The sequence below is a fragment of the Noviluteimonas lactosilytica genome, from assembly GCF_020866925.1.
Lineage (GTDB): Bacteria > Pseudomonadota > Gammaproteobacteria > Xanthomonadales > Xanthomonadaceae > Noviluteimonas > Noviluteimonas lactosilytica.
Genome location: NZ_JAJGAK010000001.1, coordinates 1,537,263 through 1,649,591 on the forward strand (window position 1 = coordinate 1,537,263; position 112,329 = coordinate 1,649,591).

A 112,329-nucleotide genomic window follows, 5' to 3' on the forward strand; every position below is an offset into this window, starting at 1 on the left:
GCCGGCATCCGCGACATCCTCGGCGGCCGCTCGGGCTCGTACGAAAAAGTGCTGCGCACGGCGAAGGAAGAAGCGATCGAGGACATGATCGAACAGGCGCGCGAACTCGGTTGCAACGCCGTCGTCGGCGTCGACCTGGATTACGAGACGATCCAGATCCAGGAAGGCGGTTCGATGCTGATGGTGACGGCGTCGGGCACCGCGGTCGTGCTGGAGTAACCACGACGATGCATCCCGCGCTGTCGGTCATTTTCTTCACCACCCTGTCGGGCGCCGGCTACGGGCTGCTGTTCTGGGCCGGGTGGCACGCGCTGACCGGGCAGAGCGCGGCGCGCACGCTGCTCGTTTCCATCGCGCTGGCGATCGTGCTGTCGACGATCGGGTTGCTGAGCTCGATGCTGCACCTCGGCAAGCCGGCACGCGCCTGGCGCGCGTTCTCGCAGTGGCGGACGTCGTGGCTGTCGCGCGAAGGCGTGGCGGCGATGGCGACATTCGGCGTCGCGTTGCTGCTGGCGCTGGCGTTGTTGCCGTCGCAGATTTCGTCCGACGCATCCGGTCGCGCGGCGTTGTCGCTCGCGGGCAAGGCCGTCGCATTGCTCGCGATGGTCGCGGCGCTGGTCACCGTGCACTGCACCGCGATGATCTACGCGTCGCTGAAGCCGATCCCCGCGTGGCGGCATCGCTTCGTGCCGTTCGTCTACGGCGTGTTCGCGCTGTTCACCGGCGGCCTGCTGTTCTGCGCGATCGCGACGTTGCTCGGTCGCCCGATCACCAACATGGCGGCGTTCGGCGGCATCGTCGCGGCGATCGTGCTGTGCGTGCTGAAGCTGAAGTACTGGCGCGACATCGATACGCCGCTCCCCGCAACGCGCGGGGACGCGGTCGGCCTGCCGCAGCGCACGGTCAGCGTGTTCGAGCGCCCGCACACCGAGGCGAACTATTTGACGAAGGAAATGGGCTTCGTCGTCGCGCGCCGCCATGCGAAGTGGCTGCGTCGCATTGCCGTGGTGTTGTTCGCGGTGCTGCCGGTATTGCTGTTGTTGCCGGCGTGGATCTTCGTCCACGCCGATCTTGCGCCGTGGTTCACGGCGGCCGCGTTGTGCGCGGTGGCGGGCGCGTTTGTCGAACGGTGGTTGTTCTTCGCCGAAGCGAAGCACATGGTCACGCTGTACTACTGACGTCGCGAGGCAAGGGGCAACGCCCCTTGCGATCCCCGGCTTACTGCGCGTCGATGAAATCGCGCGCGCCCTGCGCGAGCAGGCGCTGCGCGACTTCCGTGCCGAGCGCTTCGGGCGATGTGCCTCGACCTTCCGCGCGAACGAAGCGGCCATCCTGCGCAGAGCCGACGAGGCCTTCGAGATGAAGTTCCGCGCCCACGCGCCGCGCGAACCCCGCAACCGGCACGTGGCAACTCCCGTGCAGCGCACGGTTCATCGCGCGCTCCGCTTCGACGCACTCGCGCGTCGCCGCATCGTCGAGCGCGGCGAGTAGCGCGAACATCTCCGGCGTGTCGTCGCGACATTCGATCGCGATCGCGCCCTGCGCGGGCGCGGGCAACCAGTCCGGCGCGTCCATGCGCGCGCGGATGCGCGATTCGAAGCCGAGTCGCGCGAGCCCTGCGCACGCGAGCACGATCGCGTCGTACTCGCCCGCATCGAGCTTCGAAAGGCGCGTGTTGACGTTGCCGCGCAGGTCGCGCAATTCGAGGTCGGGCCTGCGCGCGCGCAACAGCGCCTGGCGACGCAACGACGAGGTGCCGACGATCGCGCCCTGCGGCAACGCATCGAGGTTGTCGTGCTTGTTGCTGACGAACGCATCCGCATGGTCGGCGCGCGCCAGGATCGCGGGCATCGCGAAGCCCGGTTCGAGCACCATCGGCACGTCCTTCAGCGAATGCACCGCGCAATCGGCTTCGCCGCGCTGCATCGCGATCTCGAGTTCCTTGAGGAACAGCCCCTTGCCGCCGATCGCCGCGAGCGAACGATCGAGCACTTCGTCGCCACGCGTGCTCATGGGTACGAGCACGACGTCGAGCCCCGGATGCGCGGTGCGCAGGCGGTCGGCGACGTGTTCCGTTTGCCAGAGGGCGAGCGGGCTTTTGCGGGTGGCGATGCGGAGTTGGGGCATGGCGGGATTATCGCGCATGCGTAGAGAGGGAAACGGGAAACCAGAAGCGGGAAACGGGAGGCAAGGTTCGATCCGGCTCGCGAGTCCGTCGGCCGAAGTGGAATCCTGCCTCCCGTTTCCCGCTTCTGGTTTCCCGTTTCCCCGTCCTTGCCTACAGATGCTTCACCGTCTCGCGCAAATGCGCCACGCAGCGGCGGCTGACTTCCAGCGGATGCTCGCCGTGCCGCAGGACCGCCTGCACGTGGCCGTCGGGGGCGCGCTTGAGTTCGACGATCTCGTGGCGCGCCACCAGGCAGTTGCGGTGGATGCGCACGAAGCGGTCGCCGAATTCTTCTTCCAGCGACTTCAGCGATTCCTCGATGAGGTCCTCGCCGCGCGCGTGGTGCACGACGACGTATTTCTCCTCCGCCTGGAGGTAGTGCACGTCTTCGATCGGGATCAGGCGCAGGCTGCCGCGCAGCCTCGCGCACAGGTGCGTGCGGCGCTGGTCGGGTTGCGTCATGCCGTCGGCGCCGCCGCTGCCATTGCCGGTGCGGCCCGCGGCGAAGGTGCGCGCGCGTTCGAGCGCGGCGGCCAGGCGTTCGGGACGCACGGGCTTGACGAGGTAGTCGATCGCGGCGGCTTCGAACGCGGAGAGCGCGTGCGCGTCGTACGCGGTGCAGAACACCACGGCCGGTCGTGGTTCGAAGGCGGCGAGATGGCGTGCGGTCTCGAGACCGTCGATGCCGGGCATCGCGATGTCGAGCAACACGAGATCGGGGTGATGCGTCGCGCAGGCATGCAATGCTTCGCGCCCGTCGCCGGCTTCTGCGACAAGTTCGATGCCTGGCTGTTCCGCCAGCAGATCCCGCAGGCGTTCGCGCGCGAGCGGTTCGTCGTCGGCGATCAGCACTCTCATCGAGAAGCCTCCTGCTTAGAGGGGGATTCGAAGCTCAGCCAGATAGTAGCCCTCATGCCAGCGTCCTTGCACGCGTGCGCGGGGTCCGAATGCATATGCGAGTCGATGGGCGATGCTCCGTTGTGCGTGGCCGGTTCCGCCCCTGCCTTCCGTGGCGCGGGCGTCCACCATCGTGTCGCGCTCCCGCGGCGGCGGGGCGGGATTGTGGACGCTCAGGTGCAGGCCGTCGGGGCGGACCGAGAGTTCGATGTCGATGGTGCCCCCCGCGGGCAGGCGCGAAACGCCGTGCAGGACCGCGTTTTCGACCAGGGGCTGGAGCACGAGCCGCGGCAGCTTGAGCTGCCAGGGCAGGGGTTCGTTGCGTCGCCAGCGCACCTGCAGGCGATCGCCCAGGCGCAGTTGTTCGATCGACAGGTAGCGCTCGGCCAGTTCGACTTCCTCGGCGAGGGTCGACTCGCCCTCCCCCGCGATCAGCGCCGCGCGGAACAGGTCCGACAGGTCGAGCACCGCGCGCTCGGCCACCACGGCGTCGCGGCGGACCAGCAGGGCGATGGTGTTCATGCTGTTGAAAAGGAAGTGCGGCTTGATGCGCGCCTGCAACGCGTCGGCCTCGGCGCGCGAGCTGGCGCGCACCTGCGCCTGCCAGCCATCGACCGCGTAGAGATAGCGCAGCACCACGGCAACGATCAGCGTCGCGATCGCCGCGCTGCCGCCGACGAAGCGCGACAGCTGCATCGAGTCCGGCACCAGCCCGTACGACAGGCCGCGATCGACCGCAAAGACGAGCGCCGCGCCGGTGGCGGAGATCAGGGCCGCGACCAGCACCGCCGCGGTGCCGCCCACCCACGGGCGCAATCGCGACAGGGGCCGGCGCGCCACGCACAGCACCACCGAGACGGTCAGCGCGAGCCAGAGCGCGAACGCGCTCGCGGATGCGAAACGCGCCGCCGTCCATTCCGCGTCGGCCGAGGGCGCGAGCGCGATGACGCACACGACCAGTTCGGCGACGCCGAGCATGGTGGCCAGCCGCCCGAGGCGGCACAGGTCCGGCAACCAGGGTTCGCCGGGAGCGGGCTCCATGGTCAGGCGTCGAACCTGCGAGCGAACCAGTCGCCGAGGTCGCGCACTTCTTCCGGGCACACCGCGTGCGGCATCGGATACGTGCGCCACGTGACGTCGAAGCCGAGGTCCTGCAGCGTCTTCGCGCTCGCATGCCCTGCCTGCACCGGGATCACCGGATCGGCCTCGCCATGCGCGAGGAACACCGGTTGCCTGCGCGCTTCGGGGGTCGCGAGGTCGCGCGCGGCGTCGTGCGACATCGGGATGTAGGTGGACAACGCGACGACGCCCGCCAAGGGTGTCGTGCGCTTCAACGCACTGGCCAGCGCGATCGCGCCGCCTTGCGAGAAGCCCGCGAGGAAGATGCGTTCCGGCGGAATGCCGCGCGCCTGTTCGCGATCGAGCAATGCGCCGACCTGCGCGGTCGACACCGCGACGCCTTCGGCATCGGCGCGATTGGCGAGGTCGAAGTCGCGGATGTCGTACCACGCGCGCATGCGCATGCCGGCGTTGATCGTCACCGCGCGCACCGGCGCATGCGGGAAGACGAAACGCACGGACGGCCAGCCGGGACGCGCAAGCTCAGGCACCAGCGGGACGAAGTCGTGGCCGTCGGCCCCGAGCCCATGCAGCCACAGCACCGACCAGCGCGGATCGGGGCCGGTCTCTTCCTCGATGGTTTCGAGCAGGTCGATGGCGTCCATGGCGGCCTCCGCGGTCCTGGCGGCAGTCTAGTCCAAGTGCCGGTCGGCTCCATGTCGCAGCGACTGTCCGAGATGCGCCGTGCGGCACGTTGGCTCGAAGATCGGGGGCGCATCTTGCGACCCCGGCGGAGGAGCAGATGGCGGGCGCGCTGGGGCGGCTGTTCGCGGAGTTGCGGCGTCGACGCGTCGTGCGCGTCCTCGTCGTTTATGCCGTGGCCGGCTGGCTGGTGATCCAGGTCGCCGCGACCGTCATGCCCGGACTGCACCTGCCCGAGTGGTCGGTCACGCTGGTCATTGCGCTGGTCGTGCTCGGCCTGCCGATCGCCCTGGCGATGGCGTGGATGTTCGACGCGGGGCCGAAGGGAATCGAGCGGACGCCGCCGATGCAGGCCGAACGCGACGATCCGCCGGGTTCGGTCGCGACGCCCGCGCGGACTGATCCGCCGCAAGCGGCGCCCGCACCGTCGAGCCCGTCGGCGCCCGCGCCATCGACCACCTTCGCAGCGACGCCCGCTGCCGCTCCGATCGCGACACCCGCCATCCCCGCCGAACCCACCGCCGAGCCGCCGGCCCGCAGGCTCCATGCTGCCGTCGACGACGGCCGCCGCACGATCGCCGTGCTGCCCTTCGTGAACATGAGCGGCGATACCGAAAACGAATACTTCAGCGACGGCATCGCCGAAGAGATCCTCAACCTGCTCACGCAACTGCCGCAGTTGAAGGTCGCTTCGCGCACGTCGTCGTTCGCGTACAAGGCCAAGGATTTCGGCATCGCCGATGTCGCGCGCGATCTCGGCGTCTCCACGGTGCTCGAAGGCAGCGTGCGCAAGGCCGGCGAGCGCGTGCGCATCACCGCGCAGTTGATCGACACCGGCAGCGACTCGCACCTGTGGTCGGAAACCTACGATCGCGAACTCAAGGATGTCTTCACCATCCAGGACGACATCGCGCACAGCATCGTCAAGGCGCTGCGCGTGACCCTGACGCCGCAGGAACGGCGTGCGATCCAGTCCGTCGCGACGAGCGACCCCGAGGCGTACGACTACTACCTGCGCGGCCGCAGCTACATGTACTCGATGGCGCGGCGCGATTACGAACACGCGATCCGGATGTTCGAGCAGGCGATCGGCGTCGATTCCAAGTACGCGCTCGCGTATGCAGGCATGGCCGATGCGTATTCGCATCTCTACCGTTACGCGGAAGCCACGCCGGAGAACGTCGAGAAGGCCAATCGCGCCAGCGACCAGGCCGTGGTGCTCGATCGCGAGTCCGCCGAGGCGCATGCCTCGCGCGGCCTGGCGCTGCTGATCAGCGAGCGCTACGACGACGCCGAGCGCGAATTCGACACCGCGATCACGTTGAACCCGAACCTGTTCGATGCCTGGCACTACTACGGCCTCGCCTGCTCCTCGCGCGGCGACTACGAGAAGGCCGCGAAGATGTACGCACGCGCGGCAGAGGTGAGCCCGACCGATTTCCAGGTGCCGCTGTTCCTCGCGCAGACGCTGGCATCGCTCGGCCGCAAGCAGGACGAGATGCGCGTGCGCCTCGGTGCGCTCGGCACGCTCGAGAGGCACATCAAGCTCAACCCGCACGACACGCGCGCGCTCTACTTCGCCGCGCAGAACCTGTATCGCGTCGGCGAACGCGACAAGGCCGTGCAGATGGCCGAGCAGGCATTGAAGCAGGCGCAGGACGAACCGGTCGTGCTCTACAACGTCGCCTGTTTCTACGCGGAACAGGGCGACCAGGAACGCGCGATCGACCTGCTCGAACGCGCGGTCAGCCTCGGCTGGGGCGACCGCGCGTGGATGGAGCACGACAGCGACCTGGACCCGCTGCACGGGCATCCGCGGTTCCAGGCGCTGATCGAACGCATCGTCTGACCCTTCGCGTCGCCCGCATCAGAACCCGCGCCCGAACGCGAACGACATCGCGTTGTCTTCCGCGTACGAGTCGAAGCGCAACGACCACGCCCAGCGCGCATCGCGCCCACCGACCAGGCCGAACGAATACATTTGCGCATCGCGGTCGACCGGCGCGCCGTGCAGGTCGAACATCCAGCCGGGCGCGCCGACATAGGCGACCTGCGCCACGTCGCTCGCCTGGAACAGGTGGCGATGGCGCATGCCTGCATCCAGTCGCAGCCAGTGGCCCGAGTTCCAGCCCCAGTCGCGCGTCCACCGCGCGCCGATGTCGCCGCCGAGCCGCTCGTGCAGCGACGCATCGCCGACGAGCTCGAAGCCGGTGACGCCCTGCTCCGCGAACGCGCCCGCGCGCGCCTGCGACCAGTGCGCGGCCGCGAACGGCGTGATGCGGCCACCGCCGAATGCCATCGCGCGGCCCGATTCGAAATAACCGAACGTCGTGTCGACGTCGCGCCGCGTGTGCGCGAGTTGCGAGATGCCGCCGAGGTCGATGGTGCGTTCCAGGTCCATCGCCTGGCGGCTGAACCCCATCATGCCGGTCGCGTATCCGCGCTGGCCTGCGTGGTGCACGTACACGTTGAACTGCGGCGCGCGGCTTTGCGCGACACCGCCACCGCGCGCGAGATCCAGCGTGCCTTCGCTCCACGCGACGCTGCTGCCCACGCGCGTGCCGTTCGCGAGTTGCAGGTCGTAGCCGAACGTCGGCTTCTGCTGGAACGTGCCGCCCGCGACCGCGAACGTCGCCGGTTGCGCGGCCCAGCTTCCGTTCGCGCCGCGCGGCGTCGCGTCGAGATGCGCGGCGATGGTCGGCGCGGCCTGCAATGCGTTCTGCATATAGGCATCGACGGCCGCGACGTGGCCGTGGCCCGACAGGCTGTCGAACGTGCGCACGGCCTGCGCGTAATCGTCGATGCGTTGCACGATCGCCGCCGAGCGCAGCAGGCGATCCTGCGCCTGCGACAATGCGCGCGGATCGAACGTGCCCTTCGCGGCGCCGGTGGCCGCGAGCATTCCGTCGAACCGTCGCGCCGCCTCCAGCGTGAGCGCATCGCCGACCGGGGCGGCCGCCATGACGCTTTCCGCGGAAACGGCGGTGACGTCGAAGAACACATCGTTGGGCTCGTAGCGCAATGCGCCTTCGACGAAGAGGCCGGGCGAACCCCAATCCGCGAATTCGCCCGATACGCCGCCATCGGCGTGCAGGATCGGCACCGCGCTCGGCGTTTCCGGCAACGGATACCCCATGTAGTCCCAGTCGATGCCCTGCATCATCTGGACCAGGCCGGCCAGTTGCGCCAGCCCGGTGACCTCCAGCATCACGGGACGGTCGGCGCTGATCAGCACGGTCAGCGTGCCGGTCTCGGTCTGCACGAAGTCGCCTTCGATGCGCTGCGGGTACGCGACGCCGTCGACCGTGTCGGCCGAGAGGAAGCCTGCGTTGGCGACGTTGCCCGTGATCGTTCCGTACAGGTAGAGGTTGCCGTTCTCCGCGACGTCGACGTGGCCTTCGATCGCGCCGATGACGGACACGCCCGAATCGGCGGCGATCGCTAGATTCGATGCCAGGACCGCGTCGTAGTTGATGACCAGGCCACCCGCCTGGACGTCGGTGCCGCCGGCGAACGCGAACGTGCCGGTCCCGAGCGACAGCGTGCCGTCGCCTTGCTTGATGAGCGCGTGGGCGCTCGTGCGCCCGTCGGTCATCTCCAACACCGGTTCCGCCTGCGTCGGCGCGACGGTGCAGTCGGTCGTCATCGTGCCGGAGCAGGGTTCCGTCGACACCGGGGGCGGCGGCGCCGGTGGCGGCGGGTTCGATCGCACCATGCCGTAATCGCTGCTCCCGCCTCCGCACGCGGCGAGCAACGCGGTGGCGAGCAAGGTCGGAACGCAGGACAGCTTCGTGCGATTCATGTCGGCTTTCCGGTGGGGTTCGAAACGAAGCAACGCTGGATGGCCGCGCCAGCGGCGCTTCCAGCGACTGTTTCACCCATCGGGGGGAGCGGTCTCCGCGTGACTCCGGGTATCGCTGCCCTCAGCGCGTGTTGCGCACCACCTGGCCCTGCTTCATGACGAACACCGGGCGCTCGGTGGCGCGGATGTCCTGCAGCACGTCGCCGGGCACGGCGACGATGTCGGCGAACTTGCCGGACTCGAGCGTGCCGGTCTCGCCCTCGATGCCGAGCAGGCGCGCCGAACCGAGGCTGCTGGTCATCAACGCCTGCGCCGGCGACATGCCGAGTTCGACGTAGTCGCCGAACTCCTGCCCGTTCTTGCCGTGCGGGTACACGACGGCGTCGGTGCCCATCGCGATCGGCACGCCGATGCGCAATGCGTTGCGCATCATGTCGCCGTGCGACGCCGCGGCCGCGCGTGCTTTTCCGGCAACTTTCGGCGGATACGTGCTCGCCTTCTCCTCGACGAACTTGACGGTCATGCGCGTGGGCACGAGGTAGACGCCCTTCTCCTTCATGCGCGTGAGCGTTTCGGTCGTGAGGAAGCTGCCATGTTCGATCGAATCCACGCCGGCATCGATCGCCATGCGCGCCGCAAGGTCGCCGTGCGCGTGCGCGGCGACCTTGCGGCGCCATGCGTGCGCCTCGTCGACGATCGCTTCGAGTTCTTCCTTCGTCAGCTGCGGCACGTCGACGGGGTCGCTTTCCGACAACACGCCGCCCGACGCGCAGACCTTGATGTTGTCCGCGCCGTACTTCAGTTGCTCGCGCACCGCGATTCGGCATGAATCGGCACCATTGCACACGCCGTCCTGCTCGCCGAACTCGCGCACCAGGCCCGGCGGGAACGCAGATGCATCGCAGTGGCCGCCGGTCGAACCGATCGCATGCACCGACACCAGCATGCGCGGCCCTTCGACCAGGCCTTCGGCGATCGCGTTGCGCAAGGCGACGTCGATGTAGTCGGCCGCGCCCACTTCGCGCACCGTGGTGACGCCGGCCTGCAGCGTCGCCTTCGCGTTCGCCTGCGCGTGGAAGGACTGCTCCACCGGCAAGCGCATCATCGAGTTGTAGAAACCGCGCGTCCAACTCTCGTCGTAGTCGCCGGCGATGTGCGTGTGCGCGTCGATGTAGCCGGGCACGAGCGTCGCATCGCCGAGGTCGATGACCTGCGCCCCGGCGGGCGCGGCGACATCGCGTCCGACCGCTTCGATCTTCGTGCCGCGCACGACGATGCGACCGGGCGACACGAGTTGGCCGCTCTTGCCGTCGAACAAGTGCGCGGCCTGCAGCACGATGGGGGCGTCGGCCTTGGGGGCTTCGGGTTCCTGCGCGTGGCCCGCGATGACGACGAGACCGCCGACGGCGGCGAAACAGGCGGCTCCAACGAAACGGCGCATGCGATTCCCCTTGCGGCTTCCCCTGAAGCGCCGATCTTAACGTCACGTGCGCCGCACAAAAAAAGCCCCGCTTACGCGGGGCTTTCGGGGTCCACCCAACGCGCGTCAGTTCGCCGCGGCGGGCGTGAAAAGCAGATCCTGGTAGTCGAAGCTGAAGTCCGCGATCGGCGATTCGGCCTTCATCGTGATGCGGTCGACCTTGCCTTCGGCGCCGAGGCCGAAGGTCACGAGCGCGGGTTCGATGTTCGCGTCGTCCCACACCGCGCGGAAGGTGTCGTACTGCACGTGTTCGAGGCGACCGACCATGCCCGGCGTCTTCGTGAAGTCGACGCGCAGGCCGCCCTTTTCGTTCTTGATGTCGATCGGGCCATACCAGGCATCCTTGTAACGTCCGGCGTAGCTGGCGACCGGCAGCGTCGGCTTGCCGCCCGTGGCCTTGCGCGTCTTCGCGGCTTCGTCGAGCGCCGCGACGCCACCCTGCTGGCGGGTTTCGGTGAACTCGTCGAAGGCGGCGACCCAATCCTTCTTCGGCGCGCCGAGGTAGTGGTCGAGCAATTCGACCGCGATGCCGCGCATCACCTGGAAGTCTTCGGCGTTCATCAACACCGCGATGCCGACGTTCTTCTCGGGGATCATCGCGACGTACGCCTGCACGCCGAACACGGCGCCGCCATGCTCGATGGTCTTCACGCCGCGATAGTCGCGCACGCTCCAACCCAGCGCGTACGAGGAGAACTGCGGCGAGTAGTCGGCGATCTTGCCCGGGTACTTCGCCGTCGGCGTCAGCACGGCGGGCGTCCACATCTGCTTCGACTGCTCTTCGCTGAACACCTTGACCTGCTTGCCGTCGGCGTTCGTCCACGTGCCGTGGCCGAGTTGCACCTGCAACCAGTGCGCCATGTCGTTCGCGCTGGAGGAGATGCCGCCGGCGGGCGCGGCGTTGTCGCCGAGCGTCTTGCGTTCGTCGAGCACGCCCTGCTCGCCCATGCCGCGCACGCGGCCACCGAGGCGCGCATGCGGCCACGCGCGGTTGGGATTCGCGAAACGCGCGGACTGCTCGGTGACGGAGCTCGTCATGCCCGCGGGCTTGAACACACGCTCCTTGACGAACTTCTCCCACGACTGCCAGCTCACTTCCTCGATCAGCTGGCCTGCGACGGCGTACAGCACGTTGTCGTACGCGTAGCCGCTGCGGAAACTCGTCGCCGGCTTGATGTAGCGCAGCGCCTGCACGGTGTCCTTGCGACTGCGCGACGACGACGGCACGAACATCAGGTCGCCCGCGCCGAGGCCGAGGCCGCTGCGATGCACGAGCAGGTCGCGCACCGTCATCTCGTTGGTGACCCACGGGTCGTACATGCGGAACCACGGCATGTGATCGATGACCTTGTCGTCCCACGCGAGCTTGCCGTCGTCGACGAGCACGGCGAGCGCGGCGGCGGTGACCGCCTTGCCGGTGGAACCGGTGGGGAAGATCGTGTCGGCGTCGACCGTTTCACTGGAGCCGAGGCGACGCACGCCGTAGCCCTTCGTGTAAACGGGCTTGCCGTCTTCGACGATCGCGATCGCAAGGCCGGGCACGCCGTATTCCTTCAATGATGCTTCGACGCGGGCATCCAGTGCGTGCTCATCAAGATCAGCGGGTTGCGCGGCCAGCGCGGTATTCGCGATCCACAGCGTCGCCAGGATGGCGATGGCAGAACGTGCATGACGTCGATTCATCGATCGAGCCTCCTCTTTCTCGAGAGTGATACGTGTCTGAAATCTAGGAATGCGACGCGGCCAGCGGCCGCGACGCGCGCCGCCACAGGCGCCACACGCCGATGGTCAGCAACGGAAGGACGTACACAACGAGGAACAGCCACGCCAATGCGCGGTAGCCGCGTGCGATCAGGTCGACGAGACCGAAGCGCGCGGCGATGAAGATCGAACCGACCAGCAACACGCTCGCGATCGCGAAGCGCGCCTTGATCGAGAGTTCCGCCGCGCGCCGCGTGCGCCAGTGCGTCGCGATGCGCTCGTTGGCCGCATGCACGCACGCCGCGCCGCTCTCGAGCAACGCGCTGAAGATCATCGCCTGGAACAGGAAGTGGAACACCGGCATGTCGAGCTGGCGCAGCATGTAGTCGGACGGCAACGCTTCCGCGCCGATCGACGGATACCACGCGATCATGCACACGAAGAACAGCAGGCCCGGCAGCATCGCGAGCGGCCCGGCGATCACGCCCGCCACCACCGCGTCGCGGCGCGTCAGGAAATGGCGCGCGAGCGGCAGGATCATCACTGCGCCGACGATGTTGTAACCGGCGTAGGTGAGCCCGCCCGAGAGCCAGCCATCGGTCGGCACCGGCGTTGCGAATTGCTGCGCCGCCTGCCCGCCGAATTTCGTGAGCACGAAGATCACCAGCAGCACGTACACGCCGTACAGCAGGAACGACACCCACTTGAACAGGCGCTCCACCGACTGGTTGCCGTAGGCGGTGAAGGCGCCGATGCCGAGCATCAGCAGCAACGTGCCGACCAGCGTGGGCCAGCCGAAGACGGCTTGCCCGATCGCACCCGCCGCCGCGCCGAACACGGCGAGGATCAACACCATGAACACCAGGTACGCGAGTTCGAACACGAACGCGAACGGCCCGAGCAGTTCCGCGAAGAAGCTGCGGTAATCGAAACTGCGCGTGGCGTGCGCGAACGCGAACGTCAGCGCGCACATGCCGCTCCACGCGAGCATCGCGACGAGGATCGCCGCGACGCCGCCCTGCGGCCCGCTCGGGATGAAGTACTCCGCGAGTTCGCGACCGGTGGCGTAACCGCCGCCGATCACCGCCGCCTTGAACGCCAGGCCCGGCAGGATCCAGCGCTGGAAGCGCGAGCTCATGCGTGCAACCTCATGCGAGGCACGATGCCACGAGGCGCGCGAAGCTGTCCCCGCCGCGCATCGGATCGGCGACCGGCAAGCCGAGCCGTTCGCTTTCCGCATCGATGACGCGCTGCGCTTCCTGCGGATCGAGCTTGCCGGTGTTGAGGCTCACGCCCGCGCAGCGAATCCGCGGCGACGTACGCGACCCGAGCCGCAACGCGAGTTCGATCGTGTCGCGCAGGCCGGGCACCGGATAGTCCGGATGACCGAGCACGCGCTCGCGTCCGGGTTCGTGGCACACGACGAGCACGTCGGGCTGGCTGCCGTGCAGCAGCCCGAGCGACACGCCCGCATACGCGGGATGGTGCAGCGAGCCCTGGCCTTCGATGACATCCCAGTGCGACGGCGCCGCATCGGGCGACAACATTTCCGCCGCGCCGGCCGCGAAGTCCGCGACCACCGCATCCATCGGGATGCCACCGCCCGCGATGAGGATGCCGGTCTGTCCCGTCGCGCGGAACGTCGCATCGACGCCGCGTGCATGGAAAGCGCGCGTCAGTGCGAGCGCGGTGTACTTCTTGCCGAGCGCGCAGTCGGTGCCGATGGTCAACAACCGCTTGCCGGTGCGCGGCTTGCCGGTGCCGACGGGAATCGGCGAAGGCGGCACGCGCACGTCGATCAGGCGACGCCCGTGTTCCGCGGCGACGTCGCGCAACACCGGGAAGTCGCGCAATCGCGCGTGCATCCCGCCGACCAGGTCGAGCCCTGCACGCAGGGCTTCGACCAGGGCCTCGACCCACGAGGGCGGAATGAATCCGCCCGCGTTGGCCACGCCGATCACCATCGCGCGCGCGCCGGCGGCATGCGCCTGCGCGGGCGTGAGGAACGGCAACCCGGTGGTCACCGTCGCCCCCGCGACGGAGAACTCGCCGAGGCAGCGTTCGGGCGCCCAATCGCGCAATCCGAACGCTGTCTTCGCGTAACCGGGCTCGGTCGTGTCGCCGAGGAACAACAGGTAAGGCTGGGGCAACGTGAGCTCAGACATCTGTGCGGTCTTCGAGGTCGGTCAGAAGCGGTAATCGACCTCGATGCCGAACATGCGCGGCTGGATCGGCGACGCGGCGGTGAAGTGCGTGATGCCGGTGACCTCGCCCGTGACGTTGTTCATCGTGGAATACGCCTGCTCGTCCGTCGCGTTCTTGACGTAGGTGCGCAGCGTCCACTTCTCGTTGGAGAACGACGCGTACAGATCGAGCACGTTGTAGCTGCCGATGACCAGCGGCTCGTTGATCGTCGTCATCAGCGGAACGACCGGATCGACGGTGCTGATGATTTCGCGGTAGGTCGTGCCGTTGGCGCGATCGTCGACCCAGCGCAGGCCGCCGCCGACGTTCAACGCCCAGCCGTTGCTCACCGGGTAGTAGTAGTCGGCGGTGAACGACCACGTCAGGTCGGGCACGTAGGGCATGCGATCGCCTTCCAGGCCGGTGTTGACGTCGAGGCGCACGAGGCCGATGCCCGGGATGTCGCCGGCCGGGTTGACCGTGATCGTCGGGAAGTCTTCGTCGATCCGGGCGTCGTTGTACGCGGCGTTGAGGCCGAGCGTCAGGCCGTCGGCAGGACGCACGAGCACCGAGGCCTCGAGGCCGCGGCTCGTCGCTTCGCCGCCGTTGACCAGGCCGCTGATGCCATTGACCAGCGAAGCGACCTGGATGTCGGTCCAGTCGATCTGGTACGCGGTGAGGTCGAACAGCACGCGGTTGTCGGCGAACGCGGACTTCAGGCCGAGCTCGTAGCTGGTGAGCATGGAGGAATCGACGGTCGGCGGCAGGCCCGGCGCGAGGATGTTGGGGCCGCCCGGCTGGTAGCCGGTCGACGCCTTCGCGTACACCATCGTGTCTTCGTTGATCTGGAACTGCGGCGTGATGCTCCACGTCACCACGTCTTCGCTCGACGTGTTCGTATTCGAGCCGATCGGCAGGATGACGCCCTGCGTGACGTTCTGCGTGAAGTCCTGGTCGTTGCGCGCCCAGCGCACGCCGGCGCCGAGCTTGAACGCGTCGGTGAACTTGTACGCGCCGTTCGCGAACACCGCGGTCTCTTCGTAGGTGCTCGGGATGAAGAGTTCACCGAGCACGCCGATCTCGTCGTCCCACGGCGCGGGCAGCGGCTGGCCATCCATCTGGACGAGCGGGATGAACTGGTGGTTGTCGCCGTCTTCCTTCGAGTAGAACGCACCGACCAGCCATTCGAACGCCGTGCCCGCCTTCGACTGCAGGCGGAACTCCTGCGTGAACTGCTGCAGGTCGAGCGAGTAGTCGAGGTTGGCCTTGCCCGCTTCCAGGGTCGGATCGAGCGGCACGAACGCGAGCGGATACTCGCCGAACGAGAACGTCAGGTCGCTGCGCGTGAACGTTTGGGAATCGGCGTAGCTGGTCGCCGAGACGAAGTCGGCGAAGCCGGCGTCCCAGTTCACGGTCAGCGCGTAGTTGTCGATGTCCTTCGTGAACTTCTCGTCGACACCGACGTAGTTGCTCAGGCCGGCGATGCGGCCGTGCGTCACCGGATCCAGCGCGATGACGGCGTTGTTGTCGCTGTCGATCTTCTGCTGCATGGCGGTGAACGTCACATCGACGCCGTCGCCCTGCCACAGCAGCGCGGCGCGCGCGCTGGTCTGGTCGCCTTCGTTGATGTCTTCGCGGCCGTCGAACAGGTTGTCGACGTAGCCGGCGATGTTGTTGCCCGCGTAGCTGGCGCGCAGTGCGAGCACGTCCTGCTTGAGCGGCACGTTCACGCCGACGCGGTAACTGGTGCCCCAGTCGTCCGCACTGTCGGTGCTCGACACGCCGAAGCCGACGCGATACTCGGCCTGCGTCACGTCGGGCTTCTTCATCGTGTACTTGATCAGGCCGCCCATCGCGCCCGCGCCGTACAGCGTGCCCTGCGGACCGCGCAGCACTTCGATGCTTTCCACGTCGTAGGGCAGCAGGTCGAGCGTGTACAGCGTGGCCTGCTGGTAGAGGCTGTTGGAACCGACCGGCGTTTCGTCGACGTAGGTGCCGACGGTCGAACCCGGCGACATCGCCGCGATGCCGCGCATCGAAACCTGCGTCTGGCCCGGCGTGCCGCCGGACTGGATCGCCAGGCCCGGCACGTAGTTGGCGTAGTCGGTCATCTGCGTCGCGTTGATGTTCTCCAGCTGCTGGTCGCTCAGCTTGGTGATCGCAACGGCGACTTCGCGGATGTTTTCTTCGCGCTTGTTCGCGGTGACCGTGACCTTGTCGAGTTCCTGCGGCGTCTGCTGGGCCGACGGGCCCGAGGCCTGCTGGTCGGCGGCGGCGGCCGGCGCTGCGTCCTGCGCCAGGGCCGAGCCGGCGAAGCCGACGCTCAGCGTGATTGCGATCGCGGTGGTCAGCGTGTGGCGGCGCATCGATGCGCGGCCGCGCGGGTGTTGCTTCTGCATTTGCCCTTCTCCCCAAAGGTGCTTAGCGAATAAGCGTTGTGTGGTAGGTCTTTCTTGTCCGTCTCGGGATAGAAGCATCCTGATCGGAAAACTGTCAACCGGTCTGGGCTTGTTCCTCAGACCGTTGGTCGGCGGGTCGTCCATTCCCGTTGGCGGCCTCGGCGCGGAGGACCGTCGAATCGAGCGAGCGCAGCAGCACGCCGGCCAGCGAAGCGACCGCAGCCATCACGCCGAAGAACGCCGCGTGCCCCATCGCGCTCCACAAGGTGCCGAGCACGCCGGCCAGCAGGTTTCCGCCGAACGAAGCGAAGTACCAGGCGGCGATGGTCGTTGCGGCGTAGCCGCCGGGCGCGAGGCGCGCGAACACGCCGAGCCCGATCGGCAGGATGAAGAGCTCGCCGACGGTGAACAGCACGAAGAACAACGCGAGCCACATCCAGTTCGCATGTCCGCCCGATTGCGCATCGACGAACGCGAGCATCGCGAAGGCGAGCGCGACACCGAATGCACCGAGCGACATCTTCTTCGCCGGCGAGGGCTCGCGTCCGTTGCGTGCCTGCTTCGTCCACATCATCACGAGCAGCGGCGTAAGGAAGATGACCAGCAGCGGATTGAGCGCCTGGAACCACGTCATCGGGATCAGGAACGACCCTGCGTTGCGATCGAGGCCGACGTCGGCCCACAACGCGATCGTGTTGCCCGATTGTTCGTACGCGCCGCGGAACACCATCACGCACAGGCCGATCGCCACCAGCGCGAGGATGCGTTGGCGCATCGCTTCGCGCGGCATGCGCGGTGCGTCGATCGCCTTCGCCGCGGCCTGCGTCCTCGGACGTTCCGGCGGCAGCCAGCGCGCACCGAGCGTGTAGATCGCAAGGCCGAGCAGCATGCCCACGCCCGCCGCGCCGAAGCCCCAGTGCCAGCCGTACAACTCGCCGAGCGTGCCGCACACGAGCGGTGCGAGAAGACCGCCAACATTGATGCCGACGTAATAGAAGTTGTAAGCCGAACCGCGACGCGGATCGTCCTTCGCATACAGATCGTCGATCTGGCTCGGCAGGCTCGGCAGGAACAGGCCGTTGCCGATCGCGATCGCCGCGAGCGCGAAATACAGCAGCGATTCCGACGCCATCAGGAAGTGGCCGAACGACATGATCGCCGCGCCGATCATCACCGCGCGCTTGCGACCGAGCCAGCGATCGCTGATGACGCCGCCGAGGATCGGCGTGAAGTAGAACGTCGCCACGTACACGCCATAGACCATCGAGGCGTGCTGCTGGCTGAAGAGCAACTGCTTCGTCATGTAGTAGACGAGCAGCGTGCGCATCCCGTAGTAGGAGAAGATCTCCCACATCTGGGTGAAGAACAGCACCGCCAGGCCCGGCGGCTGGTTGAAGAACCAGCCCCGGGTCGAAGTGGTGCGCGTCGCGGCCGCGCTGGTCACAGCACCGCGTCCGGTGCGCCCCACACGTGGTCGGGGCAATCGATGCGACCGTTGGCGTAGACGACGCCCGGCGTGCGATCGCGCACGAGGAACGTCGGGCCATCGAGATCGACGATGTCGCAGTGCTGGCCGAGCACGAACGCCGGCGCCATCGCCAGGCTCGTGCCCACCATGTTGCCGACCATCACGCGCTTGCCGAGTTCGCGCGCGCGCCTGGCCATCATCAGGCCTTCGGTCAGGCCGCCGCACTTGTCGAGCTTGATGTTGATGACGTCGAAGCGATGCGCGCGCTCGTTGAGTTCTTCGAGGTCGAGGATGCTTTCGTCCGCGGCGATCGGCACGACGTGGTCGATGCCGTCGAGGTCTTCTTCGTGGTTGCGGCGGCACGGCTGTTCGAGCAGCGAGACGTCCGCTTCGACGAGCACGGGCAGCAGGCGTTCCAGCGTGTTCGGCACGTAGCCCTGGTTGGCGTCGACGCCGAGCCACACGTCGGGTCGCGCCTTGCGCACTTCGCGCAGGCGCGCGATGTCGAGGTCGGCTTCGCCGGTGAGCTTGAGCTTGATTGCGCGGGCGTGGTCGTACGCGCGCGCCTTCTGCGCCATCACGTCCGGCGCATCGGCGCCGACGGTGAACGTGGTGATGAGCGGCTTGGGTTGTGCGAGTCCCGCCAGCTGCCACGCCGGCATGCCGAGCGTGCGCGCTTCGAGTTCCCACAACGCGCAGTCGACGGCGTTGCGTGCGCCGCCGGCGGGCAACACGCGGCGCAGTTCTTCGCGCGTGACGCCCTGCTCGAGCGTGTCGCGCAGGCCTTCGAGGGTTTCCAGCATGTCGGCGGGCGTGTCGTGCGTGTAGTACACGCCGGCCGCTTCGCCGCGACCGATGTGGTGGCCCTGGCGGAGGTTGACGATGGTCACCGGCGAGTTTTCGAACACGTGGCCGGAGATGCGGAAGGGAGCGGACAGGCGCAGCAGTTCATTCCGCAGCGCGAGTTCGACGCGGTCGGTCTTGATCACTTGATTGGTTCCGGAAGGCGCGCGGCGGCACGTGGCCGCCGCGCGCAGGGTCGGTCAGTAGTTCGCGCTGAAGCCCACGAGGTGCGTCGCGATGCCCACGAAGAGCAGCGCCAGGCACGAGGCGGCGATCACGACGCTCCACAGCTTCGCCCAGATGCGGCGATTGCTGCGCAGCACGGTCCACGCATTCCACAGCGAGATCGCCGCGCCGATCGGCAGGAGGATCGTCGTGATCGAACGCATCAGGATGACCATCGTGTCGGCGCTCGGGCCCATGGAACCGAGGTCGGACATCATGATGAAGATCATCGCGACCATGCCGCCGACGGAGGCGAGCACCGCGAGCGAGGCGATGCGCACCCAGCGATGCGCGCGCGCATCGGCGCCGGCGAGCGCGTACTTCGCGCCGTAGTGGCGACGCACCAGCGCCGACACCGGCCACGCAACGACGGTGAGCAGCAGCGCGATGAGCGAGCCGAACAGCATCGTCAGGAACACGGCCGGCGTCTGCCACCAGGCCGCGCGCTGGAACACCATGATCGAGGCGATCGGTTCGGCGCTGAAGCGCGTCACTTTGCCGTCGACGACGTCGGCCGCGAGGCGGTCGCCGCTGTTGGTGTCCTGCCACACGAACGGGCTGATTTCCTTCCACTTCTTCGGCGCGCCGCTGTAGCCGGCGAGCATCGGCACGCTGATGGTGCCGTCCTCGTTCACGCTGACCTTGGTCTGGCCGAGCATGTAGACGAGATTCATGAAGTTGGAATCGGCGCGGCGGCTGCTGTTGTAGCTGCCCGCGATCATCGCGGCGTGCTGCTTGGCGGTCGCTTCATCGACGCCGGCGCCCGCGCCGCCGGAGGTCGGACCGGACGAAGGCAGGTAGCGATTGACGAAACCGGTGACCAGGCCGTCGCGGATGAGGCGTGCGCTGCCGTCCTTGCCGGAACTGTTCGTCGACACGTAGATGCCGACGTTGTCGTCGAGGAACAGCTGCAGGTCGCTATGGAACCACTGCGTGTCGCCGCCGTGCGCGATGGCGCGATGGCCGTTGGCGGTGGTTTCGTAGAAGCCGAGCATCATCTTGTTGAGCGGACCGACCGACGTCTGGCCGGTGCCGTGCATCTCGCGCGCGGTGTCTTCGCGGAGGATGCGCTTGTCGCCGAACGCGCCTTGCTGCAAGTGCGCGATCATGAAGTTGCCCATGTCCGAACCGGTCGAAGCCAGGCTGCCGGCGGGCGCGAGGTTGATGTACTCGTACGGCTGTTCCTTCCCGTCCGACGCCGACTTGTAGCCCTTCGACGTCATCGCGAGGAAGTTCTTCTGCACCGGCTGGCGGAACGTCGAGTTCTTCATCTCCAGCGGCTGGAAGATGTTCTGCTCGATGTAATCGTCGAACGACTGGCCCGACACGCGCTGCACGATGTAGCCGGCGAGCGCGGTCGCGTAATTCGAGTACGCGGGCGTGCTGCCCGGCTCGTACACGCGTTCCGGGATCCAGTGCTTGAGCGTCGCGTCGAGCGGAAGGACATCCTTCTCGTCGTTCGCGATCAGGCCGCGGATCACCTCTTCCATGCCCGTGGTGTGGGTCATGATGTTGCGCAGCGTCACCGGCTTGCCGTTGTAGGCCGGGATCTGGAAGTCGAGGTACTTGTTGACGTCCTCGTCGAGGTTCAGCTTGCCCTCTTCGACGAGCTGCATCACCGCGGTCCAGGTGAACAGCTTCGAGATCGAGCCCGGGCGGAACAGTGTCTTCGCCGGATCGACCGGCGTGCGCTTGGCGAGATCGGAGAAGCCGTAGCCCTTCTCGAGCAGCACCTTGCCGTCCTTCACCACCACGACCACCGAACCGGCGACGTCGGTCTGCTCCAGCGCGTACGGCATGAAGCCGTCGAGCCAGGCTTCCAGGTCGGTTGCGGTCAGGCGCTGCGTCGGATCGGGCATCGCGTCGGCCGGCGGCGGCGCGGCGGATGTCGCGGGCGATGTTTCGGTGGTCGGCGGCACGTCCACCGGCGGCTGCTGCGCGGCCGCGGTGAACGCGACCCCGAGCGCCATCAGCGCGGTGAACAGTGGGCGTTTGATCAGTCGCATCTCGTTTTCCTCTCCCCAGTTGAATGGCAGCCCAGGCGCCTCCCGCGCCATTGGCCGTTTAGGAGAATAAATGTCCTGATCGGAAAATTGTCAACCCACTTTGGTCATTCCCCCCTAAAATTCGGGCAGGCTGTATCAAAGGCGACAACCCCAAGGTGAGGGTTTCGCCCATTCAGGAGTGAGATTGCGCATGACCCCGCAGCACCAGACGATCGGAAGCCTTCTCCGGGCCCTTCGAAACAGGAACAACTGGACGCTCAAGGAAATGAGCCAGCGATGCGGGATCCCGCTCTCGACCCTGTCGAAAGTCGAGCACGACCGCCTCAGCCTCACCTACGACAAGCTGCTGCTGATCAGCCAGCGCCTCAACATCCGCATGTCGGAACTGTTCGCCGAGGAAGGCCTGGTGCCGGAGCCGGCGGTCACCGCGCGCCGAAGCATCGGCCGCATCGACGACGCGGTGCGCGTCACCACGCCGAACTACGACTACTTCTACCTGTGCCCCGAGCTGCGCCGCAAACGCATGATCCCGGTGCTCACGCGCGTGCGCGCGAAGAGCATCGAGGAGTTCGGCGAACTCGTGCGCCACCCCGGCGAGGAATACATCCACGTCATCGAAGGCCGCGCCGAAGTGCACACCGAGTTCTACGATCCGATCGTGCTCGAAGCCGGCGAAGCGGTGTACATCGACTCCAACATGGGCCACGCGTACATCGCCGCGGAAGGCTGCGAGGAAGTGCTGCTGCTCGGCGTGTGCTCGAGCGCCGACGAGCACATGATGGAATCGATGATGCACATGCACGACGGGACGTCGGGGAAGCTTGTCGCGGTGAAGTGACGCGGACAGGGAAACTCGTCATGCACACCGACACGCGCGACCCGAGCCTCGAACCCGCGACGATCCTGCTGCACAAACCGGTCGGCCATGACGCCATCGAAGGACACAAGCCGGCGCGCGCACTGGTCACGCCGGAGTCGCGGTGGACGGAAGCCTCCAGCGGCATCGAAATGCGCGATGCGCACTTCATCCGCCTCACGCCCCTCGTCGACCTCGACAACGACGCCAGTGGCCTGATGGTGTTCACGCAGGACGGCCGTATCTGGCGCCGGCTCACCGAGGACGCGGCGAAGATCGAACACGAGTACATCGTGGAAGTCGACGGCGACATCGCGCCCTACGGTTTGGCCAGGCTCAACCACGGCCTGCGTTTCGAGGGGCGCGAAATCCCGCCGTGCAAAGTCAGCTGGCAGAACGAAATTCGCTTGCGCTTCGCCATCAAGGAACCGCGGCCCGGACAACTGCGCGACATGTGCAGGCAAGTCGGGCTCGACGTCGTCGCGATCCGCCGCATCCGCATCGGCAGGGTGCCGCTGGGCAAGATGCCGGTCGGGACGTGGCGCTACTTTCCCGTCGGCGAGAAGTTCTGAGCGACGTCCGCGTCAGCGCGAATCCAGGTACAGCTTCAACGCGGCGACTTCCGCGTCCGTCAGCACGTGGAAGCGTTGCCGCCCCATCTGCGACATCAGGCCGGTCTTCGATTCGGTACCGGCGGCGGTGACGCCGGTTTTCATCAGGCGCGCGAACGCCTCCGGTGTGTAGGCCTTCGCGACGATCAGCGACGGCGCGGAATCGCCGGGCCATCCGTTGAGATCCCACGCGTGGCATTCGCCGCATGAGGTCATCGCGAGGTGCTTGCCGAGTGCGAGCGGTTCCGCGGGCGGCGCGGCGGGTGGCATGTTGCCCGGATCCGGGCGCATGTCGTCGAGATAGATGTACGTGCCATCGCGCACCTGGCGGACGACGTCCTCCGACCATTTGCCTTGCGGCAATCCGGGATTGTCGATGTCGGGCAGCGCGCGCAACCACGCGGTGATGTCGCGCACTTCGCGATCGCTCAGGTGCTGGAACATCTTGATCGGCATCATGAGCGGCACGTGGCCGTCGTGCGTCTTGCCTTCGCGCAACAACGCAGCGAACGCAGCGTCGTCGTACAGCGCGCGGCGTTGCGTCAGGTTCGGCGCGACGATCAGGCCCTGTTTGGGGTCGTCCATGAAGATGCCGCCGCGTCCGCCGTCGCGGTGGCAGCCGTTGCAGCCGACGCGCGTGGCGACGCGGAGGCCTTCGATGGGATCGCCGGCGGGCGGCGGAATGGTCGCCGCTGCGCGCTTGGCGGCCGACGGTGCGACGGGGGCTTCACTGCGCGAACAAGCCGACAAGGCGACTGCGAACAACGCGACCCACGCAATGCGATGCATGCCGACTCCTCCCCGGGCGTCGCAGTGGACAACGCAGCGCGCGCCAAGAAGCGGACTACACTGCGCATCCTTTCACCTCACAAAGGGAATTGCGTGCGTAATCGAATGCCGAATTGGAAGTGGTCGTGGGCGTTGTCGCTGGCGCTGCTGTGCGCCGGGACCGTGCAGGCGGGCGAACTGCGCGTCGAACGCACGGGCTACGCATTGCAGGCGGAACAAGTTGGAGACGGACCCACGGTCGTCGTGTTCGAGTCGGGTTTCGGCCAGGGCGCCGATGCATGGAAGGGCGTGATCGCCGACCTGGGCGCCGAGTGCCGTTGTGTCGCGTACGCGCGCGCGGGCCTCGGCAAGTCAGGCACCGACGGCAAGCCGAAGACCATCGAAGCGCACCTCCAGGATCTCGAGGCCGTGATCGACACGGTCGCGCCGAAGGGCAAGGTCGTGCTCGTCGGACACTCGTACGGCGGCCTGCTCGCGACCGAATTCGCGCGCCTGCATGCCGATCGCGTGCAAGGACTCGTGCTCGTCGACCCGGCGACGATGGGTCAGCGCCACGCGTTTCGCCAAGACAACGAAGCACGCCTGCTCGCCGACGACAAGGCGCTGCTGTCGATGCTGCCGCCGAACCTCGCCGAGGACTACAAGCTGCTGATCGCGCAACTCGATACGCCCGCTGCGGAAGCGGCGCGCACGCAGCCCGACGCCCCCGTCGCGCTGCTGACCGACACGTCGGTGGCGGCCGAGCCGTTCGTGTTCGAGGAAACGGCTGCCGGCAAGGCGCTGTGGAAGCAACAACATGCTGCGCTGTTCGCGAGCTATGCGCGTGGCGTGCATCGGTACTTCGCGACCGGGCACAACATCCATCGCGAGGATCCGAAGGCGGTGGCGGAGGCGATTCGGTTCGTCTCGAAGTAACGGATGCGTGGTCCGCAACGCCTGTCGCAAGGCGTTGCGGGCGACGACGGGTCAGACTTTCGCGACGAACTTGATCTCGATCAGCTGCGTCGGCAATGCAAGCCGCGGCGTAACCAACACGGTGCTCGCGACATTCGGTTTCTCGACACCGTAAGCCGCCTTGCGCACCGTCCCCGCCACGGCGAACGCGGCATCCATGTCGGTCACGTACAGGACTTCCTCGACGACGTTGTCCAGCGTCGCGCCGAATTGGCCGAGCAGCGACTTCGCGTTCTCGTACGTCTGCCGCATCTGGATCTCCATGTTCGCGTGATCCAGGATCCGGCCCTTCTCGTCGAGCGGCGGCGCACCGACCATGTTGCCTTGCGCGTCATGGCTGAGCTGGCCCGAGAGGTAGATCGTGTCGCCGACCTTCACCGCCTGCGCGTAGCCGTACGAGTCTTCCCAAGGCATGCCCATGCCTTTCGATTCCTTGCTGAGCTTCACGACGTGCTCCCGTGTTGCGACGTGGTCTTATGCGCAACGCAGTTCGGGGCGCGTTGGCGGCAGTAGCGCACGATCGATGCGCACATCCTCATTCAACGCAGGTGCGGCGGTACTTTCCTGCGAAGCAACGCCACGAGCTCCTCCTGCATGAAGTCGTAGTCGTCGGGAATGTCGAGCGAGACGACGCGCTTTCCGTTGAGGTGTCGTGCGAAGCGCGACGTCAGCTTCGCGCGATGCGCGCGTTCCATGACGAAGACGAGATCCGCCCATTCGAGCAGGTCCGGCGTCAGCGGTGTCTCCGCATCGGGCGCCAGGCCGGCGGATGCCGTTTCGACTTCGGGCCAATCGGCGAACACCTGCTCCGCAGTCGGGCTGCGCAGGCGGTTGCGGCTGCAGAGGAACAAGACGTGCTTGATGGTGGGCCCACCAGGACTCGAACCTGGAACCAAAGGATTATGAGTCCTCTGCTCTAACCATTGAGCTATAGGCCCCCGCGCGCCGGCATCTTACCGGCTTGACCTGGATCAGGGCCGCCTCGCCGGGGTGGGCGCAGAGTGCGCTCGCTGGAAGACCCCTTTCCCTCCCGGAGCTTCGCCATGAAAGCCCGCCATCTCCTGATCGTCGCCGCCGTGTTCGCCGCCGTGTTCGCCATGTGGGCGATCGGCACGACGCCCGCATCCACGCAGCCCGATACGCGGGCGCAGACGATCCGGCCGTTCGGGGCGTAAAAAAAGCCCCGCACTTGGCGGGGCTTTTTTCTCGTTCGCTTGCGCGACGTCGATCAGTCGATGTCGAGGAAGCTGCGCAGTTGTTCGCTGCGGCTCGGATGGCGCAGCTTGCGCAGCGCCTTGGCTTCGATCTGGCGGATGCGCTCGCGGGTGACGTCGAACTGCTTGCCGACTTCCTCGAGGGTGTGGTCGGTGTTCATGTCGATGCCGAAGCGCATGCGCAGCACCTTCGCTTCCCTCGGGGTCAGGCCGGCGAGCACGTCGCGGACCGTTTCCGACAGGTTGATGTTGGTGGTGCTCTCGATCGGGGACTCCACGTTGGTGTCCTCGATGAAGTCGCCCAGGTGCGAGTCCTCGTCGTCGCCGATCGGGGTCTCCATGGAGATCGGTTCCTTCGCGATCTTCATGACCTTGCGGATCTTGTCCTCGGGCATGTCCATTTCCTTGGCCAGCTCCTCCGGCGTGGCCTCGCGGCCGAACTGCTGGAGCATCTGGCGGGAAATGCGGTTGAGCTTGTTGATCGTCTCGATCATGTGCACCGGGATGCGGATGGTGCGCGCCTGGTCGGCGATCGAACGGGTGATCGCCTGGCGGATCCACCACGTCGCGTACGTCGAGAACTTGTAGCCGCGGCGGTATTCGAACTTGTCGACCGCCTTCATCAGGCCGATGTTGCCTTCCTGGATGAGGTCGAGGAACTGCAGGCCGCGGTTGGTGTACTTCTTGGCGATCGAAATCACGAGGCGCAGGTTGGCCTCGACCATTTCCTTCTTCGCCTTGCGCGCCTTCGCCTCGCCGTACGCCATCGCGCGGCTGATTTCCTTGATGTCGGGCAGCGTGAGGTACAGCGCCTGCTCGACGGCGATGGTGGCTTCCTGCTCGGCGATGATCTGGTCCTTGACGTCGCGCAGGCCCGACGACCACTTCTGCTTGCGCTTCAGCACGTCGTCGACCCAACCGAGGTTGGTCTGGTTGCCTTCCCACGCGCGCAGGAAATCCTTGCGCGGCATGCGCGCAACGCGCGTCGCGAGGTCGAGGATGCGGCGCTCGTGGTCCTTGATCTCGCCCACGACGTCGCGGAGCTTGCGCACCAGCGTGTCGGTCAGCGGGAGCGGCAGCTTGAGCGTCATGAAGATCTCGGCCATCTCCTCGCGGAGCTTGGCGACCGGCTTGGCGGTCGGGCCGTTCTTCGCATACGACTTCTGGAACTTCTGGTAGAGCGCGCCCATCTCGTCCATGCGACGCAGGACTTCGGCCGGATCCGGGCCGGTCGGGCCGGCTTCTTCGGCCTCGCCTTCGCCTTCGGCTTCTTCTTCCTCGGCGTCTTCCGCGTTCTCGTCGACTTCGGCGACCGCCGGGATTTCCGGGGCCGGTTCTTCGACGTCGTTGAAGCCCGCGACGATTTCGGCCAGGCGCTTCTTGCCGGCCTTGTGCAGGTCGTATTCCTCCAGCAGCAACTGGATCGACCACGGGAAGCTCGCCAGTGCCGAGAGCATCTGGTTGAGGCCTTCCTCGATGCGCTTGGCGATCGCGATTTCGCCTTCGCGGGTCAGCAGTTCGACCGTGCCCATCTCGCGCATGTACATGCGCACCGGGTCGGTCGTGCGACCGCCTTCGGAGTCGAGCGCGGTCAGCGCGGCCGCGGCTTCTTCGGCCGCGGTGTCGTCGACTTCGCGGCCTGCGCCGCTGGAGCCGGCGAGCAGGAGGGTTTCGGCATCGGGTGCAACTTCATGCACTTCGATGCCCATGCCATTGATCATGCCGATGATGTCTTCGATCTGTTCGGGATCGACGACGTCGTCGGGCAGGTGATCGTTGACTTCGGCGTAGGTCAGGTAACCCTGTTCCAGGCCCTTGCTGATCAGCTGCTTGATATCGGACTGGGGGGCCTGGCGTTCGTTGGCCATGTGGTGCGCCACCGTAGATGAGGGTCTGAGAGAACCCGGCATTATACCCGCCGGGGCTTGGATTGCCCGTAGCGATGCAAACGTCGGGACGAGGCAATCAGGGTCGGAGAAGGAAGGTGACCGGCCCGTCATTGACCAGTCGAACGATCATATGGGCACCGAACCGGCCGGTTTCCACCCTTCCCGCATGAAGTTGCCGACAGGTTTCGACAACTTTGTTGAAGCCCGGTTCAGCGATTTCCGGCGCGGCCGCGGTGCTGAAGCTCGGTCGCATGCCGGACCGGGTATCCGCTGCGAGGGTGAACTGGCTGACCAGCAGCAGCCCGCCCCCGGTGTCCTTGAGCGCGAGGTTCATCTTGCCCTGCGGGTCTTCGAACACGCGGTAGCCCAGGAGGCGCTCGGCCATGCGCCTGATGTGGGCATCGGTGTCGCCCGGTTCCATGCCGACGAAGGCGAGCAGGCCGGCGTCGATCGCACCGACGGTGGCGCCGTCGACTTCGACGCTGGCGGAAGACACGCGCTGGATCAGGGCAAGCATGGGCGGTGCGTCGCGATGGGGGCGGGCCAAGCTAACAGACCGCGCCCGCTAGACTGCACCCCGTGACCGACTTCGCCGCAGGCCTGCTCCACTTCCTGGCGACCGCCTTCGCTCGCCTGCCGTGGCCGTGGCTGCGGGGGATGGCGGACGGCCTGGCGCGCCTGTGGGTCGCGCGCGACACGCGCAGCGCGAAGGTCGTGCGGCGCAACCTCGACCTCGCCTATCCCGGATTGTTGCCGGCGCAACGCGACGACCTCGAAGCCGCGGTACTGCGCACGACATCGCGCCAGGCGATCGAGACCCTCCGCTTCTGGACCCGGCCGCACGCGCGCAATCTCAAACTGATCCGCGAAACGCAGGGCGTCGACCTGTTCGATGCGGCCGTCGCCTCGGGCCGCGGCGTCATCGTCGCCGCGCCGCATTACGGGAACTGGGAGCTGCTCAACCAGTGGCTCGCGTCGCGCACGCCACTGGCCATCCTGTATGCACCGCCCGATTCGGACATCGGCGAAGCCTTCCTCCGCCGCGTGCGCGCCGCGCACGGCGACGAGGGCCGAGTGACCCAGGTGCGCGCCGAAGGCCCCGCGATCCGCCAGTTGTTCAAGTTGCTGCAGGCCGGAGGCGTGGCCGGGATCCTGCCCGATCAGCAACCGAAGGCGGGCGACGGCGAGTTCGCGCCGTTCTTCGGCATCCCCGCGCTGACGATGACGCTGCTCACGCGGCTGGCGCAGCGTACCGGCGCGACGGTGCTCCTCGGCTACTGCGAGCGGGTCGGCGACACCCCCGACGGTCCCGCGTTCGCGCTGCGCTTCGAAGCCGTGCCCGACGCGGCCGAAGGCGTGGCCGCGCTCAACGCGGCGGTCGAACGCGTCGCGCGCCGCGACCCCGCGCAATACCAGTGGACCTACAAGCGCTGGTCGATCCCCGCGCCGGGCAGCGCGCTCGGCAATCCGTACTGGCCGGACTGCTACCCTGCGAGCGCGCAACGCGCCGCGTTGCCGACGGACCAGGGGTGATCCGATGACCGACGAGGCCGCGCCCGTCGACGAAGCGACACCGGGGGAAGGCCACGCGGGCTGGCGTCCGCTGCCGCCGCGCGCGCGTTCGCTGTTCGCGTTGAGCCATGCGATGTTCGGCGCGCTCATCGCGGTGCCGTTGTCGTTCGTCGCGTTGATGTCGGGGCGCATGGGCTTCGGGATCGCGATGATCGCGCTCGTGGCGCTCGCGATCGCGATCGGCGTGCGCGTCGGCGTGCGTCGCTGGAAATCGACCGCGTGGCGACTCGACGACGACGGCTTCGCATACCGCCGCGGCCGCCTGTTCTTCCGCGAAACGCGCGTGCCCGCTTCGCGCGTGCAACACCTCGACCTCAAGCACGGCCCGCTCGAACGGCGCTGGAAACTGGCGACGCTGATCATCCACACCGCGGGCAGCCGGATGAGCGCGGTGTCGGTTTCCGGCCTCGACCAGGACGATGCCGAAGCCCTGCGCGATCGCCTCGCCCGCCAGCTCGACGACGATGACGCCCTCTGACCAGCGCCGGCTGCATCCGTGGTCGTGGCTGTTCGTGCTGCTGCAGCAGCTGAAGCAGTTCATCGCGCCGATCGTCCTTGCGTTCTTCTTCGGCGGCGACCGCAACGAACTCTGGCCGCTGATCGGCGTCGGCGTGCTGACGGTCACCGCGGCGTTGCAATACCTCACCTATCGCTGGTCGGTCGGGCCCGACGGGCTGACGATCCGCAGCGGATGGCTGCATCGGCAACGTCGCGAGATCCCGTACTCGCGCATCCACAACGTGTCGGTCGAGCAATCGGTGCTGCATCGCCTGTTCGGCGTCGCGGAACTGCGCCTGGATTCTGCCGGCGGGCAGAAGCCCGAAGCCACGATGCGCGTGCTGAAGATGGAGGATGCGCTCGCGCTGGAGCGGCTGATCCGGCATCGCGGCGTGGCGCAGTCCTCGACGGACGCATCGAGCGACGCCGCGCCGGAAACGCAGGAACTCCTCGCGTTGTCGCCGGCCGAAGTGCTGCGCCTCGGCCTGATTTCGAATCGCGGCCTGCTCGTCCTCGCAGGCGCGTGGGCGGCTTCGACGCAGTTCAGTCCCCGCCTGCCGCAAAGGCTGTTCGAATCCTGGGGCCGTGCCATGTTCGGCTGGGCCGAGGAGCACCACTTCGGCATCGCGCAGTACGCGATCGCGGCCGCGACGTTGATCGTCGCGCTGCTCGCGCTGATGCGCCTGCTGTCGATCGTGATCGCGCTGCTGCAGTACTACGGATTCCGCCTGACCGAAGAAGGCACCCGCCTCACCGTCGAACGCGGCCTGCTCGCGCGTTCGCGCAGTTCCGCCGGCCGCCGTCGCCTGCAGGCATGGACGTTGCGCGAAGGCGTGATGCATCGGCTGTTGAAGCGGCGCAGCCTGTTCGTCGACACGGCCGGCGCCGGCGACAGCGAGGGCCGCAAGTCGCGCGCGCTGCACGAGCCTGCGCCGATCGCGACGCCCGCGACGTGCGACGAATTGATCGAGCACCTGCTGCCCGACGCGGGTTGGGGCGCACTCGAATGGCACCGGCTGCATCCGCGTTCCGCGGTGCGTTACTTCCTGTCGTCGGTGCCGTTCTCGATCGCGTTGGTGGTCGCGTCGACCTGGTACTTCGGTCCCGTCGGATTGCTCACGCTCGCCTGGCTCGGTTGGTCGTGGTTCGTCGCCCGCAAGCACGCGCAGCACGCGGGCTACGCGATCAACGCGCGGCTCGTCGCGGTGCGCGGCGGTTGGTGGTCGCGCCACTGGCGCTTCGCGGAGATCGACAAGCTGCAGGCGCTGCGGCTGTCGCACGGGCCGCTGGATCGGCGCTGGGGGATGGCGACGTTGTGGCTCGATACGGCGAGTGCGTCCGCGATGGCGCCGCCGTTGCGGATCGCGCACCTGCGGGAAGCGGAAGCGCGTGCGTTGTGCGACGACCTCGCGCGTCGATTGGCGGCGCGGAAGTTGCGCTGGTGACGTTCGCGCTGGTGACGTCCGCTACGTGACTCAACCCCCGCGCGCGAGTTCGAGGAACAGCGCCTCGTAACGGGCATGCATCAACTCGCGGCCGTACTTCTCCTGCGCCGATGCGCGGGCCGCGGCGCCGAGGCGCGTGGCTTGCGCGTCGTCCGTGAGCAGCGTCGCGAGCACATCGGCCAACGCGGCATCGTCGTGCTCCGCGACCAGGCGACCATCGACGCCGTCGTCGATCACTTCGCGCACGCCCGGCACCGCGCTGCCCACCACCGCGCACCCCGCGGCCATGCCTTCGATCAGCGCGAGCGGCATGCCTTCCCAATGCGTGGCGAGCGCGGCGACGCGATGCGTCATCAGCAGCTCCGGCACGTTGCGCGCGACGCCGAGGAAGCGCACCTGGTCCTGCACGCCCAGCAACGCGACGAGTCGATCGAGCGGCGCGCGATGGCGTTTCTTTCCACCGCCTGCGAACAGCACCGGCACGACGATGCCGCGATCGCGCAGGCGCGCGACGGCGCGGATCAGCGTCGCGTGGTCTTTCTGCTTCGACAGGCGCGCGACCATCACGATGCCGCGGGTGCGCTGCGCGACCGGATGCTGGTCGGCCTCGGCGAACGGTGCGAGGCGGATGCCGTTCGGGATCGCGATGGTGCGTTCCGGCGGCATCCCCGTTTCCAGCAGGCGCAGGCGCACGCCTTCCGAACAACCGACGATGCGATCCGTGCGTCGCGCGAGCCAGCGCGCTTGCTTCAGGCGCCACGCGGTGTAGCGCTCGCGCGTGTTGTGCTCGACATGCACCAGGTGCGGCACGTTCGCGAGCAGGCCCGCGTAGCGCCCCCACAGGTGCTCGCTGAAGCCGTGCGCGACCAGCACGTCCGGCTTGAACTCGCGACATAGCTTCACCAGCGACCAGATCGTCGCGGCATGCGACCAACCGGGGACGACGCGCAGCGGCACGCCGGCCTGTTCGAGTTCGGCGATGCGGCGCGGATCGGTGCGGCGCTTGCGACGCAGCACGAGCAGCGGTTCGATGTCCGGGCTGTCGACGCCCGCCTGCACCAACGCGATCGCGACCTGCGTGGCGCCGCCGGAAAACCCGCCGGTGACGAAATGCAGGACGCGCACGGGCCGGTCGAGTGCGGGCCGGTCGTGTGCGTGAAGATCGGAGGCAGGACGGTCGGGCGCTGGCATCCGCGCAGTCTACCGGCGGCGGGCATAATCCCGTGCATGTCGCAGCAACCCCTGCCCCTGTCCGGTGTCGTGATCACGAAGAACGAGGCGGACCGCATCGCGCGGTGCGTCGGTTCGATGGCCGCGCTGTGTTCCGAGGTGATCGTGCTCGATTCGGGCTCGACCGACGACACCGTGCGCATCGCGGCCTCGCTCGGCGCGCGCGTCGAGCAACTCGAATGGCAGGGCTTCGCGCTGCAGAAGAACGCGGCGATCGCGATGGCGCGCGAGAAGTGGGTGTTGCTGCTCGACGCCGACGAATGGCTGGAGCCACGCGCGCAGGACGAAGTGCGGCGGTTGTTCGCCGGTGACGTCGAACAGGCGGACGTTTGGTTGCTCACGCGCCGCACGCATTTCCTCGGCCACGCGCTGCGCGGCGGCAGTTTCGCGCGCGAGCCGGTGCATCGCCTGTTCCGTTCGAACATCCGCCACGGCCTGCGCGCGGTGCACGAGTACCTCGATGTCGAAGGCCGCATCGTCAAACCCTCGCGCATCGTGCTCGAACACGACACCGCGCGCAGCGCCGACGAATACTGGACGAAGTTGCAGCGCTACGCCGCGTTGTGGGCGGACGAACAACGCGCGAAAGGCAAGACGGCCGGTGCGTTGCGCGGCTGGTTCGCGGCGACGGCATACCTGCTGAAGAACCTGCTGTTGCGCGGCGGGATCATCGACGGCGCGGCGGGCTGGCGCTTCCACTGGCTGCACGCGCGTTACGCCAAGCGCAAGTACGATCTGCTCGCCCGCGCTTCAGTCGCCTGACGCATCGCCTGGCGACGGCCGGCACGCGGGCGCGATCGCCGACGCATCCAGCAACCACCACGTGCGGCGATTCGCGGTGCCGACCGCGCGCCCGTGTTCGCGGATCACGCACGCATCGAGCGCGGCGTCGAGCACGAACAGGCGACGCGCGTCCGGCGCTTCCAGCATCCACGCGATGCCCGCCTGCAGTTGCTGTTCGACCGGCTTGCGGAAACCGAACTCCTCGACGGGGCCCACCGCCTGCAGCAGGTTTTGTTCCTTCCAGCCCACGAGGCCGAGCGTCGCATCGTCGCCCGCCATCGCGCGGCCGCGCTCCATCACCGCGCGCGCGGAGTTCTCCGCGTCGAGCAGCACCGCGGTGCCGGAGAACAGCACGACGACGAGCAGCGCGAACGCGACGCCCGCGGCCTTCATCGCATCGCGGCGCCACCACGCGCACGCGGCGAGCATGCCCGCGCCGGTCGCGGCGAGCAGCCACCACAACGCATCGCTCGCCGGCGCGAGCCCGCGTTCGGCTTCGATCTTCAATTCGAATCTCGGATCGCCTTGCAGCGCCGCGGCGCCCGCGACGAGGAACACCAGCCCCAGCACGACGAACAACGCGAGCAGCAATCGCCGGAACCAGCGCGACGACGCCACGCGATCCATGTACGGCGCAGCCGCGACCGCCATCATCGGCAGCATCGGCAGGATGTACATGTCGCGCTTGCCCGGGCTCGCGCTGAAGAACACGAGCACGAGCAGCGCCCAGCCGAGCGGCAGCCAAACCCTTGCCTCGCGCGCACGGAACGCATCGCGCCAGCGCGGGAACAACCACGGCAACGCCAGCGAGAACGGCAGCCAGTAGCCCGCGATCACTTCGAGGAAATACCAGGCCGGCTGCGTGTGGTGCCACGCGCTGGTGTAACGCGTCGCGGTCTGCTTGAAGAGCAGCTCGCGCACGTAAGCCTGGTGTTCCGGGTCGCCGCTGGTCGACGCGGTGACGATCATCGGCACGAACCACACCGCCATCGCCGTGAAGAACGCGAGCGCGCCAAGGCTCCAGCGCATCGCATTGCCGCGACCCAACTCCGCGAGCCCGTTCCATCCGCGCCATCGCATCAGCGCGTAGGGAATCAGCGCGAGCAACGCGAGGAACCCGACGCCCTTGCTGATGACGCCCAGCCCCGCGGCGAAACACCCGACCCAGAACCAGCGCCACGCCGGCCCGAGCAGCACATGCCGCGCGATGCCGTACACGCCGAGCGTGATGAAGAAGACGACCGTCGGATCGATCTGCGCGCGCTTGGCCTGGTAGACGAACGCCACGCACGCGAGCACGCAAGTCGCCGCCCACAGGCCTTCCCGATGCGACCAGAGCCGGCGCGCGAGGTCGTACGCCAGCCACAACGTGCCGAGCGCGGCGAACAACGAAGGCAGCAGGAAGGCCCACGTCCAGTCGCGCACGACCGCATACGCGAGGCCGAGCAACCAGAAATAGAGCGGCGGCTTGTCCGCGTACAACTCGTGGCCGCGGTGCGGGAACAGCCAGTCCCCGCTCTCCCACATCTGCTTGGCGACGAGGACGAAGCGCGGTTCGTCGGCGGGCCACGGATCGCGCAGGCCGATGCCCGCGCCGAGCACCAGCAGGGCGATCGCGAAGAACCAGAACAGGTCGCGGCGTTGGCGGGCGTCGATCATGCGGCGCACCTTAAACCACGGGAGGGGGCGCGAGTTACTTGCGCAGGCGCGCGTAGAAGAATCCGTCCATGCCGCCTTCGCCCGGCAGGCGCTGGCGACCGGCGCCGCTGACGCGGCCGTAACGTGCGTCCAACGCCTCGACCGTCGCGCCCGGCGTGCGTTGCAGGAACGCGTCGACTTGCTGCTCGTTTTCTTCGGCGAGGATCGAACACGTCGCGTACAGCAGCACGCCCTCCGGAGCGAGCATCGACCAGCCCGCGTCGAGCAGGCGCGCCTGCACGTCGCGCAATGCATCGAGATCGGTTTCGCGGCGATGGCGCAGCACGTCGGGCTGGCGCCGCACGATGCCCGTCGCCGAACACGGTGCGTCGACCAGGATCGCGTCGAACGGCGCGCCGTCCCACCACGACGTGGGCTCGGTCGCATCGGCGGCGCGCAGCTGCGCCTGCGCACCGACACCGACGCGCGCATGCGTCTCGCGCACGCGCTTCAGCCGATGCGGGTCGATGTCGAGCGCCACCAATTGCAGCGTCGGGTCGCGTTCGAGCAGGTGCGCGGACTTGCCACCCGGCGCCGCGCACGCGTCGAGCACGCGCGCACCTTGCGGCGGCGCCAGCGCATCGGCGACGCATTGCGCGCTGCCATCCTGCACCGACACCAGGCCATCCTCGAAACCGGGCAGGTCGTGCACGGCGACGGGCACGGCGAGCACGAGCGCATCGGAAGGGAACTCGGGCGTCGTCGCTTCGATGCCCGCTTCGCCCAACCGCGCGCGGTACGCATCGCGATCGATGCGCGTGCGATTCACGCGCAGCCACATCGGCGCGGGCGTCGCGCTCGCGGCGAACACCGCGTCCGCATCGTTCTGCCAATCGCGGCGGATGCGTTTGCGCAGCCATTCGGGCCACGCGGCATCGGCAGCGACTTGCGGCAAGCCTTCGCGCAGCGCGCGTCGCAGCAGCGCGTTGACCATGCCGGCCTGGTGCGTGCGGCCCATGTTGCGCGCGGCTTCGACCGTCGCGTCGACCGCGGCATGCGCGGGCAATCCGAGTTCGAGTTGCGCGAATCCGACTTGCAGCAGCGCGCGCAGGTCGTCGTCGCGCCGACCGAGCGGCTTCGGGATCCACGCCTTCAGCGCGGCGTCGTAACGCGGCTGGCTGCGCACGGCGGTGAACGCGATCGCTTCCAGCAACGCGCGGTCGCGCACGTCCGGCAGCGTGGGGAGGCGCTGTGCGAGTTCGGCCTTCAGCGAACGGCCGCGTTGCAGCACCGCGTCGAGCGTTTGCGCCGCCGCGACGCGAAGCGCCACGCCGGGCGCGGCGGCCTTCATTCGGTTCGCGCGGCGCCGACGCGCAGGTCGCGGCGCGCGTTGAGGTAATCGGCGGCGGTGATCGCCTTGCCGCCCGCGCGTTGCAGCACGCGCAGGCGCAACGCGCCGCGGCCGCAGGCGATGTCGATGCCGTCGCGTCCGGCGTCGAGCACGGTGCCGGGCGCGGCATTCGCCGGGTTGTCGATGGCGACCGCGCGATGGATGCGCACGAGGTCGCCGGCGATGTCGCCTTCGGCGATCGGCCAGGGATCGAACGCGCGGACCTTGCGTTCCAGTGCGTCGGCGGGCTGCGACCAATCCAGGCGCGCTTCGGATTTCTCGAGCTTGCGTGCGTACGTCGCGCCTTCGGCGGGCTGCGGCTGCGGCACCGGCTTCATGCCGGCGCGCAACAGGCCCAGGCCATCGGCGAGCACCTGCGCACCGAGCTTCGCGAGGCGATCGTGCAACTGGCCCGCGGTTTCATCGTGCGCGATGTCGATCGACTGCCTGAGCAGCACGGGGCCGGTGTCGAGGCCTTTTTCCATCTGCATCAGGCAGGCGCCGGTCTGTGCATCGCCGGCTTCGATCGCGCGCTGGATCGGCGCGGCGCCGCGCCAGCGCGGGAGCAGCGAGGCGTGCACGTTCCAGCAACCGTACTTCGGGATGTCGAGGATCGACTGCGGCAGCAGCAGGCCGTAGGCGACGACGACCATCAGGTCGGGCTTCAGCATGCGCAATGCGTCGTGCGACAACTCGGTCTTCAGCGATTCGGGCTGCAGCACGGGAATGCCGCGCTTGAGCGCTTCGAGCTTGACCGGCGAAGGCGTGAGCGCACGGCCGCGGCCGGCGGGACGATCGGGCTGGGTGTAGACCGCGACGACCTCGTTGCGCTGCGCGGCCGCGACGAGCGACGGCACGGCGAACTCCGGCGTGCCGGCGAAGACGATGCGCATGCGGTCGTCAGGCCGCTGCGGTGCGACGGGCTTTCGCGAGCTTCTTGCGCACCATCTCGCGCTTCAGCGGCGAGAGGTAGTCGACGAACAGCTTGCCTTCGAGGTGATCCATCTCGTGCTGGATGCACACCGCGAGCAAACCGTCGACGCGCATCTCGAACGACTGGCCGTGGCGATCGAGCGCACGGACCAGGATCTCGTTGGCGCGCGTGACGTCGGCGAAGATCGTCGGCACCGACAGGCAACCTTCCTGGTAGACCTGTTCGCCGGCGCGTTCGAGGATCTCGGGATTCACGAACACGAGCGGCCGGTTCTTCTCTTCCGACACGTCAATCACCATGAAGCGCTGGTGCACGTCGACCTGGCTCGCGGCGAGGCCGATGCCCGGCGCTTCGTACATGGTCTCGAACATGTCGTCGACCAGGCGCTGGAACGCGGGGTCCGCCAGTTGCGCGGGCTCGATGATCGCGGCCTTGGTGCGCAGTCGCGGATCGGGGAATTCAAGGATGGGGAGCAGGGCCATGGCTTTCAAATGGGGGCGCCGGTCACAGGCGCAAGCGACTGGGTGTCCTAGGGTCGCGATTGTAGCGCCGCGCGCTTGCAAAGGCCCGCGGCTTGTGGGCTATAGTGGCCCGGCTTCAAGGGGAAAAACTCAAGGGGAGCGGACACATGGCCGCCATGCTTAAACGGCTTCGTACGGTTTGCGCGGTCGCCTTGCTGACCGTCGGTACTTACGCGGCCGCAGTCGAAACGCGCGGGGATCACCCGGATACCTATGTCGTCAAGAAGGGCGACACGCTGTGGGACATCGCGGGCACGTTCCTGAAGCGCCCGTGGTTGTGGCCGGAGATCTGGCAGGCCAACCCGCAGATCCAGAATCCGCACCTCATCTACCCGGGCGACGTCATCTCGCTGGCTTACCTCGACCGCGTCGCGGTACAGGAAGGCCCGCGTGCCGAAACGCCGGTCACCGGCGTGCCGCTGTCCGAAGTGGAGCCGTTCCTCAAGAACCTCCGCGTGATGGATCAGTTCGAGCAGCTGCCCTACGTGGTCGCGCTCGAGGAAGACCGCCTGCGCGCCAACAGTGGCCACGCGATCTACGTCCGCGGCCTGGCCGGCGCACAGCCGGGCGCCCGCTTCGCGGTGATCCGCCCGACGGTGGAGTTCACGCGCCTCGATCGCGGGCAGGTGTGCTGCGACATCTTCTTCAAGCAGGACCTCGACTTCCGTGGCCGCCGCATCTTCGCGGACTACGAGAACATGTGGACCAGCGCGATCACGCCGGACCAGGGCCAGGAACACCTCGGCTTCGAGCTGGTGCAGGTCACGACCGGTTCGCTCTCGCAGGTCGAGGGCAACGGCCATGACGTCAGCACGCTGGTGGTCGATGCCGAAGGCCGCGAAGTGCGCGCGGGCGACCGCATCGTGCCGGTCGAGGCCCAGCCTTACGACCTGCAGTTCTTCCCGCATCCGCCGAAGCAGCAGTTCGAATACGGCCGCGCCCGCGTCATCGCGGTCGCCGACCTGCTCCAGAACGGCGGCCCGCGCGATGTGATCGCGCTGTCGGTCGGTGCGCGCGACGGCATCGACAACGGCACGGTGTTCTCGATCTGGCGCGTCGGCAGCAACGTGCCGGACCGCGTGGAATACGGCAACAACCGCAGCGAAGACCTGTTCGGCGACGCCTCGCGCGTGCGCCTGCCCGACGAGTTCGCCGGCCACGTCATGGTCTTCAAGACCTACGACAAGGTCAGCTACGGTCTGATCATGTCGGGCATCAAGCCCACCAAGATCGGTTACGAGCTGAAGCATCCGGACGCGCCGTACTGATCGATCCATCGATCGGGTTCGGGGTTTCCCGACAGCACAACGCGACGGCGCCCTAGGGCGCCGTCGTCGTTTGCGGGGCACGCTCGTGCGATGCACGTGACGCTGCCGCTCGACGATCCGGATTACCCATCGCTGTTGCGGCGCACGCCCGATGCGCCGCGCGCGTTGCATGTCGACGGCGCGATCGATGCGTTGTGGCACCCATCGATCGCGATCGTCGGCAGTCGCAACGCGACCCCGGGCGGCTTCGACAACGCCCGCCAGTTCGCCCGTGCCTTCGCACGCGCGGGCTGGTGCGTCGTCAGCGGCATGGCGCTGGGCATCGACACGGCCGCGCACCTGGGCGCACTGGACGAAGGCGGAGCGACGGTCGCGGTCCTCGGCACCGCCATCGACGTCGCGTATCCGCGCCGCAACGCGGGCCTGATGCGGCGCATCGCGGCCAGCGGCGCGGTCGTGAGCGAATACCCGCCGGGCACGAAGGCGCACCCCGGCCGATTCCCCGCGCGCAACCGCATCGTCGCCGCGCTGTCGCTCGGGACGCTCGTGGTGGAAGCGGCACACGAATCGGGCGCGTTGATCACGGCGCGCCTGGCCGGCGATGCGGGTCGCGAGGTCTTCGCACTGCCGGGTTCGATCCACAACCCGATGAGCCGCGGCTGCCATCGCCTCCTCCGCGATGGCGCGACGCTGGTCGAATCGCCGGGGGAAATCATCGCCGCGCTGGCGCCGATCGCACTCGCGTATGCCGACGACTTGCGCGGCCGCCTTCACGCCCCCAACTGTGCAGTCGCTGCGTTGCAACACGCGTCACCGAGCATGGATGCGAACACCCAGCGCTTGTGGGAAGCGCTCGGACACGACCCAACCCCTATGGAAGCGCTTGTCCTCCGAACCGGATTGACGGCCGCCGAACTTGTCTCCATGCTGCTGGTCATGGAGCTTGAAGGGCGTGTGGTTTCCGAACACGGCCGGTACACGCGACGCGATACCCACAAAGCATCCTGAACCTCCACAGCGCCTCGCGGCGCAGGCCGAGGGAGAATGAAAGAGAGCATCCTGGACGTCCTGCTGTACCTGTTCGAGCACTACTTCACCAACGACGCCGTTCCGCCGGTAGGCGACCGCGACACCCTCCAGAACAGCCCGCTGTTCTCCGAGCTCACCGAGGCGGGCTTCTCCGCCGCCGAAATCCACAAGGCCCTCGACTGGCTCGACATCCTTGCCGAGCAGCGCCCCCAGGCGGCGACGCCGCGCACGGGCGGGCCCACCCGCGTCTTCCATGGCCCGGAGCTCGAGAAGCTCGACGTCGAGTGCCGCGGATTCCTGTTGTTCCTCGAACAGCACGGCGTCCTCGACCCCGGCCAGCGCGAGCTCGTGCTCGACCGGGCCATCGCCCTGGACCAGGACGAACTCGACCTCGACGACCTCAAGTGGGTCGTGCTGATGGTCCTGTTCAACCAGCCCGGCTCCGAGGCCGCCTACGCGTGGATGGAGACCCAGATGTTCCTCGACGAGCCCGAGCCGGTGCACTGACGAGCTTCGACGGCCGTCCCCGTTCGGGCGATGGTGACGCTGCCCGGCTTGACAGCGACGCCGGCCGCGTGACACCTCTAAAAAAGGAAACTCACCGACGCCCGTGGCCCCGGCCCCGGGCGTCGCCTTCTTTGTCCACCCCCATCCCCCCATGGCCAAGAACCTCCTCATCGTCGAATCGCCCGCCAAGGCCAAGACGATCAACAAGTACCTCGGCAAGGACTTCACGGTCCTGGCCTCCTACGGCCACGTGCGGGACCTGGTGCCGAAGGAAGGTGCGGTCGACCCCGAGCATGGCTTCGCCATGCGATACGACCTGATCGACAAGAACGAAAAACACGTCGACGCGATCGCCAAGGCCGCCAAGGGCGCCGAAGCGCTGTACCTCGCGACCGACCCGGACCGCGAAGGCGAAGCGATCTCCTGGCACATCGCCGAGATCCTCAAGGAGCGCGGCCTGCTGAAGGACAAGACGCTGCACCGCGTCGTGTTCACCGAGATCACCCCGCGCGCGATCCGCGAAGCGATGACCCAACCGCGTTCGATCGCAGCGCCCCTCGTCGATGCGCAGCAGGCGCGCCGCGCGCTCGACTACCTCGTCGGCTTCAACCTCTCGCCGGTGTTGTGGCGCAAGGTGCAGCGCGGCCTGTCGGCCGGCCGCGTGCAGTCGCCGGCGCTGCGCATGATCGTCGAGCGCGAGGAAGAGATCGAAGCCTTCATCGCGCGCGAGTACTGGAGCATCGAAGCCGAGCTCGCGCATCCTTCCCAGAACTTCACCGCCAAGCTGACGAAGCTCGACGGCAAGAAGTTCGAGCAGTTCACCGTCACCGACGGCGAAACCGCCGAAGACGCGCGCCAGCGCATCCTCAAAGCCGCCGGCGGCGCGCTGCACGTGACCGACGTGGCGAGCAAGGAACGCAAGCGCCGCCCCGCGCCGCCGTTCACGACTTCGACGCTGCAGCAGGAAGCCGCGCGCAAGCTCGGCTTCACCACCAAGCGCACGATGCAGGTCGCGCAGAAGTTGTACGAAGGCGTGGCGATCGGCGACGAAGGCACCGTCGGCCTCATCAGCTACATGCGTACCGACTCGGTGAGCCTGTCGGCCGAAGCGCTGAGCGAAATGCGCGACGTCATCGCGCGCGACTTCGGCACGCGCGCGTTGCCGGACAAGCCCAACTTTTACCAGACCAAGTCGAAGAACGCGCAGGAAGCGCACGAAGCGGTGCGCCCGACGTCCGCGCTGCGCACGCCTTCGCAGGTCTCGCGTTACCTCAACGACGACGAGCGTCGCCTGTACGAACTGATCTGGAAGCGCGCGGTGGCCTCGCAGATGGTGCCGGCCACGCTCAACACGGTCAGCGTCGATCTCGCCGCCGGCAGCGAGCACAGCTTCCGCGCGAGCGGAACCACGGTCATCGATCCGGGCTTCCTCGCGGTCTACGAGGAAGGCAAGGACACGAAGGGCGCCGAAGACGAAGACGAAGGCCGCAAGCTCCCGGCGATGAAGCCCGGCGAACGCGTGCCGCTCGATCGCGTGCACGCCGACCAGCATTTCACCCAGCCGCCGCCGCGCTTCACCGAAGCGGCGCTGGTCAAGGCGCTCGAGGAGTACGGCATCGGCCGTCCTTCGACGTACGCCTCGATCATCCAGACGCTGCTGTTCCGCAAGTACGTGGAGATGGAAAGCCGTTCGTTCCGTCCCACCGACGTCGGCCGCGCGGTGTCCAAGTTCCTCAGCAGCCACTTCGCGCAGTACGTCGATTACGACTTCACCGCGAAGCTGGAGGACGAACTCGACGCGGTGTCGCGCGGCGAGGAAGACTGGATCCCGCTGATGGAGAAGTTCTGGGGCCCGTTCAAGGAACTGGTCGAGGACAAGACCGAAAGCGTCGATCGTTCCGAGGCCACCGGTGCGCGCGAACTCGGCGCCGATCCGAAGTCGGGCAAGCCGGTGAGCGTGCGTCTCGGCCGTTACGGGCCGTACGCGCAGATCGGCACTGCGGAAGACGAGGACAAGCCGACGTTCGCCTCGCTCCGTCCCGGCCAGTCGATGCACACCATTTCGCTCGAGGATGCGCTGGAGCTGTTCAAGCTGCCGCGCAAGCTCGGCCAGGACGGCGGCGATGAAGTCTCGGTCGGCATCGGGCGCTTCGGTCCGTTCGCCAAGCGCGGCAGCACGTACGCGTCGCTGAAGAAGGAAGACGATCCGTACACGATCGACCTCGCGCGCGCGGTGTTCCTGATCGAAGAGAAGGAAGAGATCGCGCGCAACCGCATCATCAAGTCCTTCGACGGCAGCGAGATCCAGGTCCTCAACGGGCGCTTCGGCCCGTACATCAGTGACGGCAAGTTGAACGGGCGCATCCCGAAGGATCGCGAGCCGGCGTCGCTGACGCTCGAGGAAGTGATCAAGCTGATGGAAGAGACGGGCAAGCCGATGCGCGGGCGGTTCGGCAAGAAGGTGGCGAAGAAGGCCGCGCCTGCGAAGAAGGCGCCCGCGGAGAAGGTCGCGAAGGCGCCGGCGAAGAAGGCCGCGAAGAAGACAGCCAAGAAAGCCGCGAAGAAGACGGCGAAGAAGGCTGCCAAGAAAGCCACGAAGAAAACCGCGGCGAAGAAGGCCGTCGCGAAGAAGGCCTGATGCAGCGCCTCGCCCCCGACGCCGCCGCGACGCTGCTGCGCGGCGGCGGCGTGGTCGCGTATCCGACCGAAGCGGTGTGGGGCCTGGGCTGCGATCCGTTTTCCGAAAGCGCGGTCCTGCGATTGCTCGCGATCAAGCAACGCGCCGTCGACAAGGGCGTGATCCTGGTGGCGGCGGATCTCGCGCAGTTCGACGGCCTGCTCGCATGGGATCGCCTGCCGCGCGAACGCGTCGATGACGTGCGATCGCAATGGCCCGGTCCGCGCACGTGGATCGTGCCGGCCACCGCGCGCGTGCCGCGCTGGATCACCGGTGCGCACGACGGCGTCGCGGTGCGCGTGAGCGATCACCCGGTCGTCGTCGCGTTGTGCCGCGCATTCGGCGCACCGCTCGTTTCGACGAGTGCCAACCTCGCCGGCGAACCGCCGGCCTTCGCGATCGGCGAGCTCGCGCCCGCCGTGCTCGCGCACGTCGACGGCGTCGTCGAAGGCGAAACCGGCGGCCTGCGCGCCCCCACCGCCATCCGCGACGCCGCGACCGGCGCCGAATTGCGCGCCGGCTGAAGCGGGCGCACGATGCGCGCATGGCCACCGCCTGCCGCCTTGTCGCCGTCGCCTGTACGGTCCTGCTGGGCCTGGCCGCATCGCGCGCGCACGCGCAGTCCGTGACGATCTATCGCTGCGTCGACGCGAAGGGCCACCTCACCCTGCGCGACACACCGTGCGCGAAGGACCAGAAGCAGGAAACGCGCACCATGCAGCGGCCCACCGATGCGCCGCGCAAGCCGGCGCCCGCGGCCAGGCCTGCGCCCGCGCAAGGCGAACCGGTCGTCGTGTATCCGCGCGAGCGCGACGTCTATGTCCCGGCGCGCCCGCTGTACGAATGCATCACGCCCGACGGCGTGTCGTACACGAGCGACACCGGCGAAGGCAATCCGCGCTACGTGCCGCTGTGGACGGTCGGCTATCCCTCGTATGCCTTCGGCGGCGGCGGGATGGTCGGGACGAACTACATCGGCCCGTACGCCAACGCGGCCACCTTCGTGCGCGACACCTGCTACATGCTGCCGCAGGACGAAGTCTGCGACCGCGTGCGCGACCGTCGCGACGCGCTGAGGACCCGCTTCTTCAACGCCATGCCCAGCGAGCGCGATGTGCTGCGCGTCGAGGAACGCAGCCTCAACGCGCGCCTGGCCAACGATTGCGGCGGCCAATGACGCACGGCTGGGCTACGCTCGGCGCATGAGCCACGCCGCAACGTCGACCCTCGCCACCGCGCCGCTTGTCGTCGCACTGTTCATCGCCGCCCTTTTCACGGGCCACGATGCACACGCCACGACGATCTACAAATGCACCGACGCCAAGGGCGCGGTGACGATGCAGAACGACACGCCCTGCCCGCCCGGCGCGAAGCAGGAAGTGCGCCACATCGGCGAGTTGCCGACCGCGCCCGCGCCCGTCGCGAAGCCCGCCGAGGTGCGCGCCCCGATGGGCCCGCCGCCGGGCGCGCAGTTCGAACTCGTGCGCGGTCCCGCCACCGACACCCTGCCGGCCTCCACCGTTGCAAAGGCGGACCGCAAACCGCCTCCGGCGTTGTTCGAATGCAAGACGTGGGACAACGACACCTGGCTCAGCGAAACCGATTCACCGGAAGAACGCTGCGCACCGCTCACGACCACGGGCCTGAATGGCGATCCGAACCTCGGCATGGGCGCCGCGTGCGAGATCAAGCGCGATGTTTGCACCGCGCTCACCGAGCAGGCGCTGTGCACCGCATGGCAACGCCGCGTCGACGAAGCGAAGTTCCGCATGACCTACGCGCCCGCAGGCGAAGAAGACGCGCGCAAGGCCGAGTACGAACGCCGGGTCGCCGCATTCGTCGACACGACATGCCGTTGATGCGCGCACTGCGCACGACGCTTTCATGACAAACGTTTTCATTGTGCGAATCGCGTGGATGCGCGGATGAATTGCGCCGACTTACTTTTTCTTGACTTGCACCACGCAACTTTCTAACCGGCGCTTCCCTATGGTCGCTGCTCCCCTTCCCCCACGCACGAGGTTGGAGCATGGCGAACCAGACCACCGGCAACACCCCACGCGGCACGAGCAATCGCGGATTCGCAAGCATGGACCCGGAAACCCAGCGCAAGATCGCGCAGAAAGGCGGTGAGGCAGTCAGCCGCGACCGCGAGCACATGTCGATGATCGGCCGGAAAGGCGGCGAAGCCTCCGGCGGCAATCGCAACCAGAACACCACGCAGAACACACAAACCACCCAATTCGGCGGCCAGGAAAGCGAAGGCAACCGCTGAGCTTGGCGGCATCACCCCCAACGAAAACGCCCGCATCCGCGGGCGTTTTCGTTGATGCGCGCGTTGCATCACTCGAGCAGGTCGGCGCGACGATCCTCCGCGGTCCGGTCGTAATGCTTGCGCACGCAGGCGAAGCCCTGGCCGGCGAGCACCATGTTGCCGTCGATCCAGCGCACGGTGTGACCGTCCCAGGCTTCGATGCACCAGTGCTGTTTCGGCGCCGGTCGCGTTGTGCTCGCATTCGCGCGCGATCGCGCAGCCTGCCGCGGTGCCGGCTGCGCCGACGCGGAGGCGCCTTCGATCGCGAACACCTCACCGTCGAGATCGACGATGTACACGTTGCCGCCCTGGTCCGTGCCGAACGCGACCGGATTGTTGATCGCGCCGGCATCGGGCGTGAAGTCGGCATTACGCAACGTGAAGTTGTCGCTGCTCACCGTCGGCGGCGCGGCGAACAGCGCGTCGATCGGAATCGACCACACGTTGCCTTCGATGAAGTCCGCGAAGATGTATTCGCCGCGCAAGCGTTCCACCGGGCCGCGGTACACCACGCCGCCGATCACCGTCGCGCCTTCGCGCGGACCGGACCCATGCAGGTATTCCGCCGCCGGCGCACGGAAGCGCGAACTCTCCGGGCCCTTGAACGTGCGCGTGCCCTCGCGTTGCGCCCAGCCAAAGTTCACGCCCTCGTTGTCCTCGGGGCCGAGCATCACGTCGACTTCTTCGACGGTATCCTGCCCCACGTCACCGATGATGAGCGCGCCTAGCCCGGTGCCGAACGGCCCGAAGTCGAAGCTCGCGCGGAACGGATTGCGCAGGCCGAGCGCCCACACTTCGGGTGCGCCACCGGCGCTCGCGAAAGGATTGTCGACGGGCACGGCGTAGTTGCGCGTCGGATCGTTGGGGAACGCGTCGCGCGTGATGTCGATGCGCAGGATCTTGCCGAGCCAGGTGTCCGGGTTCTGCGCGTTGTCGTCGGGATCGCCGCTGCCGCCGCCGTCGCCGATCGCGACATGCAGGTAACCCGTGCCGTCGAAGCCGATCCAACCGCCGTTGTGGTTCGCCAGCGGATGAGGTTGCCGCAGGATCACGCGCATCGTCGAGGTGTCCGCGATGTCGCGATTGGACGCCGACACCGTGTAGCGCCGCACTTCGATCGTGCCGACGAGATCGGTGAGGAAGACGTAGAACTGACCGGAGGTCGGGAAGTCGGGCGACGTCGCGAAGCCCAGCAATCCGCGTTCGCCGCTCGTCGACACCTGTCCGCGCAGGTCGAGGAAATCGGTCGCGGCGATCGTGCCGTCGCCGGGCGAGAGAATGCGGATGCGGCCCGCGAGCTCGACCACGTACATGCGCCCCGAACCGTCGGGCACCGGCGCGATGAACACCGGCGACGCAAGCGCCTGCACGACGCGGCGCACGCGGAACGCGAGGCTGTCGCGATCGGTGACGGTCACGGTGAGCGTCATCTGCGTCGTCGACGTGCTGTCCGACGCACCGAGCGCGACGCGATACGTGTTGTCGGCGCCGGTGTCCTGCGGATTCTCGAAGTCGGGCGGCGTGACGAACGACAACGCGCCCGCGCCCGTGAGGTTGAAGAACTCCTGGTCGTCGCCGCCGGTGATGCGGAACGTCACCGCATCGTTGTTCATGTCGGTGGCCGCCGCGGTGTAGAACGCGCCGGCCGTGTCTTCGGCCACGGATACCGACGAGGGCGAGGTGAACACCGGTGGCGTGTTGCCGAAGGTGAGCGATCCGCTCACCGAGTCGCTGCCGCACGCGGCGGCGATCGCGACGACGGACACCAGGCACGACATGCGAAGCAGGTGGGCAAGCATGACCGTCGACTCCCGAACGGGGCCGGTCGAGCATGACGCGCGTCGCTTAAGCGGCAGGTGAAGCGAACGACCGTCCGTCAGAAAATGGGCGTCGATCAGAATCCGTAACGCAGGAATCCGCCGTCGACCGCGATGCACTCACCGGTCACGTACGACGCCGCAGGCAGGCAGAGGAACGCCACCGCGGCCGCAACCTCTTCCGGTTCGCCGATACGGCCCAGCGGCGTGCGCAGCAGCACTTCGTCCAGGTAATCCGGATCCGACAACTTGCCCTGCGTGCGGCGCGTGCGGATGTACCACGGCGCGACCGCGTTGACCCGGATGCCGTCCTCGGCCCATTCGACCGCGAGGTTCTTCGTCATCTGGTGCATCGCGGCCTTGCTCATGCCGTACGGCGCGCCGCTGCGCACGTGCGTTTCGCCCGACACGCTGCCGACGTTCACGATGCTCGACGCCGCGTGCTTCGTCAGCAACGGATGCGCGTAGCGCGAGAGTTCGAACGCGGAGAACAGGTTGATCTCGAAGATCTGCCGCCACTCGTCTTCGCTGTATTCCACCGCCGACTTGGTGAGATTGCCGCCGGCGTTGTTGACCAGGATGTGCAAGCCTTCGCCGAAGTCCTCGACCCAATCGAGCAATTCGCGACGTTGTTCGTCTTCGGCGACGTCGGCGACGAAGACCTGCACGTCGCGATCGGGGAAGTCTTCGGCGAGTTCGTTGCGTGCCGACTCCAGGCCCGCGGCATCGCGCGCGGCCAGCAGCACGTCGGCGCCGAAGCCGAGCAACTCGCGCGCGATCGCGCGTCCGATGCCGGCGCTGCCGCCGGTGACGAGGGCGAGCTGTCCATCCAGTCGCCAGCGCTTCGGGTCCATGCGAACTCCTCGGGGTCGGGTCGTTGTGCGCGGCACGCGCCGGCGTAGGATAGCCGCTGCCTTCCACTGGACGATGCCGCGATGACGCGAACCCTGGCCCTGGCGCTGTGTGTCCTTGCTTTCGCCGCCTGCTCGAAGCCGGAGAAACCCGAGACCGAACGCCGGCCCGAGCCGCAGGCGTCGACGACGGCGCACCAGCCCGACCCCGCGACCTGGAACGACGCGAGCAAGCGCGAGCCGCCCGCGACGCAGTTGCTCGAACGCATCCAGGCGCCGATGGACAAGGCGAAGGCCGTCGAAGGCACCGTGCTCGAACAGGGGCAGCAACAGGCCGCCGACATCGATGCGCAGACGGCGGGCAATGCGAGCCCGCCGTCGGGTCAATGACGCGCTGACGAGCGCGTCGACGCCGACAAGCGCGTCAGGTCAGAACTCGCAGAAGCAATACGCGAGCGCCTTCACCGGCGAGCCCGGGCGCTTCTGGAGTGCGCTGTCGAGGAAGCGCAGGTCGGCGTCGACCTGCGGCAGGTTGCGCGCGAGCACCGCACGCGCGACGCCCTGCGCGAAACTCGAGTCGTGCATCCACGCGCTGCCCGCGCGGCTCGACACGAAGCCGGCGAAGAAACGTTCGAACGCCGTCGCTTCCTTCTCGATGTAGCGCACGCGATACGCATCGGCCTTGCCGAGCTTGGCGCGCGTCGCCGCATCGTCGATCGCCGCCTGCAGACCGCCGAACGCGTCGACCAGCCCGCGCTCGCGCGCCTGCGCGCCGGTCCACACGCGACCGCGCGCGACCGCATCGATGTCGTCGACCGGACGCTTGCGCGCTTTCGCCACGCGCGTGGTGAAGTCGCGGTACCCCTTCTCGATCACCGACTGGATGATGTCGCCGACCGCGGGATCGAGGTCGCGCGTGATGTCGAACGCGCCTGCGAATCGCGTCGTGCCCACGCCGTCGGTGCGCACGCCGATCTTCTCAAGCGCGCGCGGGATCGTCGGGATCACGCCGAAGATGCCGATCGAACCGGTGATCGTCGACGGATCGGCGTAGATGCGATCGGCGTCCATCGAGATCCAGTATCCGCCCGACGCGGCAAGGTCGCCCATCGACACGACGACAGGCTTGCCCGCAGCCTTCAGCGCGACGACTTCGCGGCGGATCTGCTCCGACGCGAACACCTCGCCACCGGGCGAGTCGACGCGCAGCACGACCGTCTTGACGTTGTCGTCGTCGCGCGCTTCGCGCAGCAAAGCCGCGGTGGATTCGCCACCGATCGTGCCCGGCGGTTGTTCGCCGCCGGTGATCTCGCCTTCGGCCACGACCACCGCGACCTGCGGACGCGGATCGACTTTCTGCAAGCCGTTGTCGATGTGCGTCAGGTACGTGTCGAACGACACCTGGCGAAAACCGCCTTCGGCATCCGGATCGGCGACGCCGCGTTCGATCAGCAGGTGGTCGACTTCCTCTTCCGTCTTCAGGCCATCGACGAGCTTCTGCTGCAACGCGTGGCGCGCGAGGTCGCCGCGCGCGGCGGCGATGGATTCGGGCAGCGTGTCGATGCCGGCGGCGAGCTTCTGCGCGGACAGGTCGCGCGCCTTCGCGATGTCGGCGAGGAAGCGCTGCCACACGTCGTTCATCCAGAACAGGTCGGCTTCCTTCGCCTGCGGCGACGCGGCGTCGAGCACGTAGGGTTCGGCCGCGCTCTTGAACTCGCCGACCTTGAACAGGTGCACGTCGACGCCGAGCTTGTCCTGCAGGCCTTCGCGATAGAACTGGCGATAACGGTCGAGGCCTTCGAGCACGAGGCCGCCCATCGGATCCAGGTACACCTCGTTGGCCTGCGAGGCGAGCAGGTATTGCTCCTGCTGGTAGTAATCGCCGAACGCGACGACCTGCTTGCCCGCGGCGCGCACGTTCGCGAGCGCGGCGGCGACTTCGCGCAGCGATGCGTAACCGGAGGGTTCGAGGCGATCGAAGCGCACGTACACGCGTTCGATGCGCTTGTCGGTGCGCGCGGCTTCCAGCGCGCGCAGCAAATCGCGCAGCTGCACTTCCTCGCCTTCGCGATCGCCCATCACGCGCGCGAGCGCGCGGCTGGCCAGGTCGCTGCTGTACTGCTCGACGAGCTTGCCTTCCGGTGCGATCACCAGCGTCGTGCGGTTGTCCAGCGGACGCAGCCCGCCGCCCGAGAACATCAGCATCAACAGGAAGATCAGCAGCCCGAAGAACAGCACGTTGAAAACCAGGCGCCGCGTGAAATTCATCGCGTCCCAGATCCCGACGATCGCGCGGGCGATGGGGCCACGACGGCGGACTTCGTTCATTGCGTTTCGACTCCAGGGTGGGGTGCGCGGCGGCGCATCCCGGGGATGCCCTAGCCTAGCGGCTGGCGTGTGTGGACTTCATGCGCCGTCGGTCATGGCCGGCGCCATGCCAACGTCCATGGGGGTGCGCTTGGACGAGCGCAAGAATCGTGTCGACAACAACACGGCCGCAGTCGTGAGGCCGACGATCAGGCCGATCCACATGCCCTGCGGTCCCCAGCCGAGCCCGAGGCCGAGCCCGGCGCCGAGCGGCATGCCGACGCCCCAGTAGGCCAGCGCGGCGAGCAGCATCGGGCGGCGCGTGTCGCGCAGGCCGCGCAGGGCGCCGGCGGACAGCACCTGCACGCCGTCGGGGAACTGGAACGCCGCCGCGTACAACAGCAGAGTCGCGGCGAGCGCGGCCACCGCCGTGTCGGCCGTGTAGAGGCTCGCGAGCTGGTGGTTGCCGAACAGCAGCAGCACGCCCGACACCGCCTGCGTCGCGAACATCAGCGTGAAGCCGGCGAACGCCGCGCGGCGCAGCCCGTCGCGATCGCCGCGGCCGAGCGCGTGGCCGACACGCACGGTCGTCGCTTCCGCGAGGCCGAACGGGATCATGAAGCACAGGCTCGAAACGTTGATGGCGATCTGGTGCGCGGCCACTTCGACGCCGCCGAGTCGTCCGATGAGCAACGCGGTCGCGATGAACAAGCCGCCTTCCATCATCACCGTCACGCCGATCGGCAGGCCGGTCGCGAGCAGCGACTTCAGCACGGGCCACTTCGGCGTTTCGAAATGCGCGAACAGGCCCAGCGATTCGAAACGCTTCGCGCGCCGCAGGTACACCGCGAACGCGATCGCCTGCGCCCACATCATCGCCGCCGACGCGAGGCCGAGGCCGCCCGCGCCGAGTTCCGGCAAGCCGCCGACGCCCCAGGTCAACGCATAACCCAGCGGCACGAGCACGACCAGGCCGCCGAAGCCGAGCACCATCGTCGGCAGCGTCCAATGCAATCCATCGCTGAGGTAGCGCATGCACAGGTAGAGCGTCAGCGCGGGCACGCCCCAGCGAATGCCGTGCAGGAAGGCGACGGCGCCGGGACGGATCTCCGGCGCGATGCCCATCGGCTCGAGCGCGACGGTCACCACGCTCAGGAACGTGAACAACACGACGCCCAGCATCGCCGCGAGCCACAACGCCTGGCGGAACAGCGGCGCGATCTCGTCGCGACGCCCCGCGCCGTCGAGCTGCGACACCGACGGCGGGAACGCCATCAGCGTCCCCATCGGTACCATCATCGGCAGCCAGAACAACGCCGTGCCCACCGCCACCGCGGCGAGCGTCTGCGTGCCATGGTGACCGGCGATCACGCTGTCGACGAAGCCGATCAGGCCCGTCGACAGGTGGCCGAGGACGAGGGGGGCTGCGAGCGTCGCGCTGGTGCGCAATTCGCGCGCGAACGGCGGCGCGGAGGGCTTGGGGGTCATCGGAAGGGGTTGATCGTGAAGGGAGCCGCGCATTCGCGCTGGCGCCCGGTTGCGGAGCATCGCTATCTTAGCCGCCAGTCAGGGGACCCCATGAGCAGCGATCCAACCACCACGAGCGCCGCCGCGCAGCCACGGCCGGCCTGCCAGAACTGCGGCTCGCCGCTGATGGGCGAGCATTGCTATGCGTGCGGCCAGCCGGTGAAAGGGCTGGTGCGGCACTTCACGAGCATCATCGGCGACTTCCTCGACAGCGTCCTCAACATCGACGCGCGCGTGTTCCGCACGCTATGGCCGCTGTTCGCGAAGCCCGGCTACCTGTCGCTCGAATATTTCGAAGGCCACCGCATCCGCTACGTCAGCCCGGTGCGGCTGTTCGTGTTCCTCAGCATCGTCACGTTCTTCGTCGCGCAACTGTCGGTGGACTTCAGCGGGATGAAGGTCGGCGCGAACGGCAACGACGACATCGACAGCGCGAAGACCGTGCAAGAGGTGAAGCAGCGCCGCGACGCCGCCCTCGAAGGCCTGGCGACGGCGAAGCGCGACACCGCGCAGACGCCGGGCGTTTCGGTCGGCCTGGACGCCGCCGCGGACGCGATCAAGTCGCGCGCCGATCGACGCATCGCCGCGCTGGAAGCCGCCACGAAGGCCGGCACGCCGCCCCCGCCCCCCGGCTCGGGGCTCATCGTCGACGACGACGACGGCTCGATTTCCTTCAACGGCAAGCCGTGGGATCCGCAGACCAACCCGCTGCGCGTTTCGTGGCTGCCGGAAGCGGCCAATCGCAAGATCAACCAACAGGTCGGCCATTTCCGCGACAATGTGCGCCGCGGCGAGCAGGATCCGAACCTCATCAAGGACGCGGTACTCAGCACCGTCCCGACGACGCTGTTCGTGATGCTGCCGCTGTTCGCGCTGATGCTGAAGTTCGCTTACGCGTTCAAGCGTCGGCTGTACATGGAACACCTGATCGTCGCCCTGCACAGCCATGCGTTCCTGTGCCTGGCGCTGCTGGGGATGTTCCTGCTGATGGCGCTGCAGGATGCCTTCGGCGCCGCGGCGGGTCCGGTTCGCTCGTTCATCCGCCTGCTCGAGGTGGCGCTGGCGATCTGGATGCCGCTGTACCTGCTCATCATGCAGAAGCGTGTCTACGGTCAAGGCTGGCCGATGACCGTGCTGAAATACTGCCTGTTGGGGCTCTGTTATTCCGTCCTGCTTAGCTTCGGTGCCGCGTTCACCATGCTGGCGGGCCTCGTCTGGATGTGAAGATGGTCGTTTACGAAGTCAACCTGGAATTCGACGTGGCCATCGCCGCGGCCTACCGCGAATGGCTCGCGGCGCATGTCGCCGAGATGCTGGCGCTGCCGGGCTTCAAGCAGGCGGTGGTCCACGAAGTCGTCGATCCGCTGCCGACCGCGGGTCGCCAGGGTTTGTGCGTGCGGTACCAGGTCGAGGACCTGGCGTCGCTCGAGAACTACCTGCGCGAACACGCCCCACGCATGCGCCTCGACGGCCTGCAACGCTTCGGCGAAGAAGGCGTGCGCATCCGCCGCCGCGTGCTGCGCCACACCCCACTCTGACGTCGCGGACTCGGCCCTGACGTCGCGGCCCCGCGCTTACTGCGCGAGGCGCATCTGCAACCACGCCCCGCGACGCTCGTCTGCCGTCGACAGCAGCGCGCGCACGAGATCCGCGCGTTCGTGCGGCGGCACGCGTTGCGCGAGCACGGACAGATCCGCGCGCTCGGCGCTGGTCATGCGGCGCAACGCACGCAGCATCGGCGCGTGCTGCGCTTCGGGCATCTGCGCCAGGAGCGGTTGCAGCTTCGGGTAATCCACGCCGATCGCGGGACCGAGCAGCCAGCCGCGTTGCGCGAGCGGTTCCAGTGCGTCGAATTGCGCGCGTAGCGCCGCCTGTTCTTCCGGCGTGCGCCGGGCGAAGGCCTGCACCGCGTTTTCGACGGCTTCGGCGGCCACGGGATCCAGGCGACGCCATGCGTTGTAGCGTTCGCGCAGGGTCGCCTGCGTGGCGCGCGGCTGCGCGTCCCATTCCTTCGCGCGCTGCGCGAAGCCCTGGCGTTGCGCGAATGTCCACGCGTGCCACAGCGTCGCCTGGTCGCGCATGCCGTCCTGCATCGGAGCTGGGATGCGCGCGATGACCGAGCTCGTCGATGCGGGAAGTGCGATGTCCCGCGGGATCGCGAGCGGTCGCGTGCGCGAGGGTGCGACGAATGCGGGCGCGGGGTCCGATGTCGCGGGCATCGCGGGCATCGCGAGCGTCGCGGGCGCGGCGAGCACCGCGGCGGGCACGGGCGCGGCCACGCTCGACGCAGGCGCCTGCGCGTCGGCGGCGGGTTGCACGGCGAGCAGCGCGGCGTACCACGCGAAGAACGGCAGGTCGCCGGCGCGCGCGACGCCCTGGGGATCGGCGATCGCCAGGAAGTCGCGATGCGTCCACGCGCCGAGGTCCGCGTCGTAACGCGCGACCGGCGGATCCGCCGGCGGCAACGGCGCGGTGCGCACGAGGTCGCCGCGGAACGGCAAGTCGCCGAACCAATGTCCACGCCACCCGACGTACGCGAAGGCACCGACGGCGATGGCGACGCCCGCGGCGACCGCGATCGGACGCCACCGGCGGCCCGCAGGCGCCGAGCGCGCGTCGACGGCCTCCGTCGTGCGTCCGGGCATCGCGCGCGTCGCCTGCGGCGGCGCATGCAGCCGCCCGAGGCGGTCGGGCTGCATGCCTTCGATCTCCACGCGCACCGCGGCGACCCACGCCAGCCAGGCGTCGCGATCGGGCGTTCCGTCCTCGCGATACGGAATGGCGCGCTGCAACGCGGTGCGATACGCATCGGAGGACACACCGAGCGCTGCGGCCGCGTCGTCCATCTCCAGGCCCGCGACCAGGCGCAACAACAACGCCGCGCGCGGTCCGTTGCCGAGCTGCGCGAGCGGCGCCCATGTCGACGGCCACGCGGCATCGTCGGCACTGCGGCGCAGGTCGGGTGCGGCGAGCAGCAGGGACCAGAAGCGCACCGGCCAGACCGCCATCGGTGCGTCGGGCGCGATGCGTGTGAAGGCGCGGAGCGCGGCGGCGACCGCCGCGTCGCCCTTCGCTTCCGATCCGCACTGGCATTGCGCGAGCAGCGCGGCGCGTCGTTCGACGCCGCGCAGGAAAGCGGCCGTTGCGCCCGTCGACGCGGTATTCGTGGGGGCGTCGGCGGTCATGCGTTCGGCGTGCTCATCGGGTTCCGATGATAGCCATGCGGCGATGCAAATCGAGACCGACGAACGGCTTGACGAAGGCCCCGAATCCCGCTCCTCCAAGCCCGGCGCGGCTTTCGCCGAAAACGGTTGTGCACAGCGATAACGCGACCGTCATATGGGCGAGGGGCGGGACGGGATCGGTCCGCGTTACAACTTGGTTTCACGCCCAAGCTGTTGATTTCCTTGGCGTCTGCGGGGATGGCACTTTTTTCACCAACGTAGAGCTAACACACGTTTTTTCCCTTCAGGACAGCTGCGGAAACGCGCCATGCACAGATTTATCCACAGATCGTGTGGATAAGGACGAAACCCTTTTGGGATCACCAGCTTGCATGACTTACGTCACAGTGAAGGCAGCAATGCGCGGCAAACCAATGCGGTCACTCGGGAGCATGGGGCGCCACGCATTCATGCGCGCAGCAATGTCGATGCATCGGCCGCTTAGACTGCACGCGATGTCCTCTTCCGACGCAATGTTGCGTGTCGCGTTGCCGGTGCCGCTGGCTCGGCTGTTCGACTATCGCGCGCCCGATGGATTCGCCACCGCCGATGTGCCGATCGGCGCGCGTGTGCGCGTGCCGTTCGGTGCGCGCGAACTCATCGGTGTCGTCGTCGGCAGCGGCCCTGGTGAAGACGGCGCGCGCGAAACGAAGCCGGCGCTGGCCGTGCTCGACGGTGCGCCGTTGCTGCACGGGGAGTTGCTCGAATCGCTGCGTTGGCTCGCGCGCTACGCGCACGCCCCGCTCGGCGAAGTGCTCGCGACCGCGTTGCCTGCTGCGTTGCGACAAGGCGCGCCGGTGCCGGAAACCGATGTCGCGATGTGGCGGGTCGTCGAAGGCGCCGCCACCGAGAAGCTCAGGCGCGACGCGCTGCCGCATCGCCTGGCGGATCTGCTGGCGTCGCGCGCGCGCAGCGAGGACGAGCTCGACGAGGCACTGCCCGGTTGGCGCACCGCGGCGCGCACGCTCGCCACGCGCGGAATGGCCGAGTCGTATCGCGCCGCGCCCGAGCGCATCGCATCGGCCGGCGTGCCGGGTCCCGCGCTCAACGACGAGCAGCGCGCCGCAGTCGACGCGATCGCCGCGCAGGACGGCTTCGGCGCGGTGCTGCTCGAAGGCGTCACCGGCAGCGGCAAGACCGAGGTGTACCTGCACGCGATCGCCGACTGCCTCGCGCGCGACCGCCAGGCGCTCGTGCTGGTGCCGGAGATCGGGCTCACGCCGCAGACCCTCGCACGCTTCCGCGCGCGGCTCGGGATCGAAGTGCACGCGCTGCATTCGGGCCTCACCGACGCGGCGCGTGCGCGCGTGTGGGCCGCCGCCGCGCGCGGCGAGGCGCGCGTCATCGTCGGCACGCGATCGGCGATCTTCACGCCCCTGCCCGACGCGGGCCTGATCGTGATCGACGAGGAACACGACGGCAGCTACAAGCAACAGGACGGCATCCGCTACCACGCCCGCGACTTCGCGCTGGTGCGCGGCAAGGCGCTCGCCGTGCCGGTCGTGCTCGGCAGCGCGACGCCTTCGCTGGAATCGCTGCACAACGCGCAGACCGGCCGCTACACGCACGTGCGCCTGTCGCAACGCGCGGGCGATGCGAAGCCGCCGACCGTCCGCGTGCTCGACGTGCGCAAGCGTCCGCTCGATGCGGGCCTGTCCGCCGATCTGCTCGCGAAGTTGCGCGCGACCGTCGATGCCGGCGGCCAGGCGCTCGTCTTCCGCAACCGCCGCGGTTACGCGCCGGTGCTGCTGTGCCACGACTGCGGCTGGAGCGCGGCGTGCAAGCGCTGCAGCACGCCCGATCATCCGCATCCGATGACGGTGCATGCGGGCGGGCGACGCCTGCAATGCCACCACTGCGGCGCGCGCCAGCCCGCGCCGATGGCGTGCCCCGATTGCGGCGGCCTCGCGCTGCAACCGCAGGGCGTGGGCACCGAGCGACTCGAAGAGCGCTTGATCGAGCTGTTCCCGGATGTGCCGGTGCTGCGCGTCGACCGCGGCAGCACGCGGCGCCGCGACGCGCTCGAATCGCTGCTCGGCGAACTCGGCGACCGCGCCGGCATCCTCGTCGGCACGCAGATGCTCGCGAAGGGCCACGACTTGCCGAACCTCACGCTGGTCGCGGTCGTCGGCATCGACGAGGGCCTGTTCTCCGCGGATTTCCGCGCGGGCGAGAAGCTCGCGCAATTGCTGATCCAGGTCGCGGGACGTGCCGGGCGCGCGCGACGCGCGGGCGAGGTGTGGTTGCAGACGCACCATCCCTCGCACCCGTTGTTGCAGGTGCTGATCTCGGGCGGCTATCGCGCGTTCGCCGAACAGGAACTCGTCGAACGCGAGGCCGCGGGCTTCCCGCCGTTCGCGCATCTCGCGTTGCTGCGTGCGGAAGCAAAGTCGGCGGAGCCGCCGGCCGCGTTCCTCTCGCTGGCGAAGCAGATTTTCGATGCGGCGAACATCCCCGGTGTCGAAGTGCATGGCCCGCTGCCCGCGCCGATGCCGCGTCGCGCGGGATTCCAGCGCGCGCAGTTGCTGGTGTCCGCGCCGCAGCGACGCGCGTTGCACGCGGCGCTCGATGCAGGCCTGCCCGCGTTGCGCGATGCGCCCGAAGGCAGGCGCCTGCGCTGGTCGGTCGACGTCGATCCCGTCGACCTCTATTGACGCCACGCCCACGCGCCGATCGCGTACACGATCAACGCGATCGCGAGCGTCGCCACCAGTCCGACGTGCAACGCGACCAGCAGGGCCGCGATCGCCGCAACGACAGAGGCACAACCGTTCAATCCCCATGCCCACGGTACGAACGCCGGCGCCTCGCGTGCAAGCCGCGACAACCCCAACGGAAACGGGAGTCCCATCGCGAATGCGACCGGCGCGATCGTGACCAACGCAAGTCCCGCACGCACCCAGGGTGGCCACGCGGCGCCGATCGACAAGGCGAGCGGATACGCGAACAAATGCCACGCCAACCCAAATGCGATCGCGAGCACCGCCATGCGCGCCATGCGCGGCATCGCGTCGCGACTGCGCGCGATCCATCCCTGCGCCCACGTGCTGCCCAGGCCCGCGAATGCGAGGAACCCCGCGAGCCCCGCGCCGAAGGCGAGCAACGGATGGCCGACGAGCAACGGCAGACGCGACAGGCACGCGATCTCGATGAAGAGGAAGCCGAGACCGAGCGCGACGAAGTAAACGCCCGCGCGCCAGCGGGACACGCCGCTCGCGCGCGGCAACACCAGCAGCGGCAGCAACACGAGCGCGGCGCCCAGCGGGATCGCCTGCACCAGCGCGGCGACGAGCAGCAGGTAGCCCGAGTCGAGCAGCACCGCCGCGCCCTGCGCGCGCAGGCGCCAGAGTTCGGGCAACGTCGACCAGCGGAAGAAATTGGCGAAGTACGGGCGATCGTCGCGCGCGGGGGCGATGTCGAACTTGTAGTCGCGGATGTACGCGTGCGCGCGCGGCGACAGGAGTTCTTGCGCGCCGAGGAACGCATCGTCGCGCGGCAGCACGTGGATGCGATTGGCGTCGTTCGCGCGGATGCCCGGCACGTGCACGAGGTCGAAGCCTTGCGCGTCGGCGAAGGCACGGATGCGGCCGACTTCCTCCGACGTGAAAGCACCGCGCTTCGCGATCAACGTCCATGCATCCCAGTTGCGCAGCATCGCGATCGATGCGGCGGGGTCGGCGTCGCGCCCTGCTTCGGCCGCGGTCGCGAAGACCTTCAGCGCATCGCGCGGAGGCTGCTTGTCCCAGGCGGTGATCGCGACGATGCCACCTTCCGCGAGACGCTCGCGCGCGTCGTGCAAGGCTTCGACCGTCGCGCCGTAATCCTCCGCGACCGCCTGCACACCCGCGCTCCCCGCGGCGAACGACGTACCCTGCGCGAAGACGATGAGGTCGTAACGAGCGCGATCGTGTCGCAGGAAGCCGCGCGCGTCGGCGATGCGCACGCGGACGCGCGGGTCGTCGTAGAGATGCGCGGCCAAGGAGGCGTACGGCCCGCGTACGAGAGCCACGATGCGTGCGTCGCGTTCGACGGCGTCGACGCGCCTCGCGCCTGCCGCGAGCGCTTGCGCGACGTCGATGCCCGCGCCCGCGCCGAGCACCAGCACGTTCGATCGCGCACGCACCGCGTACGGCAATGCCGACGTGCTGCGTCGCAAGTACGCGAGCGCCGCCGGGTCGCGCCGGTCGACGATCACGCCCGCGGCGTCGCCGTCGAGGAACACGCCGAGTTGGCGCGGGGGCTCCTGCAGGTTCGACAGGCTCAGCCCCGGCGCGTGGCGCAGCGGCACGCGCGGGCTTTCGAGGACGGTGACCCAGCCGTACGCGCCTTCGCGCGAGGCGATGACGCGCGCGTCGCGAACGAGCAGCGCTTTCGCGAGCGCCTTGAACTCGTTCACCGGCGGTGTCGGTGGGCGCGTGCTCGCGACGAACGCGAGCACGGCGAGCGGCACGCCGAGCCACAACGCGCGCCGCATCGGCAACATCACCAGCGCCGCCGCGAGACCGAACGTCGCGACGGTCACGACCGCGCGCTCCACCGGCAGCCATCGCAGCAACACGAGCGCGACGATCGCACCCGCGCCGGCGCCGAGCAGATCCGCGCCATACAGGCGCGGAATGTCGCTGCCGAAGCGCGCGAACGCGAGCCCGAAGCAGCACGCCGCGAAGAAGAACGGCACCGACAGCACCAGGTACAGCATCGCGAACCAACCGAGCTGGCGCGGATTCCACGCGAGTTCCAATCCGTTGAACGGGATCGCGGCGGCGAGCGGCAATACGAGGATCGCGCACGCGGCGAAGGCGATCGCCGCCGCCGGGAACAACACGTCGAAACGCGCAACCGCCCGCGCGCCCGCGACGCTCAGCGCGCTCCCGCTCGCGCCATGCCCGAGCAACGCAAGACTGATGATGACGACGGCGAGCGGATGCCAGTGCGCGATCGCCAGCCAACGCAAGAGGAGCAACTGGTAGCCGAGCGCCCCCGCCGACACCAGCGCGATCGCGCACGACAGGCGCAGGACGCGCATGCGCGTGCGCTCAGTGATCGCCCGTCAACGGCACGAAGCGCACCGGCAATACGCTGCGCGTGCGCACGCGCCCCCTGGCGTCCTTCGTCACCAGCAGCAGGCGTTGCGTGAAGAACGACGTGCCGACCGGAATCACCATGCGTCCGCCGGGTGCGAGCTGCGCGATCAACGGCGGCGGCACGCTCTCCGCGGCCGCGGTGACGACGATGGCGTCGAACGGCGCGGCCTCCTTCCAACCGTAGTAGCCATCGCCGACGCGCGTGCGCACGTTGTCGTACGTGCTTAACCGTTCCTTCGCGGTTGCGGCGAGCGGTTCGATGATCTCGATCGTGTACACGTCGCCGGCCAGCAACGCGAGCACCGCGGCCTGGTAACCGGAGCCGGTGCCGATTTCGAGCACGCGATGCGTGGTCTCCGGCGCGGCGAGCTGCGTCATCAACGCGACGATGTAGGGCTGCGAGATGGTCTGGCCGTAGCCGATCGGCAGCGGCCGATTGTCGTAGGCGTATGACACCTGCGAGGCCGGGACGAACGCGTGGCGCGGAACACGGCGGATCGCGTCGAGCACGCGCCGGTCGATGGGCGTCGCGGCGTGTTCGCCGCGGATTTCTTCGACCATCGCGCGACGGTCCGCGGCGCGCGCATCGTCGCGTTGCCGAGGGCTCGCACTCGCGCCGCACGTTGCGGCGATCGCGATTCCCAGGACCAAAAAGGCGGACAAGGCACCCATCGCCGGGCGATGATAGGCGCAGGCACGAAAGGTGGCGTCAATGAACGCAGTCCCGCATGTCGTGATCGTCGGGGGCGGTTTCGCGGGGCTGTGGGCCACGCGCGCGCTCGCATCGGCGAAGGTGCGCATCACGTTGCTCGATCGCGGCAACCACCACCTGTTCCAGCCCCTGCTCTACCAGGTCGCGACCGCGGGCCTCTCGGCGCCCGACATCGCGGCGCCCCTGCGCCACATCCTGCGCGGGCAGCGCAACGTCACCGTGCTCATGGGCGAAGCGACCGTGATCGACAAGACCGCGCGGCGCGTGCAGTTGGCCAGCGGCGATGCGCTCGAGTACGACGCCTTGATGGTGTGTACCGGCGCGACCCACGCGTATTTCGGCCACGACGAATGGGCGCCGCACGCGCCGGGCCTCAAGACGCTCGACGACGCACTCGCGATCCGCCGGCGCGTGCTCACCGCGTTCGAGCGCGCGGAGGCCGAACGCGATCCCGCGCGTCGCGCCGCGTTGCTGACGTTCGCCGTCGTCGGCGGTGGCCCGACGGGCGTCGAACTCGCGGGTACGCTCGCCGAGATCGCACGCCACACGTTGCGCAAGGAATTCCGCAACATCGATCCGGGCAGCGCGCGCGTGCTGTTGCTCGAAGCAGGGCCGCGCGTGCTCGCGACGTTCCCGGAAGCGTTGTCCGCGAAAGCGGCGAAGCAACTCGCTCGCCTCGGCGTCGAAGTGCGCACCGGCGTACCGGTGTCGTCGATCGATGCGCAAGGCTTCGTGCTCGGCGACCAGCGCGTCGAAGCCTGCACGGTGTTGTGGGCCGCGGGCGTGGCGGCATCGCCGCTCGCGCGTTCACTCGATGTGCCGCTGGATCGCGCTGGCCGTGTCGCGGTCGAACCGGATCTCACGTTGCCCGGGCATCCGGAGATCTTCATCGCCGGCGATCTCGCGACGGTGAAGTGGGGCGAGCGCCTCGTGCCCGGCGTCGCGCCCGCGGCGAAACAGATGGGCAGCTACGTCGCACGCGTGTTGCGCGCGCGCTTCGCGAATCAGCCGGCGCCGCCGCCGTTCGGCTACAAGGATTACGGCAACCTCGCGACGATCGGCCGCCGCGCCGCCGTCGTCGACCTGCACGGCTGGCATTTCTCCGGTTACTTCGCGTGGGTGTTCTGGCTCGTCGCGCACGTGTTCTTCCTGATCGGATTCCGCAACCGGGTCGTCGTGTTGCTCGACTGGGCGATGGCGTACTGGACGTATCAACGCAACGCACGCATCGTCCTCGGCAAGGACACGATGTCGCGCTGACGCCGTGCGTGTGCGACGCGCGCGAGTTCCGTGCGCGCGAATTGCGCGTGCAATCGGAGACGATGTCTCATTGAGCAAGTCTGCTCCAGGTGGTGACGTGGCGCGGCCGATTCCGGCCTCGTTTTCTCCCACCAAGGAGCATTCCCTTGAAACTCCGCAATTCCTTCCATTGCGTTCCCCTGCTCGCGTGCTTCGCGTTGCCCGCGTTCGCGCAAAGCTCCGGCGATTTGTCCGTCACCGGTACGCTCGTGCCTGGTCCTTGCAGCATCGTGCTCGGCAGCGGCGGTGTCGGCGACTTCGGCACGGTCGACACGAGCACGCTGCTCGACGTCGGCATGAAGACACTTCCGACCGAACCCACCATCAGCCTCAACGTGACGTGCACGTCGCCGCGCCTGATTTCGATGACCGTGCACGACAACCAGATGGGCACGGTCGCAACCAACCTGCAAAGCATCGCCGAATGGTTCGGCTTCGGCCTGACCTCGACCGGTCAGCCTATCGGCGGCTGGCGAATCATGACCGAGGACGCGATGATCAACGGAGCACCGGTCGACACGCTCGAAAGCACCGACGGCGTGACCTGGACCGCGGCGGATTTCGGTTGGCACATGGAGAACCACGCCGGCGCACCGCAAAAGTTTCGCGCATGGGGCGCCGCGGCGCCGCAGGCCGTAAGCACGGCCAGCTGGAACCTCGACTTGCTGGCCCAGATCAATGGACGCAGCGAACTGATGCTTACGCAGGACACGCCGCTGGATGGCAGCGCCGTGATCCAGATCAACTACCTGTGAGCCGGCGTCGGCCCTCGCCCCAATTCGCAAAGGAGATTTTTTCCATGAAGCTGCGCCACAAACTGCTCACTTCCGCGCTGATCGCGCTCGCCGCGCCGGCCGCGTTCGCCCAGAGCTTCGCCGAGCTCAAGGCCACCGGCCTGCTGGTGCCGGGCTCGTGCACGCTCGCGTTGACCAACGGCGGCATCGTCGCGCTCGGCGCGATCAATGAAATCGACCTCGATCCGCAGGCCGAGACTGCGTTGCCCGCGGGTTCGGTCAGCGTCGACATCAACTGCACCGCGCCGACGAAGGTCGCCGCGATGATCACGGAGAATCGCGGGGGCTCTTCGACGCGCACGGGCGACGCGTCGTTCGGACTGGGCAAGACGTCGACAGGCGTTTCGATCGGCTTCTACGAAGCCGTCGCGAAGACGCCGATGGCCGACGGCGCGCCGTCGACGTTCATCACGGCGCCCAACACCGTCGGCAACCTGTGGGCGTCGCCGACGGGCGATGCGTTCCTCGAACACGGCACCGGCCGCAAGTTCGTGGCGTTCGGCACCGCTGCGGCGGGTCCGTCGTCGGTGACGACGGCTAGCCTCGACATCGAAGTGCGTCCGACCATCGCGCCGACGACGGTGCTGATGCTGCCGGCGCCGGAAACGATCGACGGCAGCCTGACGATGGACCTCGTGTACCTGTAACCGCGCGTCGCGTGCCGTGATCGCGTGCACGCGGAAACGAAAACGGCGCCTCGCGGCGCCGTTTTCTTCGTGCTTCGATTGATCGACGCGTTACGCGGTGAACAACGCGCGCATCTTCTTCAGCGCATTCGCTTCGACCTGGCGGATGCGCTCGGCCGACACGCCGTACTCGTCCGCGAGTTCCTGCAGCGTCACCTTGCTGTCGGGGTCGAGCCAGCGGCGCTTGACGATGTCGCGCGAACGCGCATCCAGGCGCGCGAGGCCTTCGCGCAGCAGTTCGAGCTGATTGTCCTGGCTGTCGGCGCGTTCGTAGGCCTGCGACGGGTCTTCGTCGTTGGCGACGAGGTACGCGACCGGCGCCGGCGGCGCGTGGTCGTCGTCCGAATCGGTGGGCGCATCGAAACCGATGTCGCGACCGGACAGGCGCGATTCCATCTCGAGCACTTCGCGTTCGGACACGTTGAGGTCGGCGGCGACGGCGCGCACTTCCTCGGCGTTCATCCAGCCCAGGCGCGTCTTGCTCTTGCGCAGGTTGAAGAACAGCTTGCGCTGCGCCTTGGTCGTGGCGACTTTCACGATGCGCCAGTTCTTCAGGATGAACTCGTGCATTTCGGCGCGGATCCAGTGCACCGCGAAGCTGACGAGGCGCACGCCGACCGTCGGGTCGAAGCGCTTCACCGCCTTCATCAGGCCGATGTTGCCTTCCTGGATCAGGTCGCCCATCTGCAGGCCGTAGCCATTGTAGCCACGCGCGACATGGACGACGAAGCGCAGGTGCGACAGCACGAGCTGCTTGGCGGCGTCGAGGTCTTCGCCATCGCGGAACGCACGCGCGAGCGCCTGCTCTTCGTCGACGGAGAGAACGGGGATCTGATGCACCGCACCGATGTACGCATCCAGCGATCCGAGCGCGCTCGGGATCGGCAGGTTGTTGGCGACGAGGGCGGTGGCGAGCGGTGTTTGGGTCATGGCGCGAATTCTAGCAATGGCCTTCTTGGATCGAGAGGGGGTGGAAAAGTTCGCAGTGTTGCAGTCATGCAACAACGACCGGCCGCTCCGGTTCAGGCAGCGGGCGATTGATGCCACATCGGGTGTCGCCGATCCGTCAGGGCCGACGACCGCAGACTTCCCCTCCAACGCTGTTGGGGACGGCACGGCCGGTGCACAAGGGTAGGGCACACGTCGAGGTCACATAGGGAGATACGGGGAAGGCGTGACGATGGCTTCACGCAACCCCGACGGGGCCTGAACGAGATTCCGCCATTCGCGGCTCGGAAGGACGACACCGTCTTGGGGTCCCCGATCTCCCGGCAGTCCCAACTGCATGGACGCACCCGTTCGCGGTGGCGCCACTGGGCGATTGCGGCCGCGCTCGGCCCGGGGCTGTGTTCGCTTGCCGTCGAGGCGGATGCGCAGGAGGCGCTGCTCGGCACCGTCCTTGAGGAACCGGGCAGCGCCGCACTGGGCTTCGTCTTCCGCAGCGAGTCCTCGGCCTACCGCGACGGCGGCAGGCGCGACGACTTCCTGCCGCTCTACCTCTACGAGGGCGAACGCTTCTTCCTGCGCGCGAACGAGGCCGGGGTGCGCGTGTGGCACGACGACACGATGGGCGTCGAGGCGTTCGTCGAGCGCCGGCTCGAAGGGTATCCGGAGGACACGGCGCCGCCGTCGCTCGAGGGCATGGAGGTGCGCAACACCGGGGCGGACCTCGGTGCGCGCTTCTACCTGCAGCAGGGCGCGTCGCGCTGGGACCTGAGCGTGCGCCACGACGTCGCCGACATCTCGCACGGCACGGAGGTGCGCCTCGGCTACGGCTACACGATCCAGGGCGACCGTTGGCGCCTGGAGCCGGTCGCAATCGTGTCGTGGCGCAGCGCCGACCTCAACGACTACTACTACGGCGTGGAGACATTCGAGGAACGGCCCGACCGCGCGGCCTACGACGCCGGCGCCGGATGGAACACCACGCTCGCGCTGTACGGCAGGTACCGCATCCTGCAGAACTGGAGCCTGATCGGAGGCGTGTACGCAACGCATCTCTCGTCCGAAATTCGCGACAGCCCGATCGCGAACGACGACGTGCGCTGGGGCGTGATGGCCGGTGCGACCTACGACTTCGGCAACGGCCAGGTGCGCTGGGACGACGACGACGCGCCGACGTGGGTCAAGGTCTTCTACGGGCGCGACAGCGGCGAGGGCTGTCACCTCGTGCGCATCATGACGCTCCAGTGCGTGAGCCTGAACGACGTGGATCCGACCGACGTCGCGGGCGTGCATGTCGGTCGCCCGTTCGTGTCGCGGCTCAACGGATGGCCGCTCGACCTCGTCGGCTATGCCGGTGTGCTGCGTCACCTCGAGAAGGGCCGCCAGCCGAACGGGTGGCAACTCGATGCGTACATGAAGGCGTTCTACTACGGCTTCCCGTGGAGCCATCGCGTCAACACGCGCCTCGGCTTCGGTATCGGCGTTTCGTACGCCGAGCGCGTGCCTTACACCGAAGTCACCGCGCAGGCACGGCGCGGGGAGAACACGTCGAAGTTGCTCAACTACCTCGAGCCGAGCGTCGACGTCAGCATCGGCGACCTGTTCGGCAACAAGCGCTGGCACGACGTGTACTTCGGATTCGCGGTCTCGCACCGCTCCGGCATCTTCGCCAGCTCGCAGTTGCTCGGCACCGTCGACGGCGGATCCAACTACATCTACGCCTACATCGAAGCCGCCTTCTGATCACGGCCGTGGGCCGATCACCGACTTCCTCCGCGCGCCATGACTGACCGGGTGCTGAAAAGTTCCTGTACCCGCCAGTTCTGAATTCAGCGCGCGTTTGTAAGGAAATTGGAAAGATCGCCGCCGCTGAGCTTCCCGACTCAACAAGGGACGCCAGCCTCCCCCATGACCAAGAAGGTTTTCCGCATGAAGCGTTCCCTCTTCCTCCTGGCCGTCCTTGCGGCCACGCCGTTCGCCGCCTCGGCCGCCGACGGAATCTCCTACAACTACGTGCAGGGCGGTTACGTCGCCACCAACCCGAACAACGGCGGCCTCGACGCCGACGGCTTCGGCGTCGACGGCTCGGTCGCCTTCCACGAGAACTTCCACTTCTTCGGCGGCTGGCAGAACCAGGAATTCGACGACACGAACTTCGACTTCGACCAGTACCGCTTCGGCGTCGGCTACAACCGCCAGATCGCGCCGAAGATCGACCTCGTCACGCGCGTGGCCTACGAGAAGTTCGACGCGGGCCAGGCCTTCGACGTCGACGGCTACAGCACCGAAGTCGGCATCCGCGGCGCCGCGAACGACATGTTCGAAGGCTATGCGATGGCCGGCTGGGAAGACTACGAGCAGGTCGACGGCGACTTCTACGGCAAGCTCGGCGCGCAGGCCAAGTTCAACGCCAACTGGGGCGTGGCCGGCGAAGTGAAGTTCATCGAAGGCGGCGACATGCAGTACTTCGTGGGCCCGCGCTTTACCTGGTAAGCGCATCCCGGAAGGGACGGACTTCGCGCTGCATTCCCTCGTGCAGTGCGATGCGAAGCCCGGCGAAAGCCGGGCTTCTTTTTTGCGTCAGCGAACGCGCTTCAGCGGAACAGCGCTTCGGGGTATTCGGGCTTCTGGTCGCGCGCGAGCAGGCGCTGCAGCCCTTCGGCCGGCGTGATGTCGCCATGCAGGACGGCCTGCACCGCGGCGGAGATCGGCAGTTCGACGCCGTGGCGGCCGGCCTGGCGCATCACTTCGTCGGCGGTCTGGATCGATTCGACGACCTGGCCGATTTCGCGCACCGCGTCTTCGAGTTGCTGTCCGCGACCGAGCGCGAGGCCGAGGCGACGATTGCGCGACAGATCGCCCGTGCACGTGAGCACGAGATCGCCGAGGCCCGCCAGGCCCATCAGCGTTTCCGCCTTGCCGCCGATCGCGGCGTTGAGCCGCAGCATTTCGTTGAGGCCGCGCGTGATCATGCCGGCGCGCGCGTTGAGGCCGAGCTGCATGCCGTCGGCCACGCCGGTCGCCACCGCGAGCACGTTCTTCATCGCGCCGCCGAGTTCGGCCCCGAGCATGTCGTCGCCGGTGTACGCGCGGAACGCGGGACCGTGCAGCACGTCGGCGACCTGCTGCGTGAACGCCGGCGAATCGCCGTGCACGGTCAGCGCGGTCGGCAAGCCTTGCGCGACTTCCTTCGCGAACGATGGGCCGGTGACGACCGACAGCGGCACGTCGTCGACCAGGCCGCTGTTACCGAGCACGTCGCCCGCGACTTCATGCAGGAAGCGACCGCTGCCGGGTTCGAATCCCTTCGTCGCCCACGCCACGCCCGCACGCGAAGGACGATGCGGTGCGAGCGCGCGCAGCGTTTCGGCAAAGGCGTGCGAAGGCACGACGACGAGCACCAGATCGGCGCCGCGCATCGCGTCGGCGAGATCGTGCGTCGCGCGCAGCGACGACGGCAGCGCGATGCCCGGCAGGTAGCGGGCATTCGCGTGCGTCGTGTTGAGTGTTTCGATCGCCGCCGCGTCGCGGCCCCACAGCACCGTGCGGTGTCCGTGGCGCGCGATCAGCGTGGCGAGCGCGGTGCCCCACGACCCCGCGCCGAGAACGGCGACCGACAACGGATTGTCCGAAGCGTCAGTCGCCATGGGCGGTCAGGCGTTGCCGACCGTCTCCGTACCGCCGAGGTCGGTGTTGCCCGACGTCATCTGCTGCGCGCGCTGGCGCAGGTTTTCCGCGTACAGGCCTTCGAAGTTGATCGGCTGCATGAAGAACGGCGGGAAGCCGCCGACCTGGATCAGCTGCGCGACGGTCGCCGCGGCGTACGGGTACAGGAGGTTCGGGCACTGCGTGCCGAGCATCGCGTCGACGCCCGCATCTTCGAAGCCCGCCAGCGTGAACACGCCGGCCTGCTGCACTTCGCACAGGTACGCGGTCTTGCCGGCCATGTTGCAGGTCAGCGTGACGCCGAGGACGACTTCGAACGCGGTGTCGCTCAGGCGCTGCACCTTCTGGTTGAGGTTCATCTGCAGCTCCGGCGCGCCGGATTCGTTGAACACCTGCGGAGCGCCGGGGGCCTCGAACGAGACGTCCTTGACGTAGATCTTCTCGACCGTGAAGGTCGCGCCGGGCTGGGCCTGGACCGCGCCGGTGGGGGTCGTCTCTTCGGACATCGTTGCTGCTCCGCGAATGCTTGGAAAAAGAAAAGGGGGGCGATTATGGCACGCGCCCCGGGATCGGCCCGTGCGCGTGTCGGCAGATGCGATGCGGGCTCAGCGACCCTTGACCAGGGGCAGGTCGGCTTGCTGCCAGGCGAGGATCCCGCCGTCGAGCCAGTAGACCTGTTCGAAGCCGGCGGCCTTCAGGCGCTTGGCGGCGCCCTCGGAAGCCTGGCCGGTGCGGCACACCGCGACCACCGGCATCGCCTTCGCGTTCGCCAGCACTTTGTTCTCCGGGTCGAACTGGCTCATCACCACGTTCTTGCTGCCGGGGATGTGGCCCTTCTCGAACTCCGCCGTCGCCGAGAAATCGACGACCAGCGCATTCTCGCGATTGATCAGCGCGGTCAGCGAGGCCGGGCGCAGCGCCTTGAACGGACGGAACAGGCGCGCGATCTCGGTGTAGAGCAGGAACACCGTGATGCCCACGAGGGCGATCACGTAGAAAACGTGGCGGCCGGCGAACGCCAGCAGTTCTTCGAAGTTCACGGGGGTCGGGCCTTGGAGCGGGCCGCGATTGTAACTGGCCCCGCCGAAGCCCGGCTTATTCGCTGAAGAAGTCGGGCAGGCCGCCCGCCAGCCACCAGGTCTTCGAGACCGGGTCGAAGTGCCAGCGTTCGGTGTAGCGCGTGGAGCGCTGCGTCAGGGTGTGGCGGTTGACGACCTCGATCTGGATCTCGCGGACCACGTCGCCATCCGGCAGGGTCTGCGACGCCATGTCGCGGTAGCCGGCGACCTGGATCTGCTTGTAGCGCTCGAGTTCGAGCTCGCTCAGCGGGTGCGCGTCGCGGTACTTCGGATCGACCAGCATCCACGCGCCTTCGAAGTCGCCCCAGCGGATCGCCGCGGAGTACGCGTACTGGTTGCGCTCCAGCTGGTTGCTGTCGTGCCCGGATGAAGCGCAGCCCGCGAGCGCGAGCAGGCACAGGCACAGCGCCATCCAGGCAGCACGGATTCGAATGGTCATCGGTGTCCCCTTCCCCAAGCTCGACGCTCGCATCCTAGCCTTTTCGGAAGGCGACGAAACGGGCCCGGAAGGTCGCGGCGTCGCCGCCTTCCGGAAGCCCGACGCGCGCCACGAGTTCGGTGCGCGCGCGGCCACGTTCGGCGAGCGTCGCGAGGAACGCGTGCCAGTCGGCTTCGGGCGCGGCCTCGGCTTCGGCCGCCAGGTCCGCGTACAGGGGCGCGACGTAGCGCACCTGGCTGTCGGCGACGAAGACATCGGCGCGCATTCCCGCGCCCTGGATGCGCAGCGTCACCACGCCCCACGCGGCCAGCGTCATCAGCGACGAGAGGCTGCCGCCGAACGCGCAGCCCTTGTCGTTGACGTTGTGCGAGAGCGGCGCGGTCAGGCGCAGCTTCTCTCCGTCGTACCCGGCGATCGCGACCTCCATCGCGGCGACCGGCGGCATGCCGCGGTAGTGCGCGTCGAGCCAGGACAGGAGGTGTTCGTTGGAAGCCAGCGTCATCGAATCGGGGACCTGCGGTTGCGGGGCGGCGCGGCAAGCAACAAGCTGCGCGACATGCGCGCGACCGCGAAACCACGACCGCCGGCATGGTACGTGATCTCCCTGCGGCCGGTGGGGCAGCACGATGCCGTGCGCCGCGCCGCTGCGCGGATGGGCATGGGCTGCATCGCGATATCGACGATGCGCATCGCGATCCGCGACGACGCCGACACGCGCGCGCGCCTTCGCGACGCGCTCGCCGCGCCGGTCGCGATCTTCACCAGCCCCAACGCCGTGCGCGCGGCCGCCGCAACCGTGTCGCTGCGCCGCAGGCGCGGACAACGCACGCTCGCGATCGGCGCGGGAACGGCCGCTGCGCTGCGCCGCCACGGCGTCGACGATGTCCTCGTGCCCGATCGCGCCGACAGCGACGCGTTGCTCGCGATGGACGCCTTGCGCGACGTCGACGGCACGCGCATCGGCCTGGTCACCGCGCCCGGCGGCCGCGACCGCATCGCACCGGGCCTGCGCGCGCGCGGCGCGGAGGTCGTGCGCGCCGATGTCTATGCGCGCGAACCCCGCGCGCCGACCGCGCGCGACTTCGACGCCCTGCGTCGCACGCGCGGACGCTGGGCGATCGCGCTGAGCAGCGGCGAAGCCCTGGCCACGCTGATGGCGCATTTGCCGGCCGACCTCGCCCCGGCGATCCACCGCGCGCGCGTCCTCGCCGGTAGCGAGCGCCTGGCCGACGAAGCGCGCGCCCTCGGTTTCGGCGAGGTGCGTGTCGCCGCAGGCGCCCGCCCGGGGGAGCTTGTGGCCGCGCGTGACGACCGGCCGCGACGCCACATCCGGTAGCATCCTCACGCCGTTCGCGACTCCCCCCGCCGTGATCGAACCTATCGCCGTGATCGAACCCGACGCAGATCCCGTCGTACCTCCCCGCCGCCGCAGCCGCGCGCCCGTCGCATGGCTGATCCTGCTGCTGCTCGCGCTCGCCGGCGCATGGGGCTGGCACCAATGGCGACTGCGCACCGACACCGCGCGCGCCGCGGCCTTCGATTCGGAGCAACGCGTCGTCGCGCTCGAAGCGCGCATCAACACGCTGCGCAACGAACAGCGCGCGAATGCGCAGCGCCTGCAGCAGGCCGAAGCGACCAACCGCCTGCTGCGCGACGAATTGCTCGGCATCAGCCAGCGCGCCGCGTTGCTCGAAGACAGCGTGTCGAAGCTCGCCGATCCCGATCGCCACGGCGCGCAGGCGTTGCGCCTGGACGAAGTGGAAATGCTGCTCGGCATGGGGCAGCAGCGTTTGCGGCTCGCCTCCGATCTCGACGGCGCGCGCCGCGCGTATGCGCTCGCCGCGGGTTTGCTCGACGGCATCGACGATCCCGCGTATCTCACGTTGCGGCAGACGCTCGCGCAGGAACGCAGCGCGCTCGACGCGAAGGGCGTGGATCCGGCGCGCGCCGCATCGGCGCAGCTTGCGACGTTCGAAGCGCAGCTCGCGCGCATCCCCGTCGCGCCGACCACGCGCGCCGCGGGCGACCAGCCGTGGTGGTCGCGCGTCGCTTCGCGCCTGGTCGACGTGCAGCCGAGCGATCGCGTGCAGTTGCGTGCGGCGAGCGATCGCGCCGCGGGCATGGAAGCGCTCGGCATCGAACTCACCCTCGCGCGCGCCGCGCTCGAACGTCGCGACACCGCCGCGTTCCGCGCGGCGCTCGCGCGCGCCGACGGCTGGCTGCCCCGCCTGTGGCCGGATTCGCCGGCGCTGCGCGACCGACGCAAACAACTGCAGGCGCTGCAGGCGCAATCGCTCGCCTTCGTTTCGCCGGTCGTGGGCACGACGCTCGCGCAATTGCGCTCGATGCGGGCGCGCTGACAAGGAGGCGCCATGAACCTGTTCCGCAACCTGCTGTTCTGGATCGTGCTCGCGCTGGTCGGTGCATTGGTGGCGCAGTTGCTGGTGCAGGATCCGGGCGAAGTGCTCGTCCGCTATCGCGGCCACGATTACCGCAGCACGCTGGTCGGCGCGACGCTGGTGCTCGCGCTCGCGTTGCTCGGCCTGTGGCTGGGGTGGATGGTGATCACGCTGCCGTTCCGCGGCTGGCGGGGATTTCGCCAGCGCCAATCGCGCCTGCGCCTGACCGACGGCCTCAACGCGTTGCAGCAGGGCCACTGGGCGCGCGCGGAAAAGCTGCTCGAACTCGCCTCCGAGCGTGACGAAGCCGCCGCCGTGGCGCGCGTCGCCGCCGCGCAGGCCGCCGATGCGCGCGGCGATGCGAACGCCGCGCAGCGTCATCTCGATGCACTCGCCGAACGCGCACCGATCGCCAGCGCCATCGCGCGTGCACAACGTGCGTTCGCGACGGGCGCGCCGGCCGAAGCGCTCGCGATCCTCGATGCGCCCGCCGCGCAACCGTTGCCGCCGCGCGGCCTGGTCTTGCGCGCCGACGCGCTGGTCGCGCTCGGCCGCGCGAACGAGGCGTACGGGATGCTCGGCGCGATGCGCCAGCAGCAAGCCTTGCCGAACGAACGCCTCGACGCCTTGCAGGCGCGCTGGGCCGCAGCCGCATTGATCGAATCGCCCGACGCCAACGCCCTAGCCGATCGCTGGGACGCGTTGCCGAAGCCGCTGCAGTCCGACCCGGCCGTCGTGGGCGCCTACGCATCGCGCGCTGCCGGCATGCGTTGGGAAGACGCGGCCGCGCGCAACATCGAGCAAGCGCTGGCGACGCAGTGGGACGAATCGCTGGTCGAGCGCTACGGCGCGCTTCCCACCACCGCGATCGACGCACGCCGCGCGCAACTCGAGCGTTGGCTCGCCGCGCACCCGGAAAGCCCCGCGACGCTGCGCGCGCTCGCGCGCCTGCAACCCTGGCCGACCGCCGAAGGCACGCTGCATCGCGCGGTCGCGCAAGGCGGCGGCGCGCCCGCATGGGAAGCGCTTGCCGAAGGCTATGCGACCGCGGGCGACGCGGAAGCCGCGCGCCTGTCGTACGCGAACGCGCTGCGCGCCACGCGCGGCGAACCGACCGTCGAACTGCCGAACCGCGACCTGCGCGACCGCATCCTCGACGAGGCCGCGATCGAAATCCGCGACGAACACGGCGTCCCGCGCCTGCGCGAGTGAGGAACAGGTGGGCAAGGGACCAAGCCCGCCGGATCGCCGAGTCCGCGTCGCCTTAGAATGCCGCGCATGCACACCCCCGCCGATGTGGAAGACGACGCCGGTTTTGATCGCGTCCGCGATTACCTGACCGGATTGCAGGACCGCATCTGCGCGGCCATCGAAGGCGCGGACGGTGTCGCGCGCTTCCGCGAAGACCCGTGGACGCGCGCGGAAGGCGGCGGTGGCCGCACGCGCATCCTGCGCGACGGCGCGGTGTTCGAGCAGGCGGGCATCGGCTTCTCGGATGTCTCCGGCACGAAGCTGCCGCCGTCGGCGACCGCGGCGCGCCCCGAACTCGTCGGTGCGACGTGGCGCGCGGTCGGCGTCTCGCTCGTCTTCCATCCGCGCAATCCGTACATCCCGACGACGCATGCGAACGTCCGCCACTTCCGCGCGATGCGCGACGGGAAGACGGTCGCATCGTGGTTCGGCGGCGGCTTCGATCTCACGCCGTTCTATCCCTTCGACGACGACGTGCTGCATTGGCACCGCACGGCACGCGCGCTGTGCGATCCGTTCGGCGCGCAGGCGCGCTACGACGCGCACAAGAAATGGTGCGACGAATATTTCTTCCTGAAGCACCGCAATGAAACGCGCGGCGTCGGCGGCCTGTTCTTCGACGACCTGCACGAAGACTTCGAACGCGACTTCGCCTACCAGCGCGCGGTGGGCGACGGCTTCCTCGATGCGTACCTGCCGATCGTCGAGCGTCGCCGCGACGTCGCGCATGGCGAACGCGAACGCCAGTTCCAGCTGTATCGCCGCGGGCGCTACGTCGAGTTCAACCTGGTCTACGACCGCGGCACGCTGTTCGGATTGCAGAGCGGCGGGCGCACCGAGTCGATCCTGATGAGCCTGCCGCCGCTGGTGCGCTGGGAATACGGCTTCGCGCCGGAAGCGGGCAGCGACGAAGCGCGATTGATGGACTATCTGCGCCCGCGCGATTGGTTGAACGAACTCGCTTGATCGCGGCGCGTCGTCGCGACGCGCTCAGCCGCGATCCTTCGGCACCACGCTGATCCGCCCGTCGGTTTCGAGGATCGCGATCTCGACATCTTCGAGCCGCAGCTCGCCGTTCTGGCGCAGCGCTTCCTCGAAATCGTTGCGACTGACGAGTTGGTGCCGCAGCACCTGCTCGAACAATCGCCCGTCGCGCGCGAGCACCACCGGGACGCCTTCGATCAACTTCTCCGCCACGCGACTGCGCGAACTCAGGAAGCCGGTCGTCCAGTTGAGCGTGATCAGCACCGCGGCGAGTAGCAGTCCGCCGACCAGCGATTGATCCGAACCGAGCAGCGCGTTCTGCACCGCGTTGCCGAGCAGCACGATCAGCAGCACGTCGAACGGCGTGAACTGCCCCATCGTCCGTTTGCCGGAGAGCCGGATCATGCCGAGCAGCACGACGTACACGACCACCGCGCGCAGCACGTACTCCCAGACGGGCATCGACAGCTCGAACATCGGAGGTCCCCCAGTCGATCGGCTCGCCGCGACTCTATCGCAGGCTACAAATGCACCGCCTACAAAATCTGCAGGCAATAAAAAGCCCCGCTGGCCAGGGGGAGACCGGCGGGGCTGGGGAGCGGGACTTGGGGAGGAGTCGCGCTCCGGGGATCACTCCAGGGGAGGGAGAGATCTGCGTCAGACCTTGCATCTGACGCGAGCTATATGACCATCCGGTACATGGACAGTTCGTGAAGATTTCAGTTAAGAAACCGTTGGATTCAGGAAGAATTCATTGCCTCGGGAGAGGCCTCACAAACCACATTTGTGCGACAAGCTCGTCAGTGGGCTTCGTCCCAGTTCAGACCCTGCCCGGCGTCGACGACCAGCGGCACCCGGAGCTCCGCCGCCGCGGCCATCCGGTCCTTCGCACCGGCCACCAGTTCCTCCACGAACGCCTCCTCGACCTCGAACACGAGTTCGTCGTGGACCTGCAGGATCATCAGCGCACGGCCGCCCAGCCCGGCGAGCCAGCGGTCGATCTCGATCATCGCCCGCTTCACGATGTCGGCGGCCGTGCCCTGCATCGGCGCGTTGATCGCCGCGCGCTCGGCGCCTGCGCGCAGGCCCTGGTTGCGGGCCTGGATGTTCTCCAGGTGCAGGCGGCGGCCAAAGACTGTCTCGACGAAGCCGCGCTCGCGCGCTTCCTGGCGCGTGCGTTCCATGAAATCGCGCACGCCCGGGTAGCGCGAGAAGTACAGCGCGATGTAGTCCTGCGCTTCGCCGCGGCCGATGCCCAGCTGCTTCGCCAGGCCGAACGCGCTCATGCCGTACATCAGGCCGAAGTTAATCGCCTTCGCCGCGCGACGCTCGTTGTTGGTGACTTCCTCGATCGTGCGACCGAACACTTCGGCGGCGGTCGCGCGATGGATGTCGTCGCCGCTGGTGAATGCGCGCAGCAGGTTCGGATCTTCCGACAGATGCGCCATGATCCGCAGCTCGATCTGCGAGTAGTCGCACGCGACGATGCGGCGGCCTTCCGGCGCGACGAACGCGCGACGGATGCGGCGCCCGTCGTCGGTGCGGATCGGGATGTTCTGCAGGTTCGGGTCCGACGAGGCCAGGCGCCCCGTCGCCGCACCGGCCTGGTGGTAGCTGGTGTGCACGCGGCCGGTGGACGGATTCACCATCTCCGGCAGCTTGTCGGTGTAGGTGCTGCGCAGTTTCGCGAGGCCGCGGTATTCGAGGATGACCTTCGGCAACTCGTGGAGGTCGGCGAGCGCTTCGAGCGCTTCTTCGTTGACGCTCGGCTGCCCGGTCGAGGTCTTCACCTGCACCGGCAGCTTGAGTTCCTCGAACAGCAACTGGCCGACCTGTTTCGGCGAATCGAGGCTGAAGGTGCGGCCCGCGAGATTGGTGGCGAGCTGCTGCGCGTCGAGCATGCGCTTGCCGAGGTCGGCGGACTGGCGCCGCAGTTCGGCGACATCGACGAGCACGCCGTTGGATTCGATGCGCTCCAGCACCGGCACGAGCGGCATCTCGATGTCGCGGTACACGGCGTCGAGCGACGGTTCGGCCGCGATCTTCGGGCGCAGCACCGCGTGCAGGCGCAACGTCACGTCCGCGTCTTCGGCGGCGTAGCGCGTCGCGTCTTCCAGCGACACGTGCGAGAACGGGATCTGCTTCGCGCCCTTGCCCGCGACATCCTCGTAGCGCACGGTGTCGTAGCCGAGGTAACGCTTGGCGAGCGAATCCATGTCGTGGCGACTCGCACCGGCGTTGAACACGAAGCTCTCCAGCATCGTGTCCTCCGCGTAACCGCGCACCGCGACGCCATGCGTGCGCAGCACGTGCAGGTCGTACTTGCCGTGCTGGCCGATCTTCTTCTTCGACGCATCGGTGAACAGCGGGCGCAGCGCGTCGAGCACGTCCTCGCGCTTCAACTGCGCGGGTGCGCCCGGGTAATCGTGGCCGAACGGGATGTAGCAGCCCGCATGCGCCTGCGTGGCGAGACTCACGCCGACGAGGTTCGCGGTGTGGGCGTCCAGCGAATCGGTTTCGACGTCGAAGGCGAAGGCATCGGCGGCCTGGAGTTTCGCGATCCACGCATCGAGCTGTTCGCGCGTGGTGACGGTCTCGTACTCGCCCTTCTCGCCGAGCCTGGGATCCGGCGCTTCCGCCGACGCAGCCCCCGTGCGCGCCCAGCCCGCTTCGGTGCCGCGCATCGACACCTTGCGTTCGGTCGCGCCCGGTGCGGGGGTGCCGTCGAGATCGCGCAGCGCCGCGTTGAAGCCGTAGCGCGCGTACAGCGTGCGCAGCGTGTCGACGTCGCGATCGCGCAGGGTCATCGACTTCGCAGGCTGATCGAGCGGCACGTCGGTCTTGATCGTCACCAGCTCGCGGTTGAGCGGCAGGCGCGGCAAGGCGGTGCGCAGGTTCTCGCCGATCTTGCCGCCGATCTTTTCGGCGTTCTCGATCACGCCGTCGAGCGTGCCGTATTCGGCGAGCCACTTCGCGGCGGTCTTGGGCCCGCACTTGTCCACGCCCTTCACGTTGTCGATCGCATCGCCCATCAGGGCGAGCATGTCGACGATCTGGTTCGCACGGACGCCGAACTTCGCGATCACGGCTTCGTCGGTGTCGAGCACGCTGCCGCTCATCGTGTTGACCAGGCGGATCGAACCGCCGTCGTCGAACGGCTGCAGCAGCTGCGCGAAGTCCTTGTCGCCGGTGGAGATGGTGACCTCCGTGCCTTCACGCGCGGCTTCGAGCGCGAGCGTACCGATCACGTCGTCGGCTTCCACGCCGGCGATGCGCAGCAACGGGAAGCCCAGCGCCTGCACGATGTCGCACATCGGCTGCACCTGCGCGCGCAGGTCGTCGGGCAGCGCCGAACGATTGGCCTTGTACTCGGGATACAGGTCGTCGCGGAAAGTTTTTCCCGGTGCGTCGACCACGAAGACCGCGCAGTCGGGACGCTCGGCGAGCGTCGCCCGGAGCATGTTCACGACGCCGAACAGCGCACCGGTCGGTTCGCCGGCGCTGTTGGTGAGCGGAGGAAGCGCGTGGAACGCGCGATACAGGTACGAGGACCCGTCGATCAGGACCAATTTTGGCATCCGGGGATTCTACGGCCCGTCCGACGAACCGACACGGCGCCGACACCGGCCGGGCGTAAGCTCGAGTTCCGTTCGGCGGAGAAGGAGGACTGCCATGACCCAGGTTTCCCTCGTACGCGCGCTGGCCGCGGCCGCCTTCACGGCGTTGCTGGCGGCGGGCTGCGCCACCACCGCCGACGACCCGTCGCAGCCGCCGCCGATCCCCGAAGGGGCCCAGCAGGCCACGCGCACCCACGCCAACGGCGATGTCATCACCGAGTACCGCGTCGGCGGTTCGCTCGCGATGGTGCGCGTGGTGCCGAAGAACGGGCCGACGTACTACGTGACCGACACCGACGGCGATGGCCACGTGGATCGCAACAGCGACGGCACGCGCAACGTGCCCGTCTATTTCAAGCTCTATGGCTGGTAAGCGGAGGACGCGATGACCAAGCTCGACAAGCCCATGCGACGCGAACTGCAGATCGGCGATCAGCTCTACACACTGACGATCGCGCCGGAAGGACTGAAGCTGGTCGAGAAGGGCAGGCGCAAGGGCATCGAACTCGCGTGGTCGGCGCTGGTGAACGGCGACGCGGCCCTGGCGAGCGCGTTGCAGGCCGCGGTCGCCGACGCGCAGTAAGCGGCGTCGCGTCACGCCGGCTCAGGCCGGCGTGAGGTTCGCGAATCCCAGCACGAGGATCTTCATCCCCACGTCCTCGAAGTTGACGTGCACCTGCGTGTGCGCGCCGCTGCCTTCGTAGCCGATCACGACGCCCGTGCCGAACGTGCCGTGGCGCACGACCGAGCCGAGCTTGAACGGTGGCGGGCTGGCCACCGCCGCCACGGCCGTTTCGCGACGTCCCTGCGCCATGTACGGGCGCGAGACCTGCACTTTCGGCCGCACTTCGTTGATCAGCGCCGCGGGAATCTCGCGCAGGAAGCGCGAAGGAATGCCGTACATGTCGGAGCCGTGGATGCGGCGCGCTTCGGCATACGACAGCACGAGTTTCTCGCGCGCACGCGTGATGCCGACATACGCCAGGCGACGCTCTTCTTCCATGCGCCCCGGTTCTTCCGACGACCTGGTGTTCGGGAACAGGCCCTCTTCCAGGCCCGCGAGGAACACCAGAGGGAACTCAAGGCCCTTCGCGCTGTGCAGCGTCATCAGCTGCACGCCATCCTCGCCCGACTGCGCCTGGCCCTCGCCCGCTTCGAGCGCGGCGTAACTCAGGAACGCGACGAGTTCGCTCAACGCCGCCGACTCCTCGTCGTCGCCGTGCTCGAAGCGCGAGGCGACCGACACGAGTTCGTCGAGGTTGTCGGTGCGCGAATCGAGCTGGCCCTTCGATTCGTTCGCGTAGTGTTCGCGCAGGCCGCTGCGCTGGAGCACGTGGTCGATCTTTTCCTGCAGCGGCAGCGCGTCGGTCTCGACCTGCAGGCCTTCGACCAGCAACACGAAGCCGGCGAGTGCGTTGCGCGAACGCGCGGCGAGCACGTTGCCTTCGCTCGTGCGCTTCGCCGCGTCCCACAGCGGAATGCCGTCGGCGCGCGCGACGCGGCGCACTTCGTCCAGCGTGCGCTCGCCGATGCCGCGCGCCGGCGTGTTGACCGCGCGCTCGAACGCCGCGTCGTCGGCGCGATTGGCCACCAGCCGCAGGTACGCGAGCGTGTCCTTGATTTCCGCGCGTTCGAAGAAGCGCATGCCGCCGTACACGCGATACGGGATCTGTTCGGCGAGCAGCGATTCTTCGAAGGCGCGCGACTGCGCGTTGCTGCGATACAGGATCGCGCATTCCCCGTGGCTGCCGCCGTCGCGCACCCACTGGCGGATGCGTTCGATCACGAAGCGCGATTCGTCGATCTCGTTGAACGCCGAATACAGGTCGATCGGATCGCCCGCGCCCGCATCGGTCCACAACTGCTTGCCGAGGCGATCGGGGTTGTGCGTGATCACCGCGTTGGCGGCATCCAGGATCGTCGAGGTCGAGCGGTAGTTCTGTTCCAGGCGCAACGTGGTCGCGCCCGGGTAGTCGCGCAGGAAGCGCTGCACGTTCTCGACCTTCGCGCCGCGCCAGCCGTAGATCGCCTGGTCGTCGTCGCCGACCACGAACACGCGCCCGGTGTCGCCCGCGAGCAGGCGCACGAAGCCGTACTGGATCGCGTTGGTGTCCTGGAATTCGTCGACCAGCAGGTCGCGGAAGCGATGGCGGTAGTGCGCGAGCAGGCCCGCGTTGTCGCGCAGCAGTTCGTGCGCGCGCAGCAGCAGCTCGGCGAAATCGACCAGGCCCGCGCGATCGCAGCGCTCCTGGTAGGCCTCGTACGCGCGCCGCATCGTGTCCATGAACCAGTCGCTGCCCGGCTGGATGTGCTGCGGGCGGCGGCCTTCGTCCTTCTGCGCGTTGATCCACCACATGATCTGGCGCGGCGGGAAACGCGTGTCGTCGAGTTCGAGTTGCTGCACGACGCGCTTGACCAGGCGCAGCTGGTCGTCGGAATCGAGGACCTGGAACCCTTCCGGCAGCCTGGCGTCCTGGTAGTGCAGGCGCAGCAGGCGATGCGCGAGGCCGTGGAAGGTGCCGATCCACATGCCGCGCGAACCGTGGCGCAGCAGGTGTTCGGCGCGATGCCGCAATTCGCCCGCGGCCTTGTTGGTGAAGGTGACCGCGAGGATGCCGTGCGCCGGCACCCCCATCACTTCGTTGAGCCACGCGATGCGGTGCATCAGCACGCGGGTCTTGCCGCTGCCGGCGCCCGCGAGCACGAGGTAGTGCCCGGCGGGCGCAGCGACGGCTTCGCGCTGCGCCGGATTCAGCGCATCAAGCAAATGAGAGACATCCATCCCGGCATTTTACGTGCCGGGCGTCGTGGACGCTTCAGTGCGCGTGTGCGTGTTCGCGCTCGCGCTTCGCGGCGCCGCCGGTCATGAGCTTGTCGGTCCACGCGATGCCCAGCGCCGACAGGATGAACACGCTGTGGATCACCGTCTGCCAGAGCACGCCATGCATCGTGACGTTGGTGCAGGCCTTGAGGCCGAGGTTCTGGGCGATGTAGGGCTTCATCGCCTCCATCGCGGCCAGGCCTTCGGGCGTGCTGCACAGGGGCAGGCCGTTGACCATACCGACCTCGATGAACGTCTTGAGCAGGTGGATCGAGGAGATGCCGATGATCGCCATCGCCAGCTTCACCTTCAGCACGCTGGCGTTGACGTGGCTCAACCACTCCGGCTGGTCCGGGTGGCCTTCCAGGCGCAGGCGCGAGACGAAGGTTTCGTAACCGCCGACGATCACCATCACCAGCAGGTTGCTGATCATCACCACGTCGATCAGGCCGAGCACGATCAGCATGATCTGCTGTTCGCCCAGGTGCGGCGTCTCGGTGATGAGGTGGACCAGCTCCTTGACGAACAGGTAGACGTACACGCCCTGCGCGACGATCAACCCGAGGTAGAGCGGGAGCTGCAGCCAGCGCGAGGAAAAGATCAGCGCGGGAAGGGGATTGAGGCGGCCGTTCTTCGGGGCGACGTCGGACATTCGGAGGTCTTGTGCAGGCAACGAGGCCGTCGAGTCTACTCGACGGCGGCGCCCGTTCGGCGCGGCGCCTACTCGATTGCGCTTCCGTGCATCAGCTGGCGCAGTTCGGCCTCGAGTTCGGCGATGCGTGCGCCGATGCGCGCGGTCTCTTCGTCCTCGAGGTGGCCGAGGCCGTCGAGCAGCGCGCCGAGCTGGTCCAGCCGCGACTTCTGCTCGGCGATCACGTGGCGGCGGCGGAACATGCGCATGTCGCGCACGTTGACGGCGTCGTCGGGCAGCGGTTGCCACGGGCGTTCCTGCAACAGCCAGCGCAGGCGTTCGGCGGCGCTGCGATCGGCGTCGCTCCACGGCATCGCGTGGCCGCGCACCGTTTCGCGCCAGCTCGCAAAGCTCTTGCGCGGCGCGATGCGCACGCCGTCGTCGGTCGACACCATGGGCTTGCGCGGATCGCCCGCCCACACCACGTCCTCGACCTGCTCGGCGCGGAAGAACAGCAGCCAGTCGTCGCGGCGACCGAACGGGATCGCGAGCACGCCGGCGAGGCCGTCGTTGGCGTTCGGAATGGCCCAGGTCGCGGCGATGTTGGTCGCGGGCAAGCGTTCGACGCCATGCCTGCGCGCCCATTGCAGCGCGTTCGACAAGCCTTCGAGCGTCGGCGTGCGGCCGTGCGTGGTCCATTGGCCATCGCTGCGCAGGGCGATGCCGTCGCAGGGCAGCATCGCGTCGAGGATGTCCATCGTCTCGCCGAGCGCGGTCGCGATGTGTTCCTGGCCCGTCAGGCGCAGCGCGAGGCGCTCGCGGGCGTCGCGGGCGCGGTCGTCCTGCAGTGCGGAGATCGTCTGCTCGGCCGCGGCGACGCGCATCGACACGAACAGGCTGAACATGTCCGCGGCCGCGCGCACCGACGGCGGCACCAGGCGCGGTTCGCGGTGGTGGCACGCGATCAGGCCCCATAGCCGCCCGTTGCCGACGATCGAGATCGACATCGATGCCCCGACGCCCATGTTCTTCAGGTATTCGATGTGCACCGGCGACACGCTGCGCAGCATGTGCTGGCTGAGATCGAGCGGCGCCCCGCCGGCGTCGACGCCCGGCAGGATCGGCACCGGCGTGTACATGACATCGGGGATCACGCGGATGCGATTGCGCACGTACAGGGCGCGCGCCTGCGCGGGAATGTCGGACGCGGGATAGCGCAGGCCGAGGAACGGTTCCATGTCGTCGGCGCGCGCTTCGGCGATCACTTCGCCCGCGTCGTCGTGGCGGAAGCGATAGATCATCACGCGGTCGTAGCCGGTGAGCGCGCGGATTTCCTCCGCGGTGCGCTGGTGGAAGCCGCGCATGTCGATCGCCCCGCTGACGCGCGCGATCATGCGCTGCGCGACGACGGTCGGCGTCTGCCGCGCGGGCAGGCCATCGCGCGGTTCCAGTTCGATGTGGACCAGCCCGTCGGCGACGTGCACGACGAAATCGCACAGGTGCGCCATCGCCCCGATGTTGCCGATCGCCGCGCGCTGCGGCGGCGCGCCCGGTTCGAGCATGTCGATCACTTCGAGCAACGGCGTCAGGACTTCGTCGGCGACGTGCTCGCGCAGGCTGTGGCCGATGACCGCTTCGGGCGCCATGTCGAGCAGCGCGGCGACGTTGGCCGACGCGTGCTGCACCGTCCAGTCGGGCAGCGAACAACTCAGGAGGTAGCCGTGCGGCTGGATCGCGCCGCTGAGATGGATCGGTTCGCGCGCGCAATCGGCGTCGGCGACGGACGCAGGCGTTGGCGTCGTGGGGTCCATGCGTTGGCGTTCCTCAGGTAAGCGGCGTGCAGGCGAGCTCGGCGCGGTGGAATTCGTGTTCGGCCGACGCGAAGGCGCGCGCGGCGGATTCGAGCATGCTGCGTTCGCCGGCGCCGTCGAAATCGGCGCGCTCGAGCGCGGCGACGAAGGCGCGCCAGCGCTTGCCTGCGCCAAGTCCGCCGTGGCGGAACAGGAAGGTCGCGCCGGTGCCCGGTCCGTGGCCGAGCGCTTGCGCATCGCCCACGAGCTGGGTGGCGCCGAGCGCGGAGCCTTCGATCACGTACAGCAGCCCCGCGGCGTCGGCGTCGCTGTCGATCGCGATGCGCGGGCTTTCCGGCAACGCATCGAGCGAAAGGACGGCGAGGTCTTCCACCAGCCAGGACGCACGCGCCGGGTCGCGCCATGCGCCCCACGTTGGGCCGAGCTTCGCATCGGCGAGCGCGCGTTCGGCATTGGCCACGAACGCATGCATCCCGAGCAGGTAGGTGCGGTAATGCACGGTGTTGCGAATCCCGAGCGCGAAGCGCGCGTCGAGCCGCACGTGCGCGGAGCCGGTGGCTCCGCGCAGGCGATCGCGATATCCGTTGTCGGCTGCGGCGGTCATCGAAGGCACCTTACACGATGCCTTCGACGCCACCTTCACCGCGCTGCACGGCTACTGACTGATGAATTTCAGCGCGGCCAGCTTCACTTCGGCAACTTCACTTCGTATTCGGCCGGATGTTCAGCGCCGAGGAGGTTTTCGACGAAGTAGTCCCAACGCTTGCGCATGACGTACGGCGAGTACTCGCCGTAACCGTGGCGCGCGTTCGGCAGGAGCAACAGGTCGAAATCCTTGTTCGCCTTGATCAGCGCATCGACGACGAGCAGCGTGTTCTGCGGCGGCACGTTGTCGTCCATCAGGCCGTGCATCAGGAGCAGCTTGCCCTTCAGCTTGTTGGCGTGCGACTGGTTGGCCTGGTCGTCGTAGTTGGTCTTGCCGTCCTTCGACGTGGTCAGCAGGCCCTGCCACTTTTCCGCCCAGTCGTCTTCGTAGTTGCGGTTTTCGTGGTTGCCGCTCTCGGCGATGCCGACCTTGAAAAACTCGGGGTAGCGGAACATCGCCGTGCCCGTCGCGTTGCCGCCGCCGGAGTGACCCCAGATGCCGACGCGCGTCAGGTCGATCCACGGATAGCGCTTGGCGAGTTGCTGCATGCCGGTGACCTGGTCGGGCAGCGTGTTGTCGCCGATGTTCTTCGCGTACGCGTCGTGGAAGGCCTTCGAACGATACGGCGTGCCCATGCCGTCGATGGCGACGACGACGAAGCCGAGTTCGGCGAGCGCCTGGTTGTCGCCGTGCGACGGCGCGAAGCCGTAGGTGCGCACCGAGCCGACCTGCGGACCCGGGTAGATGTAGTTGACGATCGGGTACTTCTTCGACGGATCGAAGTTCGACGGCTTGAACATCGTGCCGTAGAGGTCGGTCTTGCCGTCGCGCGCCTTGACCACGATCGGTTCCGGCGCGACCCAGCCCGCGGCCGTGAGGCGCGTGATGTCGGCCTTCGCGACTTCGGCGAGCACCTTGCCATCCTGCGCGTCGCGCAACACGGTCACCGGCGGCACGGCCGTCGTCGAATACGTGTCGACGACGTACTTGCCGTCCTTCGACAGCTTGAACGCGTGCTGCGCGTCTTCCGGCGACAGCAGCACCGGGTCGCCGCCATCGAGGTTCACGCGGTACAGGTGCTGGTGGTACGGGTGGTGGCCTTCTTCGCGATTCACGCCGGTGAACCACACCGTGCGCGATTCGGGGTCGAGGCGCACGACTTCGGCGACGTTCCACTCGCCTTCCGTGACCTGGCGCTTCAGCTTGCCGGTCGACAGGTCATACAGATAGAGATGGCCCCAGTTGCTGCGCTGGCTCCACCACAGGATCTCGTTGCTTTCCGGCAGGTAGCGCCAGTTGATCGCGTTGATGCCGGATTCGAACCAGTTCTTCGCGTCTTCCTGGAAGACATCGCGCACTTCGCCCGTCGCGGCATCGGCCGTGCGCAGCCACGTCTTCTGGTGATCGCGCGAGGTCGAAGCGAAACCGATCGACTTGCCGTCCTTCGACCACTGCACGTCTTCCCAGCCGCCGAAGCAGCTGACGTCGTCGCACTGGGTCGAACGATGCTGGTCGGGCGGCATCTTCAGGCGCACGACGTTTTTCGAGGGCACGTCGATCACGACGCGCTCGATCATCGTGATGTCCTTGTCGCCGACGAACGGGTACTTCCACGTTTCGATCTTCGGCGCACCGACATTCGTGCCGACGAGCGCCATCGTGCTCGTCTTGCGCTGGTCCTGCTGGAAGGTCGCGATCTTCGACGAATCCGGCGACCACACCAGGATCGCGCTGTCGTCGTGCACCCAGCCGGCGTTGTTGGTGGCGTAGCCGAAATCCTTCACGCCGTCGGTGGTGAGCTGCGTTTCCGCGCCGGTGGCGACGTCGCGCACCCACAGGTTCCAGTCGCGGATGAAGGCTTCGCGCTTGCCGTCGGGCGAGACGTTGGCGGGGCCGTCGCCGTCCTTCGCCTTCGTCGTGGGCTTGGCGACGCAGCGCGGCTTGCTCACGTCGCACAGGTAACGCACGCCCTTCACCGAGAAGTCGTAACGGCCATCGGCATTGAGGCCGACGCCCTGGATCGACTTGTCGAGGCGCTTGGCATCGACCGGCTTGCCGGTCGCGGCCTGCAGGGCCTTGGCCATCTTTGCGTTGTCGAACGCGGTGGTCGACTGGCCGGTGGTCGCATCGGTGCGCACCATGCGGACGCCGTTGGCGTCGTTGTCGAACCACACGAACGTCTTGTCGTCGAGCCACGTCACGCCCGTCGCGGCGTGGTCGACCAACGGATTCGTGTTCTGGGACAGCATCTTCACGGCGCGGTCGTAGTCCGCCGCCGTGACCTGCGCGGGCGACTGCGCCCACGCATTCGAAGTCAGCGCAAGCGTCGCGCCCACGGTCAGCGCACGCAGCGCCCCGCGTTGAACCTTCACACCCATGATCCCCTGCCTGTTGCAGCTACCGGAAGCGCCCGATGCTATCGCAACCGCACGGGGGTTCGGCCCGTGCCTGAGGTCCCGGCCATGAGGACCTGCGTCTCAGGTCACCCGCTTCAGCATGCGTTCGTCGCCGATGAAGCGCGCCCAGCGCGTGCCGATGTCGCTCCAGCACACGAAGTACGCCTCGGCGGCGATGTGCAGGAAGGTGGCCGGCCGCATCGCGAGGCGTTGTTCGGCCGCGCACAGCTCCCAGTCGTAGCCAAGCTGGCCGGCGAACAGGGCGCAGCGTGCGAGGTGGTAGCGGTTGCTGAGCAGGGTCACGCGGCGCGGTTTGCCGTCGGTCGGGATTTCGGCGATCAGCAGGTCGCGGGCGTTGCGCAGGTTCTGCAGGGTGTCGCGCGATGCGCCTTCCAGGCGCAGCGTCGGGCCCTGCGCGAGGTTGCGCGCGAGGAGTTCGCGTCGCGCGACTTCCGCTTCGCTCGGTTCGTGCGGTGCGCCGCCGCCGAGCAGGATCACGTCGCGGGGCGGGCGCTCGCGCCACACCGTGGCCGCGCGTTCCAGGCGCGCGGCGAAGTCCGCATCGATGCGGCCCTGCGGCGCGTGCTTGCCGAACACCAGCACGCAGTCGCCTTGTTCGGGCACGCACGGCGCCTTGCGCGCAACGCGCAGCACGTGGACGAAGTAGACGACATACACCAGGCCCGCACTCAGCAGGCACGCCAGCAGCGCGACCACGCCGGTGTGCAGCACATCCGGGTCGGCGGCGAGGCGGAGGCGATGGGCGACGCGGGTCGGCATGACCGCAGAGATGGGGATTTCGGGGGAGATGTAAAGCACGTGAATGATAGTCCCCGCGCGGCGCGCCATCACGCCGGTTGTCCACGGGGGCATGGCTATACTCACCCCGACTTTCGACGACCGCCCATCGCTGGAGCCGCGCTTGCCCTTCGATTCGATGCCGCAAGGCTCGCCCGCTTCGCCCATGCCGCCGCTCGCGATCCGTCGCTACACCGCGACCACCGCCCTCGGCCACGGGCGCGACGCGCAGCTGAATGGGCTGCGCGAGGGCCGCGGCGGACTCCGCCGCAACGATTTCGGGGGCGACGAACGTTTGGATTGCTGGATCGGCCGCGTCGACGGCCTCGAATCCGAAGCCCTGCCCGACGCGCTCGCGCAATGGGAATGCCGCAACAACCGGCTCGCGTGGCTCGCGCTGCGCCAGGACGGGATGCTCGATGCGGTCCGTGAGGCGCGCGCACGTTTCGGCGCCGACCGCGTCGCGTTGGTGATCGGCACGTCGACCTCGAGCATCGGCGCGAGCGAGGAAGCCTACGCGCGCCTCGTCGATGCGCCCGATGGCCAGCGTGCCTTTCCGAAAGACCTGCAGCGCCCGATCGTCCACACGCCGCATTCGCTCGGCGATTTCGTGCGGCATGCGACGGGGTTGAACGGGCCATGCGTGACGGTCGCGACCGCGTGTTCATCGAGCGCGAAGGTGTTCGCACAGGCGGCGCGCCTAATCCACGCCGGCCTCGCGGACGCCGCGCTGGTCGGCGGCGTCGATACGTTGTGCGGCAGCGTGCTGTTCGGCTTCAACTCGCTGGGCCTGGTGTCGCAGGACAAGTGCAAGCCGTTCGACGCGACGCGCGATGGGTTGTCGCTCGGTGAAGCCGGCGGCTTCGCGCTGCTCGAACGCGCCGATGCGTCGCACGCGGGCCTCACGTTGCGCGGCTACGGCGAATCCAGCGACGCGCACCACATGTCGCATCCGCATCCCGAAGGCCTCGGCGCGCGCCTGGCGATGGGCGATGCATTGCGTCGCGCGGGCCTGCAACCCGCCGACATCGGCTATCTCAACCTGCACGGCACCGCGACGCCCGCCAACGACACGATCGAAGCACAGGCCGTCGCCGCGATGTTCCCGGAAACGCTGCACGCCAGTTCGACGAAGGGCTGGACCGGCCACACGCTCGGCGCCGCAGGCATCGTCGAATCGGTGATCGCGATGCTCGCGCTCGAACACGGCGTGCTGCCCGGCATCCTCAACAGCAGCGAACACGATCCCGCGTGCGGTCCGCAGATCCGCTTCGATAACCAAGACCGCGCTGTGCGTTACGCGATGAACAATTCCTTCGGCTTCGGCGGAAACAACTGCTCGCTGGTGTTCGCCGCATGAGCACGCTCGCCGCGACCGTCGAAGGCATCGGCTTCTGGAGCAACGGCCTGCCGGACTGGAACGCCGCGCGCGCCTTCGTGCGCGACGGCACGCAACCGGAAGCCGCGCCCGCGCGTCCGTCGCCGCAACTGCTCGCGCCGAACGAACGCCGCCGCGCGCCCGACACCGTCGCGGTCGCGCTCGAAGTCGCGCTCGCCGCGTGCAACGACGCCGGTCGCGATCCGCGCGCGCTTCCGTCGGTGTTCGCCTCCACGCACGGCGACCTCGGCATCACCGATTACATGTGCGCGACGCTCGCGGCCGATCCGCGCTCGATCTCGCCCACGCGCTTCCACAACTCCGTGCACAACGCTGCCGCCGGTTACTGGACGATCGGCGCGGGCTGCACGCAGGCCACCACCGCGATCAGCGCGCACGCGGCGAGCTTCGCCGAAGGGCTGGTCGAAGCGTTGGTGCAGCTGGCGGCGGGCGAAGAGGCGGTGTTGCTCGTCGGCTACGACGGCAGTTCCTCGGGTCCGTTGTCGCCGATTTCGCCGAGCGCCGGGCTGCTCGGTGGTGCGCTGGTGCTTTCGCGCGCCGCGAAGCCCGATGCGCCGCGTATCGAAGTGCGCGTGCAGCAGGGCGACACACCCGCGGCTACGACCCGCCTGTCGGGCCTCGCCGGGACGAACGCGATGGCGCCGATGCTGCCGTTGTTCGAGGCGCTCGCAGGCACGGCGTCCGATGTGCGATTGTTTGCCGGCAACGGCCGCACCCTGCAGGTGGATATCGCGCATGGTTGACGTCAACGCCCTCGCCCGCCGGACCTGCGTCGTCATCCCGGCGCTCAACGAGTCGCTGCGGATCCGCGAGGTCGTCGAAGGCGCGCTGTCGCATTGCCCGAACGTCATCGTGATCGACGACGGGTCGGATGACGGCACGTCGGAGTGCATCGCGGATCTTCCGATCCTGCTGCTGCGCCACGAACAACGCCGCGGCAAGGGCGCGTCGCTGCGCGAAGGATTCGCCGAAGCGCTGGCCCGCGGCTTCAGTGGCGTGCTGACGATGGATGGCGATGGCCAGCATCTCGCCGACGACATTCCGCGCCTGCTCGATGCGGCGCTGCGTTATCCGGGATCGATGATCGTCGGCTCGCGATTGCGCAAGCGCGCGCAGCAGCCGTTCCATCGCCGCTGCGCGAACGAGTTCGGCGACTGGGGCATCTCGTGGGGCTGCGGTTATCGCATCGCCGACACGCAGAGCGGCCAGCGCTATTACCCCGGCAACGTGTGCGCACTTGGCGACGTGCCGGGCGAAGATTTCGTGTTCGAAGCGCAGATCCTGATTTCCGCGGCGCGCGAACTCGGCGTGCGCGTGGTCTCGGTGCCGATCGAATCGCGTTACCAGGGGCCGGGCGTCGCGGGGCAGTTCCGCAAGAGCCACTTCCGCCCGCTGCGCGACCTGTATCGCATCACGTCGCATGTCGTCGGCCAGGTCTTGTCGCTCGACGACGTCCTCGCCGAATACCGTCGAACGCGCAACACGCCGCCGGTGATCCACGATCCGAGCGGCGAGTTCGCCGCGCCCCCGCCACTGCGCTCGGTGCAGGAGCGCACATGAGCGCGCAGGCCGACGTCGTCATCCTCGGGGGTGGCCTCGCCGGCCTGGCACTTGCGATCCAGCTGCGGCAGCGCGATCCGTCGATCGCGGTCACCGTGCTCGAACGGCGCACGCATCCGGTGCGCGAGGCCGCGTTCAAGGTCGGCGAGTCGACCGTGGAGATCGGCGCGCATTACTTCGCCGATGTGCTTGGATTTCGCGAGCATCTCGAGACGCGGCAACTGCGCAAGTTCGGGTTTCGTTTCTTCTTCAGCGAAGGACGCGAAGACCTCGACCGCTGCACCGAACTCGGCGTCAGCGAATTGTTGCCGACGCCGTCGTGGCAACTCGATCGCGGGCGATTCGAAAATTTTCTCGGCGAACAGGCGCGCGCACTCGGCGTGTCGTTCCTCGACGGCGCGACGGTGCGCGCGGTGGACCTCGCGCAGGGCGATGCGCCGCACGTCGTGCAATACGATCATGCGAACGCGACCTGCGCGATCGCAGCACGCTGGATCGTCGACGCCGCGGGCCGCGCGAGCCTGCTCAAGCGCAAGCTCGGTTTGCTCGAAGCCAACGACCACGATGCGAACGCGGCATGGTGGCGCGTCGATGGTTACATCGAACCGCAGGACTGGTCGCACGATCCGGAATGGCTCGATCGCTGCCATCCGCCCGCGCGCTGGCGTTCGACCAACCACATGTGCGGGCCGGGCTACTGGTTCTGGCTGATCCCGCTGGCGTCGAACGCGCATTCGCTCGGCATCGTGTGCGACGCGAAGCTGCATCCACTCGACACGATGAACACGCACGCGAAGGCGATGGACTGGTTGCGCACGCACCAGCCCGGCGTCGCGCGCGCCGTCGACAAGCCGGAACACGCGCTGCAGGACTTCCTGTTCTTCCGCCACTTCTCCTTCGGCTGCAAGCAGGTGTTCTCCGGCGATCGCTGGGCGCTGACCGGGGAAGCGGGGTTGTTCCTCGATCCGTTCTATTCGCCGGGCAGCGACTTCATCGCGATCAGCAACACGTACGTGTGCGACCTGATCGCGAAGGACCGCGCGGGCGAACCGTTCGCGCCATACGCGGCGATCTACGAACAACTCTACAAGTCGTTCTACGAAAACACGCTGACGCTCTACCAGGACCAGTACCCGCTGTTCGGCGATGCGCAGGTGATGCCGCTGAAGGTGATCTGGGACTACACGTATTACTGGGCGCTGCTCGCGCCGATCTTCTTCGGCAAGCGGCTCACGGCGATCGCGTTGCTCGGGCGGTTGCGCGATGCGTTCGGGCTCGCGCGCGATCTCAACGTCGCGATGCAGGCGTTGCTGCGCGCGTGGTTCGAGCACAACGCGGGGGCGCCGGCGCCCGATGGCCGCTTCCTCAACCAGTGGTCGATCGACTGGTTCCATGAAATGAATCGCGCGCTCAACGACGCGCTCGACGACGCGGCGTTCGAAGCGCGCCTGCGCGCCAATGTCGCGCGCATGCGCTGGCTCGCGGCGGAAATGCTCGGCGAGGCCCGGCGCGACCATCCCGCGATCGACGACCATGGCCTCGATGCGCTGCTCGCGCCGTATCGCGAGGAAGACCGCGACGCGCCGGCGTGCCTCGACGACGCCTGGTATGCGCGCGTGCGCCAAGCGGTTTCCGATCCGTCCACCATCGAGGCCTGAATCCCGTGATGCACTCGCCGCTGTTGTTGCAGCTGGTCGTCATCCTTGTCGTCGCGCGCGGGTGCGGATTATTGCTGAAGGTTTTCGGCCAGCCGGCGGTGATCGGCGAGATGGCGGCGGGGTTGGTGCTCGGACCGATCGTGTTCGGTGCGCTCGCGCCGGAGGTGCATGCGGAATTGTTCGCGAAGGAATCGCTCGGCGGCCTGACCTCGTTGTCGACGCTGGGCCTGGTGCTCTTCATGTTCATCGTCGGCGTGGAATTGCGTGCACCGGATGGCGTGCGCGCGCAGGTCCGCGCGGCCGGCTGGGTCGGCGTGCTCGGCGTGTTGCTGCCGCTGGCCGCGGGCTTCGCGATCTCGCCGTGGTTGCACCCGCTGGCGCCCGCGGGCGTGGGGTTCTTGCCGTTCGCGCTGTTCATGGCGGCGGCGATGTCGATCACCGCGTTCCCGGTGATGGCGCGCATCCTCAAGGAACGCGGGATGACGCAGACGCGACTGGGTCGGCTCGCGTTGAGTTCGGCGGCGATCGCCGACGTGTTCGCCTGGATCATGCTCGCGTGCGTGGTCGCGCTGATCGGTTCCGGCGACGGCACGGCGGGCTTGCTGCGCACGTCGCTCGGGACCGTCGCGCTGCTCGTGTTCGTGTTCGCCGTGTTGCGTCCGTTGTATGCGTGGTTGCTGCGGCGCTTCGCGCCGACCGGCGCGCCGTCGCAGATGTTGCTCGCGGCGCTGCTCGTCGGTGCGATCGGTTGCGCGGCGATCACCGAATGGCTCGGCCTGCACGCGGTGTTCGGCGCGTTCCTGTTCGGCGCGTGCCTGCCGCGCGACGATCGCCTGCTCGGTTGCCTCGTCGAACGCCTCGAGTACCTGGCGATCGTGTTGCTGATGCCGATCTTCTTCGCGCTCGCGGGGTTGAACACGACTGCCGATGCCTTCGTCGGCGCGGGCATCGGCGCGATGTTGCTGGTGTTGCTCGCCGCGATCGTCGGCAAGGTGCTGGGCGGCGCGGCGGGTGCACGCATCGCCGGTTACGGCTGGCGCGAGAGTTTCGCGACGGGCGCTCTGATGAACGCGCGCGGCCTGATGGAACTGATCGTGATGAAGGTCGGCCTGGACGCCGGGCTGATCGGGCCGTCGCTGTTCACGATGTTGCTGGTGATGGCGTTGGTGACGACGGTGATGACGGGGCCGATGCTGACGTTGTTCGGCGGACGTTCGCCGGCGCTCGTCGATCCGTCGTCCGAGCGGGCGTGACGCTTACGTCATTCCCGATTACGTCGCCCCTGGTGACAGCATTCCCGCTTACGTCATGCCGCCGTCGACGCCGATCACCTGCCCGTTGACGTAGCTCGCGTCCTCCGAGCAGAGGAACGCCACGACCGCGGCGATCTCGTCCGGTTTCGCCGCGCGGCCCGCGGGCACCATCTGCTTGATCGCTTCCGGCGGAAACGCCTCCGCGGCCATCGCACCTTCGACCACGCCGGGCGCGACGACGTTGACCGTGACGTTGCGCGAGGCCATCTCGCGCGCGAGCGATTTGCTCGCGCCGTGCAACGCGGCCTTCGCCGCGGCGTAATTGGCCTGTCCGCGATTGCCGAGCACCGCGGCGACCGACGACACGCTCACGATGCGGCCCCAGCGCGTGCGTGCCATCGGCAGCAGCAGCGGTTGTGTCACGTGGAAGAAACCGTGCAGCGAGACATCGATGACGCGACGCCATTGTTCGGTCGACATGCCGGCGAGCGGTGCGTCGTCGTGGATGCCCGCGTTGTTCACGACGACCTGGATCGGGCCATCGGCAAGCAGCGTGTCGATCGCCTGGCGCGATGCGGCTTCGTCGGCGACGTCGAACGCGATCGCCTGCGCGCTGCCGCCGTTGGCACGGATGTCCGCGACGACGGCTTCGGCGCGCGCGAGGTTCGCGTTCGCATGCACGATGACGTGCGCCCCGTCGGCCGCGAGCCACCGGCAGATCGCACCGCCGATGTCGCCGCTGCCGCCGGTCACGAGGGCGCGTCGCTGGGTCATGGCACTGGCTCCTGTCGAAGCATGACGGCGGCGCGGCCTTCGGCCAGCAGCGTGCCGCGGTGGCGGATGGCGAAGCGATATTGCTGCGCGTCGTCGCTCGCGATCAACGCTTCGGCGTCGCATTCGAGCGGACCGGGCAGGTCGTCGATGCGCGCGCAGTGCAATTCGACGCCGCGCAGCGCGACGAGCATGCCGGGCGGCGCGACGCCGCCGCGTTCTCGCGCGAGCAGGCCGCCGTGCACGGCCATCGCCTGTGCGCCGTATTCGCACAGGTGCACGGCGCGCAGCAGGTCGCCGCTGCGCAGCGGATGCGCGGCGTCGCGGTGACCATTGCTGCGCAGTTCGACGCGCGTTGCATCCCAGGCGATCACTTCATCCCACAGGCACATCGCGCCGGCGTGCGGCACGAGCGATTCGATGACCTCGCGGCCGATCATGCGACTTCCTTGTGCGGATGCCTTGCGATCAACAGGCCGAGCACGAAGTTGCCGACGACGCCGAGCGTCACGGTCGCGCCGATCGCGCGCAGCACGGGGATCGACGACAACCCCAGCAGTGCGAATACGAGCAACGTCATCGCGCTGCACACCAGCACGGCGTGCAACGTGCGCACTTGCTCGTGGCGATCGTCGCCCGCGTGTTCGAAGAACAACGCGTAGTCCAGGCCCAGCCCCGCGGCGAGGATCAACGCGACCAGATGGAACAGCGTGAGCTCGACGCCCAGCGCGCGCAGCACGGCGAGGATCACCAGCGTCGTCACCGCCATCGGCGCGAGCACGCGCCACGTGCGCGGCCACGAACGCAGCGCGATGCGGACCGCCGCGATGAGCAGCAGCGCGGCGAGGCCCAGCGCCCACAACACGCGCTGGCGATAGGCGGCGACGAGCGATTCGGAGGCGGCCTTGAGGTCGACGAGTTGGCCGCCCGCGCGTTCGGCGATCGCGGCCACCTGGTCCGGCGCGGCGAGGCCGATCAGCGACACGAGCGCGGTCGCGTGGCCGTCGCGTCGCAGCAGCAACGCGTCGAGGCGCACCTGCAACGGCGTGCCCTCGAGGTCCTTCGGTTGCAGCACGCGTGCGTGGCGCGCGGCTTCGACATCGGCGAGGAACGGCGCGAACACCGCGCTGTCGCGGAACGGCGAGGCCTTCACCGCGACGTCCAGCGATTTGCGCAGCGCCTCGGGTTCCGGCAAACGCGCCTGGCGTTCGCGTTGCGTGCGCTGGCTCGGGAGGAATTGCGCGGGATGTTCGAAGCCCGCGAGCCAACCCTTCGCGCGCGCGCCTTCCAGGCCCGCGGCGAGGCGTTCGCTGCGTTGCAACGCATCTTCGACATCGCGTCCCGTCAGCGCGATCACGTAACGCACGTCGGGTGCGCCGAGTTCCTGGCGCAACTGCGCATCCTGCGCGAGCGCATCGGGCGGCACGGGCGTGAGGCGCGAGAGATCGTTCTGCCAGAACGGACCGGGTGCGAGCGCAGCAACCGCGGCGGCTGCGAGCGCGAGTCCGAACACCGCCGCACGCGGTTGCGGCAGGCGCGCGACCCACGCGCGCAGGCGTTCGAGCCATTGCGACGTCGCGGGATCGCGCAGGTCCGGATCGACGAGCGCGGGCAACAGGAAGCGCGTCGACAACGCAGCCGTCGCCAGGCCCACGATCGTGAACACCGCGAGTTGTTCGAGCCCGTCGACGCCCGACACGAAGAACGTCGCGTACGCGATGCACGTCGACGCCACGCCCGTCGCGAGTGCCGGCCACAGCGCGCGCACGCTCGCATACGGCTGCACGCCGGTGCGCTGGTGGCTGAAGAAGTGGATCGGATAGTCCTGCACCACGCCGATCAGCGTGAAGCCGAACGCGATGGTGATGCCGTGCACGTCGCGGAACAGCAACGCGACCGCGCCCAGCCCGGCGAGTCCCGCGCTCGCGAGCGGCAATGCGCCGAGCACGGGGATCTTCCAGTTGCGATAGGCGACGAACAACAGGAGCAGCAGGCCGATCGTGTCGATGAACCCGATCCAGCGCGCTTCGCGTTCGGTGCGTCCGCTGATTTCGACGGAGAACGCGCCGGGCCCCGTCATCGACAGGCGGCCGGGCGCATCGCCCCGCGCTTCCGCATACGCCGCGTTGATCGCGCCCACCGCATCCGCCTGGCCAGCGGGATCGAACCCCGGCGCGCGCGTCTGGATCGCGAGCAACGCCTGCCCGCCGCCGCGATCGAACCACACGCCATGCACGCGATGCGGTGCGGTGCCCGGCGCCCAGCTTTCCGCGAGCGCGAGCGTTTCGAGCGTCGGATCGCTCGGCACCAGCGGTTCGATCATCGCGGCCGCGGGCGAACCGAGGTCGGCGACGCGCGACTGGACCTGGTCGGCGAGGTAATCGGTGTCGAGGCGTTCGGTGTCGAGCGTTCGTGACAACAGATAGCGATACGGACGCAAGCGATCGGGGAAGGATTCCAGGCCGCCTTCGCCATTGGCGACGAAGGTGAAGCGCTTGTCGTCCGCGAGCGCCGCGCGCAGCGCGCGCGATTGCGACGCGAGCGTTTCCTCGTCCGCGCCCGACAACGCGGCGAGCAGCAGCCGCGAGCCCGGCCCTTCGCCGAGTTCGTCGATCAGCAACTTCTGTTCGGCGGTGCGCGGCGCCGGCATGAAGCGACGCAGGTCGCCGCTCAGGTGCAGGTGTTGCGCGATGAACCAGCCCGCGATCGCGAGGATCGCGAGCCACGACGCGGCGAGCGCGATCCGCGCGGCGGGTCGCAACGGCGCGTCGGTCATCGCGCCGTGCACAGCGCGGCGAGCTTGTCGGCGCTGGTGGTGCCGCGTGCGCTGCGCGCGGCGCCCGCGAGCAGCGTGCGTTGCATGTCGCCCTGCACCGGGCGCGTTTCGATGCAGCGCAGTTCCGCGCCGCGGCCGTGCAGGACGATGTCGCGCACCTTCGCGGCGAGTGCCTTGTCGCGCGGCACCAGCTGCAGCGACCAGGCCTGGCGCGTGCCGCTCGCATCGATTTCGTAGAAACGTTCGAGCAGGTCGCGATCACCGGCCAGCATCGCGCCGAAGCTCGCCTGCAGGCCCTGCAACTCGGGTGCGCGATCGAGCGAGAACGTGCGTACCTTGCCGTTGCGTTCGATGCGCGCTTCGCCGTTGCGGATCGTCGTCGTCTCCGCGTACGGCGCATGCACCGCGCGCACGAGCGTGTCGTCGGTGGGCCGGCTGTACTGGCCTTCGATGCGCAGCGGCGCCTTCAGCAGCTTCGAGCCGCGCACCTCGACGAAGTCGGTGTGGGTCGGCGCGGGGCGCGTGAGTTTCGACAGGATCCAACCCGCATCGATCGCCGACGCGGGCACCGAGGCTTCAGGCGGCGCGGCCGACGCCGCCATCCACGGCATCGCCAGCAGGGCGAGCAGGCAGGCCGTCGCGCGTCGTTGCTTGCGGCTGGTCATCCGAGGGCGCTCCGGTGGCTTGCCAGTAATCGTAGAAGTTGAACCAGTTGTACGGCGCGTTGCGTGCGTGGTGTTCCAGGCGCGCGGCGTAACGGCGGGCCATGTCGCCCAGCACCTGTGCGCGATCCTGCCGCTTGATCCTGATCGGCCCGCTGAACGGCTCGAAGACCAGTTCATACCGGTTGCCGCCGCGATACAGGCCGAAGGCGAGCACGATCGGCGCGTGCAGCACGGCAGCGATCAGCCATGGCGAGCTCGGCAACGGCGCGGGCGCGCCGAGGAATTCCACCGGATACGCGCCTTCGCCCGGATGCATGCGGTCGACCAGCAGCGCGACGATCGCGCCTTCGGCGATGGCCTGCTGGATCGCGAGCACGACCGACGGGCCGTCCTGGCTCGCATCGATCACGGTCGCGGCGATCTCCGGGTTCAGCGCATCGAGCAACTGCGTCATCGCCGGGTTGTGCGCTTTCTCCAGCACCACGCGCAGCGGCACGTCGGGACGCGCGCGCGCCAGCACGCGCAGGACTTCGAATGAGCCCAGGTGCGAGCCGAACAGCAGCACGCCGCCGTGGGTATCGAGCGCTTCGTGCAACTGGTCGACGCCCTGCACGCGCACGTCGAAGCGGCGCATGTCTTCGCCGAGCAGGAACACGCGGTCGAGGATGGTCGAGGCGAATGTGTGGATGTGGCGCGCGACGTCGAGCAGGCGCGCCGGCTTGCCCATCGCGCGTGTGAGGTAGGCGCGCGACGCGCGGCGTTCCGGTCCGCGCATCACCAGGAAATACGCGACGATCGGATACAGGAACGCGCGCGCGACGACGCGGCCGCCGCGCCGCGCGATGGTGCGGATCAACCAGATCGCGAACCAGCCGCCGCCTTCGGGGCGTTCCTTCCAGTGCGTGCTCATGCGCGCACCACTTCGCCCGCGGCGATCGGCGCGCCGTCGCGCGTGACGCAGAAGCGCCAGCGATCGGCGCCGCCTTCGGGTGCGCCGGGCTCGATGGCGATGTCCGCGACTTCGCCCGGCAACAACGGCTGCACGAACTTCACCTGTGGCAGGCGCATCGCACCCAGCGGCCCGTGCCGCGCCTCGATCGCCTCGATCACGCGATCCAGCACCACCACGCCGGGCACGACCGGGCGCCCGGGAAAATGGCCGGGCAGGCTCGGGTGATCGTGCGGAATGGCGAACTGCATGGGACGGGCGGGCCTGAGTCGTGCGGCGCGGATCATCTCACGCGGCCCACGGCGGCGGCGTGCAGCTAATCGCGCAGCAGCCCGCGCCACACGGCGGGACCGACCCGCGCCATGCGGCGGAGGAAGTCGAAGAAACTCGTGTAGCGCCCCGGGAACCGGCGCACCCGGTGGAAATATTCGCCGACGAACAGGCCGCCGACGACGCCGTAGTTCAGCATGTTGGCGAACCACGACCAGGCCTGGTGCGACACCGCGACCGGTGGCGCGATCCCGAGGCTGTCGAGCAGGCCGCCGGGCACCGCGCACATCGCGAGTAGCAGGTTGGCGACGGCCAGGCCCGAGAGCACCGCGGCCCAGGTCGCGGTGAGCTTGCGCGTGTAGTCGCGCAGCTCGGGGGCGAGCCGATCGGCGGTCTCGCCTTCGATCGCGCACACGATGCGCGTGATCAGCGGCGTGCGGCCTTCGCGCAACGTGCGGCCGAACGTCCACGCGATCAGCGCGACGAACGCCGGCGGCACCAGCAACAGCGGCAACTGGATCAGCGGCGAACGCGCGAAGAACGCGAGCCCCGCGCATGTCGCGATCGTCGCGATCCACGCCCACGGGCGCAGCCGCACGAGCGGTTCGAGCAGACAGAGGACGACGAGGTCGGCGAGCGCGAGCGCCGCGAACGTCCCGTCTTCGCGCAGGCTCGCCAGGTGCGCGAACACCGGATACGCGAGCAGCAACAGCAGCCGCGCGAGCGGCACGGCGTTCAAGCCGCGCGGTGTTGTTCGACGTGCGCCGACAGCGCGCGCAAGGACGCGAAGATGCGGCGGTTGGCGTCGTTGTCGGAACGCAGCTGGAAGCCGTACTTCTTGGAGATCGCGAGCGCGAGTTCGAGTGCGTCGATCGAATCCAGGCCGAGGCCTTCGTTGAACAGCGGCGCGTCCGGATCGATGTTCGCCGCCTCGACCCCTTCCAGGTTCAGGCTTTCGACGAGCAGCTCGGCAAGGTCGCGTTCGGCGGGGCTCAGCAGGGACATCGGCGTTTCTCGTGACCAGGGGCTGCGGGTGTTGCAGGCATTCTAGCCGCGCGGGCCTGTCCACGGTCCTGCACGGTCGCGCGGTATCATGCCGCCCGTCATGGATTCCCCAGCCTCCTCGCCCGGCCCCGCCGCGACCCTCGACGTCGACGTGCTGGTGGTGGGCGGCGGCCCGGCGGGCAGCACCGCGGCCACGTTGCTGGCGCGTCGCGGCCATCGCGTGCTGCTGCTGGAAAAGGCGCGCCATCCGCGTTTCCACATCGGCGAATCGCTGCTGCCGATGAACCTGCCGATCCTCGAGCGCCTGGGCGTGCTCGAACAGGTCCGCGCCATCGGCACGCACAAGCCGGGTGCCGAGTTTCCGGTCGACGACGTCAACTACAACACCTTCCGCTTCGACCGCGCGATCGACGCGCGATTCGGCTACGCGTTCCAGGTCAAGCGCGAAGAGTTCGACCAGTTGCTGTTCGAACACGCGAAGGCCAGCGGCGTCGACGCGCGCGAGCAGGTGAAGGTCGAGCGCATCGAATTCGGCGCCGACGGGCGTCCTCATGCCGCGATCGCGACCGACGCCGATGGCCGCGAACTGCGCGTGCGCATGCGTTACCTCGTCGATGCGAGCGGGCGCGACACGCTCATCGGCGCGCAGCTCAAGCTCAAGAAGAAGAACGCGCTGCACCAGTCGGCCGCGATCTTCAGCCATTTCACCGGCGTGACGCGCCGCGACGGCGAGGACGCCGGCAACATCACCGTGCAGCGGTTCGCGCACGGCTGGATGTGGCTGATCCCGTTGCGCAACGACGTGATGAGCATCGGCGCGGTGTGTTTCCCCGAATACCTGAAGACCCGCCGCGGCGACAACGAGGGCTTCCTCCTGCGCACGCTCGAGTCCGAGCCGGCCGCATGGGACCGCATGGCCGGCGCCGAACGCGTGGCGCCCGTGCACGTCACCGGCAACTACTCGTATACGTGCTCGCGCATGACCGGACCCGGGTGGGTGATGGTCGGCGATGCGTATGCGTTCGTGGATCCGGTGTTCTCCTCGGGCGTGTACCTTGGCATGAACAGCGCCGAACAGGCCGCCGACGTCGTGGACGGCGCGCTGCGCGAACCCGCGCGCGAGGCCGCCCTGCAACGCGCGATGGAAAAGCGCCTCAAGCGCGGCCTGAAACACTTCCAGTGGTTCATCTACCGCTTCACCACGCCGGTCATGCGCCACCTGTTCAACAATCCGCGCAACGTGTGGCAGGTGGAACAGGCCGTGATCTCCATGCTCGCCGGCGACGTCTTCGACAACAGGAAGGTGCTCCGGCGCCTGCGATTGTTCCGCATGATCTACACACTCACCGCATTGCAACTCGCGCCCCAGGCGTTCAACGGTTGGTTGCGCCGCAAGCGCCAGGTCGGCGTGTCCGTCGACGGCGACACCCTGCAGCCGGGGAATCCGTGAGCGCAGTCCGACCCCTCGCGCACGCGCCGCAATTGCGCGTCGATTACGTGAACGATGCGAGCGATGCATCGCTCGCGTTGCTGCTCGCGCAACCCGACACGCTCGCGGTGTTCGGTTTCGGCGACGCCGCCCCTGCACACCACGACCCGCGCTACCTGCGCGTGCCGCTGCATCCGCACGGCGCGGCACCGTTCGAAGTCTGGCGTTCGCACGGACCGGTGCATGTCGGCGTGCACGGCGCGGTGCATTACGCGGAAGACGACACGCTCCAGTTCGGCTGGATCGAGGTGGACGAGAACGGCGTCGGCCTCGAAGCCGCGAGCGCGGAAGCGTACGCAGCGATGTCGGCGTTCGTACGTTCGCGCGGCTTCCCGCACCTGCTGCGCAGCTGGAACTACCTCGACGCGATCACCGACGGTGCAGGCGACGACGAACGCTATCGCCGCTTCTGCGTCGGCCGCGCCGCGGGCCTCGGTGAAGTCACGATCGGCACGTTGCCCGCCGCGACCGCGATCGGCCGCCGCGACGGCAACCGCACGCTGCAGGTGTACTGGCTCGCCGGGCGCACGCCGGGCACGCCGGTCGAGAATCCGCGCCAGGTGAGCGCGTATCGCTATCCGCGCCAGTACGGCCCGCAGTCGCCGAGCTTCGCGCGGGCGATGGTGCCGCCCTCGCACGACATGCCCCTGTTGCTGTCCGGCACGGCGGCGGTGGTCGGACACGAGTCGCGCCACCACGATTGCGTCGAATCGCAGCTGGCCGAGACGTTCGCCAACTTCGAGAGCCTCATCGCCGCGGCCCGCGCGGTGCGCCCGGAATTGCCGCAACGCTTCGGCCCGCAGTCGCGCCTGAAGGTCTACGTGCGCGACGCCGACGCGTTGCCGCTGATCGAACAGGCGCTCGCCGAGCACCTGGACGTGTCCGTGCCGCGCGTGTTGTTGCATGCTGCGATCTGCCGGCGCGAGCTGCGCGTCGAAATCGACGGCGTCCTCTGACGCCAACCACTGGAGCGAAGAACGATGGGTCTGATCAGTCTGTTGTGGGGCATCGTCGCGATGTTCCTGATGCTCATCGCGTTCATCCCCCTGGTGGGCTGGGCGAACTGGCTCGTGATTCCGTTCGCCGCGGTCGGTGCGGTGATCGCCGCGATCGGCGTGATGCTCAGTGACAAGGGCAGCAACGGTCGCGCGAAGGCGGGCCTGATGCTCAACCTGATCGTCGTCGTCGTTGCTGCGGTGCGGCTGAACCTGGGGTTCGGCGTCATCTGACGCAGTCACGTTCGCGCCATACGCATCCGTTGATCCATCGACACGGACCGCTCGTCGGCGTGCATTCGTTACGCCCACGTGATGGCACGCGCGAGAACCGCGCAGTACCTCACAGACCTCACGTGAATCGTTCAGTACGCACGCGCGAGAACGTTTGAGCTCAGCGGGGAACTCTGCGCATCCTCGGACCAGGCCGCCGTTCCCTCGACAGCACCGGTGGCTCTCCGATCGACTCCATGAAGTTCGGATTTGCGTGCCGGTCTCCCCAATTCCACCGGCCGCGCGACTGTCGTCTTTTTTCAGGACGAAGGGGTTCCTCAATGAAGTTGAAGTCGACTCTGGCGTTGGCCGGCGTGACGCTGGTCTGCGCAACCACGATGGCGTGGGCGGCAAAGCCCGCACTCACGGGCCAGCAGAAGAAAGAAATGGCCGCGAAGGTCAAGGAGAACCACAAGAAGGCGCTTCCGCAGCCGCGCACGATGGCGGATGCGAACTCCATGCGCCTGAAGTCGACGACGGGCGCCGAAGGCGTTCGCGTTGCAACCGAATTGTGGCCGACGCTCTACGTGCAGACCGATGCGAACGGCAACAAGCGCATCGTCGATGGCGAGGGCGATTCGGTGCCGGCAGCGACCACGGAGGGCCTGCCCAATGAATAAGTCGATCCTCGCACTCAGCGTCGCCCTGGGCGTCGCGATCGCCGGCATGTCGCACGCCGCCGAAGTCGTCCCCGTCAACTTCGACGGTCCGAACGAAGGCTACAACGACCCCACGCCAGCGGCCCCCGTCGCCGGCAACCCGGGCGCCACCGTCGGCATCCAGCGCCAGATCGTCGCGCAGTTCGCCGCCGATCTCTGGGGCGCGATCCTGCAGAGCGACGTGCCGATCTTCGTCGGCGCGCAGTTCAATCCGCTCGGCGCCAACGTGCTCGGTTCCGCGGGTTCGACCCAGGCCTGGTACGACCACCCCAACTTCCCGATGCAGGGCACGCTGTACAACGCGGCGCTCGGCGACGCGCTGGCCGGCGAAGACCTGGATCCGGGCTTCACCGACATCACCTCGCAGTTCTCGTCGGACTTCACGTTCTATCTCGGCCTCGACGGCGCGACGCCGGCCGGGCAGATCAGCTTCCTCGACGTGGTGATGCACGAGTTCGGCCATGGCCTCGGCTTCGCGAACTTCGAGAACGAAGCGCAGGGCACGTTCCTCGCCGGCATCAAGGACATCTATTCGGTCTACACGTACGACAACACCCAAGGCCTGTTCTGGCCGGACATGTCGATCGCGCAGCGCCAGGCGTCGGGCGTCAACTACGGCAACGTGGTGTTCACGGGTGCGTCGACCGTCGCGGCCGCGCCGCTCGTGCTCGATCCGCGCACGCACCTGAACATCTCGGCCCCGCCGGCGATCGCGGGCAACTACCAGTACGGCACCGCGGGCTTCGGCCCGACCGCGCGCGTGCAGAACTTCCACGGCAACGTGGTCGTCTCGCAGGACGCGTCGGATGCAGCGGGTCCGAGCACGACCGACGGCTGCTCGCCGTTCACGAATGCCGCGGCCGTCGCCGGCAACATCGCGGTCGTCGATCGCGGCACATGCGGTTTCGTCGTCAAGGTGCTCAACGCGCAGGCCGCGGGTGCGACCGGCGTGATCGTCGCGAACAACGCGGCGGGCCCGGCCCCGGGCCTGGGCGGCAACGATCCGGCGATCACCATCCCGACCATCAGCCTCTCGCAGGCCGACGGCGCGTTGGTGAAGGGCAACAGCGGCGTGGTCGCGGCGATCCAGGCCACGGGCACGGGCCTGCAGGGCGCCGACGACGCGGGTCGCCCGCGCCTGTTCATGCCGAACCCGGTGCAGCCCGGCTCGTCCGGTTCGCACTTCGACACGAACCTGCTGCCGAACGCGCTGATGGAACCGTCGATCAACGACTCGCTCAATGCGGCGATGTTCATCGACAGCTCGGCCAACCTGCTGCAGGACACGGGCTGGACGTTGAACAAGGGTCCGGCGTACATCAACGGGTGCAACACCGAGGTCACGATCATCGACGATGCGGGCCTGATCGTCGGCGCCAACATCATCGCGACGAGCAACCTCATCGCGGCGACGTCGGCGAACAAGACCGCGTACATGGCGCGCATGGAGGCCTATCGCAACAGCCTGCTCGCCGCCAACCTCATCACCGGTCGCCAAGGCGGCAAGGTGATGCAGTGCGCGGGCAAGATCACGAGCCTCGCCAAGAACTGATCGCCACCGCGATCGCTGCAACACGGATCGGCGCCTTCGGGCGCCGATTCTTTTTTCGTGCCCCGGTCACGTGCGTGTGCGCCGCGTGAAAACCCCTTGTGAGGCTGGTCCACGCGTTTGAGCCGATCAACGGCTCGCGCGCATCCTCCGCCGACCTGTCGAGCAAGAGGGCAATCCCCCATGAAGGGCACGAACATGATGTTGCTGGCCGGCATTGCACTGGCCGGCGCCGGCGTCGCCACCGCGTCGCTTGCCGCCAATCCAGACAAGGCACGCCTGCAGGCCGAAGCGGCCGCGATCGCGAAGAACCCCAACGCTGCGATCGGCAAGCAGCCGAAGACGATGGCGCAGGCCGACGCCACGTTGTTCCGCACGAAGTCCGGCGGATCCGCCGTGCGCGTGCCGACCGAACTGTGGAGCACGCTGGGCGTCGCGAAGGACGCCAACGGCAACGTGCAGCTCACCGAATCCGAAGGCGAAGCGCCGGCGACGAAGACGGAGGGCCTGCCCAATGAATAAGTCCCTCCTCACTCTTTCCGTCGCCATCGGCGTCGCGCTCTTCGGTTTGGCGAACGCCGCCGAAATCGTCCCCGTGTACGCCGACGGCAACAACGAGGGCTACAACGACACCACGGCCGTTGCGCCCGTCGCCGGCAATCCCGGCACCACGCGCGGTGCGCAACGCCGCATCGTCGCGCAGTTCGCCGCCGACCTCTGGGGCCAGGTGCTCGTGAGCGACGTACCGGTGTTCGTCGGTGCGCAGTTCAATCCGCTGGGTGCGAACGTGCTCGGTTCCGCGGGCGCGACCTTCATCTTCCGCGACGAACCCGAGTTCCCGTTCCAGGACACCTGGTACAGCAGCGCGCTCGCCGATGCGCTGACCGGCACCGACTTGAACCCGGGCTTCACCGACATCGGCTCGCAGTTCAGCAGCGACTTCAACTTCTACTACGGGCTCGACGGCAACACGCCCGCTGGGCAGATCAACTTCCTCGACGTGGTGATGCACGAGTTCGGCCACGGGCTCGGCTTCCAGAACTTCGTCGACGAATCGAGCGGCGCGTTCCAGTCGAACATCGCGGACGTCTATTCGCGCTTCACCTTCGACAACAGCACCGGCCAGTTCTGGCCGCAGATGAACAAGCCGCAGCGCAAGGCGTCTGCGATCAACTACGGCAACCTGGTGTTCACCGGATCGAGTGCGCGCGCGGGTGCTGCGCTGGTGCTCGACGATCGCCAGTCGTTCCGCGTCACCGCGCCCGCGGCGATCGCCGGCACGTACGCGTACGGCACCGCGAGTTTCGGCGCGACGGTGTCGCCGGCGAACTTCGGCGGCAGCGTCGTCAACGCCGCCGACGCCGCGAATACGGCCGGGCCGTCGACGACCGACGGTTGCACCGCGTACACCAACGCGGGCGCGGTCGCCGGCAACATCGCGCTGGTCGATCGCGGCGGGTGCGGGTTCGTGGTGAAGGCTGCGGTCGCGCAGGCCGCGGGGGCGACGGGCCTGATCGTCGCGAACAATGCCGCCGGCACGCCCCCGCCCGGCATGGGCGGTACCGATCCGGCGGTGACGATCCCGGCGATCAGCGTGACGCAACCCGACGGCGCATTGCTCCGCCAGGCCAGCGGCGTGACGGTCGCCTTCGTCATCGACACCACGAAGCTGCAAGGCGCCGACGACCTCGGCCGTCCGCGGCTCTTCGCGCCGAACCCGGTCCAACCCGGTTCGACGGGGTCGCACTACGACACCGACCTCGCGCCGAACGCGCTGATGGAACCTGCGATCAACGATTCGCTCAACGCGGCGTTGAACATCGACATCAGCGCCAACCTGCTGCAGGACACGGGCTGGCGGCTCAACCCGGGCAACGCCGTGATCAACGGCTGCAACACGACGATCGACATCGTCGACGACGCCGGCCTGATCATCGGCGCGAACGTGGTGGCCACCAACAACCTGGTCGCCGCGACGTCGGCCAATCGTGGTGCGTACCTCAACGCGATGCGGGCCTATCGCGACCGCTTGAGCAGCGCCGGACTGATCACCAGCGGGCAGGCGAGCGCGCTGTCCACCTGCATCAACAGGGGCTGATCGGAACGCTCCGTCGCACCGACCCTCCCCCGTTCGCGGGGGAGGGTCTTCTCTTGGGGGCGTATCATGCGTCCCCATGACCTACCCCTTCGTCCGCCCGCGGCGCATGCGTCGCGACGAGTTCTCGCGCCGCCTGATGCGCGAGCATGTCCTTACCGCGAACGACCTGATCTACCCGGTCTTCGTGCACGAACTGCAAGGCCGCGCGCCGGTCGCCTCGATGCCGGGCATCGAGCGCGTGTCGATCGACGAACTGCTGCGCGTCGCCGAACAGGCGAGCGAACTGCGCATCCCCGCGCTCGCGCTGTTCCCCGTCACCGCACCCGACGCCAAGTCGCTCACCGCCGAAGCGGCGTGGCACGACGACGGCCTCGTGCAGCGCGCGGTGCGCGCGCTGAAGAAGAACTTCCCCGACCTCGGCGTGATCACCGACGTCGCGCTCGATCCCTACACCTCGCACGGCCAGGACGGCCTCGTCGACGAGAGCGGTTACGTCGTCAACGACGACACCGTCGAAGCGCTCGTGAAGCAGGCGCTGTCGCATGCGCGCGCAGGCGCGGACGTGGTCGCGCCGTCGGACATGATGGACGGCCGCATCGGCGCCATCCGCGGCGCGCTGGAACTCGACGGACACATCCACACGCGCATCCTCGCCTACAGCGCGAAGTACGCGTCGAGTTTCTACGGCCCGTTCCGCGATGCGGTGGGTTCGTCGGGCGCGCTCGGCAAGGGCAACAAGTTCACCTACCAGATGGATCCGGCCAACTCGGACGAAGCGCTGCGCGAAGTCGCGCTCGACCTCGAGGAAGGCGCGGACATGATCATGGTCAAGCCGGGCCTGCCGTACCTCGATATCGTGCGTCGCGTGAAGGACGAGTTCGGCGCGCCGACGTTCGCCTACCAGGTGAGCGGCGAGTACGCGATGTTGCGCGCCGCCATCGGCAACGGCTGGCTCGACGAGCGCGGCTGCGTGCTCGAAGCGCTGACGTCGATCAAGCGCGCCGGCGCGGACGGCGTGCTGACCTATTTCGCCCTCGACGCCGCGCGCTGGCTGCGCGAAAGCTGACCGGACGTCGTCCGGCGGCAACGCGTCCGTCGGACCGCCTGCGATTTCGACGCGGCTTGAATGCGGGAAATGCGACATTCGGGCCGAAGGCGGCCCTGCGTGGCCGCACGCCGGGCGGGCCGCCGTCAGATACGGTGCAGCCCACCCGGCGAGGTGGGCGCGACACATTCCAGGGACACCAACGAGGGAACCCGGCGATGAGCAAGCACTACGCGGTGTTCGGACATCCGGTCGCGCATTCCCTCTCCCCCAGGATCCACACCGCATTCGGCCGCCAGACCGGCATCCCGGTCGACTATGCGGCGATCGATGCCGAGCCCGGGCAGTTCGTGCACGCGCTCGGTGACTTCGCGTCGCGCGGCGGCGTCGGCGCCAACGTCACGTTGCCATTGAAGCAGGCCGCATTCTCGTTGTGCGACGACCTCACGGAGCGCGCGCGCCGCGCCGGCGCGGTCAACACGCTCGTGCGCAACGGCGACACCTGGCACGGCGACAACACCGATGGCGCGGGCCTGGTGCGCGACCTCACCGATCGACACGCGCTCGATCTGCGCGCGCGACGCACGCTGTTGCTCGGCGCGGGCGGCGCGGCGCGCGGCGTCGCACCGGCGCTGCTCGATGCGGGCATCGGCGACCTGTACATCGTCAATCGCACCGCACAGCGCAGCGATGCGCTGGCCGATGCGCTCGGCGAACCGGGCCGCGTGCATCCGCGTTACCTGCAGGACCTGCCGTCGATGGGCGAGTTCGACCTGATCATCAACGCGACCTCGGCCGCGCGCGACGGCGGCATCCCGTCGTTGCCGCGTTCGATCATCGGCCCACGTTGCGCGGCGGTCGACCTCAATTACGGCGAAGTCGCGATCCTGTTCCTCGCGTGGGCGCGCGCATCGGGCTGCCACGACGTGGTCGACGGCCTCGGCATGCTGGTCGAACAGGCCGCGGCAAGCTTCGCGCTCTGGCACGGCGTGCGCCCGGAAACCGATGCGGTGTACGACAGCCTGCTCGCGCGGCACGACGCATTGGTCACCGCGGACTGATCGCTTCAGCGCGCGTCGATCTCCAGCGCGCCGGCGAGGTACTGGTCCTTCAGGCGCACGTAGTGGCCGGCCGAGTAGTACAGCGCTTCGATCTCGGCGTCCGACAACATCCGCACCTTCTTCGCGGGGTTGCCGAGCCAGAGTTCGCCGCTGCCGACGACCTTGCCGGGTGCGACGAGCGCACCTGCACCGACGAAGCCGTGCTTCTCCACGACCGCGCCGTCCAGCAGGATCGCACCCATGCCGACCAGCACCGCGTCCTCGATGCGGCACGCATGCACGATCGCCTTGTGACCGATGGTCACGTCGCTCCCGATCACGGTCGCGAAGCCGCCGAGCTTCGCGTGCGGTCCGTCGTGGCTGACGTGCACGATGGTGCCGTCCTGCACGTTGGTGCGCGCGCCGATGCGGATGAAGTTGACGTCGCCGCGCACGACGGTGCCGGGCCAGATCGACACGTCGTCGCCGAGGACGACATCGCCGATGACCTGGGCCGCGGGATCGACGTAGACGCGCTCGCCGAGGACGGGAAGTTGGTCGAGGTAGGGGCGGACTGGCATGGCGATGATTCTACCGAGCACGAAAGTACGAAGTGGCGGGCATACACTGCCCGCATGAACGATGTGCTTCCCCTCGACGGCCTCGACAGCCGCCCCCTCGCCGCCGAAGCGGAACTCGCGCCCGTCCTCGAGCGCCTGCGCACCGCGTGGCGCGCGAGCAAGCCGAGCCTTGCGCAGCGCCATGCCGACCTCGGCCGCCTGCGCGCGGCGTTCTCGCGACGGCTCGAAGCGATGGACGCGGCGATCAGCGCGGACTTCGGTCATCGGTCGCCGCACGAAAACCTCATCTCCGAGGCGATGGTCACGCTCGCCGAGATCGACCTCGCGCGCCGCAAGCTCCGCCGTTGGGCGAAGCCGCGGCGCGTCGGCGTCGGCTGGAAGTTCTGGCCCGCGCGCGCGGAAGTGCGGCCGGCGCCGGTCGGCGTCGTCGGCATCATCAGTCCCTGGAATTACCCGGTGAACCTGGCGCTGGTGCCGCTGGTTTCCGCGATCGCGGCAGGCAACCACGTGTTCCTCAAGCCATCGGAACACACGCCGCGCACGAGCGCGTTCCTGCGCGAGTTGCTCGCGGAAGTGTTTCCCGCCGATCGCGTGGCGGTCGCCCTGGGCGGCGCCGAAGTGGGCGCGGCGTTTTCCGCGTTGCCGTTCGACCATCTGCTGTTCACCGGGTCGACCGCGGTCGGCCGCAAGGTGATGGCCGCGGCGGCGCCGAACCTCACGCCGGTGACGCTCGAACTCGGCGGCAAGGCGCCGGCCGTCGTCGCGCCGGATTTTCCGCTCGAACTCGCCGCGGCGCGCATCGCAAGCGGCAAGTGGTTCAACGCGGGGCAGACGTGCATCGGCGTGGACTACGCGCTGGTCGATGCGGCGCGGCGCGATGCGTTCGTCGAAGCGTTGCGTGCGCAGGTGCGCGCGCGTTTTGGCGATCTGTCGGATGCGTCGAACTACACGCGCATCATCAACACCGCGCAGTTCGATCGGCTGCAGTCGTGGCTCGACGATGCGCGCGCGCGCGACGCGGCAGTGTTGCCGCTGATCGATGTCGATGCGCAGCGCATGCGCGCCGAACGCCTGCTGCCGCCGACGCTCGTGCTCGACGCGCCCGACGACAGCCTGGTGATGCGCAACGAAATCTTCGGACCGATCCTGCCGGTGCGCACGTACGCGCGCATCGACGACGCGCTCGCCTACATCGCCTCGCATGATCGCCCGCTCGCGCTGTATCCGTTCTCCAACGATCGCGCGACGGTCGAACGCATCGTCGATGCGAACCTGTCCGGCGGTGTGTCGGTGAACGACACGCTGGTGCACTTCGCGGTCGACACGCTGCCCTTCGGCGGCATCGGCCCGAGTGGCATGGGCGCGATCCACGGCAAGACCGGCTTCGACACGTTCAGCAAGCTGTTGCCGGTGTTCCGCCAATCGCGCTGGGCAGCGACCGATCTGCTGCGTCCGCCGTACACGGGTTTCGTCGATCGGCTCGTGCGTTTCCTGTCGCGCTGAACTTCACGCGGTTTCGCGCGGGTGCACCCAGTTGGGGAGCAGCGTGTAGGGATCGAGCTTGATGGAATGGTCGTAGTCGACGCCCGCCGCGTCGAGACGACGCTGCATCTCGCCACTGCGCATCGCGTCGAACAACTCCGTGCAGCCGCCGATGCGCTCGCCGCCGATGAAAATCTGCGGGATGGTGGGCGCGAACTCGGCGCGTAGCGCCGCGCGGATCTTCAATCCGCGATCGTCGCGCTGGTAGGCGACCGAATCCAGGTCGACGCTTTCGTGTTCGATGCCCAGCCGCGCGAACAACTTGCGCACCGCCCAGCAGAACTCGCACCACTCCAGCGCGAACAGCACGACGGGCTTGTCGCGTACGATGTCGTGCACGAACGCGACCGCCTGCGCGTCGAGCGGTTCTTCGCGCGGCGGCGGTCGATCGATGGGACAGGCCGGTGGCGGCGCCTGCGCACGATCGAAGCGATAACCGGGCGTCGAGTGCGAGATCGCGTTCTCGTCGTCGTCCATCGTTTCGCGGATGTTCTCGAACAACGGCGTCGACATGTAGCGCTCGCCGGTGTCGGGCAGCATGCAGACGATGTTCGCGCCGGGCGCGCTGCGATTCGCGACGTCGAGCGCGGCGGCGAGGATCGCGCCGCTCGACGGGCCCGCGAGGATGCCTTCGCGCGTGGCGAGTTCGCGCGACAGGCGCAGCGCGTCGTTGCCGGCGACCGACACGATCTCGTCGACGAGATGTTCGGCGATCGCGGTTTCGGTCAGGCGCGGGATGAAATCGGGCGTGACGCCCTGGATCAGGTGCGGCTGGAAGTTCGGATGGCTGCGGCTCGGCGCGCCCGACGCATCGCGCGGTTGCGGCGTGCGACTGGCGAGGATCGGCGCGTTGTCGGGTTCGGCGACGACGATGCGGATGCGCGGATCCGTCGCCTTCAGCACGCGACCGACGCCGAGCAGCGTGCCGCCCGTGCCCGTGCCGGTGACGAACGCATCGAGCCGCTCGCCTTCGAAGTCGGCGAGGATTTCCTTCGACGTCGTGCGCATGTGCACTTCGGCGTTCGCCGGATTCTCGAACTGCCGGCACAGGAACCAGCCGTGCGCATCGGCGAGTTCGACCGCCTTGGCGAGCATGCCCGAGCCCTTGTCGGCCGCCGGCGTGAGCACGACCTTCGCGCCGAGGAAGCGCAGCAGCTTGCGCCGCTCGACGCTGAAGTTCTCCGCCATCACCGCGACGAACGGATAGCCCTTGCAGGCGCACACCATCGCGAGGCCAATGCCGGTATTGCCGCTGGTCGCTTCGATCACGGTCTGCCCCGGCCGCAACTTGCCCGAGCGCTCCGCGTCTTCGATCACCGCGCGCGCCATGCGGTCCTTCACCGAGCCCAGCGGGTTGAAGGATTCGAGCTTCGCGTAGACGTTGACGCCCGCCGGCGCGAGCTTGCCGAGCCGAACCAGCGGCGTACCGCCGATCGTGTCGAGTATCGTGTCGTATCTGGCCATGCCGGTACCAACGTCGGACCGCGGCCCAAAAGGACTGCCCAAAGGATGGCCCGTTGAAGATCGCCAGCTGGAACGTCAATTCGCTCAACGTCCGCATGCCGCACCTGGCCCAGTGGCTGCGCGACGCGCAACCGGACGTCGTCGCACTGCAGGAAACCAAGGTCGAGGACGAGCGCTTCCCCGACTCGCAGCTCGCCGAACTCGGGTACCGCAGCGTGTTCTGCGGACAGAAGACCTACAACGGCGTCGCACTGCTCAGCCGCGTGCCGTTCGCGAGCGAGTGCGTCACCGCGATCCCGAACTTCGACGACCCGCAGAAACGCGTGCTCGCCGCCACCGTCGGCGACGTGCGCATCGTCGACCTGTACGTGGTGAACGGCGAGAAGGTCGGCAGCGAGAAGTTCGCGTACAAGCTGCGCTGGATCGAAGCGGTACGCGCGTGGCTGCGCGAA

At 68.2% G+C, this 112,329-nt stretch carries 104 protein-coding genes, 1 tRNA gene and 1 pseudogene (2 of these 106 running past the window's edge); 50 read left to right on the top strand and 56 right to left on the bottom strand.

What is annotated here, in order from left to right; genetic code table 11:
* Both LK996_RS07405 and LK996_RS07410 read left to right on the top strand, forming a co-directional pair.
* Nucleotides 1–219 carry the 3' portion of a heavy metal-binding domain-containing protein gene (locus LK996_RS07405; RefSeq protein WP_255656486.1) on the top strand. 126 nt of this gene lie to the left of the window's left edge, so the window shows 219 of its 345 coding nt (coding positions 127–345); its start codon lies beyond the left edge, outside the window; it ends in the stop codon at nt 217–219.
* Between the two features lie 8 nt (nt 220–227).
* Entirely contained in the window at nt 228–1,178 is a 951-nt protein-coding gene (locus LK996_RS07410; RefSeq protein WP_230526477.1) for a dimethyl sulfoxide reductase anchor subunit family protein, read from the top strand.
* 40 nt (nt 1,179–1,218) lie between these two features.
* Here LK996_RS07410 and hemC read toward each other — a convergent pair whose 3' ends face one another.
* The 4 genes from hemC to LK996_RS07430 all read right to left on the bottom strand — a co-directional run bounded on the left by hemC (nt 1,219) and on the right by LK996_RS07430 (nt 4,788).
* Nucleotides 1,219–2,127 (bottom strand): hydroxymethylbilane synthase, encoded by a 909-nt coding sequence (gene hemC / locus LK996_RS07415; RefSeq protein ID WP_230526478.1) that lies wholly within the window; start codon nt 2,125–2,127, stop codon nt 1,219–1,221.
* 151 nt (nt 2,128–2,278) lie between these two features.
* Complete coding sequence (locus LK996_RS07420) at nt 2,279–3,025, bottom strand: LytR/AlgR family response regulator transcription factor (protein ID WP_230526479.1); 747 nt, start codon at nt 3,023–3,025, stop codon at nt 2,279–2,281.
* A 15-nt stretch (nt 3,026–3,040) separates the two neighbouring features.
* Complete coding sequence (locus tag LK996_RS07425) at nt 3,041–4,105, bottom strand: sensor histidine kinase (protein WP_230526480.1); 1,065 nt, start codon at nt 4,103–4,105, stop codon at nt 3,041–3,043.
* 2 nt (nt 4,106–4,107) lie between these two features.
* Complete coding sequence (locus LK996_RS07430; RefSeq protein WP_230526481.1) at nt 4,108–4,788, bottom strand: alpha/beta hydrolase; 681 nt, start codon at nt 4,786–4,788, stop codon at nt 4,108–4,110.
* Between the two features lie 137 nt (nt 4,789–4,925).
* Between LK996_RS07430 and LK996_RS07435 the strand changes: the two genes are divergently transcribed.
* Nucleotides 4,926–6,674: a TPR end-of-group domain-containing protein gene (locus tag LK996_RS07435; protein WP_230526482.1), complete on the top strand. Its 1,749-nt coding sequence runs from the start codon at nt 4,926–4,928 to the stop codon at nt 6,672–6,674.
* An 18-nt stretch (nt 6,675–6,692) separates the two neighbouring features.
* Here LK996_RS07435 and LK996_RS07440 read toward each other — a convergent pair whose 3' ends face one another.
* The 9 genes from LK996_RS07440 to LK996_RS07480 form a co-directional block, all read right to left on the bottom strand.
* On the bottom strand, nt 6,693–8,627 hold the full coding sequence (locus LK996_RS07440; protein ID WP_230526483.1) for an autotransporter outer membrane beta-barrel domain-containing protein: 1,935 nt from the start codon (nt 8,625–8,627) through the stop codon (nt 6,693–6,695).
* 121 nt (nt 8,628–8,748) lie between these two features.
* Nucleotides 8,749–10,068 carry a metal-dependent hydrolase family protein gene (locus LK996_RS07445; protein WP_230526484.1) on the bottom strand — a complete coding sequence of 440 codons (1,320 nt, stop codon included), beginning with the start codon at nt 10,066–10,068 and terminating at the stop codon, nt 8,749–8,751.
* Nucleotides 10,069–10,173: 105 nt separating this feature from the next.
* Nucleotides 10,174–11,790, bottom strand: a complete 1,617-nt coding sequence (locus LK996_RS07450) for a serine hydrolase (protein ID WP_230526485.1) — start codon at nt 11,788–11,790, stop codon at nt 10,174–10,176.
* Nucleotides 11,791–11,833: 43 nt separating this feature from the next.
* Nucleotides 11,834–12,946 carry a YkvI family membrane protein gene (locus tag LK996_RS07455; RefSeq protein ID WP_230526486.1) on the bottom strand — a complete coding sequence of 371 codons (1,113 nt, stop codon included), beginning with the start codon at nt 12,944–12,946 and terminating at the stop codon, nt 11,834–11,836.
* 10 nt (nt 12,947–12,956) lie between these two features.
* A complete protein-coding gene (locus LK996_RS07460; protein WP_230526487.1) occupies nt 12,957–13,973 on the bottom strand; it encodes an N-acetyltransferase DgcN family protein in 1,017 nt (338 codons plus the stop codon).
* 21 nt (nt 13,974–13,994) lie between these two features.
* Nucleotides 13,995–16,391: a TonB-dependent receptor gene (locus tag LK996_RS07465; RefSeq protein ID WP_230526488.1), complete on the bottom strand. Its 2,397-nt coding sequence runs from the start codon at nt 16,389–16,391 to the stop codon at nt 13,995–13,997.
* Between the two features lie 94 nt (nt 16,392–16,485).
* Nucleotides 16,486–17,835 carry a peptide MFS transporter gene (locus tag LK996_RS07470; protein ID WP_230526489.1) on the bottom strand — a complete coding sequence of 450 codons (1,350 nt, stop codon included), beginning with the start codon at nt 17,833–17,835 and terminating at the stop codon, nt 16,486–16,488.
* Nucleotides 17,832–18,848 carry a dipeptide epimerase gene (locus LK996_RS07475; protein WP_230526490.1) on the bottom strand — a complete coding sequence of 339 codons (1,017 nt, stop codon included), beginning with the start codon at nt 18,846–18,848 and terminating at the stop codon, nt 17,832–17,834. Before LK996_RS07475 ends, LK996_RS07470 begins: the two co-directional genes overlap by 4 nt.
* A 54-nt stretch (nt 18,849–18,902) precedes the next feature.
* A complete protein-coding gene (locus LK996_RS07480; RefSeq protein ID WP_230526491.1) occupies nt 18,903–20,933 on the bottom strand; it encodes a serine hydrolase domain-containing protein in 2,031 nt (676 codons plus the stop codon).
* Nucleotides 20,934–21,123: 190 nt separating this feature from the next.
* Between LK996_RS07480 and LK996_RS07485 the strand changes: the two genes are divergently transcribed.
* Together LK996_RS07485 and LK996_RS07490 are read left to right on the top strand one after the other, a co-directional pair.
* The gene (locus LK996_RS07485) at nt 21,124–21,771 is read left to right on the top strand and encodes a helix-turn-helix domain-containing protein (RefSeq protein WP_255656494.1); all 648 of its coding nucleotides are present in this window, start codon (nt 21,124–21,126) and stop codon (nt 21,769–21,771) included.
* Nucleotides 21,772–21,791: 20 nt separating this feature from the next.
* Complete coding sequence (locus LK996_RS07490) at nt 21,792–22,361, top strand: pseudouridine synthase (protein WP_230526493.1); 570 nt, start codon at nt 21,792–21,794, stop codon at nt 22,359–22,361.
* A 12-nt stretch (nt 22,362–22,373) separates the two neighbouring features.
* Here the strand turns inward: LK996_RS07490 and LK996_RS07495 are convergent, their stop codons facing one another.
* On the bottom strand, nt 22,374–23,189 hold the full coding sequence (locus LK996_RS07495; protein ID WP_230526494.1) for a c-type cytochrome: 816 nt from the start codon (nt 23,187–23,189) through the stop codon (nt 22,374–22,376).
* A gap of 105 nt (nt 23,190–23,294) precedes the next feature.
* Here LK996_RS07495 and LK996_RS07500 point away from each other — a divergent pair, with 105 nt between their 5' ends.
* Nucleotides 23,295–24,104 (top strand): alpha/beta fold hydrolase, encoded by an 810-nt coding sequence (locus LK996_RS07500; protein ID WP_230526495.1) that lies wholly within the window; start codon nt 23,295–23,297, stop codon nt 24,102–24,104.
* 51 nt (nt 24,105–24,155) lie between these two features.
* On the opposite strand, the gene LK996_RS07505 is transcribed toward LK996_RS07500, so the two are convergent.
* The 3 genes from LK996_RS07505 to LK996_RS07515 form a co-directional block, all read right to left on the bottom strand.
* Nucleotides 24,156–24,590, bottom strand: a complete 435-nt coding sequence (locus tag LK996_RS07505; RefSeq protein ID WP_230526496.1) for a RidA family protein — start codon at nt 24,588–24,590, stop codon at nt 24,156–24,158.
* A gap of 92 nt (nt 24,591–24,682) precedes the next feature.
* Nucleotides 24,683–24,994 (bottom strand): low molecular weight protein tyrosine phosphatase family protein, encoded by a 312-nt coding sequence (locus tag LK996_RS07510; RefSeq protein ID WP_230526497.1) that lies wholly within the window; start codon nt 24,992–24,994, stop codon nt 24,683–24,685.
* An 11-nt stretch (nt 24,995–25,005) separates the two neighbouring features.
* Nucleotides 25,006–25,081, bottom strand: a tRNA-Ile gene (locus tag LK996_RS07515).
* A gap of 105 nt (nt 25,082–25,186) precedes the next feature.
* On the opposite strand from LK996_RS07515, the gene LK996_RS16580 reads away from it, so the two are divergent.
* Nucleotides 25,187–25,318 carry a hypothetical protein gene (locus tag LK996_RS16580; RefSeq protein WP_255656497.1) on the top strand — a complete coding sequence of 44 codons (132 nt, stop codon included), beginning with the start codon at nt 25,187–25,189 and terminating at the stop codon, nt 25,316–25,318.
* A 53-nt stretch (nt 25,319–25,371) separates the two neighbouring features.
* Here LK996_RS16580 and rpoD read toward each other — a convergent pair whose 3' ends face one another.
* Nucleotides 25,372–27,225: an RNA polymerase sigma factor RpoD gene (gene rpoD / locus LK996_RS07520; protein WP_230526498.1), complete on the bottom strand. Its 1,854-nt coding sequence runs from the start codon at nt 27,223–27,225 to the stop codon at nt 25,372–25,374.
* A 97-nt stretch (nt 27,226–27,322) separates the two neighbouring features.
* Entirely contained in the window at nt 27,323–27,763 is a 441-nt protein-coding gene (dtd, locus tag LK996_RS07525) for a D-aminoacyl-tRNA deacylase (protein ID WP_230526499.1), read from the bottom strand.
* A 53-nt stretch (nt 27,764–27,816) separates the two neighbouring features.
* On the opposite strand from dtd, the gene LK996_RS07530 reads away from it, so the two are divergent.
* Genes LK996_RS07530 through LK996_RS07540 form a run of 3 tightly spaced genes read left to right on the top strand, consistent with a single transcriptional unit; the run spans nt 27,817 to nt 30,761 of the window.
* Nucleotides 27,817–28,779: a lauroyl acyltransferase gene (locus tag LK996_RS07530; protein ID WP_255656644.1), complete on the top strand. Its 963-nt coding sequence runs from the start codon at nt 27,817–27,819 to the stop codon at nt 28,777–28,779.
* A gap of 4 nt (nt 28,780–28,783) precedes the next feature.
* Nucleotides 28,784–29,296, top strand: a complete 513-nt coding sequence (locus LK996_RS07535) for a PH domain-containing protein (RefSeq protein WP_230526501.1) — start codon at nt 28,784–28,786, stop codon at nt 29,294–29,296.
* On the top strand, nt 29,238–30,761 hold the full coding sequence (locus tag LK996_RS07540) for a PH domain-containing protein (protein WP_230526502.1): 1,524 nt from the start codon (nt 29,238–29,240) through the stop codon (nt 30,759–30,761). The genes LK996_RS07535 and LK996_RS07540 overlap by 59 nt, the downstream gene beginning before the upstream one ends.
* Nucleotides 30,762–30,791: 30 nt before the next feature.
* Here LK996_RS07540 and LK996_RS07545 read toward each other — a convergent pair whose 3' ends face one another.
* Nucleotides 30,792–31,952: a glycosyltransferase gene (locus tag LK996_RS07545; RefSeq protein WP_230526503.1), complete on the bottom strand. Its 1,161-nt coding sequence runs from the start codon at nt 31,950–31,952 to the stop codon at nt 30,792–30,794.
* A 36-nt stretch (nt 31,953–31,988) separates the two neighbouring features.
* Here LK996_RS07545 and LK996_RS07550 point away from each other — a divergent pair, with 36 nt between their 5' ends.
* Nucleotides 31,989–32,753 (top strand): glycosyltransferase family 2 protein, encoded by a 765-nt coding sequence (locus LK996_RS07550; protein WP_230526504.1) that lies wholly within the window; start codon nt 31,989–31,991, stop codon nt 32,751–32,753.
* Here LK996_RS07550 and LK996_RS07555 read toward each other — a convergent pair.
* The 4 genes from LK996_RS07555 to def are packed head-to-tail and all read right to left on the bottom strand — an operon-like array spanning nt 32,742 to nt 37,218.
* Entirely contained in the window at nt 32,742–34,433 is a 1,692-nt protein-coding gene (locus tag LK996_RS07555) for an ArnT family glycosyltransferase (protein ID WP_230526505.1), read from the bottom strand. The genes LK996_RS07550 and LK996_RS07555 overlap by 12 nt on opposite strands.
* 34 nt (nt 34,434–34,467) lie before the next feature.
* Entirely contained in the window at nt 34,468–35,763 is a 1,296-nt protein-coding gene (rsmB, locus tag LK996_RS07560; protein ID WP_230526506.1) for a 16S rRNA (cytosine(967)-C(5))-methyltransferase RsmB, read from the bottom strand.
* The gene (gene fmt, locus LK996_RS07565) at nt 35,760–36,695 is read right to left on the bottom strand and encodes a methionyl-tRNA formyltransferase (RefSeq protein ID WP_230526507.1); all 936 of its coding nucleotides are present in this window, start codon (nt 36,693–36,695) and stop codon (nt 35,760–35,762) included. Before fmt ends, rsmB begins: the two co-directional genes overlap by 4 nt.
* Nucleotides 36,696–36,702: 7 nt before the next feature.
* Nucleotides 36,703–37,218: a peptide deformylase gene (gene def, locus LK996_RS07570; RefSeq protein WP_230526508.1), complete on the bottom strand. Its 516-nt coding sequence runs from the start codon at nt 37,216–37,218 to the stop codon at nt 36,703–36,705.
* A gap of 155 nt (nt 37,219–37,373) precedes the next feature.
* Here def and LK996_RS07575 point away from each other — a divergent pair, with 155 nt between their 5' ends.
* The 8 genes from LK996_RS07575 (at nt 37,374) to LK996_RS07610 (ending at nt 45,013) form a co-directional block, all read left to right on the top strand.
* Nucleotides 37,374–38,525, top strand: coding sequence for a LysM peptidoglycan-binding domain-containing protein (locus tag LK996_RS07575; RefSeq protein WP_230526866.1), 1,152 nt, complete (start codon nt 37,374–37,376; stop codon nt 38,523–38,525).
* Between the two features lie 90 nt (nt 38,526–38,615).
* Complete coding sequence (dprA, locus tag LK996_RS07580; RefSeq protein WP_230526509.1) at nt 38,616–39,533, top strand: DNA-processing protein DprA; 918 nt, start codon at nt 38,616–38,618, stop codon at nt 39,531–39,533.
* A gap of 36 nt (nt 39,534–39,569) precedes the next feature.
* Complete coding sequence (locus LK996_RS07585) at nt 39,570–40,061, top strand: DUF494 family protein (RefSeq protein WP_230526510.1); 492 nt, start codon at nt 39,570–39,572, stop codon at nt 40,059–40,061.
* 151 nt (nt 40,062–40,212) lie between these two features.
* Nucleotides 40,213–42,699: a DNA topoisomerase I gene (locus LK996_RS07590; protein WP_230526511.1), complete on the top strand. Its 2,487-nt coding sequence runs from the start codon at nt 40,213–40,215 to the stop codon at nt 42,697–42,699.
* Nucleotides 42,699–43,262, top strand: a complete 564-nt coding sequence (tsaC, locus tag LK996_RS07595; RefSeq protein WP_230526512.1) for an L-threonylcarbamoyladenylate synthase type 1 TsaC — start codon at nt 42,699–42,701, stop codon at nt 43,260–43,262. Before LK996_RS07590 ends, tsaC begins: the two co-directional genes overlap by 1 nt.
* A 20-nt stretch (nt 43,263–43,282) precedes the next feature.
* Complete coding sequence (locus LK996_RS07600) at nt 43,283–43,915, top strand: DUF4124 domain-containing protein (protein WP_230526513.1); 633 nt, start codon at nt 43,283–43,285, stop codon at nt 43,913–43,915.
* A 25-nt stretch (nt 43,916–43,940) separates the two neighbouring features.
* Entirely contained in the window at nt 43,941–44,597 is a 657-nt protein-coding gene (locus tag LK996_RS07605; RefSeq protein WP_230526514.1) for a DUF4124 domain-containing protein, read from the top strand.
* 170 nt (nt 44,598–44,767) lie between these two features.
* Entirely contained in the window at nt 44,768–45,013 is a 246-nt protein-coding gene (locus LK996_RS07610) for a KGG domain-containing protein (RefSeq protein WP_230526515.1), read from the top strand.
* A 68-nt stretch (nt 45,014–45,081) separates the two neighbouring features.
* On the opposite strand, the gene LK996_RS07615 is transcribed toward LK996_RS07610, so the two are convergent.
* Nucleotides 45,082–46,851: a PQQ-dependent sugar dehydrogenase gene (locus LK996_RS07615; protein ID WP_230526516.1), complete on the bottom strand. Its 1,770-nt coding sequence runs from the start codon at nt 46,849–46,851 to the stop codon at nt 45,082–45,084.
* 95 nt (nt 46,852–46,946) lie between these two features.
* A complete protein-coding gene (locus LK996_RS07620) occupies nt 46,947–47,723 on the bottom strand; it encodes an SDR family oxidoreductase (protein ID WP_230526517.1) in 777 nt (258 codons plus the stop codon).
* 81 nt (nt 47,724–47,804) lie between these two features.
* On the opposite strand from LK996_RS07620, the gene LK996_RS07625 reads away from it, so the two are divergent.
* The gene (locus LK996_RS07625) at nt 47,805–48,110 is read left to right on the top strand and encodes a hypothetical protein (protein WP_230526518.1); all 306 of its coding nucleotides are present in this window, start codon (nt 47,805–47,807) and stop codon (nt 48,108–48,110) included.
* Nucleotides 48,111–48,149: 39 nt separating this feature from the next.
* Here the strand turns inward: LK996_RS07625 and sppA are convergent, their stop codons facing one another.
* Together sppA and LK996_RS07635 are read right to left on the bottom strand one after the other, a co-directional pair.
* Nucleotides 48,150–50,048, bottom strand: a complete 1,899-nt coding sequence (gene sppA / locus LK996_RS07630; RefSeq protein WP_230526519.1) for a signal peptide peptidase SppA — start codon at nt 50,046–50,048, stop codon at nt 48,150–48,152.
* Between the two features lie 78 nt (nt 50,049–50,126).
* Nucleotides 50,127–51,515, bottom strand: a complete 1,389-nt coding sequence (locus tag LK996_RS07635; RefSeq protein WP_230526520.1) for an MATE family efflux transporter — start codon at nt 51,513–51,515, stop codon at nt 50,127–50,129.
* On the opposite strand from LK996_RS07635, the gene LK996_RS07640 reads away from it, so the two are divergent.
* Entirely contained in the window at nt 51,432–52,778 is a 1,347-nt protein-coding gene (locus LK996_RS07640) for a DUF3667 domain-containing protein (protein ID WP_230526521.1), read from the top strand. The two genes, LK996_RS07635 and LK996_RS07640, sit on opposite strands and share 84 nt — an antisense overlap.
* 2 nt (nt 52,779–52,780) lie before the next feature.
* On the top strand, nt 52,781–53,092 hold the full coding sequence (locus tag LK996_RS07645; protein WP_230526522.1) for a DUF4286 family protein: 312 nt from the start codon (nt 52,781–52,783) through the stop codon (nt 53,090–53,092).
* A gap of 36 nt (nt 53,093–53,128) precedes the next feature.
* On the opposite strand, the gene LK996_RS07650 is transcribed toward LK996_RS07645, so the two are convergent.
* The gene (locus LK996_RS07650) at nt 53,129–54,739 is read right to left on the bottom strand and encodes a DUF3106 domain-containing protein (protein ID WP_230526523.1); all 1,611 of its coding nucleotides are present in this window, start codon (nt 54,737–54,739) and stop codon (nt 53,129–53,131) included.
* Nucleotides 54,740–55,233: 494 nt separating this feature from the next.
* On the opposite strand from LK996_RS07650, the gene LK996_RS07655 reads away from it, so the two are divergent.
* Entirely contained in the window at nt 55,234–57,432 is a 2,199-nt protein-coding gene (locus LK996_RS07655) for a primosomal protein N' (RefSeq protein ID WP_230526524.1), read from the top strand.
* Here LK996_RS07655 and LK996_RS07660 read toward each other — a convergent pair.
* Nucleotides 57,426–59,804 (bottom strand): spermidine synthase family protein, encoded by a 2,379-nt coding sequence (locus LK996_RS07660; protein ID WP_230526525.1) that lies wholly within the window; start codon nt 59,802–59,804, stop codon nt 57,426–57,428. The genes LK996_RS07655 and LK996_RS07660 overlap by 7 nt on opposite strands.
* A gap of 10 nt (nt 59,805–59,814) precedes the next feature.
* Complete coding sequence (locus tag LK996_RS07665) at nt 59,815–60,525, bottom strand: protein-L-isoaspartate(D-aspartate) O-methyltransferase (RefSeq protein ID WP_230526526.1); 711 nt, start codon at nt 60,523–60,525, stop codon at nt 59,815–59,817.
* Nucleotides 60,526–60,574: 49 nt separating this feature from the next.
* Between LK996_RS07665 and LK996_RS07670 the strand changes: the two genes are divergently transcribed.
* The 3 genes from LK996_RS07670 (at nt 60,575) to LK996_RS07680 (ending at nt 63,314) form a co-directional block, all read left to right on the top strand.
* Nucleotides 60,575–61,834, top strand: coding sequence for an NAD(P)/FAD-dependent oxidoreductase (locus LK996_RS07670; RefSeq protein ID WP_230526527.1), 1,260 nt, complete (start codon nt 60,575–60,577; stop codon nt 61,832–61,834).
* 146 nt (nt 61,835–61,980) lie between these two features.
* Nucleotides 61,981–62,628: a DUF1120 domain-containing protein gene (locus LK996_RS07675; protein WP_230526528.1), complete on the top strand. Its 648-nt coding sequence runs from the start codon at nt 61,981–61,983 to the stop codon at nt 62,626–62,628.
* A gap of 44 nt (nt 62,629–62,672) precedes the next feature.
* Nucleotides 62,673–63,314: a DUF1120 domain-containing protein gene (locus tag LK996_RS07680; protein WP_230526529.1), complete on the top strand. Its 642-nt coding sequence runs from the start codon at nt 62,673–62,675 to the stop codon at nt 63,312–63,314.
* Between the two features lie 90 nt (nt 63,315–63,404).
* Here the strand turns inward: LK996_RS07680 and rpoH are convergent, their stop codons facing one another.
* On the bottom strand, nt 63,405–64,283 hold the full coding sequence (rpoH, locus tag LK996_RS07685; RefSeq protein ID WP_230526530.1) for an RNA polymerase sigma factor RpoH: 879 nt from the start codon (nt 64,281–64,283) through the stop codon (nt 63,405–63,407).
* A gap of 321 nt (nt 64,284–64,604) precedes the next feature.
* Between rpoH and LK996_RS07690 the strand changes: the two genes are divergently transcribed.
* Both LK996_RS07690 and LK996_RS07695 read left to right on the top strand, forming a co-directional pair.
* Nucleotides 64,605–66,041, top strand: a complete 1,437-nt coding sequence (locus LK996_RS07690) for a MipA/OmpV family protein (RefSeq protein ID WP_230526531.1) — start codon at nt 64,605–64,607, stop codon at nt 66,039–66,041.
* A gap of 186 nt (nt 66,042–66,227) precedes the next feature.
* Nucleotides 66,228–66,791 carry an outer membrane beta-barrel protein gene (locus LK996_RS07695; protein WP_230526532.1) on the top strand — a complete coding sequence of 188 codons (564 nt, stop codon included), beginning with the start codon at nt 66,228–66,230 and terminating at the stop codon, nt 66,789–66,791.
* 101 nt (nt 66,792–66,892) lie between these two features.
* Here LK996_RS07695 and LK996_RS07700 read toward each other — a convergent pair whose 3' ends face one another.
* The 5 genes from LK996_RS07700 to LK996_RS07720 all read right to left on the bottom strand — a co-directional run bounded on the left by LK996_RS07700 (nt 66,893) and on the right by LK996_RS07720 (nt 69,984).
* The gene (locus LK996_RS07700) at nt 66,893–67,945 is read right to left on the bottom strand and encodes an NAD(P)H-dependent glycerol-3-phosphate dehydrogenase (protein ID WP_230526533.1); all 1,053 of its coding nucleotides are present in this window, start codon (nt 67,943–67,945) and stop codon (nt 66,893–66,895) included.
* A gap of 6 nt (nt 67,946–67,951) precedes the next feature.
* A complete protein-coding gene (gene secB / locus LK996_RS07705) occupies nt 67,952–68,470 on the bottom strand; it encodes a protein-export chaperone SecB (RefSeq protein ID WP_230526534.1) in 519 nt (172 codons plus the stop codon).
* A gap of 99 nt (nt 68,471–68,569) precedes the next feature.
* Complete coding sequence (locus LK996_RS07710) at nt 68,570–69,004, bottom strand: rhodanese-like domain-containing protein (RefSeq protein ID WP_230526535.1); 435 nt, start codon at nt 69,002–69,004, stop codon at nt 68,570–68,572.
* Nucleotides 69,005–69,059: 55 nt separating this feature from the next.
* Nucleotides 69,060–69,482, bottom strand: coding sequence for a hypothetical protein (locus LK996_RS07715; protein WP_230526536.1), 423 nt, complete (start codon nt 69,480–69,482; stop codon nt 69,060–69,062).
* Between the two features lie 34 nt (nt 69,483–69,516).
* Complete coding sequence (locus LK996_RS07720; RefSeq protein ID WP_230526537.1) at nt 69,517–69,984, bottom strand: YiiD C-terminal domain-containing protein; 468 nt, start codon at nt 69,982–69,984, stop codon at nt 69,517–69,519.
* Between the two features lie 54 nt (nt 69,985–70,038).
* Here LK996_RS07720 and LK996_RS07725 point away from each other — a divergent pair, with 54 nt between their 5' ends.
* The 4 genes from LK996_RS07725 (at nt 70,039) to hemF (ending at nt 74,098) form a co-directional block, all read left to right on the top strand.
* Nucleotides 70,039–70,818, top strand: coding sequence for a uroporphyrinogen-III synthase (locus LK996_RS07725; protein ID WP_230526538.1), 780 nt, complete (start codon nt 70,039–70,041; stop codon nt 70,816–70,818).
* Between the two features lie 31 nt (nt 70,819–70,849).
* Nucleotides 70,850–71,842, top strand: a complete 993-nt coding sequence (locus tag LK996_RS07730) for a uroporphyrinogen-III C-methyltransferase (protein WP_425493716.1) — start codon at nt 70,850–70,852, stop codon at nt 71,840–71,842.
* A 12-nt stretch (nt 71,843–71,854) separates the two neighbouring features.
* Nucleotides 71,855–73,093: a heme biosynthesis protein HemY gene (locus LK996_RS07735; RefSeq protein WP_230526539.1), complete on the top strand. Its 1,239-nt coding sequence runs from the start codon at nt 71,855–71,857 to the stop codon at nt 73,091–73,093.
* A gap of 66 nt (nt 73,094–73,159) precedes the next feature.
* A complete protein-coding gene (hemF, locus tag LK996_RS07740; protein WP_230526540.1) occupies nt 73,160–74,098 on the top strand; it encodes an oxygen-dependent coproporphyrinogen oxidase in 939 nt (312 codons plus the stop codon).
* Nucleotides 74,099–74,122: 24 nt separating this feature from the next.
* Here hemF and LK996_RS07745 read toward each other — a convergent pair whose 3' ends face one another.
* Both LK996_RS07745 and polA read right to left on the bottom strand, forming a co-directional pair.
* On the bottom strand, nt 74,123–74,593 hold the full coding sequence (locus LK996_RS07745) for a DUF421 domain-containing protein (protein ID WP_230526541.1): 471 nt from the start codon (nt 74,591–74,593) through the stop codon (nt 74,123–74,125).
* Nucleotides 74,594–74,916: 323 nt separating this feature from the next.
* Nucleotides 74,917–77,694 (bottom strand): DNA polymerase I, encoded by a 2,778-nt coding sequence (gene polA / locus LK996_RS07750; protein WP_230526542.1) that lies wholly within the window; start codon nt 77,692–77,694, stop codon nt 74,917–74,919.
* A gap of 94 nt (nt 77,695–77,788) precedes the next feature.
* On the opposite strand from polA, the gene LK996_RS07755 reads away from it, so the two are divergent.
* On the top strand, nt 77,789–78,106 hold the full coding sequence (locus LK996_RS07755; protein WP_230526543.1) for a DUF2782 domain-containing protein: 318 nt from the start codon (nt 77,789–77,791) through the stop codon (nt 78,104–78,106).
* Between the two features lie 12 nt (nt 78,107–78,118).
* Nucleotides 78,119–78,316: a hypothetical protein gene (locus LK996_RS07760; protein WP_230526544.1), complete on the top strand. Its 198-nt coding sequence runs from the start codon at nt 78,119–78,121 to the stop codon at nt 78,314–78,316.
* 21 nt (nt 78,317–78,337) lie between these two features.
* On the opposite strand, the gene uvrD is transcribed toward LK996_RS07760, so the two are convergent.
* The 6 genes from uvrD to LK996_RS07790 form a co-directional block, all read right to left on the bottom strand.
* On the bottom strand, nt 78,338–80,515 hold the full coding sequence (gene uvrD, locus LK996_RS07765; protein ID WP_230526545.1) for a DNA helicase II: 2,178 nt from the start codon (nt 80,513–80,515) through the stop codon (nt 78,338–78,340).
* Nucleotides 80,516–80,549: 34 nt separating this feature from the next.
* Entirely contained in the window at nt 80,550–81,206 is a 657-nt protein-coding gene (locus LK996_RS07770; RefSeq protein WP_230526546.1) for a TIGR00645 family protein, read from the bottom strand.
* A 68-nt stretch (nt 81,207–81,274) separates the two neighbouring features.
* Nucleotides 81,275–82,996, bottom strand: coding sequence for a GAF domain-containing protein (locus LK996_RS07775; protein ID WP_230526547.1), 1,722 nt, complete (start codon nt 82,994–82,996; stop codon nt 81,275–81,277).
* A gap of 13 nt (nt 82,997–83,009) precedes the next feature.
* Nucleotides 83,010–83,600 (bottom strand): biliverdin-producing heme oxygenase, encoded by a 591-nt coding sequence (locus tag LK996_RS07780; RefSeq protein ID WP_230526548.1) that lies wholly within the window; start codon nt 83,598–83,600, stop codon nt 83,010–83,012.
* A gap of 83 nt (nt 83,601–83,683) precedes the next feature.
* Nucleotides 83,684–86,020, bottom strand: coding sequence for a S9 family peptidase (locus tag LK996_RS07785; protein ID WP_230526549.1), 2,337 nt, complete (start codon nt 86,018–86,020; stop codon nt 83,684–83,686).
* A gap of 99 nt (nt 86,021–86,119) precedes the next feature.
* Nucleotides 86,120–86,818: a YdcF family protein gene (locus LK996_RS07790; protein WP_230526550.1), complete on the bottom strand. Its 699-nt coding sequence runs from the start codon at nt 86,816–86,818 to the stop codon at nt 86,120–86,122.
* Between the two features lie 184 nt (nt 86,819–87,002).
* On the opposite strand from LK996_RS07790, the gene LK996_RS07795 reads away from it, so the two are divergent.
* The 5 genes from LK996_RS07795 to LK996_RS07815 are packed head-to-tail and all read left to right on the top strand — an operon-like array spanning nt 87,003 to nt 92,706.
* Nucleotides 87,003–88,196, top strand: coding sequence for a beta-ketoacyl-[acyl-carrier-protein] synthase family protein (locus LK996_RS07795; protein ID WP_230526868.1), 1,194 nt, complete (start codon nt 87,003–87,005; stop codon nt 88,194–88,196).
* The gene (locus tag LK996_RS07800; RefSeq protein ID WP_230526551.1) at nt 88,193–88,978 is read left to right on the top strand and encodes a beta-ketoacyl synthase chain length factor; all 786 of its coding nucleotides are present in this window, start codon (nt 88,193–88,195) and stop codon (nt 88,976–88,978) included. Before LK996_RS07795 ends, LK996_RS07800 begins: the two co-directional genes overlap by 4 nt.
* Complete coding sequence (locus LK996_RS07805; RefSeq protein ID WP_230526552.1) at nt 88,971–89,795, top strand: glycosyltransferase family 2 protein; 825 nt, start codon at nt 88,971–88,973, stop codon at nt 89,793–89,795. Before LK996_RS07800 ends, LK996_RS07805 begins: the two co-directional genes overlap by 8 nt.
* Entirely contained in the window at nt 89,792–91,453 is a 1,662-nt protein-coding gene (locus LK996_RS07810; RefSeq protein WP_230526553.1) for an NAD(P)/FAD-dependent oxidoreductase, read from the top strand. Before LK996_RS07805 ends, LK996_RS07810 begins: the two co-directional genes overlap by 4 nt.
* Nucleotides 91,450–92,706 carry a cation:proton antiporter domain-containing protein gene (locus LK996_RS07815; RefSeq protein WP_425493734.1) on the top strand — a complete coding sequence of 419 codons (1,257 nt, stop codon included), beginning with the start codon at nt 91,450–91,452 and terminating at the stop codon, nt 92,704–92,706. Before LK996_RS07810 ends, LK996_RS07815 begins: the two co-directional genes overlap by 4 nt.
* 48 nt (nt 92,707–92,754) lie before the next feature.
* Here LK996_RS07815 and fabG read toward each other — a convergent pair whose 3' ends face one another.
* The 8 genes from fabG to LK996_RS07855 form a co-directional block, all read right to left on the bottom strand.
* Nucleotides 92,755–93,480 (bottom strand): 3-oxoacyl-ACP reductase FabG, encoded by a 726-nt coding sequence (gene fabG / locus LK996_RS07820; RefSeq protein WP_230526555.1) that lies wholly within the window; start codon nt 93,478–93,480, stop codon nt 92,755–92,757.
* The gene (locus LK996_RS07825) at nt 93,477–93,917 is read right to left on the bottom strand and encodes a hotdog family protein (protein ID WP_230526556.1); all 441 of its coding nucleotides are present in this window, start codon (nt 93,915–93,917) and stop codon (nt 93,477–93,479) included. The genes fabG and LK996_RS07825 overlap by 4 nt, the downstream gene beginning before the upstream one ends.
* Nucleotides 93,914–96,253 (bottom strand): MMPL family transporter, encoded by a 2,340-nt coding sequence (locus tag LK996_RS07830; RefSeq protein ID WP_230526557.1) that lies wholly within the window; start codon nt 96,251–96,253, stop codon nt 93,914–93,916. Before LK996_RS07830 ends, LK996_RS07825 begins: the two co-directional genes overlap by 4 nt.
* Entirely contained in the window at nt 96,250–96,918 is a 669-nt protein-coding gene (locus LK996_RS07835) for a LolA-related protein (RefSeq protein ID WP_305068720.1), read from the bottom strand. Before LK996_RS07835 ends, LK996_RS07830 begins: the two co-directional genes overlap by 4 nt.
* The gene (locus LK996_RS07840) at nt 96,830–97,828 is read right to left on the bottom strand and encodes a lysophospholipid acyltransferase family protein (RefSeq protein WP_343225855.1); all 999 of its coding nucleotides are present in this window, start codon (nt 97,826–97,828) and stop codon (nt 96,830–96,832) included. Before LK996_RS07840 ends, LK996_RS07835 begins: the two co-directional genes overlap by 89 nt.
* On the bottom strand, nt 97,825–98,118 hold the full coding sequence (locus LK996_RS07845) for an ApeI family dehydratase (RefSeq protein WP_230526558.1): 294 nt from the start codon (nt 98,116–98,118) through the stop codon (nt 97,825–97,827). The genes LK996_RS07840 and LK996_RS07845 overlap by 4 nt, the downstream gene beginning before the upstream one ends.
* Nucleotides 98,119–98,183: 65 nt before the next feature.
* Nucleotides 98,184–98,867 (bottom strand): COG4648 family protein, encoded by a 684-nt coding sequence (locus tag LK996_RS07850; RefSeq protein ID WP_230526870.1) that lies wholly within the window; start codon nt 98,865–98,867, stop codon nt 98,184–98,186.
* A 5-nt stretch (nt 98,868–98,872) separates the two neighbouring features.
* Nucleotides 98,873–99,142 (bottom strand): phosphopantetheine-binding protein, encoded by a 270-nt coding sequence (locus LK996_RS07855; RefSeq protein WP_230526559.1) that lies wholly within the window; start codon nt 99,140–99,142, stop codon nt 98,873–98,875.
* Between the two features lie 100 nt (nt 99,143–99,242).
* On the opposite strand from LK996_RS07855, the gene LK996_RS07860 reads away from it, so the two are divergent.
* The 9 genes from LK996_RS07860 to aroE all read left to right on the top strand — a co-directional run bounded on the left by LK996_RS07860 (nt 99,243) and on the right by aroE (nt 108,311).
* Nucleotides 99,243–100,592 carry an NAD(P)/FAD-dependent oxidoreductase gene (locus tag LK996_RS07860; RefSeq protein WP_230526560.1) on the top strand — a complete coding sequence of 450 codons (1,350 nt, stop codon included), beginning with the start codon at nt 99,243–99,245 and terminating at the stop codon, nt 100,590–100,592.
* Entirely contained in the window at nt 100,589–101,587 is a 999-nt protein-coding gene (locus LK996_RS07865; RefSeq protein WP_230526561.1) for a chorismate transformation FkbO/Hyg5 family protein, read from the top strand. Before LK996_RS07860 ends, LK996_RS07865 begins: the two co-directional genes overlap by 4 nt.
* Before the next feature lie 24 nt (nt 101,588–101,611).
* Nucleotides 101,612–101,860, top strand: coding sequence for a hypothetical protein (locus LK996_RS07870; RefSeq protein ID WP_230526562.1), 249 nt, complete (start codon nt 101,612–101,614; stop codon nt 101,858–101,860).
* Between the two features lie 320 nt (nt 101,861–102,180).
* Entirely contained in the window at nt 102,181–102,519 is a 339-nt protein-coding gene (locus LK996_RS07875; protein ID WP_230526563.1) for a hypothetical protein, read from the top strand.
* Nucleotides 102,512–104,110, top strand: coding sequence for a PA domain-containing protein (locus LK996_RS16630; RefSeq protein ID WP_305068721.1), 1,599 nt, complete (start codon nt 102,512–102,514; stop codon nt 104,108–104,110). The genes LK996_RS07875 and LK996_RS16630 overlap by 8 nt, the downstream gene beginning before the upstream one ends.
* A 180-nt stretch (nt 104,111–104,290) precedes the next feature.
* Nucleotides 104,291–104,629: a hypothetical protein gene (locus tag LK996_RS07885; protein WP_230526564.1), complete on the top strand. Its 339-nt coding sequence runs from the start codon at nt 104,291–104,293 to the stop codon at nt 104,627–104,629.
* The gene (locus tag LK996_RS07890; protein WP_230526565.1) at nt 104,622–106,205 is read left to right on the top strand and encodes a PA domain-containing protein; all 1,584 of its coding nucleotides are present in this window, start codon (nt 104,622–104,624) and stop codon (nt 106,203–106,205) included. Before LK996_RS07885 ends, LK996_RS07890 begins: the two co-directional genes overlap by 8 nt.
* A gap of 76 nt (nt 106,206–106,281) precedes the next feature.
* Entirely contained in the window at nt 106,282–107,271 is a 990-nt protein-coding gene (hemB, locus tag LK996_RS07895; RefSeq protein WP_230526566.1) for a porphobilinogen synthase, read from the top strand.
* 197 nt (nt 107,272–107,468) lie between these two features.
* Complete coding sequence (gene aroE, locus LK996_RS07900; RefSeq protein ID WP_230526567.1) at nt 107,469–108,311, top strand: shikimate dehydrogenase; 843 nt, start codon at nt 107,469–107,471, stop codon at nt 108,309–108,311.
* Nucleotides 108,312–108,316: 5 nt separating this feature from the next.
* Here aroE and LK996_RS07905 read toward each other — a convergent pair whose 3' ends face one another.
* Nucleotides 108,317–108,871, bottom strand: coding sequence for a gamma carbonic anhydrase family protein (locus tag LK996_RS07905; protein ID WP_230526568.1), 555 nt, complete (start codon nt 108,869–108,871; stop codon nt 108,317–108,319).
* 54 nt (nt 108,872–108,925) lie between these two features.
* Between LK996_RS07905 and LK996_RS07910 the strand changes: the two genes are divergently transcribed.
* A complete protein-coding gene (locus tag LK996_RS07910; RefSeq protein ID WP_230526569.1) occupies nt 108,926–110,374 on the top strand; it encodes a coniferyl aldehyde dehydrogenase in 1,449 nt (482 codons plus the stop codon).
* 3 nt (nt 110,375–110,377) lie between these two features.
* Here LK996_RS07910 and LK996_RS07915 read toward each other — a convergent pair whose 3' ends face one another.
* Nucleotides 110,378–110,890: a glutaredoxin gene (locus LK996_RS07915; RefSeq protein WP_230526872.1), complete on the bottom strand. Its 513-nt coding sequence runs from the start codon at nt 110,888–110,890 to the stop codon at nt 110,378–110,380.
* Nucleotides 110,879–111,877 (bottom strand): annotated as a pseudogene (gene cysK, locus LK996_RS07920) (cysteine synthase A); the annotation flags it as partial. The gene LK996_RS07915 and the pseudogene cysK, both read right to left, overlap by 12 nt.
* Before the next feature lie 53 nt (nt 111,878–111,930).
* Here cysK and xth point away from each other — a divergent pair.
* Nucleotides 111,931–112,329: the 5' portion of an exodeoxyribonuclease III gene (gene xth, locus LK996_RS07925; protein WP_230526570.1), read on the top strand. The gene runs 369 nt beyond the window's last position; the window shows 399 of its 768 coding nt (coding positions 1–399); its start codon is at nt 111,931–111,933; the stop codon falls past the right edge of the window.

What these genes read in the sequence shown, in the direction of transcription:
- LK996_RS07410 (WP_230526477.1), top strand. Translation starts at nt 228, where the DNA reads ATGCATCCCGCGCTGTCGGTCATTTTCTTCACCACCCTGTCGGGCGCC.
- hemC (WP_230526478.1), bottom strand. Translation starts at nt 2,127, where the DNA reads ATGCCCCAACTCCGCATCGCCACCCGCAAAAGCCCGCTCGCCCTCTGG.
- LK996_RS07420 (WP_230526479.1), bottom strand. Translation starts at nt 3,025, where the DNA reads ATGAGAGTGCTGATCGCCGACGACGAACCGCTCGCGCGCGAACGCCTG.
- LK996_RS07425 (WP_230526480.1), bottom strand. Translation starts at nt 4,105, where the DNA reads ATGGAGCCCGCTCCCGGCGAACCCTGGTTGCCGGACCTGTGCCGCCTC.
- LK996_RS07430 (WP_230526481.1), bottom strand. Translation starts at nt 4,788, where the DNA reads ATGGACGCCATCGACCTGCTCGAAACCATCGAGGAAGAGACCGGCCCC.
- LK996_RS07435 (WP_230526482.1), top strand. Translation starts at nt 4,926, where the DNA reads ATGGCGGGCGCGCTGGGGCGGCTGTTCGCGGAGTTGCGGCGTCGACGC.
- LK996_RS07440 (WP_230526483.1), bottom strand. Translation starts at nt 8,627, where the DNA reads ATGAATCGCACGAAGCTGTCCTGCGTTCCGACCTTGCTCGCCACCGCG.
- LK996_RS07445 (WP_230526484.1), bottom strand. Translation starts at nt 10,068, where the DNA reads ATGCGCCGTTTCGTTGGAGCCGCCTGTTTCGCCGCCGTCGGCGGTCTC.
- LK996_RS07450 (WP_230526485.1), bottom strand. Translation starts at nt 11,790, where the DNA reads ATGAATCGACGTCATGCACGTTCTGCCATCGCCATCCTGGCGACGCTG.
- LK996_RS07455 (WP_230526486.1), bottom strand. Translation starts at nt 12,946, where the DNA reads ATGAGCTCGCGCTTCCAGCGCTGGATCCTGCCGGGCCTGGCGTTCAAG.
- LK996_RS07460 (WP_230526487.1), bottom strand. Translation starts at nt 13,973, where the DNA reads ATGTCTGAGCTCACGTTGCCCCAGCCTTACCTGTTGTTCCTCGGCGAC.
- LK996_RS07465 (WP_230526488.1), bottom strand. Translation starts at nt 16,391, where the DNA reads ATGCAGAAGCAACACCCGCGCGGCCGCGCATCGATGCGCCGCCACACG.
- LK996_RS07480 (WP_230526491.1), bottom strand. Translation starts at nt 20,933, where the DNA reads ATGCGACTGATCAAACGCCCACTGTTCACCGCGCTGATGGCGCTCGGG.
- LK996_RS07485 (WP_255656494.1), top strand. Translation starts at nt 21,124, where the DNA reads ATGACCCCGCAGCACCAGACGATCGGAAGCCTTCTCCGGGCCCTTCGA.
- LK996_RS07490 (WP_230526493.1), top strand. Translation starts at nt 21,792, where the DNA reads ATGCACACCGACACGCGCGACCCGAGCCTCGAACCCGCGACGATCCTG.
- LK996_RS07495 (WP_230526494.1), bottom strand. Translation starts at nt 23,189, where the DNA reads ATGCATCGCATTGCGTGGGTCGCGTTGTTCGCAGTCGCCTTGTCGGCT.
- LK996_RS07500 (WP_230526495.1), top strand. Translation starts at nt 23,295, where the DNA reads ATGCCGAATTGGAAGTGGTCGTGGGCGTTGTCGCTGGCGCTGCTGTGC.
- LK996_RS16580 (WP_255656497.1), top strand. Translation starts at nt 25,187, where the DNA reads ATGAAAGCCCGCCATCTCCTGATCGTCGCCGCCGTGTTCGCCGCCGTG.
- rpoD (WP_230526498.1), bottom strand. Translation starts at nt 27,225, where the DNA reads ATGGCCAACGAACGCCAGGCCCCCCAGTCCGATATCAAGCAGCTGATC.
- dtd (WP_230526499.1), bottom strand. Translation starts at nt 27,763, where the DNA reads ATGCTTGCCCTGATCCAGCGCGTGTCTTCCGCCAGCGTCGAAGTCGAC.
- LK996_RS07535 (WP_230526501.1), top strand. Translation starts at nt 28,784, where the DNA reads ATGACCGACGAGGCCGCGCCCGTCGACGAAGCGACACCGGGGGAAGGC.
- LK996_RS07540 (WP_230526502.1), top strand. Translation starts at nt 29,238, where the DNA reads ATGCCGAAGCCCTGCGCGATCGCCTCGCCCGCCAGCTCGACGACGATG.
- LK996_RS07545 (WP_230526503.1), bottom strand. Translation starts at nt 31,952, where the DNA reads ATGCCAGCGCCCGACCGTCCTGCCTCCGATCTTCACGCACACGACCGG.
- LK996_RS07550 (WP_230526504.1), top strand. Translation starts at nt 31,989, where the DNA reads ATGTCGCAGCAACCCCTGCCCCTGTCCGGTGTCGTGATCACGAAGAAC.
- LK996_RS07555 (WP_230526505.1), bottom strand. Translation starts at nt 34,433, where the DNA reads ATGATCGACGCCCGCCAACGCCGCGACCTGTTCTGGTTCTTCGCGATC.
- rsmB (WP_230526506.1), bottom strand. Translation starts at nt 35,763, where the DNA reads ATGAAGGCCGCCGCGCCCGGCGTGGCGCTTCGCGTCGCGGCGGCGCAA.
- fmt (WP_230526507.1), bottom strand. Translation starts at nt 36,695, where the DNA reads ATGCGCATCGTCTTCGCCGGCACGCCGGAGTTCGCCGTGCCGTCGCTC.
- def (WP_230526508.1), bottom strand. Translation starts at nt 37,218, where the DNA reads ATGGCCCTGCTCCCCATCCTTGAATTCCCCGATCCGCGACTGCGCACC.
- LK996_RS07575 (WP_230526866.1), top strand. Translation starts at nt 37,374, where the DNA reads ATGCTTAAACGGCTTCGTACGGTTTGCGCGGTCGCCTTGCTGACCGTC.
- dprA (WP_230526509.1), top strand. Translation starts at nt 38,616, where the DNA reads ATGCACGTGACGCTGCCGCTCGACGATCCGGATTACCCATCGCTGTTG.
- LK996_RS07585 (WP_230526510.1), top strand. Translation starts at nt 39,570, where the DNA reads ATGAAAGAGAGCATCCTGGACGTCCTGCTGTACCTGTTCGAGCACTAC.
- LK996_RS07590 (WP_230526511.1), top strand. Translation starts at nt 40,213, where the DNA reads ATGGCCAAGAACCTCCTCATCGTCGAATCGCCCGCCAAGGCCAAGACG.
- tsaC (WP_230526512.1), top strand. Translation starts at nt 42,699, where the DNA reads ATGCAGCGCCTCGCCCCCGACGCCGCCGCGACGCTGCTGCGCGGCGGC.
- LK996_RS07600 (WP_230526513.1), top strand. Translation starts at nt 43,283, where the DNA reads ATGGCCACCGCCTGCCGCCTTGTCGCCGTCGCCTGTACGGTCCTGCTG.
- LK996_RS07605 (WP_230526514.1), top strand. Translation starts at nt 43,941, where the DNA reads ATGAGCCACGCCGCAACGTCGACCCTCGCCACCGCGCCGCTTGTCGTC.
- LK996_RS07610 (WP_230526515.1), top strand. Translation starts at nt 44,768, where the DNA reads ATGGCGAACCAGACCACCGGCAACACCCCACGCGGCACGAGCAATCGC.
- LK996_RS07615 (WP_230526516.1), bottom strand. Translation starts at nt 46,851, where the DNA reads ATGCTTGCCCACCTGCTTCGCATGTCGTGCCTGGTGTCCGTCGTCGCG.
- LK996_RS07620 (WP_230526517.1), bottom strand. Translation starts at nt 47,723, where the DNA reads ATGGACCCGAAGCGCTGGCGACTGGATGGACAGCTCGCCCTCGTCACC.
- LK996_RS07625 (WP_230526518.1), top strand. Translation starts at nt 47,805, where the DNA reads ATGACGCGAACCCTGGCCCTGGCGCTGTGTGTCCTTGCTTTCGCCGCC.
- sppA (WP_230526519.1), bottom strand. Translation starts at nt 50,048, where the DNA reads ATGAACGAAGTCCGCCGTCGTGGCCCCATCGCCCGCGCGATCGTCGGG.
- LK996_RS07635 (WP_230526520.1), bottom strand. Translation starts at nt 51,515, where the DNA reads ATGACCCCCAAGCCCTCCGCGCCGCCGTTCGCGCGCGAATTGCGCACC.
- LK996_RS07645 (WP_230526522.1), top strand. Translation starts at nt 52,781, where the DNA reads ATGGTCGTTTACGAAGTCAACCTGGAATTCGACGTGGCCATCGCCGCG.
- LK996_RS07650 (WP_230526523.1), bottom strand. Translation starts at nt 54,739, where the DNA reads ATGACCGCCGACGCCCCCACGAATACCGCGTCGACGGGCGCAACGGCC.
- LK996_RS07655 (WP_230526524.1), top strand. Translation starts at nt 55,234, where the DNA reads ATGTCCTCTTCCGACGCAATGTTGCGTGTCGCGTTGCCGGTGCCGCTG.
- LK996_RS07660 (WP_230526525.1), bottom strand. Translation starts at nt 59,804, where the DNA reads ATGCGCGTCCTGCGCCTGTCGTGCGCGATCGCGCTGGTGTCGGCGGGG.
- LK996_RS07670 (WP_230526527.1), top strand. Translation starts at nt 60,575, where the DNA reads ATGAACGCAGTCCCGCATGTCGTGATCGTCGGGGGCGGTTTCGCGGGG.
- LK996_RS07680 (WP_230526529.1), top strand. Translation starts at nt 62,673, where the DNA reads ATGAAGCTGCGCCACAAACTGCTCACTTCCGCGCTGATCGCGCTCGCC.
- rpoH (WP_230526530.1), bottom strand. Translation starts at nt 64,283, where the DNA reads ATGACCCAAACACCGCTCGCCACCGCCCTCGTCGCCAACAACCTGCCG.
- LK996_RS07695 (WP_230526532.1), top strand. Translation starts at nt 66,228, where the DNA reads ATGAAGCGTTCCCTCTTCCTCCTGGCCGTCCTTGCGGCCACGCCGTTC.
- LK996_RS07700 (WP_230526533.1), bottom strand. Translation starts at nt 67,945, where the DNA reads ATGGCGACTGACGCTTCGGACAATCCGTTGTCGGTCGCCGTTCTCGGC.
- secB (WP_230526534.1), bottom strand. Translation starts at nt 68,470, where the DNA reads ATGTCCGAAGAGACGACCCCCACCGGCGCGGTCCAGGCCCAGCCCGGC.
- LK996_RS07715 (WP_230526536.1), bottom strand. Translation starts at nt 69,482, where the DNA reads ATGACCATTCGAATCCGTGCTGCCTGGATGGCGCTGTGCCTGTGCCTG.
- LK996_RS07720 (WP_230526537.1), bottom strand. Translation starts at nt 69,984, where the DNA reads ATGACGCTGGCTTCCAACGAACACCTCCTGTCCTGGCTCGACGCGCAC.
- LK996_RS07725 (WP_230526538.1), top strand. Translation starts at nt 70,039, where the DNA reads ATGCGCGCGACCGCGAAACCACGACCGCCGGCATGGTACGTGATCTCC.
- LK996_RS07735 (WP_230526539.1), top strand. Translation starts at nt 71,855, where the DNA reads ATGAACCTGTTCCGCAACCTGCTGTTCTGGATCGTGCTCGCGCTGGTC.
- hemF (WP_230526540.1), top strand. Translation starts at nt 73,160, where the DNA reads ATGCACACCCCCGCCGATGTGGAAGACGACGCCGGTTTTGATCGCGTC.
- LK996_RS07745 (WP_230526541.1), bottom strand. Translation starts at nt 74,593, where the DNA reads ATGTTCGAGCTGTCGATGCCCGTCTGGGAGTACGTGCTGCGCGCGGTG.
- polA (WP_230526542.1), bottom strand. Translation starts at nt 77,694, where the DNA reads ATGCCAAAATTGGTCCTGATCGACGGGTCCTCGTACCTGTATCGCGCG.
- LK996_RS07755 (WP_230526543.1), top strand. Translation starts at nt 77,789, where the DNA reads ATGACCCAGGTTTCCCTCGTACGCGCGCTGGCCGCGGCCGCCTTCACG.
- LK996_RS07760 (WP_230526544.1), top strand. Translation starts at nt 78,119, where the DNA reads ATGACCAAGCTCGACAAGCCCATGCGACGCGAACTGCAGATCGGCGAT.
- uvrD (WP_230526545.1), bottom strand. Translation starts at nt 80,515, where the DNA reads ATGGATGTCTCTCATTTGCTTGATGCGCTGAATCCGGCGCAGCGCGAA.
- LK996_RS07770 (WP_230526546.1), bottom strand. Translation starts at nt 81,206, where the DNA reads ATGTCCGACGTCGCCCCGAAGAACGGCCGCCTCAATCCCCTTCCCGCG.
- LK996_RS07775 (WP_230526547.1), bottom strand. Translation starts at nt 82,996, where the DNA reads ATGGACCCCACGACGCCAACGCCTGCGTCCGTCGCCGACGCCGATTGC.
- LK996_RS07780 (WP_230526548.1), bottom strand. Translation starts at nt 83,600, where the DNA reads ATGACCGCCGCAGCCGACAACGGATATCGCGATCGCCTGCGCGGAGCC.
- LK996_RS07785 (WP_230526549.1), bottom strand. Translation starts at nt 86,020, where the DNA reads ATGGGTGTGAAGGTTCAACGCGGGGCGCTGCGTGCGCTGACCGTGGGC.
- LK996_RS07790 (WP_230526550.1), bottom strand. Translation starts at nt 86,818, where the DNA reads ATGCCGACCCGCGTCGCCCATCGCCTCCGCCTCGCCGCCGACCCGGAT.
- LK996_RS07795 (WP_230526868.1), top strand. Translation starts at nt 87,003, where the DNA reads ATGCCGCCGCTCGCGATCCGTCGCTACACCGCGACCACCGCCCTCGGC.
- LK996_RS07800 (WP_230526551.1), top strand. Translation starts at nt 88,193, where the DNA reads ATGAGCACGCTCGCCGCGACCGTCGAAGGCATCGGCTTCTGGAGCAAC.
- LK996_RS07805 (WP_230526552.1), top strand. Translation starts at nt 88,971, where the DNA reads ATGGTTGACGTCAACGCCCTCGCCCGCCGGACCTGCGTCGTCATCCCG.
- LK996_RS07810 (WP_230526553.1), top strand. Translation starts at nt 89,792, where the DNA reads ATGAGCGCGCAGGCCGACGTCGTCATCCTCGGGGGTGGCCTCGCCGGC.
- fabG (WP_230526555.1), bottom strand. Translation starts at nt 93,480, where the DNA reads ATGACCCAGCGACGCGCCCTCGTGACCGGCGGCAGCGGCGACATCGGC.
- LK996_RS07825 (WP_230526556.1), bottom strand. Translation starts at nt 93,917, where the DNA reads ATGATCGGCCGCGAGGTCATCGAATCGCTCGTGCCGCACGCCGGCGCG.
- LK996_RS07830 (WP_230526557.1), bottom strand. Translation starts at nt 96,253, where the DNA reads ATGACCGACGCGCCGTTGCGACCCGCCGCGCGGATCGCGCTCGCCGCG.
- LK996_RS07835 (WP_305068720.1), bottom strand. Translation starts at nt 96,918, where the DNA reads ATGACCAGCCGCAAGCAACGACGCGCGACGGCCTGCCTGCTCGCCCTG.
- LK996_RS07840 (WP_343225855.1), bottom strand. Translation starts at nt 97,828, where the DNA reads ATGAGCACGCACTGGAAGGAACGCCCCGAAGGCGGCGGCTGGTTCGCG.
- LK996_RS07845 (WP_230526558.1), bottom strand. Translation starts at nt 98,118, where the DNA reads ATGCAGTTCGCCATTCCGCACGATCACCCGAGCCTGCCCGGCCATTTT.
- LK996_RS07855 (WP_230526559.1), bottom strand. Translation starts at nt 99,142, where the DNA reads ATGTCCCTGCTGAGCCCCGCCGAACGCGACCTTGCCGAGCTGCTCGTC.
- LK996_RS07860 (WP_230526560.1), top strand. Translation starts at nt 99,243, where the DNA reads ATGGATTCCCCAGCCTCCTCGCCCGGCCCCGCCGCGACCCTCGACGTC.
- LK996_RS07870 (WP_230526562.1), top strand. Translation starts at nt 101,612, where the DNA reads ATGGGTCTGATCAGTCTGTTGTGGGGCATCGTCGCGATGTTCCTGATG.
- LK996_RS07875 (WP_230526563.1), top strand. Translation starts at nt 102,181, where the DNA reads ATGAAGTTGAAGTCGACTCTGGCGTTGGCCGGCGTGACGCTGGTCTGC.
- LK996_RS16630 (WP_305068721.1), top strand. Translation starts at nt 102,512, where the DNA reads ATGAATAAGTCGATCCTCGCACTCAGCGTCGCCCTGGGCGTCGCGATC.
- LK996_RS07885 (WP_230526564.1), top strand. Translation starts at nt 104,291, where the DNA reads ATGAAGGGCACGAACATGATGTTGCTGGCCGGCATTGCACTGGCCGGC.
- LK996_RS07890 (WP_230526565.1), top strand. Translation starts at nt 104,622, where the DNA reads ATGAATAAGTCCCTCCTCACTCTTTCCGTCGCCATCGGCGTCGCGCTC.
- hemB (WP_230526566.1), top strand. Translation starts at nt 106,282, where the DNA reads ATGACCTACCCCTTCGTCCGCCCGCGGCGCATGCGTCGCGACGAGTTC.
- aroE (WP_230526567.1), top strand. Translation starts at nt 107,469, where the DNA reads ATGAGCAAGCACTACGCGGTGTTCGGACATCCGGTCGCGCATTCCCTC.
- LK996_RS07905 (WP_230526568.1), bottom strand. Translation starts at nt 108,871, where the DNA reads ATGCCAGTCCGCCCCTACCTCGACCAACTTCCCGTCCTCGGCGAGCGC.
- LK996_RS07910 (WP_230526569.1), top strand. Translation starts at nt 108,926, where the DNA reads ATGAACGATGTGCTTCCCCTCGACGGCCTCGACAGCCGCCCCCTCGCC.
- LK996_RS07915 (WP_230526872.1), bottom strand. Translation starts at nt 110,890, where the DNA reads ATGGACGACGACGAGAACGCGATCTCGCACTCGACGCCCGGTTATCGC.